Below are 115,011 nucleotides of genomic sequence, written 5' to 3'. Positions count from 1 at the left end.
TGCGCCGGGTGCAGGAGCGCAGCCCGGGCGACCCCGTCGTGGGCCGTGCCTTCCGCTCCGTCGTCTCCCTCAGGGAACCGTTCGGCGCCCTGTTCGCCCCGGCCGTGGCCCGGGCCGTCCTCTTCGGGCCCGTCAAGGAGACGCCCGCCGAGCCGCCGATGACGCGTGAGGGTCGTGTGGGAACGGAGTACGGAGCTTCCTGACTCTTGACTCCCGTGGAAAGCGCTTGCCACACTCGCGGCCCGCCACATGAATCGCCTGCCGCATCACCGCCGTACGGCCCTGGTGCCGTGCGAAGCCGCGCCGCTACGGTCACCAGCCCCATCGGGACCCCTCGGCCGAGAACGTCCCGGTCGAATCGGGTTCGACGAGGAGCGCGCGCGGCGGATGTCGGACGCCCGGCAGGCGTGCCGATCCCCCCACAGGAGAAGCCGAGATGGGACGCAGAGCCGCAGCCCAGCCCACCGAACCGACACGTCGTCGCGCACCCGACGCGATGTCAACAACACTAGGAACAATGCCCGTTGCCGCCACCCGTGCCTCCTTCCGCCGCGCCCGGGCCCTCGTCACCGCGGCCTGCGCCACGGCCCTGCTCACCGGCGCCGCCGCGTTGACCGCGCCCACGAGCCCGGCCCCGGAACTGGCCGTCGCCCCCGTCGCCGCCGAGGCGGGGATCGCGGCGGCCTGCGGCGAGGGCGCCTACCAGGCGGAGGCCGTGCTCAGCGGCAGTACCTGGACCGCGCGGCGCGGAAGCAGCGTCACGTACACCGGTACCGACATGCGCGCGGCGATCCAGGCGGCCGTCAACAGCCTCACCTCCGGCCGGACTTCGAAGGAACGCGTCGTCGTGCGCGGCTCGGGGTCCATCAGCGCCGGCTCGCGGGTGTCGTTGCCCAGCTACACCGTGCTCGACGTGTGCGGCACGATCAACGTCACCGGCACGGGCTCCGGCGACCAGGCGCCGGTCTACTCGCGCGGTACCCGGGACATCGAGGTCCAGCACCTCACCCTCACCGGCACCCCGTTGTACGGGATCTTCCTGCGCAACGTCCAGAACGTCGTTCTCGGCCAGCTCGACATGCGTCTCTCGCGTGGTCTCGGCGTCCGCATCGACAACCGGGGCGACACCAGCCAGTGGACGCGGAACGTGCGGATCGACAACGTGTACGTGTCGGGCGCGAGCAGCCACGCGGTCGAGACGTACGGCGTCGACGGGCTCACCGTCGGTACGGTGACCGCCCGCAACGTGGGCGAATCCGGGCTGCTCCTCAACCAGACGATCAACGCCACGGTCACCAAGGTCGACGCGGACGGCGCGGGCGCCGGCACCGGTTACGCGGCCTTCCGCATGGCCAACCGCAACGGCCGGGTGGGCAGTGCGTACCCGACCAACATCCGGGTCGGCGAGGTGATCGCACGCGGCGGCGGACGCGGTGTCTTCTGTGTCTCCGAGAGCGGTGGCGCGGTGATCGACCGGATCAACCTCACGAACACCGGCAACAACGCGATCCTGATCGAGAACTGCTACAACGTGAACCTCGCCGCCCAGAGCGGCACGGTCTCCGGCGGCGGCGAGATCCGGCTCGCGGCGCGCTCGGAGTTCCCCAACAACCGTGACATCACCGTCCAGAACCTGACGGTCACGAACTCGTCCATCCGGGAAAGCCCCTGCGGCGAGAACACCACTTTCCGCAACAACCGCCTGGTCAACAGCGCACAGAACATCTGCTGACCACGCTCGGGCGGGAGCGCGCCCGGAACCCGCTCCCGGGCGCGCTCCCGCCCTGCCGCTTGCGGCCGCTGTACTCCGGGGTGACCGGCCGACCGATCAGGTGGCCGCCGCGTAGCACCGGACGGCCACCGTCCGGTCCGGGCTCCACCGTTGTTCGACCGTGGCCAGCAACTGCCAGCCGAGTCGCTCGTACAGGACTGCCGCCGCCGTGTCGGACGCGACGACGTCCAGTACCGGATGCAGGCCGCGCTCCCGCGCCTCGGCGACGGCCCGCGTCATGAGCAACGCGCCGAGGCCCCGGCCGCGGGCCGACGGAGCGACGAACAGACGGCTGATCACGGCGGTCCTGTCGACGCTCACGCCCGCACGGGCGCTCCACAGTCCGGGCGCCGCGTCTCCCGCGTCGCTGTGGGACAGGCCGATATGCCCGGCGATCCGGCCGTCGAGCTCCACCACCCAGGCGGCGACGAGCGCGGGCGGCGTCAGCCAGTCGCCGGGTCGGTCGGGCCAGTTGACCGGATAGCCGTCGCGTTCATGGACCTCGGCGAGCACCCGGACACAGTCCCCGAGATCGCGATCGGTCCGATTCCGGACATCTGAGGTCCGATTCCGGACCTCCTCGGTCCGATGCCGGTCACCTTCGCTTCGACTCCGGGCGTCTTGGGTGGCACTTCCACGGGCCGCGCTCTCGTTCTTCACGGCCGCATGGAAACACAGTCCAAGAGCCATCCCCCGGAAACCCGTCAGTCGGGCCTGCGGGAGATCTTGACGGCACTCATGTTACCGGTAACACTGCGAGGGTCCCAGTCAGGAGGAGGCGGAGTCCCGGGTGCCCGACACACCGACCGCGCAAGAGGCGAAACACAGCCAACCCACCTCGGAGGCAAGGGTGTTCAGCCCTGCCGCCGTGGTGGCGTCCTGCGTCGGCTTCGTACTCATCGGCGTGCTCCAGGCGCTCTACGGCCCCGCCATCCCGGCCTTCCGTGACGAGTTCGGACTGTCGCCGTCGGCCGCCGGACTCGGGCTGAGCGCGCACTTCGTCGGCGGCGTCGCCGGTGTCCTGCTCTTCGACCGGCTGTACGGGCGGATCGGCAACCGCCGGATCCTCGGCGCCTCGTACCTGCTGATGGCCCTCGGCGCGGCGGGTTTCGCGCTCGCGCCGAACTGGCCCGTCTGTCTCGCCGCCGCCCTGCTCGCCGGGCTCGGCTTCGGCGGCATCGACTACGGCCTCAACCAGCTGTTCGCCGGCGGCTTCGGCCACCGCTCCACCGCGATGCTGAACATCCTCAACGCCCACTTCGGCATCGGCGCGATCCTCGGCCCCGCTCTGATCGCCGCCGTCGGCGCCGAGCACTACCCGGCGCTCTTCCTCGCCTTCGCCGCCGCCAACCTGCCGCTGCTGCTGTGCCTGCGGGGCGTACGCGACCAGGCGCCCCAGTCGGCCGGTCCGGCGGAGGAGCAGAGGTCCGGCGGCTCGGCCCTCGGCCGCAGCCTCGGCTCGGTGCTCGCCGTGTTCGTCACCCTCTACATCCTGCACGTCGGCATCGAGGCCGGCGTCGGCGGCTGGGAACCCACCCACCTGGAGACGGTCGGCTACGGCGCCGGAGCCGCCGCGACCGCCACCGCCGTGTACTGGCTGATGCTGACGGTCGGCCGCTTCCTGGTCGCCCCCATCGCCCTGCGCTACTCGCCGCAGACGATCATCACCGTCTCCTGCGCCGGCATGACCGTGTGCCTGCTGCTGGCCTCGGTGCCCTGGCTCGCCCCGTACGCCTACGCCGGCGTCGGCCTGTTCATCGCGCCGATCTTCCCCACCGGCCTGCCCTGGCTGAACGAGGCCGCGCCCCGCGCCCGCCGGGCCGGAGCGCTCGTCATCGCCGCCTCCATGATCGGCGGAGTGGCGGCCGGTCCGGCGCTCGGCAAGGCCATCGAGTGGTCCGGCGTCCGCGCGGTCCCGCTGCTGCTCTGCGCGGTCTCGGCCGTGTGCCTGCTGGCCACGCTGTGGCTGATCCGCGCCACCCGCTCCCATCCGCATGCCGGCTAGACCGCTCGACACACCGTCCGTCCCCCTGTCCTCCACCCGTCCCAGCCGAAGGGAAACTGCCTTGCGCACGCCCGCCCTCACCACGTCGTCCGACGGTTTCCTCCTCCACGGAGAGCCGTTCCGGATCATCTCCGGCGCGATGCACTACTTCCGCATCCACCCCGACCTGTGGACCGACCGGCTGCGCAAGGCCCGGCTCATGGGCCTGAACACCGTGGAGACGTACGTCCCCTGGAACCTCCACCAGCCCGACCCCGACAGCGACCTCGTCCTCGACGGCCTGCTCGACCTGCCCCGCTACCTGAGCATCGCCCGCGCCGAGGGCCTGCACGTCCTGCTGCGCCCCGGCCCCTACATCTGCGCCGAGTGGGACGGCGGCGGCCTGCCCTCCTGGCTCACCTCGGACCCCGACATCCGGCTGCGCTCCAGCGACCCCCGCTTCACGGGCGCCCTCGACCGCTACCTCGACATCCTGCTGCCCCCGCTGCTGCCCTACACGGCCGCGAACGACGGGCCCGTCATCGCCGTCCAGGTCGAGAACGAGTACGGGGCGTACGGCGACGACACCGCGTACCTCAAGCACGTGCACCAGGCGCTGCGTTCGCGCGGTGTCGAGGAGCTGCTCTTCACCTGCGATCAGGCGGGCTCCGGCCATCACCTGGCCGCCGGGAGCCTGCCCGGCGTCCTGTCCACCGCCACCTTCGGCGGCAGGATCGAGGAGTCGCTGAAGGCGCTGCGGGCCCACCAGCCCGAAGGGCCCCTGATGTGCTCGGAGTTCTGGATCGGCTGGTTCGACCACTGGGGCGAGGCGCACCACGTACGGGACACGGAAAGCGCCGCCGCCGACCTCGACAAGCTCCTGGCAGCGGGTGCCTCCGTCAACATCTACATGTTCCACGGCGGCACCAACTTCGGCTTCACCAACGGCGCCAACCACGACCAGTGCTACGCCCCGATCGTCACCTCCTACGACTACGACGCCGCCCTCACCGAGTCCGGCGACCCCGGCCCCAAGTACCACGCCTTCCGCGAGGTGATCGCCCGCCACGCCCCGGTCCCGGACGAGCCGGCCCCGGCACCCGCGCCCAAACTCTCGGGCATCGCCGTGGAGTTGACGCGCCGTGCGCCGCTGCTGCCGTACGCGACCTCCCTCGACGCCCCGGTGGGGCGCACCGAACACCCCGTCACCATGGAGGAGTTGGGGCAGCGCTCCGGCTATGTCCTCTACCGCACCACCCTCCCCGCGGCGGGCGACGCCTTGCTCCACTTCGACGGCGGTGTCGGCGACCGCGCCCAGGTCTTCGTGGACGGTGCCCCCGTCGGCGTACTGGAACGCGAACGCCACGACGAGACCCTGCCCCTGCGGGTCCCGCACCCCGGCGCCACGCTCGACGTGCTGGTCGAGAACATGGGCGGCGTCAACTACGGGCCGCGCATCGGCGCCGCCAAGGGCCTCCTCGGCCCGGTCACCTTCAACGGCACCGCCCTGCTCGGCTGGGCCGCCCACCGGCTGCCGCTGGCCGACCTGACCACGGTCCCTTTCGCCCCGGCCGAGGCCACCCCGCTCACCGTCCCCGCCTTCCACCACGGCACCTTCGACGTCGACACACCCGCCGACACCTTCCTCGCCCTGCCCGGCTGGACCAAGGGCCAGGCCTGGATCAACGGCTTCCACCTCGGCCGCTACTGGAACCGGGGCCCGCAGCGCACCCTGTACGTCCCGGGCCCTGTCCTGCGCCCCGGCGCCAACGACCTGGTCCTGCTCGAACTCAACGCCACGACCAGCGCCCGCGCGGAGTTCACGGACACACCCGACCTCGGACCGGTGAAGCCCTGATGACACCGCCGCACCATCTGCGGCTCCCGGCCGGGCGGGTGCCGCCGTCGCGCGGCCACCTGCCCTTCGCCGACGCGCCGGGCGTGCCCGACCCCATCGAGGTCACCAGCCGTTGGCTGACGCGGGGCGGCCGTCCGTGGTTCCCCGTTTCCGGCGAGTTCCACTACACCCGCTACCCGGCCGGGGAGTGGGAGGAGGAACTGCTGAAGATGCAGGCGGGCGGGGTGACGGTCGTCGCCTCGTACGTCATCTGGATCCACCACGAGGAGACCGAGTGCCGTATCCGCTTCGACGGCGACCGCGACCTGCGCCGCTTCGCCGAACTCTGCGCCCGCCACGGACTGGACTTCATCCCCCGCATCGGCCCCTGGGTCCACGCCGAGGTCCGCAACGGGGGACTGCCGGACTGGGTCCTGGCCCGCACGGACGCACCCCGCACCGACGACCCGGCCTACCTCGACCCCGTACGCACCTGGTACACGGCGCTCGCCGGACAACTCCAGGGCCTCGACCGGTCCCACGGCGGCCCGATCGTCGCGATCCAGATCGAGAACGAGCTGTACGACGGGCCGGGCCATCTGCTCACCCTGAAGCGCATGGCCCAGGAGGCCGGCCTGTCGGCTCCGCTGTGGACATCGACCGCCTGGGGCGGAGCGCGGTTGCCGCCCGACGAACTCCTGCCCCTCTACGGCGGCTACACCGAGACCTTCTGGACCGAGGCGGACGGCGGCTGGCCCGACACCTGCCGCAAGCACTTCTTCTTCACCCACCAGCGCGACGACGAGGGCATCGGCGCGGACCTCCGCCCGACGACGGTACGCGGTGGCGATCCGGAGGAATCGGCGGACCGATTTCCCTGGGCCACCTGCGAGTTGGGCGGCGGGATGGCGGTGGCCTACCACCGCCGGCCGCGTGTCGACACCGCCGACATCGGCGCCCTCGGCCTCACCAAGATCGGCTGCGGCTCGGTCTGGCAGGGCTACTACATGTTCCACGGCGGCACCAACCCGCTCGGCGACCGTACGCCCCTCCAGGAATCCCACGCCACCGGCTACCCCAACGACCTCCCCGTCCTCACCTACGACTTCCAGGCCCCGCTCGGCGAGTACGGCCAGTACCGGCCCTCCTACGACGAACTCCGCCTCCAGCACCTGCTGTTGGCCGACCTCGGCCACCTGATCGCCCCGATGGAGTCGGCCCTGCCCGAGCGGCAGCCGACGGGCCAGGGCGACCGGGAGACGCTGCGGTGGGCGGTACGGGGAGACGGGCAGTCGGGTTTCCTCTTCGTCAACAACCACCAGCCGCACGAGCCGCTGCCGGACCATCCGGGTACGACGTTCACGGTCGAGTTCCCGGGAGGGGCACCGGGCGCCGAGGCCCTGACGTTGCCGAGCGAGCCCGTCACCGTTCCCCGGGGCGCCTACTTCTGCTGGCCGTTGCGGCTCCACATCGCCGGGCTGCGGCTCGACTGGGCCACCGCACAGCCCGTGTGCACGGTCGACGACGGCAGCGGCCGTACCGTCCTGGTCCTGGCCGCGACCGACGGCATCACCCCCGAACTGGCCCTGGACAAGCGCACGGTGACGACACTCTCCGCACTCTCGGGCGAGGTCACGACCACCGGCGACCGCATCCTCGTGACCGGGCTGCGCCCCGGCACGGACGCCCTGGTCGAGATCGACGCCACCGACGGCAGCAGGGTCGGCCTCCTGATCCTGGACGCGGCGACGGCCCGTACCGCCTACCGGGGCCCCGCCTGGGGCGCCGACCGGATGATTCTCTCCGGCGGCGGGGTGGTCTTCGACGCCCACGCGGACGAGGTACGCGTCCACAGCGCGGCCCCGGAACCGTCGTTCGCCGTCCTGCCCGCCCCGGAACGGGCTCCGGTGGTGGCCGGGGCGATGGTGAAGGAGGCGGCGGACGGGGTGTTTCTCCGCTACACGATGGTGGCGGAGGACGACGGGCGGCGCGGGCTCGGCGGGGCGGGTGGCCCGCTTCCGGTCACGCTGGTGCGGCCCGCGGGGGAGGCGCCCCCGGTCACCACGGGTGTGCTGGGGCGGGCGAGCGTGCCTGCCGACGCGTACTTCGACGTGGTGGCCGCCGAGTACGTCGTGGCTCTGCCGGACGATCCGCCACCGGGGACGCTCCTTCGTCTGCACTGGACCGGTGACGTGGCCCGGGCGTACGTGGGGGACCGGCTCGTCGCCGACCAGTTCCATGCGGGTCGTGGGGTGTGGGACATCGGCCTCGATCGGCTGCCTGCGGGGGCGCTGCGGGTGCGGGTGCTGCCGCTGGCCGCCGGGGCGCCGGTGTACGTGCCGGGCTGGGCGGGTGACTCGGGGATACCGGCGGAGATCGTCCGGGCGGAGTGGATCGTGACCCGCCGGTGGCACCTGCGCCCCGGCTGAGCCCGAGCCTTTCTCGCCCCCGCCGCCCCTACCCGTCCCATCCCAGGGGCTGCGCCCCTTCGACCCCCATCCGCGGGTCCGGTGGGGGCTGGTCGCGCAGTTCCCCGCGCCCCTGAAAGACACGGCCCTGCTTTTCAGGGGCGCGGGGAACTGCGCGAGAAGCCCCCACCCACTCGCACCCGACAACGCGCTCCTCGGGGTCGAAGGGGCAGCGCCCCTGGGGATGGGAACGGGTAGGGGCGGCGGGGGCGAAAACCACCAGACCTATCCTGTGGCCCCGGCCAGAACCACAACCAGAACACAGCCACAACCACACCACCCGAACCCCGTCGAAAAGGAAGCAGCCGCATGCCCCGAAGCGCCACGGAAGGCAGCGCGGCCGGAGGCCACGGCGAAGCCACCCGCACCCGCAGCCGACGCAACTTCGCCGGTTCCCGCCCCGTGATGGACGACGTCGCCCGTCTCGCCGGCGTGTCCAAGCAGACCGTCTCCCGTGTCCTCAACGACAACCCGGCGGTCCGCGCGGAGACCCGCGAGGCCGTGCTGGAGGCCATGCGCACCCTCGGCTACCGGCCCAGCCGCAGCGCCCGCTCGCTGGCCAGCGGCCGGACCCGGATGCTCGGGGTGATCTCGTTCGACGCGGCACGCTACGGCCCCGCCTCCACCCTGACCGCGATCAACACGGCGGCGCAGGCGGCGGGCTACCTGGTCAGTTCCATCGCCCTCGACACGGCGGACCGGGACACGGTCGTCCAGGCGGTCGACCGGCTGTCGGCCGAGGGCGCGGACGGCATCATCGCGATCGCCCCGCAGCGCCCGGTGGCCACGGCGCTCGCGCAGGCCCGCCCGGACACCCCGCTGGTCATGCTGGACAACGGGCTCGGCGACGGCACCCCCGTCGTCTCCTCGGACTTCACGGCGGGCGCCCGGCTGGCGACGGAACACCTGCTGGGCCTCGGCCACCCCACCGTCTGGCACATCGCGGGCCCGACCGGCTGGACGTCCGCCGACCGACGCGCCGAGAGCTGGCGGGAGACCCTGGCGAAGGCCGGCGCGCGTATTCACGAGCCCCTCGTGGGCGACTGGAGCGCCGACTCCGGCTACGAACTGGGCCGGCGCCTGGCGGGCCGCCCGGACGTCACCGCCGTCTTCGTCTCCAACGACCAGATGGCCCTCGGCCTGCTGCGCGCCCTGCACGAGGCCGGCCGTCGGGTTCCGGACGACGTGAGTGTGGTCGGCTACGACGACATCCCGGAGGCGGCGCATCTGCTGCCGCCGCTGACGACGGTGCGTACGGACTTCTCCTCGATCGGCACGATGGCGCTGCGCTTGCTGTTGCGGCAGTTGGACGGCCCGGAGCCGACGGGGGACGCTCCTGCGCAGGGCCCCGTCATCCCTGTTGAGCTGATCGTTCGCGAAAGTACGGGGGTGGCGGGGTAGCCCGCCTATGGGGGCGCCGCGATTGTGTGCCGGGCGGCCGCGGGTCCGTTGTGGCTGGTCGCGCAGTCCCCGCGCCCCTTCGGGGCGCGCCCCCCTGGTCCGGCATCGAGCGCCGGGCCAGGGGGCGCGCGTCCTAGGCCTGGATCACGGCTTCCGGGCGATCGCCCCGTACATCGCGATGTCCTCGTCGCGGATGTTCTGCTCGCCGGTGCCGTCCGGGTGCCACTTGTGGACCTGGACGATGCCGGGTTCGACGAGTTCGAGGCCCTCGAAGAACTCGTGGGCCTCGTCGATCGTGCGCAGCCGCATCGGCATGTCGCGGGCCGCGTACTCGCGGGCGACGCGGCCCACCTCCTCGGGCGCGAACTCGGCGGTGCCGATGGTCATCGCGAGGTAGCTGCCCGAGGGGAGGGGTTCGAGGAGACGGCGGACGATGCCGACCGCGTCGTCCTCGTCCAGCACGAAGTGGACGATCGCGATCACGGTGAGCGCGACCGGCTGGGTCAGGTCGAGGGTCTCCAGGAACTCGGGGGAGCCGAGGACGGTCTCCGGGTCCTGGAAGTCGGCCTCGATGTAGGCGGTCTTGCCCTCGGGGGTGCTGGACAGCAGCCCCTGGGACAGGGTGAGGACGATCGGGTCGTTGTCCACGTAGACGACCCGGGACTCGGGGGCCACCGACTGGGCGATCTCGTGGAGGTTGGGGGAGGTGGGAATGCCGGTTCCGATGTCGAGGAACTGGCGCATGCCCGCCTTCTCGGCGAGCCAGCGCACCGCGCGGTTCATCCAGTCGCGGTTGGCGCGCATATGGACCGGCAGGGCCGGCCACTCGTGCGCCATCGCGTCACCGGCCTCCTTGTCGGCCGGGTAGTAGTCCTTGCCGCCGAGGATGTAGTCGTAGATCCGCGCGGAATGCGCGTGCTCGGTGTCGATCCGGTCGGCCGGCCATCCGTTGTCGGGCAACGCCGCCCCTCCCATCAAGTCGTGTCGTTCAGGTGCACGGTCGGGCAAAGCCAGGGGTTCGGCAATCGAAGAACCCCGGGTTCCAAACAGGTGGTGCGTCAACGAGCCATGTCAGCAAGGAAGTTCAGAGCAGGAAGTCGGCCTCGCCCGCCTTCACTCCGGCCAGGAAGCTGGTCATCTCAAGAGGGGTGAAGAGCAGTGCGGGGCCGTCCGGGTCGGTCGACTGGCGTACGGCGACCCGGCCGTCGGCGAGCTTCTTCACCTCCACGCAGGCACCGCCCGCGTCGTCGCTCCACGGTCGGTGCCAGTCCTTGGCGCCGAGGTCACGGGCGGGCATGCCGTTGCGGACGTCGTGGTGTACTCCGTCGGTTATGCGGTGGTGCACGTCAGAGCTCCTTGCGTATCGCACCGAGGAGGGCCTCGGTCTTGCGGGCGGGCGCCGACTGCGCGCCCAGCCGGTCCAGGGCCTCGCGGTAGACGACGACGTCGTCCCCCTTGTCGAGGTACACCGCGCCCACCAGACCGCTGAGGTAGACGATGTCCGGCAACTCGGGTGCCCTGAACCGGAAAAGGTGGAACGCACCGGCCCGCATCGCCGGATGCGGACCCTGGTGGAACGGCATCAACTGGACCGTCACATGCGGCAGACGGTTCAGCTCGATCAGATGGTCGATCTGGGCGCGCATCACGTCCGGTCCGCCGACCGGCCAGCGGAGCACCGTCTCGTCCATCACCACCCACAGCCGGGGCGGTTGCTCACGGGTGAGGAGTTCCTGGCGCCGCATGCGCAGCGCCACCCGCCGCTCGGTGTCCTCGGTCGCCGCGTGCGGATTGCCGGCGCCGAGCAGGGCGCGCGCGTACTCCTCGGTCTGGAGCAGGCCGTGCACGAACTGGGCCTCGTACGCGCGGATCTGGAGTGCCGCCTGCTCCAGGCTGAGGTAGGCGGCGAACCAGTCGGGCAGGACGTCGCGGTAGGTGTGCCACCAGCCGCGTTTGTTGGCCTCGCGGACCGACTTCAGGAAGGTCTCGATCTCCTGCTGGTCCCGTACGCCATAGACCTGGAGCAGTTTCTCGACATCCGGGAGGCGGAGCCGGGCGACCTTGGCGGCCTCCAGCCGGCGGATCGTGGAGTGGCTCACCCCGATCGCCTCGCCCGCCTGCTCGAACGTCAGCCCGGCCCGGGTGCGCAGCTCCTCCAACTGTCTGCCGAGGATCATGCGCAGCACGGAGGGGGCACCGCCCCAGTCGGTCTCCGCGGTCATGCCCACCCCCTCCCCTCACACCGAGCACAGAGGTCGTGTCGAACGGTCTTGCGATGCTTGCGCACTTTCCTTCAAGGGTTGCGCGTTGTTGCACGAGTCGCTTCGAGATCGCAGTCTGACACGATCTTGGCTCGAACGGCGTCGGTATGCGACCCACAAATTGCAAATTTCAACTTGCTGGTTGCGAGGTGTTGTTCGCGGATGCCACAGTGGACACACCGTCACGGCTTCGGTGAACGCTGAGGCTGCGCGGCCAGGTTGGGGGAGATGTGGCCGCAACTCAGCACTGTTCGCCGCGAGTTGCACGTACTCGGGGCGAATGGCGAGACGGCCGTGGCGCCGGCACCGCTCCGGTGCGAAGGGCCGACGAAAGGCATACGGCGATGGCTCCGCCCACCCTCCCCCAGTCCACGGACCGGTTATCCCCGACCATGTACCCACCCCTTGGAACAGAGGCCTACGAACCCCACCGAGCGGGCGTGTTCGGACTGCCCGCGGTGCCCGCCTCGGCGGGCGAGGCCCGCAGGACCGTCAGCGAGTTGCTCGGCGAGTGGGCGGTGCGTCCGGAGACCCGTGAGGACGCCCTCCTGATCACGTCCGAGCTGGTCACCAACGCGCTCACCCACACGGACAGCGAGTGGATCGTGTGCCGGCTGCACCTCACCGGCCGTCGGCTCCGGATCGAGGTGGAGGACCAGAACAGCGGTCACGCACAGCCAGCCCGGCGTCGTCCGGGCCCCGACGACCAGAACGGGCGTGGGCTCATGCTGGTCGGCATGCTCAGCAGCGACTGGGGGGTGCGTGACACCCCACAACGGTCCGGTCGCGTCGTCTGGGCAGAACTGCCGTCGGAGGGCCGGGAAACCGCCGATCCCGCCCCTCCGACGGCCCCGTACGAGAACGAAGGTGTTGCCTTGACCGACCCGTCCTGGACGTGATCGCTCCGCTCGGAAAGCCGCGATACGCCGTCCGGAGCGGCCGCGGCTGCCGTCGGGCGGCTGCGGGTTCGCTCGCGGCTGGTCGCGCGGTTCCCCGCGCCCCTTCGGGGGCGCGGCCGTTACGGTGCCTCCCCAGCGAATCCGTCGCCGCTGGAGGCAGGTTGCGCACCGAGTCCGGGAGCCGTCACCGGTCGTGGACTCCAACGGCGCGGGCGACGCCTTCGCGGCGGGCTACCTCTTCGGCCGGCTCACCGGCCGAGCGCCGGACCGCTGCGGTCCTCCTCACCCGCGCCGAGGAACTTGCGGCCTGAGGCTCAGTCCGGCCCGAGGATCGACCTGAGGCTCAGCCCGGCCGGAGGCCCGCCGCCACCAGTCGGGCCTCCATCTTGCGGCGGGCCGCGCCGAGCACCGCCAGCAGAAGCTCCTTGCTGGACTGGCGCCGGCGTACGTCACAGAGGAGGACCGGGACGGTGGGCGCCAGGTCGAGTGCCTGGCGGACCTGCTCGGCGTCGACGTCACGGTGGCCGTCGAAGCAGTTGACGCCGACCGCGAAGGGAATGCCGCGGGACTCGAAGAAGTCGACCGCCGGGAAGGAGGCCTCCAGCCGCCGGGTGTCGGCGAGGACCACGGCCCCGAGCGCCCCCGTGGACAGGTCGTCCCACATGAACCAGAAGCGGTCCTGGCCCGGCGTACCGAAGAGATAGAGCACCAGTTCGGGCGAGATGGTGATACGGCCGAAGTCCAGGGCGACGGTGGTCGAGACCTTCTTCTCGACGCCCCTGAGATCGTCGACGCTCCGGCCCGCCGGGGTGATGTGCTCCTCGGTCGCCAGCGGGGTCACCTCGCTCACCGAGCCCACCATGGTGGTCTTGCCGACGCCGAAGCCGCCCGCGACGAGGATCTTCAGGGCGGTGGGTACGACCGGCTCGGAGCTGACGGACACCATCCATCACCCTTTCGACGAGTTTCAGGCCCGGCCGCCGTCGCGGCTCACGCGTCCTGCACGTAACCGGACGGGGTCTCCGAACGGGGCGCCGCGCTCAGGTACTTGCCGACCTGCTTGACCAACGTGCCCATCTCGAACGCCATCATGCCGACGTCCACCTCCTCCGAGGCGATCGCGGCCAGCCGCGCGCCCCGGCCCGCGGCGGTGACGAAGAGGAACGCCCGCTCCATCTGGATGACCGTCTGCTGGACCTCGCCGCCGTGGAAGTGGCGGGCCACCCCCCGGGCCAGGCTGTGCATGCCCGAGCCGACCGCGGACAGATGCTCCGCGTCGTCGAACCGGATGTCCTTCGACTTGCCGATGAGAAGGCCGTCCCCGGACAGCACGATGGCGCAGCGGATCTCGGGTATGCGTTCCACGAGCCCGTCCAGCAGCCAGTCCAGTTGGGGACCGGGTCGTTCCTGCTCTGTCATGTCCTGCGTGTTCCTCACGGTCGGTCGGCGCCAGGGGCGGCGCCGGGTCGTCGGGGCGCTGGGGGCAGCGCCCGTCAGGCGGCGCCGGGGCCGGGTCGTGGTGCCGGCCGGTCGTCGGTGTCGTCCGGGGCGGCGAGCCGGGCGCGTGCCGAGCCCCGCTGGATCGCCACCATGACGCGGGCCAGGGCGTCCGGGCGGAGCGTGTCCTCCGCGTCGTCCTCGCCGGGGACTTCGGCCGCGGCGTCGTCGCGGAGCCGTGGGGCGTGCGCCGCGCTGCGGTTCCGCCGGGGCAGGCCCTGGGGGAGGGGCTGGGCGCCGGGTTCGGTGCGGGGAGTGTCACCACTCATCGGGGCCACCGTGTCGTACCGCGTGTGCGGCCGCCGTGGGGGTGCCTGGCATCTGATTCCTCGTACGACAGCGAACATCCGATGGCGATGGGGGGTTGCCGTGAGTGGTCCCCGGCGTCCCCTCTGCTCCGGCTGGACACACTGTTGATGGATGTCAGCGGGCGGACGGAACGGTATCAGGAGCCGAGCCCCGTCGTCAGTACCCGCTGACTGCAACTTCGTCACCACCCCGCGACCGGCAACGTCCCTCCGGGCGGCAGCAATTGACGAGGGCTTCGGAGGGGGGACGCGCGGGTTCGGACGGCTCGGCGGAGCGAGAGCTTCCGGGGGCACTTCCGAAAAGCTGACTTGTCGACACAGCAAGGCCTCGGAATCGGCACTGTCCAGCCACATTCCCCTCCGGGGGGCGTGGCTTGAAATCTATGGCGACCTGATCAAACATGAGCAGACGTCGCGACAGTTTGGTATTTGGCGGTGCACAGCGCTGAGGGAAGACCCTCTGTGGCGGGGTGTGCCTGGTGGTCGGGGTCGGCGCGTGCCCGATTCCGGGTCGGGGCAACCGTGCAAGTTCAGATGGGAAAGTGTCAAAATGCGGACATCGCCGCCCTCATGTCTCACATTCCAGCTCAGATATCAACTGTTCATGTTTCGGCCAAACCCCCTAAACGATCTTGGCGTGAGAGGTTGATTTGTAGACCATGTTGCACATCGGGCATCGTCTCCCCCAACGGAACAAGGTCCGACGCACAGCCACCGCGTCTCCCCCGGACGCGGGTGAACGCCTAGAAGGGCTTGGCGTGGAACACGTCTTCACAACCCAGGACCACGAGGACCTACGGCAGCGCGTACGCGAGTTCGCCGAGCGAGTGGTGCGCCCGCTGATACCCGAGATGGAGGCCTCCCGTACCGCACTGGTGGGGCTCTCCCGACTGATCGCCCAACAGGGCTGGATCGGCGCCACGATCGATCCCGTGTACGGCGGCATGGGCGCGGGTCATCTCGCCAAAACCGTCATCATCGAAGAACTCTCCCGCGTCAGCGGCGCGATGGGGGCCATGGTTCAGGCCTCCCAGCTGGGCGTCGCCAAGATCGTCCACTTCGGCGACGAGAGCCAGAAGAGGCACTGGCTGCCGAGGATCGCCGCGGGAGAGGTGCTGCCGACCATCGCGGTCACCGAGCCGGGGTCGGGGGGCCATGTAGCCGGCATGGAGAGCAGCGCGGTACGGGATGGTGACGACTACATCCTCAACGGCCGCAAGGTCTTCGTCGGCAACAGTCATGTGGGCGACGTGCACGGTGTCGTCGTCCGCACCGGCCCGGGCTCCAAGGGCATGACCGCCTTCCTCGTCGAGTCCGACCGGCCCGGCTTCTCTCTGGCGGAGCAGGTCCCCTCCATGGGCCTGCACGGCTTCAGCTTCGGTGAGCTCATCTTCGACAACTGCCGTGTGCCCGCCGCCAACCGGCTCGGGCAGGAGGGCGAGGGACTGGCCGTCGCCTACTCCTCGTCGGTGCTCTACGGCCGCCTCAACCTGACCGCGGTGTCCCTGGGCATCCACCAGGCGGTGTTCGAGGAGACCGCCCGGTACTGCGGTGAGACACAGCGCTACGGCCAGCCGTTGGGGCATCTCCCCAACATCAAGATCGAGCTGGGGCGGATGCTGCAACGCCTCACCCTCGCGCGGCAGAGCGCCTATCTCGCGGCGCACCTGCTGGACCACGGGCGGCCCTGCGACGTCGAGTTGATGGCCGCCAAACTCTTCAACGTCGAGTCGTCCATCGAGTCGGCCCAGGCGTCGGTGAAGATGCACGCGGCCTGCGGCCTGTTCACCGACCGCCCGGTGGAGCGCTATCTGCGCGACGCCTTCCACATCTACGCACCCGCCGGCACCTCCGAGATCCAGGGGCTCAGGCTGGGTGAGTTCGCCCTCGGTGAGAACAAGGGCCAGTGGTCCGAGCGCCTCGCCGACCTCGTCCGTACCCCGCAGGTCGAGCCGCGGGAGATGGAACCCAGCCCCGTCGGCGAGCTGGTCTAGGCTTCCCTCCGGTCTCGTCCACCGGGCGGGGCCGGCAGGCAGAGAAACCGCGGACACAACGTCGTGTCCGCGGCTTTCGTGTGCCGGGCGCCCGGCGGCCCGCTTCCCCCTCGACCCGTCGGACCGGCGGTGCCCGGTCGGGCTCAGCGGCCGGTGGCGATGGCCTGGATCTGGTCGGACATCTCCTGTGCCATGTGCTTGATGATCTCCAGCCGCTGCCGTCCCCACGTACGGGAGTCGGTGTCGACCACACAGATCGTGCCGAGGTTGATCCCCGCCAGGGTGTCGACCAGCGGCGCGCCCATGTAGGAGCGGATGCCGATCTCGTCGACGACCGGGTTGCCCGCGAACCGGGGATAGTCGCAGACGTCGTCCAGCACCAGCGCCGCGGTCCGCTTGACGGTGTGCGGGCAGAAGCCGTGGTCGAGACGCATCTCCCGGCTCATCGAGGTCTCGGCCGCCTGACCCTGCGAGATGTTCACGGGCCCGGCGTCCGGCGTGTAGAGCCCGGCGAAGAACTGGCGCCTGTCGTCCACGAAGTTGACCATCGCGTACGGCGCGTCCAGCTCCAGGGCCAGCCGGCGCGCGAACGCGTCGAACTCGGCCCGGGGGGTGTCGGCGAGCCCCAACTGGGCGAGCCGGGCGGCGCGTTGCGGACCGGCTGGATCCTCGGGGGTGAGGAGCAGACGGTCGAGCGGTGGCTCATAGGAGGAATAGGGGCTGTTCATCAGAACTCCGTTCGGGGTCGGCTGAGTCGAGTAGGGATCAACGGAGCGCGGGTGGCTGGTGCGTCGCCACTCCGGGTGTCATGCCGAGCAGGTGCTGCACGAGTTCGACGAGCACGCCCGTGCCGGAGCTGCAGTGCCGGGCGTCGCAGAACACGATCGGTGCGTTGGACTTCAGACCGATGGCGTCGCGGACCTCCTCGGTCGAGTACTGGTACGCGCCGTCGAACTCGTTCACCCCCACGACGAACGGAATCCCGCGCACCTCGAAGAAGTCCACCGCTGGGAAGCACGCTTCGAGCCGGCGGGTGTCGGCGAGCACCACCGCGCCCAGCGCCCCGTCGGACAGCTCGTCCCACATGAACCAGAATCGTTCCTGCCCGGGGGTGCCGAACAGGTACAGGACATGCTTCGAGTCGAGCGTGATACGGCCGAAGTCCATGGCCACGGTGGTGGTGGACTTCTCCTCCACCCCGTAGAGGCTGTCCGTACCGGCACTGGCCGTGGTGATGACCTCCTCGGTGCTCAGCGGCGCGATCTCGCTGACCGCCCCGACGAAGGTCGTCTTGCCCACCCCGAACCCTCCCGCCACGAGGATCTTCAGGGCGGTCGGGAAGGGGTCAGAGCCGTGCGCGTAGGCCATCAAGGACCGCCTCCAAAACTTCTCGGTTGGCGGCGGAGGCCGCCTCGACGGCACGGGGCGCCCGTGCGGTGAGCGCCTGGTGCTGCACCAGGTCGGACAACAGGACTTTGGTGACGGCGATCGGGAGGTTCATCCGGGCGGCCACCTCGACCACCGGAACCGGCCTGACGCACAGGGCGAGCACCAGGTCGTGATCGGGGCCGAGGTCGGCGAGCGGCCGGCTGCCGGTGGCCATCACCAGGGTGAGCAGGTCGAAGGATGTGGAGGGTCGAGTGCGCCCGTTGCTGACGGTGAACGGCCGGACTAAGCGTCCGGCCTCCTCGTCCAGGAACAGCTCGTCCGTCATCGCGTCACATCCCCGCGCTGGACGGCGCGGTCGTACGGCGGGCCGGGGTGGCGAGGAACGGTTGCACGGCCCGGATCAGCATGCCCATCTCGTAGCCGAGCGTCTCCGTGTGCGTGGTCGAGTCCGCGGTGACCGCCAGCACGGCGCCGTGGCCGGCCGAGGCCACGATGAGGATGCCGTTGTGCAGCTCCACGATGACCTGCCGGACGGTGCCGCCGTTGCCCAGCACCCTGTCGTGGCCGAAGGAGCGGCCCAGGGAGTTGAGCCCGGAGGCTATGGCGGCCAGCCGGTCGGCGTCGTCGCCGGCCAGGTCCACATGCGCCTTGCTCAGCCCGTCGGAGGAGAGCAACAGTACCTGCCGGGTGCCGGGCACGGTCTTCTTGAGGTTCTCCAGCAGCCAGTCGATGTTCTGTCCGGTGGGGTGGCTATCGCTCACCATGGTGGGGTTCTTCTCCTTGCGGTTGGGGCGAGGCCCAGCGGGAGTCGTCGACGGGGATCACGTCGGAGGTCGCGCCGGCGAGACCGAGGCCTCGATTGATTCCGGCCAGGAGGCCGGGGCTGAAGTTCAGGTCCTGCTCGTTGGTCTCGGGACGCGGAAGGGGCCCGTTGCGCAGCTCGGGGGCGAGGTGTTCCATGGCGCGGCGCTTGGGCAGGACCGGCCTGGCGGGCGAACCGGACCCGTGCGGGACGGCCTGCGGGCGCTCGTAGCCCGAGGAGGGGCGGTACTCGGACCGGACGTCGGGGGCCGGTCGCGCCCGCTCGTGCCGGGCGGCCGGCGGGGGAGGCGCGGGGGTGGCCGACGGGGGCGGCGCGGGGGTGGCCGACCGCTGCGGTGCGCCGGCGGGGGGACCCGACCGGGAGGGGAGGGTGCCGGGGGGACCCGCGTGCGCGTGGGACGGTACGGCGGCCGGCGGAGCGGAGTGGGACGGGGTGGAGTGGGACGGGGCCTCCCAGGCCGGCGCGGGCGCCTGCGGCCGGGGTACGGCGGGCCGTGGCTGGGCCGGTGGCTGTGCCTGGGGTGCGGCGGGCCGCGCCTGGGCCGGTGCCTGGCCCTCCTCGTCGCCCAGCAGCCCCTGCGGGAGGACCAGGATCGCCTGGACACCGCCGTAGATGTTGCCCCGCAGTTCGACCGCGATGCCGTGCCTGCGGGCCAGTGACGAGACGACGAACAGACCGATCCGGCCGTCCGCGAGGAGCTTGGCGACGTCGATGCGGTCGGGGTCGGCGAGCAGCGCGTTGATCCGGTCCTGGTCCTCCTGGGGGATGCCCAGGCCTCGGTCCTCGACCTCGATGGCGATGCCGGCGGTCACCCGGCGGGAGCGCAGGAGGATCTGGGTGTCCGGGTGGGAGAACATGGTGGCGTTCTCGACCAGCTCGGCCAGCAGGTGGATGACGTCGGCGACGGCGTGGCCGCGCAGCGTGCCCTCGATGGGCGGCACCAGCTTGACGCGGGAGTACTGCTCGACCTCGGCGATGGAGGAGCGCAGGACCTCGGTCAGCGTCACCGGATTGGTCCACTGGCGACGGGAGACCGCGCCACCGAGGACCGCGAGGTTCTCCGCGTGCCGGCGTATTCGGGTGGCCAGGTGGTCGATGCCGAATATTCGGCGGAGCAGGTCCGGGTCCTCGACCTGGTTCTCCAGGTCGTCCAGCTCGCGGATGGTGCGGTGGACGAGCGACTGCAGCCGACGGGCCAGATTGACGAAGACCTCGACCTTGTCGCTGTTGTCGTCGGTGGTGGCCTGGAAGTAGCTCGCCGCCCAGACGAGAGCTTCGCGGGCCCGGTGCTGGGCCGCCGTGACCTCGTACTCCAGCTGCTGGTACGGGTCTTCGGCGCGCGGTGCCTGGTAGGCGAAGCCGCGGGAGAGCAGCTGCTCACCCCGCTTGAGCCGGGAAAGGTCCTCGTCGAGCGCCCAGTTGCCGCTGGTGAGGGCCTGCCGCAGCGACTCGGTGCGCTTGGCGTCGGACCGCGCCTGGGACCTGGCCGCCATCACGGCCCCGACCAGGCAGCCGCAGCCGAGGACCGCGCCGCCTGCCAGCACACCCCAGGTGGCGGCATCGGCGGTGCCCTCCTGCAGTCGCAGGACGGTGCCCGTGACGGCGGTGGATATTCCGGCCATGAACGCGGCGGGGAGCACGGCGAGCCGTGTCAGCCGGGGCCGGGGTGCGGAGGAAACCGCGGAATCCGACGCTCCGCTCCTTCCGTGCCGGGGGCGGGACGGAGGCGTCGTCGGGTCCGGCCGACCATGATCCGGGGTCGCTGCGAAGGGTGGGGGTTCAGGCATCGGATTCCTCTCGATCAGCCAGTACGCGACAGAGTAGCGAAGAACGTCAACTATCTGACCAGCGGTCCTAGACGCTCAGGGGAGGTCTGTCACCTGAAGTGCCGTCAGTGGCGGCAAGGTCTGCGACGCCTTTCTACCGCCTCTTCACGCGGGGGCGCCGCAACAGTTCTTCACACCTCGGCCACGGGGTCGCGTCACCTGTGAAAGAGAGGGCGCCCGGCGGTGAGTCGCCTGCGGTTCCGTCGGCGCCGGCGCCCGGTCCGGGCTGTCCGGCGGGGTGCGAGGCGCCGGTTTCACGCCACTCGGCCGCCTGGCGTGCGAGGGCAACCGGACCTGAGAGCAGGCTCGTTGGCTCAAAAAGGGGACGGTTACACATGGTGTGCACGATGCGTCCCAGCAACATTCACACCAAGAAGGCGGAAAAGGGCGGTGATCGACTTCCGGCTACGCTTTGACTAAGCTTTAGATTTCAAGGGGCCTGTGGAGGGAGAGGGTGTGAGAACCTACTCGCCGGGTGCTCCCGCGGTACGGGCGTCATGTCCAACTCCCCTGACTTCGGGAGGAGTTGGGTCAACGCATGCTCTGGCGCATCTCCCGTGGGCTGACTCCGTAGCGTCGTCGGAAGGACGTGCTCAGGGCGCTCGCTGAGGAGAAACCGGCGGAGTAGGCGAGATCCGTGATCGTCATGTGCTCGCACTCCGCGCACAGTAAGCGGTCCCGCACCAGGCGCAGCCGCTCCTCGCGGATCAGTTCGCGGGGCGTGGTCCCCGCCTTCTGCAGGGCCAGTTGGATCTGGCGCAGCGACCAGCCGAGGGCGCGCGCCACCGCCGTACCCGTGAGGTTCGGGTCGGCCGCGTGGTCCCGCACGTAGCGGCGGACCATCGCCTCCACCTCGCCCAGCTGCCCGGGGGCGTCGGGGCGGTCGTCACCGGCGGTGAGCATGCACACCAGCTCCACGATCCGGTCGGAGACGGCGTTGAACTCCGGGTCGGTGAGGTGCTCCCGCTCCTCGTGCAGACCGGTCAGCATCGAGCCGACGATACGGCCGAGACCCAGGGAGAGGTTCAGGCCGCTGGCGACGGGCGACCTGCTGTTGAGCCGGCCGTCCACCTCGCGGGCCGGGATGGTGAAGATGAACGCGTCGATGTCGTCGCTCTGGAGACACTGGAAAGGCAAGGCGAAGGTGACCAGCGCCGCGGTGCCCGGGGTCAGCCGGGCCTCCTCGCCGTCCTGCCGCAGGATGATCTCGCCGCTCTTCGGCAGCAGCAGCCGGTAGTCCTCGTCGGGGTCCTGGCGGACCTGGCGCGGGGTGCGGGTGTACTCGATCTCGTCCGACCGGTACGTCACCAACTGGTACGTGTCAGTGCGCTGACGGACGGTCTCACCGCGGAAGTTGTCCGAGCGGGAGTACCTGAATCCCATCCGGGACTGGTACGTGCCGATCCGCTCGGTCCAGAAGTCGGCGCGCTCGCGCGGCGCCAGCTCCTCGGTGGTCAGCGCCTCGACGCTGTAGCTTCCCGCGGGCAACGCTGCTCCTCCCTGGTGCCGGGGCCTTCGACGACGTCCTCGTGGTCTCATACGGTCCCCGACCGGAGAATCCTCAACTGCTGATTGATCAACGATGGTTACCGTCCGGTCGAACCCGGAGGGCACCCTAGCGTGGCAAGCGGTTGCTGTGCCGCCAGGCCGCCATGGCCGAATATGCCGGGGTCAGTGTCACGCCTTCGTCCGGGTCCCTTGCGTCATTCATGCGCCCTGTGGCAACTTCCGTGCGCGTCACCGAAAGGACCCGCACGGTCGTCGAGCTAGCGTCGGGCGCTCCGTCAACTCCCGCCCGGCGTCCTGGACCCGCGGACGCCTGGGGACTTGAGGACGTAAGGACTCGTGGACTCATGACCGAACCGATACCGCAGGCGGTGACCTGGGCCCTGGCAGCGGCTCTGTTCGTCACCGCCGTACTCCTGCTGCGTCAGCACGGGATCACCAGACGGCAGCGCCGACGCAACGCCGTCCTGGCCGACGACGTGCGGGACCGGGAGCAGGAGCTGCGCCACCTGGTCACGGTCCGGCTGCCGGCCCTCGCGAACCACCCCGGCCAGAGCGTCCCGGGCGTCGGGCCTCTCGACGCCCGGTTCGCCGAGACGGAGTTCGGCAAGGGTCTGGACGAGGTACTGGCCCGCTTCACCGGCGCCGTCGAGCACGCGCAGGTCCGCGCCGACCAGTCCGCCAAGGCCGCACTCAAGGCGTCGATGCGCTCGATCCAGGCCCTCGCCAACGAGCAGCAGGTCTCCATCTCCGAGATGCAGGACCGCCACGACGACCCCGACGTGCTGCGCGACCTCCTCGAAGTCGACCACACCAACGCCCAGTTCGGCCGCCGCGCCCAGGCCATCGCCGTCCTCTGCGGCTCCTGGCCGGGACGGCAGCGCGCCACCTCCCCGCTCGTCGAGGTCGTCCGGGGCGCCACCTCACGCATCCGCGACTACCGGCGCGTCCGCGTCCACGGCCAGGTCGACCTCGCGGTGGAGAGCCGCGCTGTCGAACCGGTCGTCCTCGCCCTCGCCGAACTCCTCGACAACGCCGCCCGGCACTCCCAGCCCAACACCACGGTCGAGGTCAACGTCCAGCACGTGCACAACGGCGCGTGCGTCATCGTCGACGACGCCGGCGTCGGCATGGACGGCCGTGCCGTGGAACGCGCCACCCGCCTGCTCGGCGGGCGCGGCGAGGTGGACGTCACCCGCCTCGACGACCCGCCCCAGTTCGGCTTCGCCGTCATCGGGATGCTCGCCCGCAGGTACGGGTTCACCGTCTCCGTGGACACCCGCTCACCGTACGGCGGTGTCCGCGCGGTCGCGTTCCTGCCCACCGCGCTGCTCACCCACCTGGAGCCCGCCGCCCCGGAGGAGCCACGGATCGCCCCGACACCCCTCCCGGACACGGCTCCCGCTACCGCCGCCGGCCCCGCTGTCGCCGGGAGCACCGTCGAGGGCACCACCGAGGGCGGGCTGCCCAAGCGCCGCCGGCGCACCCCGAAACGGACGGCCGCCTTCGCCTCCGCACCCGCGCCGGCCGAGGACATCCCCGGCCGCTCGCCCGAGGAGAACGCCCGCATCATGGGCGCCTTCGCCCGCGGCACCCGCTTCGGCCGGGCGGCCGGACGCATCCTCGACGAGGACGAGTACGTCCCCGGCTCCGCCGCCGACTCCGCCCGGCCCGCCCCCCACGACAACGAAGGGACCCCCCACGCATGATCGAGCCCACGACCAACGAGCTGGGCTGGATGCTCGACGACGTGCTGCAGGTCCCCGAGGCACGGCACGCCATCCTGCTCTCCGCCGACGGCATGCTCCGCGCCCACTCCGCCGGCATCGCCCGCGACGACGCAGAGCGGCTCGCGGCCGGGCTCTCCGGGCTGCAGTCCATCAGCCGCAGCACCGCCGAGTTCTGCGGCTCGACGGACAGCCCCTGGCGGCAGACCCTGATCGAGTTCGGGCACGGCTTCGTCTTCCTGGTCGCGGCCGGCGAGGGCGCCTATCTCGCGGTGTCCACCGGCGACGAGGTCGACATGGAATCGGTGACCTACCGCATGCACAAACTCGTCGACCGGCTCGGCAGGCAACTGACCAGCCCGGCGCGGCAGGACACGGGCAGCAGGACATGACGCCCCGCCGCCGGCCCGAGGGACGCCTGGTGCGGTCGTACGTCGTCACCGGCGGGCGCGCCCACCCGACCCGCAACACCCTGGACCTGGTCACGCTGCTGGTCGCCGCCACCGATCTGCCGCTGACCGGCCCGAACCCGGAGACGCGCCGGGTGATGGAGCTGTGCCGGCCCGGCGCGCTCTCCCTCGCCGAGGTCGCCGGTCATCTGGGGCTGCCGGTCAGTGTGACCAAGGTGCTGGTCGCCGACCTCATGGACAGCGGCCACATCGTCACCCGCGCACCGTCCCCCACATTCGAACGGACCCACCCGGGGGGAGGCCCACCGGCCACCCGGCCGTCCGACGCCAGCATCCTCCAGGAGGTCCTCGATGGGCTCCGCGCCCGCCTCTGACGACGTCTACCTGCGGCCGACCGTGAAGACGGCGGTCAAGCTGCTCGTCGTCGGTCACTTCGCGGTCGGCAAGACCACGTTCGTCGGTACGCTCTCCGAGATCCGGCCGCTGCGCACCGAGGAGGTCATGACGCAGGCCGGCGCCCCGGTCGACGACCTCGCCGGCATCCATGACAAGACCACCACCACGGTCGCCATGGACTTCGGCCGGCTCACCCTCGACGACTCCATGGTGCTGTACCTGTTCGGCACGCCGGGGCAGCAGCGCTTCACCAGGCTCTGGCAGGACATGACCCGCGGCGCCGTCGGCGCACTGGTCCTCGCCGACACCCGGCGCCTGTCCCACTCCTTCGACGTGATGGGCGTCCTGGAGGAGCTGGACCTGCCGTACGCGGTGGCCGTCAACGACTTCGACGGCGCCCCCGTGCACGATCTGGACGAGGTGCGCGAGGCCCTCGACCTCCTGGACGAGACCCCGCTGGTGCGCTGCGACGCCCGCGACCGGGTCTCCTCCACCCGGGCACTGATCTCCCTCGTCGAGTACCTGCTGAGCCGCGAGACCGAACTGGAGCACGTGTGAGCGCCGCATCACCGTCCGGCCCGCCGCCGGGCTGCCCGGCCCACCGGTCCATGCACGGGCCGGAGTTCGCCGCCGACCCGGCCGCGTTCTACCGGCGCGCGCGTACGACCGGGCCGACCACACCCGTCGAGCTGGCACCCGGCGTACGGGCCACCCTCGTCACCTCCTACGAGGCCGCCCTGCACGTGCTGCGCGGCACGGAGACGTTCGCCAAGGACGCCCGCCGCTGGAACGACCTGAACGACGGTACCGTCCCTCCGGACAGTCCGGTCGTGCCGATGATGATGTACCGGCCCAACGCCCTGTTCTCCGACGGCGAGGAGCACCGGCGGCTGCGCGGCGCCATCACCGACAGCCTGGCCCGGGTCGAGCCCCACACCCTGCGCGACTACGTCGAGCGCAGCGCCGACACCCTCATCGACCGGTTCGCGCCCACCGGCAAGGCCGACCTCCTCGGCGAGTACGCGCAGGTCCTGCCCCTGCTCGTCTTCAACCGCCTCTTCGGGTGCCCGGCCGAGCTCGGGGTGAGGCTCGTCGAGGGCATGTCCGGCATCTTCGACGGCGTGGACGCCGAGCGGGCCAACGAACTGCTCACCACCACGCTCCTCCAGTTGGTCACGCTCAAGCGGAAGCAGCCCGGGCCGGATGTGACGTCGTGGCTCACCCTGCATCCGGCCGGGCTCACGGACGAGGAGATGATCCACACGCTCGTCGTCCTCATGGGCGCCGGCACCGAGCCGCAGCAGAACCTCATCGCGGGCGCGCTGCGGCTGCTGCTGTCCGACGACCGCTTCGCCGGCGACCTGTCCGGTGGCAGCCTGCCCGTCGAGGACGCGCTCGACGAGGTGCTGTGGACCGACCCGCCGATGGCCAACTACGCCGTGCACTACCCGAGGCGCGACGTGACGTACGAGGGTGTGCTGCTGAAGGCGGGTGACCCGCTCGTCGTCTCGCTGGCCGCCGCCAACACCGACCCGGCCCTGACGAGCGACCAACGCAAGGGCAACCGGGCCCACTTGGCGTGGAGCGCCGGCCCGCACCAGTGTCCCGCGCAGAGTGAGGCCCGACTGATCGCGTCGGTGGCGGTGGAGAAGCTTCTGGACCGGCTGCCCGACGTGGAACTCGCCGTACCGGTCGAGGCGTTGGAGTGGCGCCCCGGCCCCTTCCACCGGGCGCTCGCCGAACTGCCGGTGACCTTCCCGCCGACGTCCGTGGTCGGCGCGCCCGCCGAGGTGCCCGCCTCTCCCATGGGCCGCGCGACGGGGCCGTACGGCCCCGCCACCCGGCCGACGCGGGCCCCCACCCGCCCGAAGAACGGCTGGTCCCGACTGCTGGCGTGGTGGCGCGGAGAGTAGAGACCGCCGCACGCGTGGGCTGTGGGGGCGGGGCGGTGTCCGTGAGGGGGGGCGCGGACGACGAGGGTCGTCTGTGAGGGGGCGCGGGCGGGGGGGTGTCTACGGGGTGTGGTGGACGGCCCGGTCTGTGAGGTGGCGCGGGCGGGAGTTGCCCTGGCGCCGTGGGTGGGTGTCGTGGACGATCCCCGTCCATCAGGTGGCGCGGACGAGGATCGTCTGTGAGGTGGCGCGGGCGGGGTTGTCTGTGAGTGTCACGGAGGTGTCGTCCGTGGGGTGGCGTGGACGCCCCCCACGGTCAGGAGATGCGGACGGGAATTGTCGTCAGGCGTCGTGGACGGAGGCCGTCCATCAGGCGATGAGGCCGGGGGATTGTCCGCGCCTTGGGCCGCGGACGCCCCCGTCCGTCAGACGATGCGAACGGGGGGTGTCCGTACCGGGGGCCGTGGACGGAGGCTGTCCGTCAGGTGTCACGCACGGGCCGTCCGTCGGCGTGGCGCACGGGCTGTCCGTCAGGTGTCGCGACCGGGCTGTCCGTCAGGTGTCGCGCACGGGCCGTCCGTCAGGTGTCGCGCACAGGCCGTCCCTCCAGCGTGGCGCACGGGCCGTCCCTCAGGCGTCGCGGACGGACGTCGTTCCTCAGGCGTCGCGGACCGGAAGGTGGCGGTGGCCGTTGGAGATGAATGACTCCACGTGCCCCAACTCCTCGTCCGTGCCGGCCAGTCGCAGTGACGGGAACCGTTCGAAGAGTGCCGGGAGCGCGAGGCGGGCCTCCATCCGGCCGAGCGGGGCGCCCAGACAGTGGTGCACCCCGTGGCCGAAGGCGAGGTGCTCCTTGTCGGCACGGGTGACGTCGAAGACGTCGGCGTCCTTCCCGTGGCGCTCGGGGTCGCGCCCGGCGGCCGCGTAGGCGGCCAGGATCGGGTCGCCCTTGGCGATCACCACGCCTTCGGGGCCGCCGAACTCGGCGAGGTCGAGGTCCTCCACGGCGTAGCGCAGCGGCAGGCTCGCCACCGGCGCCTGCACCCGCAGCGTCTCCTCGATCACGTCGTCCCAGGTCGCACGGCCCTCCCGGACATGGGCCAGCTGCTCGGGGTGGGTCAACAGGGCGTGCACGGCCTGGTCGAGGAGGTTGACCGTGGTCTCGTGCCCGGCGCTGACCATCAGGACCAGGGTGTCGAGCAGCTCCTGCTCGCTGAGCCGGGTGTCGTCCTCGTCGCGCGCCGCGATCAGCCCGCTGGTGAGGTCGTCGCCCGGCGACTCCCGCTTGGTGGCGACGAGTTCGCCGAGCACGCCGTACATCCGCTCGTAGGCGGCGGTCATCTCACCCGGCCCGGCAGACGTGTCGAACAGCTTGTCCACCAACTCCCTGAGCACCAGCCCCCGTTCCTCGGGCAGACCGAACAGCTCACTGATCACCTGGATCGGCAGCGGGTAGCAGAACTCCTCCCGCAGATCGACCGTCTCCCCGCGCCGGAAGCCCTCCTCGACGCGGGCGAGCAGCTCCTCGGTGATCTCCTCGATGCGCGGCCGCAGCGCGGCCGTCCGGCGCGCCGTGAACGCCTTGGAGACCAGGATGCGCAGCCGTTTGTGGTCACCGCCGTACGCGGTGAACATGTTCTGCACCGCCACCCAGGTGAACAGCGGCCACTCCGGGGTGATCTCCCCGGCGGCGAACCTCGGCCAGTGCCGCCGCGGGTCCTTCGACACCCGGGGGTCGGTGAGCAGGCGTTTGAGCAGATCGGGGCTGCTCACCGCCCAGGCCTCGACATCGGGCGGCCCCGGAAGCACGACCCGGGTCGCCGGACCCGTCTCGCGGATCCGGGCGGCCTCACCGTGGATGTCACGGCCGGTCGCGTCAATCACCAGGGGGCTCGGCTGGCCCATGGGGGTCCTCCTGCGGTCGAGAGCGTCCAACAGCACAACGTAGAAGCCCGGTCACGCTACGGCTTGGTAGCGTCGCCGGGCGAGATCGTGCGCCGTGCGCTGCGTACGGCGGCAACTTCCGTGCGCGTGCTCGCAAGTCGGGTCCCGGACCGACTCCTAGGATCGGGCTCACCCCCCATGAAGAGCCGGTGAGCGCCATGACTGTCAGCAGGGCCCCCCGCTGGATGTGCTACTACAGCCCCGAAGTCCGCACCGTGCCGGCCGGCCGCTGGTGGAACGCCGTGCGCGTGCCGGCCGCGCTGGGCGCCCTCGCGTTGAAGTTCCTCGGCGACGAGACCGGCGCCGTGATCAAGGACGGCTACGGCGGCATCATGTACTGGCTGGTCCTCCCGGGCGACGCCGCCGAGTGGCGTCTGCCCGACGTCCAGGTCCTCGGCCGAGGCAGCCACGTGGCCGTCCCACCCCTGCGCCGCACCTCGGGCCCCGGCCTCTACTGGCGCGTCCCGCTCTCCCACGACACCTACTGGACCGACACGTCCCGCCTCCGCAGGGCCCTGACGGAGGCGGCGGCCACGGCGGCCCTGTGAACGCCGATCCCCGCACCCGAACTGAGGGCGCGGGGAACCGTGCCGATCGCCCGCGTACTACCCGTACGCGCCGAACGAACCGCGACTATCCGAGCTCCGCGGCGTGCTGTTCCGGCTGTTCCGGCTGTTCCGGCTTTGCGGGCTTTGCGGGCTGTGTGTGCTGTGTGTGCTGTGCGGGTTGTTCCTTCTGCTTCGCGGAGCGCTTCCGCCGAGGCTCCTGGTCTGGGAGCCAGCCGAAGGCCAGCACGCTGCCCACGGCCCCCATCAGCAGCCCCACGACGAAGCCGCCGATGTTGGACGTGAGCCAGGTGCCCAGCGACAGCAGGATCCCGAGGATGGAGTAGAACAGGCGCTGAGCGGGGTTGAAGATGATCAGCAATCCGCACACGATCATCAGCGTGGGCAGGAGGTAACCCGCCAGTCCCTGCATACCGATCTTCAGGATGACCGGCAGCGGCGCCTTCATGGTCACCAGGATCTCGGCGCCGCCCAGCGCCAGCAGCAGGCCACCGGCGAACGGCCGGTGCCCCCTCCATTCCCGGAAGTCGCTCACTAGTCGCAGCCCTCGCTCTGGAACCTCATGTGCAGGTCGGGGAGCTTGAAGACGGCAGCGGTGGCGGCGTAGTTGTGCTGGTAGAGATCGGTGATGGTCACCGTGTCGGCCTGCTGGCCGTAGACACCGGGCTGACCCTGCTGGTCGACCTTGTCGAACGTGCTGGAGTCACGGCCGATCTCGATGTTGTTGAACGAGGCGTCGCCCGAGATGTCGTCGGAGTCGATCGCCAGGTTCTTCACGCTCACCGGCGTGCCCTTGTTGCCGGCGCTGAGGACCAGCTGGATGCCGCCGAGGTCGACGCTCTGGCAGAGGTTCGTCAGCTTGCCGTTCTTCACGACCGAGGTCACCACCAGCACCTGACCGCCGGTGTCGCCCTCGTTCGGGCTGTTCTCGATCATGTGGTCCAGCGCGCCGAACTGGGCGAAGCCCTGCCCTTCGAGCTTGTCCGCGGTGACGACGAACGGCATGCCCGAGATGGCGAACTGGACACCCAGAGCGCCCTGCGCGGTGAGGATCATCAGACCGGCGGCGACCGCCGTGGCCGGCACCGCCATCACGGCGGCGCGCTTCAGGCGGACCCGCCCGCGTCTGCCGGACGCTTCGGGACCCTCGGGTCTTTCGTTGGTGGACGCCGTGGCGTCCGAGGACGAGGCCATGTGTGCTCCCTGGACTTCCAAGTCATTGCAGATGGGGCTTCGACGGCACGTTGTCCTGGCGCGGACAGCGGTTGCGGCGCACGCCTGAGCACACCTCCCGTGGGTGCAAGGGCTTACTTGCTACGCCGCAGTAGCCATTCGGGAAGTTACCGGTGGTTACTTTCAAGGGTCAAGGCGCTTGTGGCAAAAGGATGTTGGTTGTGCGGCACCTGTGAAAGGTGAACATCTCTCACCTTTGCTTTTGTCGTCGACAACCTCCGCACCCGGCCGCTTGGGAAGCGGTGACTGCTCATCAACTTCCTTACGATGCCTTGACGTTGGCTCTTTCCCAGGTCTACAACTCATCGGGGTTTCCCCCACGGATCCGTGGCGCCGGATCCGACGCGCAGCGCATGTCACCGTCCCGAGCTCCCCGTCGCCAACGGGGTGCGGGTGACCACCTGAACGCACTGCGCGGCCCACGCAGCACCATCCCTCGCCGCGGTGCCGGGCACGGTCGCCTTCCCCTCCACTGGGCCGTGTCCGGACCCCCGGCTGTCGCTGTCGATCCGTCACGTACGGAGAAGGCGTGCCACGGATCGGCAGCGGCCGTACGGCGCCGTGCGGCATCGCCGCGTTCCCCCGCGCGAACGGTGTCCCCTCGCGCGCACCTCATCGCAGCTCACGCTCGTCGAGGGCTGTCACCCGCACCTTCCGAGGACCGTCACCCGGCCCTCACTTCCTGAGAAGAGGCACCCCCATGCGTACGCGATCCCTCCTTGCCCTCGCCGCCGGCACCGCCGCCCTGATGGTGTCGGCCATCAGCCCCGCCTCCGCCGCCGACACCGTGCTCACCACCGGCGGTCCGGCCGGCGACGCGGTCGCGGTCGGCGACGTCCTCAACGCCTCGCTCGCCTCCGGCACGGCCGGCACTTTCTACTCCAGCGCCACCGGCACGAGCGGCATCTCCTGCGCCCAGTCCAACTTCAACGCCACGGTGACCGACAACCCGGCCGCGCCCGGTACGGCCACCGAGTCGGTCACGGCCCACACCTTCGGCAGCTGCACCAGCAACGTCTTCGGTGTCACCGGGGTCACCAGCATCACCGTCAACAACCTGCCCTACACCACGACCGTGACCTCCGGAGACGTCGTCACGGTCCTGCCCGCGGAGGGCTCGGTCCTGCAGACGACGGTCGTCCTGAGGACCCTGCTCGGCAGCATCAACTGTGTCTACCAGGCGGCCAGCATCACCGGCACGGCCAGCGACACGGACAACAGCATCTCCTTCGCCGCGCAGCCGTTCACACGGACCTCCGGCTCGTCCCTGTGCTTCAGCACCGGTTACTTCACGGCCAAGTACGCGCCCGTGACGGACGCCACCCAGGGCGGGGCCTCGGTCTACGTCAACTGACGTGAACCACCGGGCAGTCGGCTGCCCGGTGGGGCTGATCAGTCGCTGACACGAGAGCGGCGCCTGCGTCCCCGGAGGAGGAGGGCGGTGCCCACGGCGAGTGCCAACGCCGTGGCGCCGCCCGCCACCAGCGGTACGGAGGTGCCGCTCGCGCCGGTCGTGGAGGCGACGGGGCTGCCGGGGTCGGCCGCCCGCGCGCCGCCGTCGTTGTCGCTGTCGTCGGCAGCGTCGGTGGGCGCCTTCGTGGACGGCGTCGGCGTCAGTGTGGGCGTGTTGGCGGGCTCGGACCTCTCCGATCCCGGCTTCTCGGAAGCCGTCTCCCCGCCCCCCGCGGGTGTCTCCCGCGAACTCCCGCCCCCCGCACCGGAGTCGGCCTCGGCCTGCTTCGCTTGCGGGAACACCACGTCGGAGCACGAGTAGTACGTGTCCACCGTGCTGGTGTTCTGCCAGATGGTGTACAGCACCTGGTGCCCGGACCGGTCCGCGGGCAGCTTCGCCGAGAACCGGTACGAGCCGTTCCGCAGCGGCGGGTCGGTGATCGAGGCGAACGGTTTCTCGGGCAGGTCGGACCACTTCAGCGGCTTGGTGGGGTCGTACCCCGGCTTCGTCAGGAACAGCTTGAAGGTCCCGGTGTGCGGGATCGTCGACCGGTATGTCAGGTTCAGCGTGGTGCCGGGGGAGAGGCGGGTCGAGGGCCAGTCGGCGCGGGCGAGGTCGAGCCCCTTGTAGGCCGCGAGCCCTCCGCTGCACAGCTGCCCGTCCGGGACGACCTCCCGGTCCCGCCCGTTCACCCCGGCGATCCGCATGTTGTCCCACGCGGTGAAGGGGGCGCCGTTCGCGGCGATCGCCGCCTTGCACGCCGCCGTCCCCTGACTGCCGCCCTCGGGCGAGCACGCCGACACCCGGCTCACCGGATCCGTCGGCGCGCCGTGCGCCAGGGCGGGGGTGGCCGCCCCCGCGGTCAGGAGCAGCGGGGCCACGACGGTGGCGGCGGCGATCGTGACGGCGGCGCGGCGGCCCGTGGTGCTGCGGGTGGCGCGGCGGCCGGTGGTGCTGCGGCGTGCGGACAAGCGGTGCATCCGGTACGTCCGATCCATGGGGATGGGGTGGGCTGGAGGTCCGTCGAGTCGTACGGGACAAGGGGGCGCCGCGTTCAAAGGTGTACGAGGGTGGGGGTCGGCGTCGACGGCCGCGTACGCGGGGCTGCGTACACGGGGCCGTCGCGCGGATCGCCGGGGTCGCGTTCGACCGGTCGGATCCAGTCATGCGCAGTGTCAAGGCAAAGCCTCGATAAACCCGGCGAAGCGGCACATCCGGGCCCGACTGCCGGGCGCCATAGGGGAGTTCCCCGAGGGGTCGAGGGTTTTCCCCGTATCCCCATGACCTGGGCTTTGCCTAATGTCATCGCACAGCTGAACCACAGGTAACCCCTGGTGGGCGGCTCGCGCCTGGCCGGCCTCTGCGCCAACCCTTTCTGGACCCCCCGCCGCTTCGATGAAGAAGCGTTTCACTGCCGCTCCTCCCCTGACATGAGCAGGCCACGAAAGGCGAAGCCCTTGCGTACCTCCACTTCCCGTACCGCCGGACGGAAGCTCATATCCGTCGCCGCGGTCTCCGTCGCCCTGGTGGCGGGCATGACCTCCTCGGTCGCCGTCGCCCAGGCCCCGTCCGCGAAGGCCGACGCCGCCCCCGCCGTCGCCGGTGCCACCGAGGCCGCGCCCGGAACCGTCGCCGAGCGCCTGATCGTCGGCTACAAGTCAGGCGCCGCCGAGGCCACCTCGAACAAGGCGGCCGACGCCGACGCCGCGGCCAAGGGCAAGGAGGCCGGCGAGAGCCTCGACTTCCAGCGCCGGCTCGGCAGCGGCGCGGCCCTCGTCGACCTGGGCGAGGACCTCACCAAGACGGACGTCGCCGACGTCATCTCCGAGTACCAGGCCGACCCGCAGGTCGCCTATGTCGTCCCGGACCGCCTGAACAAGGCGCAGGCCACCCCGAACGACACCGAGTACACCAAGCAGTGGGACCTCTACGAGTCCACCGCGGGCATGAACCTGCCGGGCGCCTGGGACAAGACCACCGGTACCGGGGTGACGGTCGCCGTCATCGACACCGGTTACGTCGCCCACTCGGACCTCGCCGCGAACATCGTCGGCGGCTACGACTTCATCGCCGACACCGCGGTCGCCAACGACGGCAACGGACGCGACAGCAACCCGGCCGACCCGGGCGACTGGACCGCGGCCAACGAGTGCGCCGCGGGCGACCCGGCCAGCACCTCCTCCTGGCACGGCACCCACGTCGCCGGCACCATCGCCGCCGTCACCAACAACAGCAAGGGCGTGGCCGGTATCGCCTACGGCGCCAAGGTCTCCCCGCTGCGGGTCCTCGGCAAGTGCGGCGGCTACGACTCCGACATCATCGACGCCATCACCTGGGCCTCCGGCGGCTCCGTCTCCGGTGTCCCCGCCAACACCAACGTCGCCAAGGTCATCAACATGAGCCTCGGCGGTGGCGGCGCCTGCACCACCGCGACCCAGACCGCGATCAACGCCGCCGTGAACCGCGGCACCACGGTCGTCGTCGCGGCGGGCAACAGCAACGCCAACGCGGCCAACTACTCGCCGGCCAGCTGCAACAACGTGATCTCGGTGGCGGCCACCAACCGCGCCGGCTCCCGCTCGTACTACTCCAACTTCGGCTCGGTCGTCGACATCGCGGCCCCCGGCGGCGAGACCCGCACCACCGCCTCCGGCGGCATCCTCTCCACGCTGAACGCCGGCACCGCCGGACCGGGCAGCGAGTCGTACGACTACTACCAGGGCACCAGCATGGCCGCCCCGCACATCGCGGGCCTCGCCGCACTACTGAAGTCGGCGAGCTCCTCGCTGACCCCGGCCCAGATCGAGTCCGCGATCAAGACCAACTCGCGTGCTCTGCCCGGTACCTGCTCGGGCGGCTGCGGCGCGGGCCTGGCCGACGCGGCCAAGACGGTGCAGGCGGTGACCGGGGGCTCCGGCGGGGGCTCCACGGGGGGCACCACCTTCACCAACACCACGGCCGTCTCCATCCCGGACAACGGCGCGGCGATCGAGTCCTCGATCTCCGTCACCGGCCGCACCGGCAACGCGCCCTCGACCCTCCAGGTCGGCGTGGACATCACCCACACCTACCGCGGTGACCTCGTCCTGGACCTGGTGGCCCCCGACGGCTCGACCTACCGTCTCAAGGCCTCCAGCTCGGACTCCGCCGACAACCTGAACACCACCTACTCGGTGAACGCCTCCAGCGAGACCGCCAACGGCACCTGGAAGCTCCGCGTCCAGGACGTGGCGTCCGCGGACACCGGCCGCCTCAACAGCTGGAAGCTCACCTTCTGAGCCGCTGAGCCGACCCACTGACCGCCACCCCCCACTGCCGGCGGCCGACCGATGCGAGCGGGCATCGGCCGGCCGCCGGCGCATGTGCGTCCGCCGGCCGGTTAGCGTAGGCGCATGGCGACAGAGAAGACGGAGAAGACGCAGGGGTACGGACCGCCACCGACCCCGGTCGCGGCGGTGTGCCCCGGCTGCGGCGGTACGGCCCCGGCGGTGCGTACGGTCGCGGAGACCTGTGCCGACCCGGAGTCCCGGCGCGGCGGCCTCACCGACCGGCTGCTCAAGGCCCCGGGTACGCACGGGCGTTCCGACAGCGTGATGCACTTCCTCGAAGGCACGCTTCTCACCGGTATCGGAGTCGGCCTCGCCTACAGCGGCGTCCAGGACGACAAACCGCTCTACACGATCGGCGGTTCGCTCCTCGCCGTGCTGCTGTTCATCGGCACGATCGCGGTGGTCAACGGCGAGCGGCGCGAACGGAAGCTCGTCGCTGCGGGCAAGGAACGCGCCGAACAGCTCTGGCGCCCCGCCCACCACTGCTCCTCGTGCGGCTCGGTGTTCTACCCCGGCGGCGGTCCGTGGGCGGGCCCGCTCACGCCGGAGCAGTTCAAGAAGTACGTGTGGACCGAGGCCGGCTACGACAAACTGCTCGACAAGAAGGCCAAGGACGCCTCCCTGCCGCCCACCGCGCCCGACGGCCCCGGAGGAACCCCCGGCCATGTCTGACGCCGCAGCCCCCGTCATCCGCAGCGACGACCCGGCCTCCTTCCCGCACAGCGTCCTCGCGGAGCGGCACCCCGCCCTCATCCGCAAGGTCCAGGACGCCACCCCCTACGGCCCCCGACAGCGCAGCGCCCTCGAAGAGTTGCTGAGGAACACGCTCGAAGGCGTCGTCGAACCTCCGGCCGACGACGAGTGGTGGGACACCTGGAACGTACGCCGCTACGCCGGCCGCTCCTGGTTCTCCCTGCCCTTCCTCGCCGCCGAAAGCTGCTTCTACCGCCAACTCCTGCGGGCCGTCGACCACTTCGCCCCCGGCCCCTGGCAGGGCGTGGACCCCTTCCGCCCCTTCAAACTGGCCGAACTCGACACCCCCGAGGCGGCCGCCGAACTCACCGCCCTCGGCCCGCTGTCGGCCCGGCCCCTCGCGGACCGGCTCAAGGCCCTCCTCCACGGCTCCCTCTGGGGCAACCGGGCGGACCTGGGCTTCCGTATCCAGACGGCCGAGGAGAACACCGCCGCCGATGCCCCACTCGTCGCGGACGACGGCGAGTCGCTGCTCTCCCTGCTGTCCGGCACCTCCGGCCACACGCTCTGCCTGGTCGCCGACAACGCGGGCCGCGAACTGATCCCCGACCTCCTCCTCGTCGACCACCTCCTCACCCACGGCCACTTCGACCGCGCCGTACTCCATCTGAAGCCGTACCCGTACTTCGTCTCGGACGCCACCACCGCCGACACCCTCGACGCGGTACGCCACCTCGTGTCCGCGAAGACCGACGCGGGGAACCGCCTGTACGCCGCCCTCTCCGACGGCCGCCTGGCCCTGCGCGCCCACCCCTTCTCCTGCGCCCCTCTGCCCTACGCGGACATGCCGCCCGACCTGCGTGACGACTTCGCCTCCGCCGACCTCACCCTCCTCAAGGGCGACCTCAACTACCGCCGTCTGGTGGGCGACCACCTCTGGCCCCCCACCACCCCCTTCACCGAGGTCACGTCCTACTTCCCGGGCCCCGTCGCCGCCCTGCGCACCCTCAAGTCCGACGTGATCGTGGGCCTGACCCCCGAGACGGAGACGGCCCTCGTGGCGACGGAGGGACAGCGCTGGCGCACCAGCGGCACCAGGGCCCTGATCCAGGTCAGGGCCTGACGGTCGCGCTCACAGCCGCTGTCCCCGGGGTTCCTGACAGGCGCCGGGGGATCGGGGAAACGCGGCCATGGAATTCCGTGACTGCCTGCGGTGCTTCGGTGCGGATCGCCAGAATCGGGGCATGGTCATGCGCGAACTCAGCTACGTCCTCCACCGGGATCCCGCCACGGGTGCCGACCGGCTCAGTCCCGTCACCGCCGTGCCCGACGGCGTGCCGGAGGACCTGCTGGAGCACGTCATCGTCGCCACCCATCCCGGATCGCCGGTGACCGGGGCCGCGCTCAGCTACACCCGACTGCCCCACCGGGACGGCGGCGCCCTGCTGTGCAGTGCCCGCCCGGACCACACGGCCACCGGGCTGCGCATCGACGCGCGCTACACCGCCGGCGATCCCGGCGGGGGCTGGGCCCGCTGGCCCGTCGACGCCTGGCGGCCGCACACGGAGGACGCGGAGGGGGACGGTCCGTTCGCGGCGGCGGACCAGCGCTGGGGCACGGAGCGGCTGACGGAGTTCGCGCGGCACCACGCCGATCGGGTGTCCTGCTTCCTGACCGACGTACGAGGGTTGTTCGAAAACCCCGCCGGGCGGCAGATCGTCGTCGCCGAGCACGACCAGGAGACCGTGGCCTGCTGGATCGCGCTGGCCTGCGCCTCTCTCCCCGCCGCGTACGCGCGCTCGCTGACGTTCACCACCCGCACCGCGGACCCGGCCGGTGCGCCGCAGCAGATCCTCGGGATCGGACCGGAGGCCGAAGCGGTCTTCGACCGGTGCGACGACCTGACCCGTACCCATCTCTTTCGGGTGCACGACGGCCTGGGCGGCCCCGGAAGCCCGCCCCGCGTCGATCCGTGGGCCGCGCTGGCGGCGTGGCTCTGGCTCCACGGGGTGCCCCCACAGCCGGGTGGGGACGGCGCGGGCCGCGGCGAGGCACCGGGCGCCGTGCCGGACGCGTCGTTCCCCTCGGCCGCCCGGACCGCCCCGTCCGTGGCCGACGCCTTCGCCGTGCCGCCGCTCGTCCGGCGGGCCCTGGCGCGGCGCGACCTGTCGTGGGACGTCCTGGCGAGCCATCCGGACGACGTGCTCGCCGAGATCGTGGCCGCGCTCGCGGCGGTGGCCGACCACGACCCCCTGGACACCGAGGACGCCGTCCTGACGCTCACCCAGGCCTGTGACGAGATCGGCGGGCAGCGCCGGGACGCGGTCCAGCCGCTCGCCCTCGCCCTGGCCGGACGGCGACTGAGACAAGCGGGGCCGCGCGACGTCGAGCCGGCTCTGCAAACGTGCGCGGACCTGCCGCTGGACGACGAGGCGCGCAGCGCGCTGCGCGCCGAGTACGGGCCGCGACCCGAGCAGGCACTGAGCGAGCTTCTCGGCCGGTCGTTCGACACCTGGGAGGTGCCGCTGCGCGCCCTGCTGCGCTCCGGCGACGATCGTGGACCGGTCGTGGAGAAGGCGGTGAGCACCCTGGCCAGGGCCCTGTGCAAGCCCGACCAGCGACAGGCCCGAGCCGACGCAGTCGCACTGCTCGAAGCGTTGGATCACGGCGGGTTCACCCGCCAGGTGCTGGAAATGGTCGCGCAGGACTCCAGGGAGCACCGGATCAGGGCGCTCGGAGACCTGGCCGCCTCGGAGCACGGCTCCTGGCTGCGCGCCCAGGCCGACGGGGCGCCCCTCGCCGTACGCCTGGCCGTCGAAGTGGCGGCTCTGCGCGCCGCTCCGCCGTACCCGCGAGGAGCGGACGTCCTGCTGCGGGTGGCCGAGCGGCTCCCCGGTGGGCGGGTGTCGGACGGGGAGACCCTGCGGATCCTGTGGCAGCTGATCTTCCCGGCAGGCCAGCCCGGTCGCGAGGACCAGAGCAAGGTCACGCAGGTCTGTTCCGCCGAGCTGATCGTCGAGGCGGGGTGGGAGGTCCGCCTCACCCACTGGCTCAAGCATCCGGGCGAGATCACCCGTGAACTCTTCGACTTCGCCCGTGCGACCCTGCGTTTCAAGCGGCTCGGCCCCTCGGAACAGGCCACCGCCGAACTCCTGGCGCTGGCCCAGGACATGGCGCACGGCCGACAGCCCGTCGGCTCGGCCGTGGAGCGGGTGCGGGCCCTGGAGCAGGAGACGGGACCGATGGACGTCACCCTGAGGGACGGAATCGACCAACTGATCGCCGAGAGCTTCGCGCGCACGGATCCTGTCCGGCTGTTCGACTCCCCCGACGCCCTCCGCTATCTGGCCGCCGGCGGCATGGGACTGCACCGCCACTACCACCGGGCAGCGGTCGAGGAGAGCCGTCGCCAGGGAGGGGTGCTGTCGCCGCACGCGCTGCACACACCTCAGCGTCTCGCTCGCCTGTTCGTCATCTGGCGGGTGTCCCAGGAAGATGCCGACAACGGCTGGAAGAAGACCGCGGACGGCCTGCTGGACGAGGTCTTCGGCCCTCTGCTGCCCCGGCTGGAGGACCGGTTCCTCGGAGAGGTCGCCGCCTTCCTGGGCCGTGATGCCAGTCGGCGATGGGCGGAGGAATGGAACGCGTGGTGTCGCCACCGCACGGGGCGAGGGTATGTCTGATGGTGCGCCGTCTTGCCGGGGGCGCCCGGATGCCCACAATTATCAAGCACATCAGATCTTCTGACGCATTCTCAACTAGGCTTTGCCACCACGAGATCGACAACGCATCACATGGCACACCCGGGCGCAGGGCGGCCCAACCTCGGGGGAGAGGATCAGCGTGACGGAGACCTTCGACCTGCCCGGCGGCAGTATGGCCAGCCGACCCGTGCACTTCATCTGGTTGCTGGACTGCTCCGGCTCGATGGGCGTCAACGGAAAGATCGCCGAGCTGAACTTCGCCATCCGCGAGGCCATCCCGGAGATGCAGCAGGCGGCCCGCTCCAACCCCGGTGCCTCCCTGCTCGTCCGCGCCATCTCCTTCGCCAGCGGCGCCAGTTGGCACATCGGCGAGCCGACCCCGGTGGACCAGTTCACCTGGGCGGACCTCCACACCTACGGCGGCACCGACATGGGAGCGGCCTTCCGGCTGGCCGCAGGCGCCCTGCAGACGCCCCCGATGCCGCAGCGCGCCCTGCCCCCGGTGCTCGCCCTCGTCTCCGACGGCCAGCCCATGGACGACTGGCGCTCCGGTCTGCGCGCCATCGACGACACCCCCTGGGGCAAGCGCGCGGTGCGGGTGGCCCTGGCCATCGGCGACGACGCCGACAAGAGCATGCTCAAGGAGTTCCTCGCCAACCCGGAGCTGGAACCGCTGCACGCCAAGAACCCCCGCCAGCTCGCCGCCGCCATCCGCTGGATGTCGACGGCCGTCAAGGCCGCCTCCACCCCCAAGGCGAACGCGGCCACCACGCCGCTGCAGGCCCCGCCGCCCCTGCCGACGGACAAGGACGGGGACGACGACGACCTCGTCTGGTGAAGGACGTCGTGGAAGCGGCCCCGCGATGGGAGCTGCTCGAAGGCGCCGTGAAGGGCATGGGCAAGAAGTACAGCCAGGACCGCTGCACCGCGCTGCGCACGGCCGACGGACACGCCGTCGTCCTGGCCGTGGCCGACGGACACGGCTCGGCCCCGCACTTCCGCAGCGACCTCGGCGCGGCCTGGGCCGTCCAGGAATTCGCCGTGTGCGCACAGGAGTTCGCGAGCGGGGCGGTGCGCCACGCCGCGGCGGCCGAGCAGCACAGTGACGACAGCCTCTGGTGGACCGCGCTCGGCGAACTGCGGGCCGAGGCCAGGCGGCTTCCCCAACAGGTCGCACACCGGTGGTACCGCCGGGCGGTGCTCCATGACCGCAACTCCCCGGCACACGGCGGTGCAGCCCACGAGGAGAGCGGCGGGCCCGCCGACGACGAGCGGCCGGAGACCGGTGCCAAGGGCCCCGACCTCACCGCCTACGGCAGCACCCTCATCGGCGCCGTCCTCACCCGGCGCCTTCTGGTGTGCTGGCAGCTGGGCGACGGGGACGTCGTCGTCCTCGACGGCTCGGGCACCGCGCACACCCCCCTGTACACCGGGCCCGACCTCGGTGACGAGACGGACTCCCTGTGCGAGTCCGAAGCCTGGCGCCGCGTCCGCTGCCACTGGCAGCCGCTGACCGGTGAGGGCCCGTCGGGCCTGCTGCTCTCCACCGACGGGCTGTCCAAGAGCTTCACCGACCACCAGGGCTTCCTCGACTTCGCCACCGGCGTACGGGACCGCGCCGCCGAGCACGGGACACCCTTGGTGAGGGAGCGGCTCCCCGAGTGGCTGGGGCGCGCCGCCCAGTACTCCGGCGACGACACCACACTCGTGGGCGCCCTCGCGCCTCCCCGCGAGGCCGTCCCCCAGCACGACGACGCCTCACCCACGCAAGCCACGAGAGGAACCCCATGGTGAACGGCATGCTCGCCGCCGGCCAGATTCTGGTGACCGAGGAGGGGGAGGAGGTCAAGGTCGCGGAGCAGTTCGGATCCGGCGGCCAGGGCGAGGTCTACCGGGTGCTGACACCGCAGGGCGACCGTGCCCTGAAGTGGTACTACCCGCAGCTCGCCGACGGTCGCCAGCGGGAGATCCTCGAAGGCCTCATCGGACGTGGCTGGGGCGACGACCGCTTCCTGTGGCCGCAGACCGTCGTGGTCGACGCGGAGAGCGGGCGGCCGGGCTTCGGCTACCTCATGGACGTACGGCCGGACCGCTTCCACGACCTGCCCGCACTGTTCCGGCGCGACCCCGAAGTATCCGCCACCACCACCCGCACCCTGGTCACGGCGGCCCTGCACACCGTCGAGGCGTACCGCGCGCTGCACTCCAGGGGGATCGCCTACCGCGACATCAACTGGGGCAACATCTTCTTCGACCCGCACACCGGAGACGTACTGGTCTGCGACAACGACAACGCGGTCGTCGAGGGCGAGTCGGCGGGTGTCGCCGGAACCATGGACTTCATGGCACCCGAACTGGTCCGGGGCGACCCGGGCGCGCAACCGTGCATCCAGAGCGACCTGCATTCGCTCGCCGTCCTGCTCTTCCTTCTGCTGATGAACCATCATCCGCTGGAGGGCGCCCTGGCGTTGCGCATCCGCTGCATGGACGAGGCGGCCCGGCGCAAGCTGTACGGCTCCGAACCGCTCTTCCTCTACGACCCGTCCGACGCCCGCAACCGGCCCGTGCCCGAGGAGCAGCCGACCGTCGTCGCCACCTGGGGCGCGCTGCCGCCGATCCTGCGGGATCTCTTCGTCCAGACCTTCACCGACGGTCTGCGGACCCCCGCCCGGCGGGTGCGCGAGACACAGTGGCGCGACGCGCTCAGCAGGGTTCTCGACGCGATCTGCCTCTGCCGGGCGTGCGGGCGGCAGAACCTCACGGAACCGGACGGCCCCGCACCCCAGTGCTGGAAATGCGGCAACACGCTGAGCCTGCCGCCGACGCTCGAACTGGCCGCCGGGACCGGATCGTTGCGCACCCGCCGCGCCATCCGGCTCGGCGCGCAGACCCGCCTGTACGCTCACCACCTGGTCGACGACCCGGAGCGGCACGACTTCACCGCGCTGGTGGGCGAGGTGACCGAACACCCCAAGCAGCCGGGGCGGTTCGGGATCACGAACCGGAGCGGGGCGCGGTGGACGGCCCGCCGGGACGACGGCACCGTCGTGGACGTCGACCCCGGCAAGACCGTCGCGCTGCGGACCGGACTGCAGTTGGAGTTCGGCGCCGGAGCCGAGGCGGTCGTACGGACCTGAGGGCTCCGGCACCGTATCGGGCGGGAGGCGGGAGGCGGGAGGCGCTCAGCGTCGGAAGGCCCACCACCTGCGCCACCGGGCCCACCGCTCGCTCACCGGGAACCGGGGCGGAGCGGGAGGAGGAGGCGGAGGGAGCGTGGGCGGTGGCGCCGGTGCCAGGTCCACGGCCGCGGCGTCGGCCGGGACGGCCAACGCGCCGGGGCGGCACAGCGCGGACACCGTGACGCGGTACGCCCCTTCGGTGACCGGGAGTTCCACGTGTCCGTCGGCGAGGAAGCGGCTACGGGCCACCCGCCGCTCCTCGAGGTGTCCGTCCCCCTGCCAGGTCACGAGGACCAGTACGGCCGGGTCCGGCCAGGTGAACGCCACTCGGGCACGGTCGGCGGCCGTACGGCGCACCGTCAGGTCCCGGACCATCCCGGGGTTCTCGACCACCAGGCCGGCCCCGGCCACCGCTCGCTCGCCCAGCACGCTCACCGAGGTCACCCGCAGTCTGGACCCTTCGGGCACGGCCGTCTCCAAGACCGGTCGCGCATCCTCGGCGGACTCCGCGACCGTCAGGTCCGTGCGGTGCGACACGTCCGTCCCCGGGGCCACCGGACCGCCGTGCCAGGGCACCACCACCGCCCGCCCCCGGGCGGGCGGCCGCCAGGCGAGAGACACCCGGTCGTGCTCGTCGGCGAGCCGCGCCGAGAGGTCCGCCACCGGGGTGGGCCATTCCTCGGCGCGGGCGAACAGCTGTACGCCCCAGGACCACACGGACCGGCCGTCGGGGCCCGGGTAGTCGCAGCGGATCTCGTAGCGGTATTCGCCGGCCGGCAGCGGGACGTCCAGCAGACCGTGCCGGTCGCACGGCACCGGCACCCAGCGGGCGGGTGAGGAGTCGGCGAGGGTGCGCCGCGCGACCACGTCGACGCATGCCGGATCGGCACGCCAGCGCAGCCGCACACCGTCGGGCACGACCGCGACGTCGGCGTCCGTCACATCGGGCGTGATCATGACGACGGAGGAGACCAGGGGAACGTCGGCGACGACACCTCGGCGCTGCGGGACGACGGCGTACCGTACGGGCCGCCCGATCGGCGGATCGGAGTCCCGGAGATGGTGCATGGGCTCCGAGGCGCCGCCTTCCGCCGTGCTCGGGGAGTCGTGCTCGACCGAGGCGCGCACCTCGGTGGTCTCGCCGGGGGAGCCGTCCGGGAAGCGCAGCACCCGGTAGGTGACCGACTCCGGCCGGTCCCGTGCCCGCGGCCACATGAGATGGACGGCCCGGTGGTGTTCGACGGCCGTGACGCGGGTGTCGTCGCCCGTGGCCTCGTCCGCCGTCCGGATCGCGGTACGGAGCAGACCGGACCGGACCGAGGGGTCGTCCTCGGCCCGGCGGGCGGCGACCAGCCAGTGGAGCGCCGCCGTGTGCGCCGATCCCTCGTCCTCCGTACGAGCGGCGTCGGCCATCACCCGGTCCAACGCGGCCGTTCTCGCCCGCAAGTCGCTCAGCAGACGCGCGAGCACCGGGTCGCCGCCGGGGTCCCGCACCCGCGCGGCGAGCCGCCCGGCCTCGCGCAGCCGCCTCCCCGGCCACACGTCGCCGAGTCGTTCGGCGGCCTGCCGCGCGCCCCCGGCGCCGGGAAACCCGGCCGCGACGGCGGCGGCCAGGTCCGCCGCCTCCTCGCGGTGCACCCCGAGGGCCACGGCGTCGGCCGCAGTAGGGTCCCCGGAACCGTCGCGCAGCAGACAGGCCAACTGCCACAGCAGGACCTGGCGCAGCCCCAGCGGCTCGGCACGGAGAAGGCCCTCCAGGGTCTCCACGACGGCCGCGGCCCCGGCGGCCCGCGGATCGGCGGAGGCGACCCAGGCGGCCCGCACCTGCCCGAGGCAGGCCGCGTCCACCCGCTGCCACAGCGTGCCGCGGCCCGGCAACCACACGCCGTCCAGGACCCGGAAACCGCCGTCCGTCCCGGCCCTCGGCAGCGTCCCGAACGACGCGGGCCGGGCTGCCTCGGGAGGCCGCAGGACGTCCGCCACATGCCGGAAGGCCAGCGCGCGGAGGTCGTCGAGCAGTTGGCCGTAGCCCCGCATGGCGGGGAAGCCGGGCAGGTTCGGCAAAGGCGGCCGGGGCACCCCCTCGCCGGTGGTCACCCGTTCGCCGGGACGCCACTGTGTCACGCCGTTTCGTCCTTCCCCTGTGCGTCCCGCCATGGGCCTGCCGTGCCGACGCCGGGGAGTCACTCGCCCGGCCGGGTGTAGAAGTAGACGCGGACCACCGCGGTCCCCACCGGCTCCCCGAGGTCGTGGAAGTCGTCGGTCGCCATGCGCTCGCCGAACATCTCCGGCCGTGCCTCGGCGAGCAGGCCGTTGACGCGGTGGGCGTACTCCGTGCCGCCCGGCCCGCCGCCGAACGTCAGCACCAGGGCCGCCGTGCGCCCCGGCCACTTGGCGGTGCGGGACCGGATCTGTGCCTCCAGGTCGTCGGTGTCCGTGCCGCGCACCTTGAACTCCCTGGGCGTGCGTGCCACGCCCTGCGGCCCGGTCGGGCTGGGGCTGGGGCTGGGTGACGCGGTGGGGGAGGGACTGGCGGACGGCTCGGGGCGCGCGGCCAGCGGGTCCGGACGATCGGCCATCGACACCAGCGTCAGCACGAGCAGCAGGTCGGCGAAGAGCCAGCCCGCCAGGACGACGACACCGACCCCGCGGCGGCGCCGGACGCGCGCACTCACTCGGCCGCTCCGTCCGGCTGCTCGCCCCGGGCGCCGTCGCCCTGCGGCGGGACGGTCCTGGGCGCGGCGGAGACGCCGTCGCCATGCGTGGGGAGGGTGCTGGGCGCGGCGGAGACGCCGTCGCCCTGAGTCGGGAGGGTGCTGGGCATGGCGGGGGCGCCGTTGCTCCGCGCCGGGGCGGTGCTGGGCGTGGCGGGGGCGCCGTTGCTCCGCGCCGGGACGGTCTCCAGCACCTCAGGGGTGCCGTTGGCGGAGGCCGGGTGGGGCCGCAGGGGGGAGAGAGCGCGTATCCCCCGGTCCAGCCGCGCCGCCGCGTCCTGCCAGTGCGCGGCGGCGGCGTCCCAGCGCTCGGTCGCCTCCCGCATCCCGTCGACCGCGTCGTTCGTACGCTCCGCGCCGGCGGCGACGGCCTCCGCCGCCCGCTCGGCGGCCTGCGCCACGGTGTCGGACTTCGCCGCCAGCGTCTGCTGGACGTTGACCAGCGACTCGAACGCGGTCCGCACGGTGTCACCGGCGGCCTGGACCCGGTCCGCGATGCCGCGTGCCGCGTCCTCGTTGGCCTGCCGCGCCTGCGTCGACGCCGCCAGGCTCGCCTTGACGGCGCCCTCGACCCGGTCCGCCGCGGTGCCGATCCTGGGCACCTCGCCGGACAGCGCGACCGCCGCCTTCCGCAGCGCGTCGGTCGCCTTGCCCACCGCCGTCGCGCCGGCCGCCAGCGTCTTGTGGCTCTCGTCGGCCTTCTCGGTCAACTCCCGCAACTGCTCGGCCGCGTGCGTCAGTTCCTGGGTGAACTGCTCGGGAGAGGCCCTGCGGTGCGGGGCGAGACTCATCTGGACCCGGGTCAGCAGCGCCGCGAGCGAGCCGAGCAGCCGCCCGTCCGCGGCCTCCCGGGCCTCCTCGTCCCGCTCGGTGCGGGTCCGGACGCGCGCGTGCCACACCGACAGCAGCACCAGCAGCGTGATCAGCAGGGCGGCTGTCAGGGCCACGTTCTCGAAGCGGCCGAGCGCCGACAGACGTCCGTCGAATCCCGACTGCCACAGCTGCAGAAAGGGACGGGTGGCCTCCTCGGGCCGGTCCCGGCTCAACTCACCGTAGGCACGTACGGCTTCGCGCAGCCCGAACCAGGTGACCAGCAGCGGGACGAACACCAGCACACCCAGCGCGGCCTCCAGGACACCGTCCCGGGGGCTCCGGCGCAACCATGCCGCACGCCACCACGGCAGGTCCGGGGCAGGAGCGGGCGGCGGTGGGTCCGCGAGGCTCTCGGCGCGTACGAAGGACTGGACGAGATCGACGTCGGCCCACCGGTCGAGCCGGTTGCCGTTCGTCAAGTCCTCCGCCAGCACACGGAGTTCCTTCGCGCAGACGTCGAGCCGGGACGTCCGGTCGAGCAGGTCCTCCAACTCCTTGCCCAGGACCTTCTCGTCCAGGAACGTCGACCCGTGGGGCGGGGATACGGTCGTCAAGCGCGTTTCTCCTGACTCGGCACCGGGACGGCCGGTGTTCGTGCGATCTGCCGGGCACTCATCAGCGTGGGACGCCACCCCGGGCTCCGTGGTTTCTGCCGGGGCGGCCCAGTCGCTCCAACAGGGCCTGAGCCGCACCGTGTTCAGGATTCCACGTGAGGCACCGGCGCAGCGCCTCGATCGCCTCGTCGCGCCTGCCGCGCCCGTGCAGACGGTCCGCGTGCCGGTAGGTGCGTTCGGCGAGCAGTTCGCGGACGCGGGTGTTGGTGGGGTCGTGGTCGTAGGCGCAGCGCAGCCAGCGGTAGGCGTCGGTGAAGTGCTCGGGCGAGGAGTCGGCCATGGCTGCCGCGCAGTGCACATGGATCATCGCATCCAGCAGGTCGGGTCCCGACGCGCCGTCGTGGGCGGCCTGCCAGGCGGCGTGCGCCGTGCGTACGGCGCGGTCGTACCGGCCCTGCGTCAGCATGTCGCGCGCGGCGGCGAGGAGGCGCGCGGCGTCCTGGTCCGCCGGGTGCGCGGACTCCGCGGGCCGGGACGGCTCGGATCGTCCTGACGGCTGGGATCGTCCTGACGGCTCGGATCGCGCTGGCGGCTCGGACCGCCCGGACGGCTCGGCGGCGTCCGGTGCCCGGGGTGCGTCGAGGGTGCCGAGGGTGTCGAGCAACGACCGGGCCTCGGACACCAGCGCCTCCAGCAACGCACGCGCCTCGGCCACCTGCCCGCGCGCCGCCAACTCGCGGGCCCTGGCGATGTCGTGGGGAGCGGCGTCCTCCACGGCCGGGCCGGACAGGAGGGTGACGCTGAGCCGGGGCGCGTCCGCCAGCGTGTCGTCCGACGCCTCCTCCGACTCCAGGGCGAGCCCGTCGAGCCCCGACGGCGGCAGCCCCGCGAGCCGCGACGCGTGCATCAGGGCGCCCAGGGCGAGCAGGTCGGCGGAGGCCGGCACGGTCGCGCGCCCGAGCCCGCGCACCCCCGACCGGACCGTCTCCAGCCGTGTCCCTCCGCCCACCAGCAACAGCGTGTCCACGTCCCGCGCGGCCATTCCCGACTGCTCCAGGAGGGTGTGCGCCCGGCCGAGGGTCCGCCGGACATGCCGGTCCAGGAACGCCTCCTGCTGGTCACGGTCGAACCGCAGCCGCTCCGCGGCTCCACCGGGGACCGTCTCCAGCACGGCGGAGCCGTCACCGTCGGGTGCGCCGAGCCGTTCCCTGATCTCCTGCACCCGGGCGCGCAGCCGCAGCCAGTCGCCCTCGTCCAGCCCGTCCGGATCCGTACGGTCCCGCACGGCCCGAGCCACGGCGCCCAGCCCGGCCTCGTCGAACGCCCGGCCGCCGGTGCTCGACGCGGTCTCGTGTCCGAGAGCCCGGTAGCGGCCCCGCGCACCGCGCACCAGGCCCAGTTCGAACCCGCCGTACCCGAGGCCGTAGACGAGGCACGTGCTGCTGCCCCGGCCCGCCGTGTGTCCGATGACCGCGGCCATCGCGTCGCCGATCAGCCGCACCTCGGTGAGTCCGGCCGCGAGCGCCGCGTCGAGCAGAGCCGCCCGCTGTGCCGAACGGTAGGCCACGGGCACGGAGATGACCGTCTGGGTGATCCGGCCGGAGGCCGCCGCCTCGACCTGTTCCCGCAGTTCCCGCAGCATCCGGGTCACCAGCTCGTCCGGCGTCGTGCGCACGCCGCCCACGAGCACCGCCCGCCCACCGCCCAGCCGGCTCTTGAGGCTGGGGAACGTGACCGGAAGCGGCCCGGCCACGGCGGGCTCGCACAGCAGCCACGGCCAGTACGAGGCGGACGGCGTGAGCCGCCGCACCGGGCCCCCCGGCCGGCCGAACGCCGCACGCAGCCCCGTACTGCCGAAGTCCAGCCCGAGCCCGATCCCGTGACCGCCCGCCCCCGTGCGCCGTGGCGCGGTCACGCGTCCACCGCGTCGTCAGGGACCCGCAGTATCCCGCCGAAGCGCTCCGCGTCCCGCAGCGCGGACACCCTGCGCGCGCTGTACGCCTGCGCCACCAGGTTGGCGAGATTACGGGCCTGCTGGTCGGTGTGGGCGCGGTTGCCCTCGGCATGGGCCTGCTTCACGTAGCCGACCGCCTCGTTGATCCGGCGGGCCGTGTCCGGCGGCGCGCCGTCCGCCGCCAGCTCCGCGTGCAGGAACTGGCTGGCGTGACCGCAGTGGTGGTACATGCCGTCGACCAGCAGTTCCGTCAGGCGCTGGTACTCGCCGCTCTCTCCCAGCAGCAGGGCCTGCCCCGCCTGCTCGATGTCCCGGCGGAACTTCATCTCCTGCAGGTGGTCGACGTACGTGCCGTACCGCTGGAGGAACCGGTCCGCGTCCCGTTTGGCGTACTCCAGGCGTTCGCGCAGCGTGGCGCTGTCCGGCTCGGCCGGCGCGGCGGGCGGCTGCGTACGAGGCTTCTCACGGCTCGGCACGGCCTCCTCCAGGAAGTTCATCCTCGGCACGGCGATCGTCACCCTGATGTTGCGGTTCGCGTCGTAGTTGAACGACACCTCGACGCGCTCGCCGATGTCGACGGGCTCCGGCAGTTCCAGTTCCACGACGCCCTGTTCCCGGTTCTTGCTGGCCACCGGGCTGTTGCCCTCGTACACGGGGACGCGGATGACCTGGCGGTCGGTGGCCTGGAACACCTCGGTGCACGGCTGCGGCAGCGGGTACGCCATGCCGCTGCGGATGATCGGCACGAACACGTCGCGCTGCGAGCCCCGGACCGCGGCGATGCCCATCGCGTCGCCGGTCACCTCGTGCAGACCGATGTCGCCGACGGCGCGGGCGTTGGTCAGGCTCGTCCCGCACGCCGAACACACCGTGTCCGACTCCTCGTTGAGCTTCCGGCAGTCCGTGTCGGGGCACTCCACACCGTGCAGGGTCCCGGCGAGGATGCCCGCGCCGAGCGCGACGCACTCCATGGGGTTGATGTTCCGGCGGACCTTCTCCTTGCCGAAGCAGGCCTCCACCGCCTCGTACACCGGCCGCATCAGCGTCCCGCCACCGACCAGGAGCACGTCCGTGATCTGCTCCGGGCTCAGGTTGTCCTGCTGGAGGGTGTCGCGGACCAGACGCATGGTGCGCTCCACGAGCGGCGCGGTCACCTCCCGCAGGTCGGCCCGCGTCAGGGGCATGTCGACGTCGACGACCACGCCGTCGTCGCTCTTGTACGCGGCGGGGATGAAGACCACCGTCTCCGTGGCGTCGTTGAGTTCCCGCTTCGCCTGTTCGGCGAACTTCTTCGCGGTGAACTGGAACTTCTTGTCCGCGGACGGGTCCACGGCGTGGTTCTTCCGCACCCACTCGGCGATCCGGTCCACGAGGGCGAGGTCGAAGTCGTCCCCGCCGAGCCAGTCGTCACCGGCGAACCTGCGGACGGTGAACTGGGCGTTGCCGGCCCGGTCCCGGGTCGAGTCCAGGACCGAGATGTCGAACGTGCCGCCCCCCAGGTCGTAGACGAGGATGCGGCTGCGGTCCCCGTCCCGCTTGTCCAGGCCGAAGGCGATCGCGGCCGCCGTGGGCTCGTCGATGATCTTCTTGACGACGATCCCGGCGAGCTCGGCGGCCTCCCGCGTGGCCGCCCGCTGGGCGTCGCCGAAGTAGGCCGGCACCGTGATCACCGCGTGGGTCACCTGCCGGCCCAGGCTCCGCGAGGCGTCCTCGACCAGCTTGCGCAGGATCGCGCTGGAGACCTCGGCCGGGGTGACGCTGCGGTCCCCGAGGACGACATGCGCACGTGGATCGTCGTCCGGGCCGGGGACGATCTCGTACGCGAGGTTCTCCCGGGCCCGGACCACCTTCGAGTCCGTGAAGTCACGGCCCATCAGCCGCTTGACCGACACCACCGTGCCGTCGAGCTGGCGGGCCGCCCGATCGAGCGCGGTCCTGCCGACCAGCAGCGACTCGGAGCCGTCGGTGCGCAGGAGACCGACCACGGAGGGTGTCAGCGCCTCGCTCTGCCCGTTGGGGACCACCCGGGCCTCCCCGCGCTCGGGGTCGTAGCGCGCGACCCCGCTGTTGGTCGTGCCGAGGTCGATGCCGATCGATGTCATCGCTGTTGCGTCCCTTCCCCTGTCCGCACCGTCCGCCGTCCCCTTCCGTCGCCCGTCGCCCGTCACGCGTCGAACCGGATCAGTTCGTCCAGCAGCCGGGCGGCCCACGGAGGAGGCGGTCCCGCGGGCGCCGCCGGACCACCGTCGGCCGTACCGCCGGCGTCGTCCGCCTCGTCCGTGCCGTCCGCCTCGTCCGTGCCGTCCGTGCCGTCTCTGTCGTCCGCGTCGTCGATGTCGTACAGGAAGAGATCGAGCAGCAGGCGCCGACGCGGGTCGCGCAGGTCGTTCCAGGCCTGCTGGGTGTGCGGGTTCATCAGACCCCGGGCCAGCAGCTCGAAGGACACGTCCTGCATCTCGGCGTGCGTCGTCCACGGCGTCACCCCCACCGGGGCCAGCGCCTCGTACGGCGACGGCGCGCCCGGCACCCCGGAACCGTCCTCGATCATCACTCGGTCTCCTCCTCCACGTGTTCCGCCGGGTCCGGCAGGGCGTCGAGCCGACGGCGGACCATGTCCAGCAGCAGGCTGCGTATCTCCGGTGCGGACGGATCCGCGCGAACGGCCCGGATCAGCAGGTGCATGGCTCGCGGGAGGTCCCCCGCCCCCGGCTCACGCGGCACGAGTCCGGCCAACCGCCGTGCGTACGACGGCAGATCGGTCTCGTCCGGGGGCCGCTCCCGCGCCATCGTCCGCATCAGCTCGGTCAGGCCGTCGATGCCCAGCTCCCCGGCGACCAGGGTCTCCAGCGCGTTCAGCGTCTCTCCGAGCGTCTCGCGGTAGGCGCCGTGCGCCAACGGCTGCCCCAGGCCGGTGTGCAGCAGCACGAGCGCCTCCTCGACGGCCCGCAGCCGTGCGGAGGGGGCGGACGCCCGCTCGTCCATCGTGAAGACCAGCGACCGTACGAGGTTGTCCCGGGCGTGGCCCGACTCGGGGTTCAGCGCCAGCGCCCGCCGCAGATCCGCCTCCGCCCCCGGCACGTCGAGCGGCAGCCCGTACCGTCGGCGCGCCGAGGCCCGCCACACCCCGCGTTCCGAGAGCACCTTCGACAACTGCGCGTCCAGCCGGCCCGCGAGATCCCGGGAGAGAGGGCGCAGCACCGGCCCGACCTCCTCGATCAGCGTCACCGCCTCGTCCAGGGCGCTGTCCCGCTGCTCGTGGTCCACCACGTCGCGCAGCGCCTCGACCCGCCCCAGCACCATGTGCGCCACGGCCTGCTTGGCGCGGGCCTCCATCCCGGCCTTCGCCGAGGCCCGCACGGCCTCGGCCCACTGCGTCACAACCCGCTCCACCCCGCCCGAGCCACTGGTGAGCGCCGCCTGCGCGAGGGCGAGACGGGCCTGCACCGCGAGCGCCGTACCGTCCTGCACCAGCCGGGCGCGACGTCCGGGCAGCCGCAGATACGCCGGGTTGCGGCGGGCGAAGTCCTGACAGTGACCGCACTCCTGGAGGTGCGCCGCGAGGTTCGCGTGGGCACCGGGGCCCTCGCAGTCCTCCGGCAGGTCGGTGAGCGTACCGAGCGCGGGCAGCGCGTCGAGGGCCTGCTCGAACCGGTGCGCCTCGGACAACGCGGAGGACCGCGCCAACTCCGAGAAGGCCCACCGCAGTTCACGCACCGCGTACTCGCCCGGGTCCTGCCCTCGGTGGGCCGCGGCGCTCAGTTCGGCGGCCTGCTCGGCCAGCGGGACCTCGAGTCGGAGCATGCGCAGATAGCGCGGGCCGCAGGCCGGCGCGCCGCCCGTGCCCGGGACCGACGGCAGGCCGCCCACCTGCCTCAGCACCCGGGCCCCGCCCAGCTCCGCCTCGAACACACCGGTCAGCTCCCGGTACGCCTCCGCCTGCGCCGGGCGGCCCTGCTCGGTGTGGCGCTGCTCGGCCGTGGCCAGTCGCTCGAAGAGGTGGCGACTGAGGGCCCAGCACAGCTGGGCCATGTCGTCGGACGTCACGTTCCGGTGGTAGCGGCTCGCGCGTTCGGTACGCCAGCCGTCCCAGTAGTCCTGGTCGCTCAGCAGCGCCGCCCAGTACACGAGCGCCGCTTCCCAGGCGCGCACCGCGTGTTCCCAGGCACCGCTGTCCTCGAGCTCGCGCGCCTGCCACAGGCGCGCGACGGCCAGCCCGTGGACCACCGACATGTCCCCGGGAGCCGTCGCCAGCCGCTCCTCCCACGCCGCGACGGCCGCGTCCCTGCCCCGCGCCAGCAGGAGCAGCAGCGGGGCCTCGCGCGGGAACTGCTCGCACAGGGCGGCGAGTGGGTCGGGGCCGCCGTTCGGCACGATCCGGGTCACCGCCTCGCGGACCGCGGCCGGCGCGTGCCACCGGTAGAGCAGGGCGTCCAGCTCCAGCCGCAGCCCGGGCAGCCGCAGTCTGTCCCAGGCCACCCGCTCCGACCAGTCCCAGGTTCTGCCGCCCAGCTCCATCAGCGTGAACGACGCGTCGTTCACGATGTCCATGGACGAGTCGGGGCCGATGCCGGCGTCCCGCAGAGCCCGGTACGGGAAGGTCGCGTCGCGCAGTGCGAAGGGGTCGGCCACCAGTGACTCGCCGATCGGGCCGTCCGCCCAGGGCAGCGCCCGCAGTGTCCCGCGCAGCTGGGCGGCCCGCGCCCCGGCCTCCTCGTGGCCGTCGCCGGCCCGTTCGTACGCCTCGGCCGCGGCGGCGAGGCGGCCCCGCTCCTCCAGCAGCCGGCCCTCGCAGTGGGCCAGCCTGAGGTCGGCGTCACGATGGTCCCCACAGCCCCGGAAGGCGTCGGCGGCCCGGTGCCAGTCCCGCTGCGCCTCCGCCAGTCGGCCTCGCGCGTAGCCGGCCATCCGGGGCGCGTCGGAGTGGGCGCGCAGCGCCTCCGCCACCCGGCGCGCCTCCTCCCAGTCGCCCTCGGCCTCGGCGGCCCGGGCCCGCGCGTACTCGGCACGTACCGCGGCGTCCGCGAAGCCGCCGTGCTCGGCGAAGGACTCCGCCAACTCCTCGTAGCTTTCCTGGATCGCACGCCACCGTTCCGCGTCGTCGGCGGCGGTCTCGTCGATCCTGGCGCGCGCGTACCGCGTGCGTGCGGCGGTGTCGCCGTGGTCCTCGGGAAGCCCCCGGTAGGCGGTCAGCGCTTCGGCCCAGCGGTCCGCCCGCTCGTGCAGCCGTGCCGACGCGTAGCCGTGCAGGCGCGTCAACTCCTCGTCCCCGTCGGCGAAGCCCGCGTAGAGGTCCCGGGCGCGTTCCCAGTCGCCCTCGCTCTGCGCGTGCATTCCCGCGGCCTTGCATCGCAGCAGCCCCACCGCCCCGTCCAGTGCCTTGTCCGGCACGCCGTCGAGATGGCCGAGTACGGAGGTCCAGTTGCCGGGTGCGGATGCTTCCTGCTGTGCGGCGAGGCGGGCACGCGCGTACTTGCGGCGGTGGCCCACATCGCCGTCCGCGTGGCCGTCCGGAAGCCCGCCGAAGCCGTCGACGACGGCGCTCCAGTCCCCGCGCGCGTAGGCGGCACGAGCCCGGGCGTACAGCAGCAGTTCGGCCGGCGGCTCCGGGAAGTCGTGGACCTCCGCGGGAACTCGGGCCAAATGGTCCCGGGCCGCCTCCCAGTCCTGACGCAGGGCGCACAGCCGGCCGAGCGCGTACGGGCGCCGTGGACCGGCGTCGTCGTGCGTCGAGTCCGCGTACGCCTCGGCCGCCGCTGCCCAGTCCCCGGCCGCCTCCGCGATCCGCCCCTCGGCGAATCGCCGCAGCGACCGCGCCTGGCCGTCCGCCTCCGGGAGAAGGCGCAGACACGCGACGGCCCGGTGCCAGTCACCCGCACCGGCCGCGGCGTCCGCGCTGTCGCGCACCCGCCCGCGCAGGACGTCGATCCATCGCCCTGGGTCGGGCAAGGGGGCCGACAGGGAGTGGGCGTCGGCCACGTCCGCCGACGGACTGTCGCCCGACGCCGCATCCATGGCCGCTGACGCCGCTTCCATGGCGGCCAGGGCCTCGGACCAGGCGCCGTTCTCGGCGGCGGCGCGCCCATGGGCGTGGTGGGCTCGCAGGGGGCCGTCGATGAAGCCCTCGGCCGTGGCGAAGTGATCCGCCGCGTCGGCCCACCGCTCGTCGGCCTCGGCCACCCGCCCGGCGGCGTAGGCGGCCCAGGCCGCCGCCTCGCGGGGCGGGGCGAACACGAACGCCGTGGCGGACGAGAACGGGGCGGCGAGCGAGAGGAGGGTCTCGCCCCCACCCGGTTGCGTCGCCGCCGGTCTCCCGAGCTGAGCGCCGGGCACCGCCCCTTCGCCGGGTCGCGGGCCGCCCGGGGCCTGGTCGAGACTGCCGGAGCCGGAGCCGGAGCCGGAGCCGGAGCCGGAGCCGGAGCCGGAGCCGGAGCCGGAGCCGGAGCCGGAGCCGGGGTCGGGGGCGGGGCCGGGGCCGGGGCCGGAGCCGGGGTCGGAGCCAAAGCCGGAGCCGGAGCTGGGGCCGGGGTCGGAGCCAAAGCCGGAGCCGGAGCCGGAGCCGGAGCCGGAGCCGGGGCCGGAGCCCAAGCCGGAGCCGTGCTCGGGAACTGAGCCGGGGTCGGATCCCGAGGCGTGGTCGATCGCCTCCGCGAACGCCGCGTCGGCGGTGTGCCAGTCTCCGGCCAGCGCCGCCACGCGACCCCGGGCGTGGGCCGAGCGGACCGGCGTGTCGTGCAGCGTCGGACAGGATCCGTAGGCGGCGGTCGCGGCGCGCCAGTCGCCGGCCTCTTCGGCCGCACGGCCGCGCGCGTACGCCGCCCCCTCGACGGCCGGACGGTGACCGGACCGGTGGCCGAGCGCCTCGGTGTAGGCCGCCTCGGCGGCGGCCCAGTCGCCCGCCGCGCAGACCTTGTCCGCGCGGGCGCAGGCGTCCGCCAGACGGAGTTCCTCGCGCGCCGTGTCCCGCAGCCCCACCGCGTCACCGAAGCCCGCCGGCCGCAGGGCCAGGATCTCCTCGCAGTGGTCCAGCGCCGTGGCCCAGTTCTCGCACCGGGCGGCCGTGTGCGCCCCGTCGAGCAGTTCGCTGAGACGGCCGAGTCGCCTGACCTCCTCCTCCAGCACGGGGAGCCACGCGTTCTCGTCGTCCGGCACCGTCTCACGGATCCGCGCGAGGGCCTTCGCCGCCTGTTCCGCCCGCTCCCCGTCGAGCGACTCGCACAGCGACTGCACCTGCGGCCAGAGAAGTTCGTGGCCGGCCTCCGCCCGCAACTGTCGCTGCTCGGCTTGGAACTGCTGGGTCCGGCTGGCCAGGACGCGCTGTACCTGCTCCCACTCCCCGCTCAGCCGCTGGAATCGGGCCGCTTCGATGAGCTGAGCCGCCTCCAGATGGCCCGTCGGGCTGTGGAACGCCCGCAGTGCCTCGTCGCCCCGCCGCAGCGGATCGTGCGCCGCGTGCCCGTCGTCGCGCACCTCGCGCGCCTTGAACAACCAGCCGTGGCGGCACTCCTCGTGCAGGAACAGCGCCGGAGTCGCCCACTCGACGGCCGTGTGCCCGGGCACGTGGGAGATGCACCGGCGGGCCCGCGCCAGTGCCTCGTCGATCGTCAGGTTGGCGGCGAGGCCCTGCAGTAGTTCGGGCCCGAACACACCGGCGGCCAGATCGCTCACCCGGCCCCGCATGGCCACCACGGCCGGCACCCCGCCCCCGATGAGCGCCTGGGCCAGTCCGGAGAACGGCTCGGTGCGCGCGCTGTCCGCCCCTGAGCAGAGGTTGAGCACCACCAGCCGTAGCCCGGCCACTCTGAGCAGCATGCCACTGAGCAGGTCCGAGGGAACCCGGTCGGTGCCGCCGTCCGGGGTCTCCAGATGCACCACGCCCTTGCCGAGTTCGTCGTCGTACGTCCCGTGGGCGACGAGGAGGACGGCGGTGGGCAGGTCGGAGTGGTCACCGAGCGCGGACTCCAGGCGCTCGCGCGTGGCCCGTTCCACCACCGTCGTCTGCACGGCTATCTCGGGCAGTGCCCGCAGCGCCTTGATCTCGGCCTCGGCCCGCAGCGGCGGCAGTCCGTCCTCGGCGGGGGAGGCGCAGACGACCACCAGCCGGATCAGGCTGGGCTCGGCGGACGCGTCGGGCACCCGTCCGCCGAGCGGCCCGCCCTGCAGCGAACGGACGAGCGAGATTCCGTCCTGCAGGGCCCATGCCTGTCCCGGGTCGTCGGCGGGAGCGCACAGGGCCTCCAGCGGGAGCGCGGACAGCGCCGGGGGCAGGTCGAAACGAATACGCAGACCGCGCGGGGGTCGCAGGGCCCGCGCGCGATCGTGGGCGCTGCGGACGTGTTGCTGGATCCGCCCGCCGAACAGCAGGGCGAAGACGTCTCTGCCGAGATCGCGCAGCCGGGGGGCGGTGTGTCTGTCGCCCAGCGGAGCGCGACCCAGTTCCGCGTCGATCAGTTGTTCCCATCGGGCGCGGAGGGCTTCGACCGCGCCGTCGTGGACCTCGATGACGTCCACGGCGCCGGCGGGGCCGTTCGTGGTCACCAGATGGCGGTGAGCGCCGATGGGGCGGACCCGCAGCCGCAGCTCCTCGTACTCCATCATCCCGGCAGGCCTCCGATCCGGCCCTGCGTCAACTCCGCGCGGACCATGGCGAGTTCGGTCGCCACCTGATCGCGCAGCTGCGTCAGTTCGAGGTCGCCCGGGAAGTGGGCCAGCGCGTCCGTGAGACGGTCCGCGGCCTCCTGCAGTCTGTCCCTGGCGCCGACGAGGCTTCCGGAGTACCGCGACCGGACCGCGAGGACGCGCAGGACGACGACGAGGTTCACCTGGGCGCGCAGCAGATGCGGGTTGAGCTCCACGGCGCGGCGCAGATCGGCGGCCGGGGCGTCCAGTCGCTCCGGGTCGCCGTTGGCCCGGGAGATGCCCCGATCGACCAGCACACGCGCCAACTGCCCCTTGAGGCGGTCGTGTCGCCCGTCGCCGAGAACGGTGTGGGCGGCTTCCAGCGTGTCGCCCGCGGCGCCGAAATCGCCGGCCCGGTGGAAGGCCTTCGCCGCGCCGAGCGCCGTACGGGCGATCGTGTCCTGGACCGATGCGTACCGGTCGAGGGCGCGGCCGTGGGCGAGGGCCCGCCGCCAGCACTCCGTGGCCTCGCGGGCGTCCAGGGCGCCCGGGGCGAGGGCCGCACGTCCCAGCGCGAGCCGGGCCTCCAACGCACACGCGCGGGCGTCCCGCATCAGCAGCTCGTGTCTGCCGGGAGATCCGGCGTACGCCGGATTGCGGGCGTCGAAGCGGGGACAGTCGGAGTCGCACACGACGGCCCGGTCGCTCCGTCCGCGAGCCGGGTACGGTGCGCCGTGGCCGCCGTGGCCGCCGTGGCCGCCGTGGCCGCCGTGGCCGCCGTGGCCGCCGTGGCCGCCGTGGCCGCCGTGGCCGCCGTGGCCTCGGTGGCCCCCGTGGTCTCGGTGGCCCCCGTGGTCCCCTTGGCCCCGGTCGGTGTCGCGAGCGCGGCAGTCGGGACAGCGCAGGCCGGGCAGCGTCGCGAGCGCGTCCCGTGGTCGGCCGAGGCGCAGCAGGGCCTGGGTGAATCCGAGGTGGGAGAAGGCCCGGCGCAGGGCCGGTGCGGCCTCGCCCGAGGCCGCGACGAAGGCTGCCAACTCCTTCTCCCTGCCGAGTTCCACGATGCGGGTCGGCCCGCACACCAGGGGCGCGGCGCCGCCCGGGAGGGGCACTCCGCCTGCCTCCGCCAGGAGCCGGGCCGCCTCGATCTCGCGGTGCAGCACCACTTCGGGCTCGGGCCGGTCACCGCCGGAGGCCTCCGGCAGGAGCGCTTCGAGCCGGGTCTGGAGGTCGGTACGCAGCGTCGTGACCGCGGCGTCGTCGACCGGTATGCCGTAGCGAGCGGCTGCCTCCGCGCGCCGCCACCGCCAGAAGTCCGGGTCGTGGAGCAGCCCGGCCCACAGGGTGAGGGGGCGTTCCCAGGAGCGGTCCGAGCCGGTGCCCGCGGACGCGGGATGCGGGTGCCAGGCCATCACGGCCAGGGCGTGTGCGACACGGCGGTCGGCGGGAGCCGCGCGGGACACGGCGGTGAGGACGGCGAGCCCGTCGTCGCGGCGTCCGCCTCGGCAGAGAGCGACCGCGTGCGCGACGGCCGACCCGCTGTCCCCGGAGCCCAGTTGACGGGCCCGGCCTAGCAGCGCCGCGCTCCTGTCCCAGGCGTCGGTGGCGCTCCCTCGACGGCCGATGACTCCGGCGCCGGCCAGGGCGGCCCGTGCGGCCGTGCCCAGCAGCCGGGCGACCTCGCGCGGTGTGCCGCCGGCCAGGGTGGCCAGCACCCAGCGGGCCTCCGCGTCCAGCCCGCCGGCGTGGTCCGCGGAGCGTAAGTCGGCCAGCGCGTCGGTGTGCCGACCGAGCCGTACGCGGACGTAGGCGCGCTGGACGAGGCTGGGGCCGTGCCCGGGGGAGAGGTCCAGGGCACGGGTGAACCGTCGCTCGGCCGTCGGATACGCGTGCAGGTGCGCGGCGGCGCAGCCGAGCCAGTACAGCGCGTCCCGGCCCGTGGGGCACAGCCGCGCGGCCCGGCGGAACTCGTCCTCCGCCCGCGCCGGTTCGCCTGCCCTGAGCAGCGTTCGCCCGAGCCCCACGTAGGCCCGGGCGGCGAGCACCGCCACGTCCGCGCCCTGCTCGGACGACGTGCCGCCGTGCCCCGCGCCGTGTAAGAAGACCGTGCCGCGTACGCCACTGTCGGGCCCGGCGCCGTGTGTGGAGACCGCGTCCCGTTCGTCGTCGGTCCCGGTGTCGTGTACGAAGACTGTGTCAGGTTCGTCGCTGTCGGGCCTGATGCGGTGTGGGAAGTCCGTGTGTCGTTCGCCGCTGTCGGGCCCGGCGCCTTCTGCCGAGACCGTGTCCCGTCCGTCGCTGTCGGGCCCGGTGCCGTGCGCGGAGCCCGCGCCCCGTTCGTCGCTGTCGGCCCCGGCGCCTTCTGTCGGGACCGTGTCCCGTTCGTCGCTGTCGGAGCCCAACCCCGTACAGGTCAGCGCCGCCCGGAAGGCCCGGGCGGCCTCCGTCCGGGCCCCGGCGGCCAGGAGGGACTCGCCCTCCGCGCAGTTCTGCCGGGCCCGGTCCAGCTCATCGGGCCGCACCATGCCCTCAGCCCCCGTTCCGTGGCGCACGCCCGACGCCACCGTCGTCCCTCGTGCCCTCAGCCCGCCGCCTCGTCCAGTTCGGAGCGCCAGCGCCCGAGCGCCCGATCGTAGTGGAGAGGTCCGACGGAGAACCGCGTCAGATCCAGAACCGCCAACTGCTCATACGCCTCCTGAGGCAGCCCCGGTTCCAGCACGATTCTCAGCCCGGTGCGCTCGTCCTGCAGCACCAGCGGGCGAGGGGCGGTGTCCTCCCCGGTGACGCCGGGCCGGACGAGGCGGCCCACCAGGTCCTTCAGCACGCGGTAGCCGTCCTTGACCGCCTCGCCGCCCAGCCCGCTGAGGAAGGCCTGGAGCGGTAGCGCCGCCAGGACGAGCCACTGGAGTTCCGCCGGACCACGGTGGGCCAGCACCCGCCGAACCCGTACCGGCAAAAGCCCCAGGCCGTGGAACCGCTCCGTCAGTTCCCGCTGGAGTTCCTCCGACACGTCCTGGGACACCAGCAGTTCCGCGCGCAGCGGCGCCTGGGTCATGACGGCCACCTTCCCGGCCCCGACGGCCTGTTGGTATGCGTGAGCCTCGTGCGGCGCCCGAGCCTAGGGCTGTCGGGGCGCCGGATGCCACTTGGGAGCCCACCTCCGCCGGGACACCCGCAGGCTCGCAGACGGTGGTCGGGTTGGGCCCCCTCGCCCTCAACCGCACGCCGATCCAGTTGCGGAGCGGTCCAGCTCGATGTACTTGATACATCTCGGCGCGGCAGGCCCTCCGTTCGACCGTCAAGCATCACGGCCGAACGAGGATCAGCCAGTTACAACTGATCACGACGCACAGCAAGAAGGCCCAGATCTCTGACCTGGGCCCTCTTCGTGGAGCGAGTGACGAGTATCGAAGTCGAGCTCCCCGGCTTGGGAAAGCGACGGAGCCTAACCTCCCCGTTTCGCTTCGCGTGGCTGAGCTGGTCGGGTCGCGGTGAAGTGGTGGTTTCGGTTGCTCGTGGCCGGGTGGGCGTGGCCGGGGCCCGACGCGCGGGTCGGGGTCTCCTGGGTTCCTCGGGTCGCGGGTGGTCAGGGGCGGTGCCGCGGTTCAGGTGGCTGGCCGTGGCAGGGCCGTGAGGCGGGCGAATGCGCTGGTCAGCTCATTCCGCCAGGGCCAGGTTGCGGAGATCCGCAGGCGCTGGCGGCGACCGCCGCGCGTGAGGCGGGCAGCTGCGTGCAGCAGCCGGTAGCGAAGCTTCTTCGGCTCGGCGATGGCCAGTTCGCCTTCCAGCAGCGTGCGCATCCAGGCGAGCAGGTCGAGGGCGGTCAGGGACAACTCCAGCCAGGTGGCGTTGATGTGGAAGTGGCGGGAGGGGAAGCGGCCGAAGCCGGTGGTCTTGCCGCTGCGGATGCGGTCTTCGACGCGGGCGTGTGCGCGATGGCGGGCCTCCAGGTGCTGCACGGAGCCCTGGCCGTAGGGGGTGTCGGTGAGGAAGACCTGGTGGCGCATGCCCTCGTCCAGGTCGAACAGCGAGAGCTGGGCACCGGGGTGCGGGCGTTCGCGCCGGACGATGGCCCGGGTGCCGTCCGGGCAGCCGGCCAGGTCGATCATGCCGGTCAGCTCGGCGACTTCCGCGCCCTCGCGCAGGGTGCCATCCTGTGCGAGTGCGGGATGCCAGACCTGCTCGGGCAGGGCTCGGATCGCGCGGCGGACCGGCTCGGTGACGGCGTATCCAACGGAGAAGTGGGCGAGGGTCCCACGTGAGTGCAGGGTGCGTATGTGGTGCAGGAACGCTTTCGCTCCTCCGGCACTGTCCGCGCGGATGAGGACCGGTGCGCCGTGGCGGTGGGTGTCGGGGATCTGGGCAAGCGCCTGGTCAAGGACGGTGATGTGGTCGGCGGCGGTGTTGGCACCGGCGTTGCCGGGCTTGAGGACTCCTGCCGGGGATTCGCCGGTGTTGTCCAGGAAGCACAGCAGCGGGTGATAGCCGAAGCCGCGCTTGTAGGTCGCCGCTGCCTGCTCTTTCTCGGAGTGGCAGGTGACCAGGGTGGCGTCGAGGTCCAGGACAAGACCGGGCAGGTCGCGTCCGCCCGCGCGGGCTGCGGGTATCCCTGCCCTGGCCTCGGCAGCTTGCAGCCAGCGATCTCCCGGGCGGTGGCCCTGGCCGAGCGCAGGCGGGCGAGTGCAGACGGGTCGATGCCGGCCAGCAGGCGCCAGGCAGTCGCGGTGGAGGCGACGGGGCCGAAAACCTCTGCTTGGTCGCGCAGCAGGGCCAGGTCCGCTCTCGCCTCGCCGCCGTCGGCGAGCATGACCGCGAGATCTACCGCGATCCGGCCGGGGTCGTGCCCGGTGCCACGCGGTCGCAGCCGACACAGTGCGTCCGTGAAGGCGCTGGTCAGGCCAGTGACATCGCAGAGATCGGCCAGCAAGCGGGAACCGGCGTGGCTGACCACCCCATGACCGTCGGCCGACACGACGAGCCTGGGACGCGACCGGGTAGGGTTCACGCAGAAGTGCCTTCCCGCTGTGATGACAGAGACCTTAGACAGGCCTCATCTTCCCAGCTCAGAAGGCACTTTCGCTTTTCCGTTCAAGCCTCGGACACCGCCGCAAGTGAAACGCGCAGGTTAGGCATCCGTAAGAGCACGGCCGCGGGCACCACAGCGGCGACGCTCTAATCCTGGCCTCAGGTTGATCGGGGACAATGAGCGGCAAAAACATCGACTGGAAGGGGGCGGGCCGGCGTGCGGATCATGATCGCGGATGATGAAGCGGCCATCCGTGAGTCGCTGGAGCGGGTGCTCCAGGTCGAGGGTTACGACACCAGCACCGTCGCCAACGGTCTCGCCGTGCTCGACGGGGTCGGTGGGGCCGACGGCGACACGCTGGATCTGCTGATCCTCGACGTGATGATGCCCCGCCTCGGCGGGTTGGAGACCTGCCGGCGGTTGCGGGCCGCGGGTCGGGATCTGCCGGTGCTGATGCTGACCGCCCGTGACCAGGTCTCCGACCGGGTCACGGGGCTGGACGCGGGCGCCGACGACTACCTGCCCAAGCCGTTCGCCACCGAGGAGTTGCTGGCCCGGGTGCGGGCCCTGCTACGCCGGCGCACGCCGACCGGCGGGGAGGCTCAGATCCTGTCGTTCGCCGACGTCCGGCTCGATCCCGACAGGTTCGAGGCGTGGCGGGGCGGGCGGCCGCTGCGCCTGACCCGGACCGAGTTCTCCCTCCTGCAGGTCCTCATGGGCAACGCGACCCGGGTCCTGACCCGAGACGCGCTGTTCGAGGCGATCTGGGGCTTCGACATGAGCGCCACCGCCAACAACCTCCAGGTATACGTGAGCTACCTGCGCCGCAAGATGGAGGCCGAGGGTGAGCCGCGATTGATCTACACGCTGCGCGGCCTGGGTTACGTACTGCGGGAGACCCCTCCGTGAGCAGGCCCGCCGGCCGGGAACCGCGCCGGCTGACCCGATGGTGGCGCCGGCGGTCCCTGCGGACCAGGCTGACGGTGATCGCGGCGACGGCCATCGCGGTCAGCGTGTTCGTGGCCTTCCAGGTGGCCAGCGAACTACTGGGCTGGGAGCTGCGGGACACCGCCGAGAATCAGCTGCGCGCCGACTCCCGCGTCCTGGCGACGAACGCGCAGCGCGCCGGTCTGGCGCAGGTCCAGCTACCGCCGTATCCCGGATCAGGTCGGCTGGTGCGGGTCATCCTGCCCGACGGCTCGACCCGGACGCCGGCCGGCCAACCCGCGCTGCCCCCCGTCAGCGAGCACGCCGAGCGCGTGGCGCGGGGCGCGTCGACCGACCTGATGGAGTCCAACGACAGCGACGAGGACGGCTACCTCATCTACACGCTGCGGGCGGGCGACGGCGCGGTCCAGGTGGCCCAGGTCGCCGACGACAGCCCGATCAACCAGTTCGGGTTCGGCATGCTGCTGATCGGGCTGCTCTGCGTGGTCGGCGGCGCCCTTGTCGGGCGGACCGTGGCGCGGACCGGGCTGGCACCGATCGACCGGCTGACCGCCGCCGCGGTACGTGTCGCGCACACCCGGGATCTCCACGCCGACATCCCGGATGAGGGCGGTGGGGAGATCCGGCGGCTGATCCAGTCGATCAACGACATGCTCGCCGCGCTCCGGGACTCCCGGCGGGCCCAGCGGCTGCTCGCCGAGGACGCCGCCCACGAGCTCAAGACCCCGCTCACCAGCCTGCGCCTCAACGTCGAGCTGCTGATCCGGCTCGATCGGCGCGGCACCCTGGACAGCGCACTGCCGGCGGAGAGCCGGACCCGGCTGCTCAACGATCTCGGCGCCCAGGTGGCCGAGTTGAGCACCCTTGCCGCCGAGCTGACCGACCTGGCGCGCGGTGACGTCAGCGACGAGAACACCGAGCTGCTCGACCTCGCTGACGTGGTGGCGGCCGCCGCGACCCGGGCACGTTCCCGCGCGCCCGACATCGAGGTCGCGCTCGACGTGACCTCCGTGTGGGTGAGCGGGCGTCCCGCTGCGCTCGAGCGGGCGGTGCTCAACCTCATTGACAACGCCGGCAAGTGGTCCCCCGCGGACCAGCCGGTCCAGGTCCGGCTCCGTGCCGAGGACGCGTCGGTGGTGCTCGAGGTCGACGACGCCGGGCCGGGCATCGACGCTGCCGACGTACCGCGGGTGTTCGACCGGTTCTACCGTGCCGACAGCGCCCGGGCGTTGCCGGGATCCGGTCTGGGGCTGTCGATCGTGCAGCGGGTCGTCGACGCCCACGGCGGCCGGGCCAGCGTCGCCCGCTCCGCACGCGGTGGTGCGCTGCTTCGGGTCGACCTTCCGGCCGCGGCCCCGCCCGCCCCGATCGCGCGGCTCACCGCCGGGGAGGACACCGCGGCGGGCTGACCCGCCCGGCGGCGCGGCGCAGGACGAGGGACGGCGGCCCTCGGGCATGGCCCCGCGCGGCTCACCGTTGGGGCTGGACACCGCGGTGCGCCCCAGCCCCGGCGTGTGGCGCAGGACCAAAGGGCGGCGGCCGTCGGGCCCATGAAAAAAATCCGGGACGGGCCTGGGGCCCGTCCCGGATCTCGTCCGTGCCGCCGCCCTCACCGTTGCAGCGCGGGCTCCTCGTCGTCGGCGAGCGACTGTTGACCGTCCGGCAGCTCCGCCGCCGGACGGGACAGCCGGCTCGGCCACCACATCCGCCGGCCGATCAGCAAGGCGAGGGCGGGCACCAGGACCGACCGCACCAGCAGGGCGTCGAGCAGCACGCCGAAGGCGACCAGGAACCCGACCTCGATCAGCATCACCAGCGGAAGTGTGGCGAGGACCGCGAACGTGGCCGCCAGGACCAGGCCTGCCGAGGTGATGACGCCACCGGTGGCCGAGAGGGCTTTGAGCATGCCCTCTCTGGTGCCGAGACGCACGGTCTCCTCCCGGGCCCGGCTGGCCAGGAAGATGTTGTAGTCGACGCCGAGCGCCACCAGGAACAGGAATGCCAGCAGCAGCACCGAAGAGTCGACACCCTTGAACCCGAGGATCGTGTCGAAGACGAACACGCTGCCGCCGAAGGCTGCGGCGAACGAGACGACCACGGTGGCCATCAGGACCAGCGGGGCCAGGATCGCGCGCAGCAGCAGCCCGAGGACGATCAGGACGACCGCGAGCACCAGCGGGATCACCAGCTTCTCGTCGCGGCTGGTGGTCACCTCGGTGTCGAGGTTCTCCGCGCTCGGCCCGCCGACGATCGCTTCCGCCCCGCGCACCGTGTGCACGGCGGTGCGCACCCGCTTGATCGTGTCGTACTCCGCGGCGGTGTCCGGCGCGTCCTTCGGGAACACGGAGATGTTGGCCCAGCCACCGCTGGTCTGCTCCGGGATGGCCAAGGCCACCCCGCGAGTGTCCTTGACGATGTCGAGCACCCGCTCCTGGTGCGCCGGCCGCGCGAAGACCGTCATCGGCTGGCCGCCGAGCTCCGGGAAGTGCTGGCGCAGAACGGTGAAGCCGGTGACCGACTCCGGCGCGGACAGGAACTGGTCCTGCTCCCGCAGGGCGCCGGTGTTGCCCGCCAGCCCGAGGGCAAGCACGCCGAGGACTCCGAGCGAGCCGAGCGTCGCCACCCACCGGCGGCGGCTGATGGCGGTGCCGAGCCGTCCCCACAGCCCCGGCTTCTCCTCCACGGCCGTGCTGAACCGCGGGATGGCCGGCCAGAAGATCCGCCTGCCGAGCACCACGAGCACCGCCGGGAACAGCGTCAGCATGGCCACCAGCGCGCACAGGATGCCGGCCGCACCGATCGGGCCCAACCCGCTGGTGCTGTTCAGATCCGCGACGAGCAGGCAGAGCAGGCCGGCGACCACGGTGGCAGCGGACGCGACGATGGCCGGCGCCGCGCCCCGTAGCGCATGGACCATCGCGACCCGGACGTTCTCATGGTGGTGCAGTGCCTCCCGATATCGAGCGATGAGCAACAGCGCGTAGTCCGTGCCGACGCCGAACACCAGGATCGTCAGCAGCGCCGAGTTCTGGTCGTTGACCACGATGCCGAAACCCTTGACGAGCAGGTAGACGGTCCCCATCGAGGTCAGTGCGGCCGCGCCGACGGCCACCAGCGGGATGATCCACAACACCGGGCTGCGGTAGGTGAGGATGAGCAGGAGCGTGACGACGACGATGGTGGTGAGGAGAACCTGCACGTCGATGCCATCGAAGACGGCATCCATGTCGCCGTCGATCGCGCCCGGGCCGGTCACGTCGAGTTCCAGGCCGGAGGGACGGTCCTTCGCGGCATCACGCAACGGGCCGACGATGTCCTCCGGTGCGCCGTAGGCCGTGCCCACCTCGAGGGTGAACATCATCGCCTTGCGGTCGGTGGAGGGGCTCAGCGGCGAGCCCGCGTCGTCCTCGCCGGCCGCCGCCGTCGCCTTCGGCGGGTACCGCTTGGCAAGGGCGTTGTAATGGCGCTCGATCGTCGCGCGGTCGGCGTCGGTCATGCCGCCGGCGCGGTGGTACACGAAGACGAACGTATTGCTGTCCCCGCCGGGGAGACGGTCGTCCAGCACCGCCACCTTGGTGGACTCGGCGCTGGCCGGCAGGGTGTCCACGGCGCTGTCGGTGGTGACCGAGCTCAACTTTCCGCTCAGCGGCACCATGCCCACCGCCAGCACCAGCCACAAGCCAATCACCAACCACGGCACCCACCGGCCCGCCAACCGGCCGGTCGGCGCTCCCCCGGACGGCGCTGCGTTGACTGCCATCACTAGCCTCCTACATACGGGTTGCATCGCTTATCTGGATGCCGACTTCCTACGGAGCGAACCTGAGATGACTGTTAATGCGGTGCTCAGGCCGGTTGGCCGAACCACGTGCCCGGCGCACGCACCAGCGTGGTGGTGTCGAGGTCCTGCCAGGTGGGCAAGGCCCGGGCGACACAGCCGTCGGGCCGGATGAGCAACGCGTGCGGCCTCGGGCCGTCCGGTCGCGGCACGTCGCCCGGGATCTGGGCATCCACAAGGAAGCCCTGCGGCAATGGGTCCGCCAGGCCGAGACCGACCAGGGCGACCGGCCCAACCTGCTCAGCACGGCCGAAAAGAGTGAACTCGCCCAGCTCCGGAAGGAAAACGCGGAGTTGACAAGGGCGAACGAGATCCTGAAAGCCGCCTCGGTGTTTTTCGCGAAGGAGCTCGACCGGCCCCGCACGAAGCCGACGCGGTGATCAACCATCTCCGCGACGACTTCGGGGTCGAGCCGCCGGCCTGTCGGGAACTGGGCCTGTCGGTCTCGGCATACAACGCCCGCCGCAGGCGGCCGAAGTCCGCCCGGCGTCTGCGCGACGAGCAACTGCTGGCCAAGATCCGTGCAGCTCACGCCACGTCCGGCGAGACCTATGGCGCCCGCAGGATCCACCGCCAGCTGCGGCGCGAAGGAGTCACCGCGGCCCGCTGCACCATCGCGACGAGAGCCATATGCGGCAGCGTCGGCCGTCGAGCATCCGTCCGGCCTCTGCACCGCGACGGTTTTAAACGGGTTCTAACAGTCGTCTCAGGTTCGCTCGGTAGGAAGCAGGCATCCAGACAAGCGATGCAACCTGTATGTAGGAGGCTAGCGATGGCAGTCAACGCAGCGCCGTCAGGGAAAGCGCCGCCCGGGCGGTTGAGGTTAGGGGCGGCCACCATGGTGCTGGCGACGGCGTTCGCTGTCGTCGCCTGCGGGTCGGACGCCGACAACAGTGCGGCGCCCGCCGCGACCGGATCGCACGGCGCGCACGCGAGCGGGTCGTCGGCTCCACCGCAGCCGCTGCGCGCCGGCGAGCGGTTCGTCGACCTGAAGATGGCCGAGGCATACACGCCCGCGCCGCCGGAGGGCGGCACGGACGAGTACCGGTGCCAGATGATCGATCCGGGCCTGACCAAGGCGGCGTTCCTGACCGGGACCCAGTTCACGCCGGAGAACGTCGCCATCGCACACCACGCCATCGTGTACGCGGTGCCGCCGGGCGGCGCTGCCGCGGTGCGCGAGAAGGACGCGAAGACCCCCGGCCTCGGCTGGCAGTGTTTCGGCGGGACCGGCGTGGACGGCGCCGAGGTGGAAGAGGGGGAAGCGGCGTGGGTGGACACCTGGGCGCCGGGCGCCAAGGAGACGCTGCTCGACCAGGACGCCGGCTACAAGCTGGAGCCGGGCGGCCTGCTCGTCCTCCAGATCCACTACAACCTGCTCGCGACCGACGGCAAGTCGGCCGGGTCGGACCGCTCGGCGGTGCGGTTGCGGCTGACGGACGGCACGCCGCAGACCCGGGAACTCGAGACGTGGTCGCTCGACGCGCCGACCGACCTGCCCTGCGCCGCCGACGAGTCGGGTCCGCTCTGTGACCGGGCGGCCTCGATCGCGGACGTGACGAAGCGGTTCGGGCCGGATGTCGGCGAGATGGCGGACCGTCAGGTGGAGGAGTGCAACCAGGGCGGCGCGCCGAAGCCCGGTGACACCCAGACCTGCGACCACAAGGTGGAGGCGCCGATGACGCTGTTCGCCGGTTTCGGCCACATGCACATGCTCGGGCGGGCCATAAAGGTCGAACTCAACCCGGGCACGCCGAAGGCCAAGGTCGTGCTGGACGTGCCGCAGTTCGACTTCGACAACCAGCGGCTGATGAAGCTGCCGTCGCCGGTGGAGATCGGCCCGGGAGACACCCTGCGGGTGACGTGCACGCACGACGCGGGGCTGCGCAAACGCCTGCCGCAGCTGAGCAAGCTGCCGCCGCGCTACGTGGTGTGGGGCGACGGCACCAGCGACGAGATGTGCATTGGCATCATGGCGGTCTCCCCGCGCAAGTCCTGACGAGGCGTCGAACGTGTGTGAGCTCACTGAGGTCAACAAGCCGAAAAACAGCTCTGAGCTCACACACGTCCGCACTGAACTCACACCCGTGCGGCGTCGTGGCGGTCGGACGGGCGGTGACCTGGGCGGCTGACCCGGCAGCGGAGCGATCGATCACCTGCTCGGACGCTCCATGAAGGTCGAGGTCAACCCCGGCTCCACCGATGCCCACACCATTCTCGACGTGCCGTCGTTCAACTTCGACGCCCAGAAATACGAGCAGTTGGGCACTCCCTTCGTCCTCAAGGCCGGAGACAACCTCCGGGTCACCTGCACCCACGACGCCGGGCTGCGCAAACTCCTGCCGCAGCTGAAAAAACTCCCGCTGCGATACGTCGTGTGGGGTGACGGCACCAGCGACGAAATGCGCACCGGGATTCTCGTCGCCACACCTGCGACATGAAAGGCGACTTCTCTTGTCCCCCACGCCCTCCCCCGGCGAAACAACGCCACGGGCCGATGCGCCACTACGGACACCGATCTGGGCACTCCTGCCGCTACGCGTCTTCCTCGGCGGCACATTCCTCTATGCAGGCCTCTCCAAAATCCTCGACACCCACTACCTGGACCACACCTCACCCCTCGGCGTCCACGCTCAGATGCTGCACGCCGCGACAACCTCCCCGATCGGCCCGCTGGTGTCATTCGCGGCCGAACACCCGACCGGCACCGGCCTGGTTGTCGCCTTCGGCGAGGTCGCTGTCGGGCTGGGTACTTTGCTCGGGCTGTTCACCCGTATCGCCGCACTCGGCGGGTTTCTCCTCGCGCTGAGCTTCTTCCTCACCGTGAGCTGGACGACCCGCCCGTACTACTTCGGCGCCGACATCGTCTTCGCAGCCGCCTGGACCCCGCTGCTGGTTGCCGGCGACGCAGGCCTGTTCTCCACGACGGCCCGCCTGCGCGCCGCGATACGCCGTCGTCGCCAGCCGAACTCCACCCCAGACGACGTCAAGCGACGCATTTTGCTCTGGGGCGGCCTGATCACCGCGACGACCGCTGCCCTCGGCGGCGGCGTCATCGCCCTTACCCGTCGCACCACCACCAACCCGAAACCGAGCCAGCCAACAGACCCAGGAACGAACTCTTCGACAGTGATCGCTGCGGTCTCTGCCGTCGCCGTCGGTTCGTCGACAAGCTTCACCACACCGAACGGTTCCGCCGCATACCTGTTACGCCCCTCGACCAACACCTTCATGGCATTCCTCGCCACCTGCACACACCAGGGCTGCCCCATCACGCCCACAGGCTCCGGCTTCCGCTGCCCATGCCACGGCTCCACTTTCGACGGCAACGGCCAAGTCACCGGCGGGCCGGCAACAAAACCCCTGATCAACGTGCCAGTGCAAGTCGTCGACGGGCAGGTCACCACCGCGTAACCGGACCCAAGCCCGGTGTCAAGCGTCCCAAAGGGATGGCGCCGGAAGTACCGTCGAAGTTGAGCGATGGCCGCGGCGGCGAGACCGACAAGTCCGGAGTCCGGCTGCGCCTCACCGACGGCACCGCCGCCACCAAACCGCTGGCAACACTGATGGTGCAGGCTCCGATCGAACTACCCTGCGCCACGACGAATCCGGCCCGCTGTGCGACCGGGCCGCTGCCGTCGCCGATGTCGCCAAACGCTTCGGCGCCGAGGTCGCCGAACCGAAGGCCAGCTGCTGCAACAGTGCAGCAACGGCAAACCCATTCCCGGCAACACCCAAACCTGCGACTACCCGGTACCGCAGCCCATGAAGGTGTACGCGGGGCTGGGACACATGCACGCGGAGCGGATCGGCCCGGAGCGGTGCGGCTGGGAACTACGGTCGCGCCCCCGACGGACGCGCGAGACGAAGCGCTAAATCGGCCGGGTGAGTCTCAGGTCGTAGGCGAGGATGACGGCCTGGATCCGGTCCCGTGCGCCGATCTTGGCGAGGACCCGCCCGACGTGGGTCTGCACCGTCGACTCCGACAGCGTCAACCGTTGCGCGATCTCGCCGTTGGTGAGGCCGCGGCCGGTGGCGACGAGGATCTCGCGCTCGCGGCCGGTCAGGGAGTCCAGCCGGGGATCCTCCCGCACGGGCCCGCAGAGGTCATCGCCGAGCCGGTCGGCGAACGCGTCGAGCAGCCGCCGAGTCAGCGCCGGCGCGATCACCGCGTCGCCGGCGGCGACGGCCCGGATGCCGGCGAGCAGCTCCTCCGGGCGGATGTCCTTCAGCAGGAAACCGCTCGCCCCGGCCCGCAAGCGCGGCGAGCGCGTACCGGTCCACGTCGAACGTCGTCAGCACCAGGATCCGCGAACGCCCACCGGCGGCGGCGATGCGCCGGGTGGCCTCGATCCCGTCGACGCCCGGCATGCGGATGTCAATCAGCACCACGTCGGGATGCAGCTCGGTGGTCCACGGAACGGCCTCGGCGCCGTTCTCGGCCTCGCCGACGATCTCGGTGTCGGGGGTGCTCTCCAGCAGCATGCGAAACCCGAAGCGCTGCAGCGGCTGGGGCGTCCACCACGAGCACGGAGATCATGAATGGCTGCCTTTCAGGGGCGCGTAGACGGTCCAGCCGCCGTCCGATGCGGGGCCGGCGCTGACCGTGCCGCCGTAGGGCGCGGCGCGTTCGGCCATGCCGGAGAGGCCGAGACCCGCGTCGCCCGGCGATGCCTACTTCATACTGAGCGAACCTGAGACGACTTAACCTCGCCGTTTCGGTTGGGGTGATGAGACGTCGCTGTTCGTCTGCTGTCGCGTGGGCGGGGTGATTTCGTTGCCTGGGCATGGAGGAGTCCCGGCGCATGGTCGGGTTCTCCAAGGTCTTTCGGGTCGTGGGCGGTCGGGGGTTTGCTGGTCAGCCGGCCGGGCGGGGTAGTGCCGCGAGGCGCTGGAAGGCCGTGGCCAGTCCGTGTCTCCAGGGCCAGGTGGCCGATATCCGCAAGCGCAGACGCCGACCGCCGCGGGTGAGGCGGGCGGCGACGTGCAGCAGCCGGTAGCGGAGCTTCTTCGGCTCGGCGGTGGCCAGTTCCCCGTCCAACAGCAGGAAACGGGTCCGGGCCAGCAGGTCGATCGCTGTGAGGCTGAGTTCGAGCCAGAGGGTATTGACGCCGAAGTCGCGGGAGGGGAAGCGGCCGAAACCGGTGCTCTTGCCACAACGGATGCGGTCTTCGACGCATGCGTGCCCGCGGTGGCGGACTTCGAGGAACTGGGCCGAACCACCACCGGAGTAGGAGGTGTCGGTGAGAAACACCTGATGGCGCAGGCCAAGTCCTGGTCGAACAGGGACAGCTGGGCTCCGGGGTGTGGCCGCTCGCGGCGCACGATGATGCCGGTGCCGGCCCGTAGCCGTCCAGATCGACCATGCCGGTCAGCTCGGCGACCTCGGCGCCATCACGCAGCGTCTCGTCCTGGTCCAGGGCGGGATGCCAAAGGTCCTCGGGCATGGCCCGGATGGCGCGGCGGACCGGCTCGGTGATGGCGTATCCGACCGAGAAGAAGGTACGGATTCCTCGTTTTCGCATGTCACGGACGTGAGCGAGGAAGGCTTTCCCGGATCCGGCACTGTCGGTGCGGACCAGGATGTCGGTGCCGTGCCGGTGAGCGTCGGGGATCTGCGCGAGTGCCTGGTCGAACACTGCGATGTGGTCGGTGGCGGTGTTGGCGCCGGCGTTGCCGGGCGGCAGCCGCCCGGACAGTGCCTCGCCGGTGTTGGCCAGGAAGCACAGCAGCGGGTGGAACCCGAAACCACCCTTGTAGGTGGGCGCGGCCGCGTCTTTCTCGGAGTGGCAGGTGATCAGCGTGGCGTCGAGGTCCAGGACCAGGCCGGGCAGCACGCGCCCCGCAGCCCGGGCAGCGGGTATGCCCTCGCTGGTCTCGGCCGCCTGCAGCCAGGCGACCTCCCGGGCCGAAGCCCTGGCCGAGCGCACAGAAGCCAGTGCCCGCTCGTCAACGTCGGCGAGCAGCCGCCAGGCCGTCGGTGTCGAGGCGACCGAGCCGAACACGTCGGCTTGGTCCCGCAGCACGGCCAGGTGCGCGATGGCCTCACCGCCGTCGGCGAGCATCACCGCCAGGTCGGTGGCGATCCGTCCCGGATCATGTCCGGTCCCGCGAGGCCGCAGCGGCCTGAGAGTGGTGGAGTACGCGGCGGTCAGACCTGTGGCATCGGCAAGATCCGCCAGCAACCGTGCACCGGCATGCCCGACGACCCCCGAACCATCGGCACTGACATAGACGCTGGGACGCAACCAGATACCCTTCACGCAGAAAGTGCCCTCCGCCTGGACCGACAGAACCCCTCAGCAAGGTTCATCGTCCCAGGTCAGGAGCCACGTCGCGGCGTGCTTCCCCCGATTTGTGGCATCCGCCCCGGTGGTCGCCGAGCGAGGACAACCGCACGGCTCCGGCCTGGGCATCTTCCGCTGGGTCGTCGAACGCACCATCTCCGGGGCTCCACGGCTTCCGCCGCTTACGCGTCCGCTGGGAACGACGCGACGACCTCCACGAAAGCCTTCCTCGCCCTCGCCACCCGCCTGATCACCCACCGCCACGTCCCATGCCTTTGTTAGGCCTCTTGTAGCAAGCTTCGTGGTGGAACGGTCTCAGAACATGGTGTTGTCGTTGAGGGGCGGGGTCGACGGCACGTCCTGGACGGAGTCCCAGTGCTCGAGGATCCTGAGCGTGCCGTCCTTCTGCTTGCCGACGCGGAAGATGTCCACGACGGCCTGGCCGCGGTCCTCGGGGCTGAGGCGGTAGTGGGCGTGGATGGCCACGAGGTCGCCCTCGGCGATGACGCGCTTGCGTTCCACGGTCAGGTTCGGGAACTGCTGGAAGAAGTTGGTGAACTGCTCGCGCAGTCCGGCCGAGCCGTTGGGGATGGTCGGGTTGTGCTGGTAGTACTCCGGCGTCAGGTACCTGACCGCGTCGGGGTTCTTCTCGACGAGGAGTGTGTCGAAGTAGGCGGTCGCCACCTTCTGGCTGAAGGGGGTCATCCAGCGGGGGCCGGGCTGGTTCGTGCGCGGCCGGCTGACCGTTCCGAACATGTCGTTGCCGTTGACGGTGGTCTCCGGTACCTCCTGGACCACGTCCCAGTGCTCGGCGATCATGCCCTTCTTGTCGAAGCGGAAGATGTCGACCACGGACGAACCGCGGGTGCCGGGCTCGTAGACCGGGTTGGAGTGCACCATGACCAGGTCGCCCTGGGCGAGGACCCGCTTGACGTTGTACACGTGGTCCGGGAACTGCGCGGTCCAGTCGCGGATGAAGTTCTTGATCGCCTCCCGGCCGTCGGGGGCCATCGGGTTGTGCTGGATGTAGTCCGCACGGATGTACTGGTCGGCGACCCTGAGGTTGCCCTCTTCGAAGAGCTGCCTGAGTACGTGGACGGCGACGCGCTTGTTGCGCTCCTGGACGTAAGGGCTCGTGTGCCGGAAGTCCGCGACGGTCCGGGAGGATGTCGGGCCGGACGCGGTGGCGGTGGGTGCGAACCCGGCCACGGATGCGACGGTCGCCGTGGCCAGCAGAGCTGCGACGGCCTTCCTGGACAGGGAGGTGCTGCGCATGACGGTGTTCTCCCATACGGGTGCGATGAGTGATGCGTTACGTGGTGGCTGTGGGCGGCGGAATCACGCGGGGGTGAAGGCGAGGAGGAACTCGACGGTCCCCTCGTCCTCGACGGTGATCCCGCCGAAGTCCGGTGCGTCGATGCCGTAGTCGGCGAAGGTGACGGGGATCGAGCCGTTCACGCGGAAGCCGTCGGCGGTGCGCTGGGCGGTGAGGTCGAACGTGACGGGATTGGTCTGACCGTGGATGGTCAGATCCCCCGTGGCCTCGCCGGTGACCTGTTCGTTCACGTCCGGCACCGAGCCGAAGTCGACGGGCTCGGTGAGCTCGAATACGGCGTCGGGGTACCGCTCGGTGTTCATGATCCGGCCACGGAACTGGCTGTCGCGCTGGTCGGAGTCGCTTTGCACCGAGGCCAGGTCGACGGTGAAGCTCCCGCTGACAGCCCGGGTGCCCTTGATCTCCAGCTCTCCGGTGACCTTTTCGGTACGGCCCACGGCCATGACGTTCTGGCCGAAGAGCACCTCGTCGACGCGGTAGCCGGCCTGCGAGCCGCTGCCGACCCGCCACGCGCCCTCGACGCCCTCCCTTGCCTGCTCGCCGGAGCCGGAGCCGGAGCCGGAGGTGCCCTCCGGCGTGGTCGGTGGACTGTCGAGTGACAGCGCGGCTGGTGGGTCGTCCTGGATGTAGTTGATGTAGACGTACGGGCCTCCGACGCCCACGAGGGCGGCGGCGGCAACGCCGACGACCAGCCAGCGCTTCCAGCGTCCGGGTGTGGTCCGTGCCATTGGTTCCTCCGAGAGGCAGATAGCGGGTAGTCGATCTTGAAAGTAGATCTTGAAACTTCAAGTACTGGGCTGGAAAGTCCCCTGGGCCATGAATGCCATGGGGTCAGCCGTGGGCTGCGAGGGGCGTGATGGCCTCGGCGGCGGATCCGGCGTGGGAGGGGGTGGTGATGCGTGTGCTCGTGGTCATGTCGGCACGTACTCCCGGCTTGCTACGATCCAAAAATCGGAGACCCCTCCGCTTTGCTTGAACTTTAAACGGAGGGTCCTCCGATTGTCCAGGAGGAAGGAAGGCTGTGACCGGCAGCACACGCGGAATGCGTGCCGACGCGCGGCGCAACCGGCAACGACTGCTCGACGTCGCCGTGCGCGCCTTCTCCGAGCGGGGCACGGACGCGTCGCTGGAGGCCATCGCCAGAGATGCAGGTGTGGGCATCGGCACGCTGTACCGGCACTTCCCCACTCGGGAGGCCCTGATCGAGGCCGCCTACCGCAACGAGGTCGCACGGGTCTGCGACAGCGCCGAGGAACTGCTGGCGCAGTACCCGCCCGACCAGGCGATGCGGGTGTGGATGGACCGGTTCATCGACTATCTGGCCACCAAGCAGGGCATGGCGGACGCGCTGAAGGCCGTCATCGCCTCCGGCGACTCGGACCCGTTCGCCGAGAGCCTGGACCGGATCAGCTCGGCCATCAGCACTCTGTTGAAGGCCGGGGCCGAGGAGGGCGTCCTGCGCTCCGACGTCGACCCTCTCGACGTCGGCTTCAGTCTCGGCGGCATCCTGCTGATCACCACCGACAAGGGGCTGCGCGACCGCGCGGGCCGCATGCTCGATCTGCTGCTCGACGGACTCCGCTACCGCGCCGACTGAACTGGCCCCCTCCGAGCGCGACACATGTCCCGGTTCCGCCGGGACACAGGACGGCCGCCGAAACCGTCATCGGGCAGATCCTTCAGGCCCTGGGCTTTGCCTACGCTCCGGGGAAACGCCATACCGACTCCCTGCTCAGGAGGCCCACATGCTTGACGGCCGGGTCGCGATCGTCACGGGGGCCGGCCGCGGCCTGGGGCGGGCCTACGCCCGTGCGCTGGCGGCGGCGGGTGCCGCTGTCGTGGTGAACGACCTCGACGCCGACGTGGCCGCGGAGGTCGTCGAGGCGATCACCGCGGCGGGCGGCTCGGCCGTCGCCCAGGTCGGCGCGGTCGGCAGCTCCGAGTTCGCCGACGCGCTGGTCGAGCGGGCCGTCACCGAGTTCGGCCGCCTCGACGTGATGATCACCAACGCCGGCGCGCTGCGGGACAGGACGCTGCGCAACACCACCGACGAGGACTTCGACCTCGTCGTCACCAGCCATCTGCGCGGCACGTTCACCTGTGGCCGCGCCGCGGCGGCCCGCTTCCGTGAGCAGGGCGACGGCGGTCGGCTCGTCCTCGTGGGTTCACCGGCGGGACAGCGTGCCAGCTTCGGTCAGACCGCCTATTCGGCCGCCAAGGGCGCGATCGTCGCGATGACCCGTACCTGGGCTCTCGAACTCGCGAAGAACGACGTCACCGTCAACGCCGTCGTGCCGACCGCCCTGACCCGTATGGTCGCGACCATGCCGCGTGTCGGTGACCTCGTGGCGAAGGTGGACGCCGGCGAGCCGATTCCCGAGGGAGCACGGCGCCAGGGACTGGGCTCCCCGGACGACGTCGCACCGCTGATCGTGTACCTGGCGTCGAAGGAGTCGGCGGGCGTGACCGGTCAGGCCATCGCCGTCGGAGGAGACCGGATCGCCCTGTGGACGCACCCCACCGAGGTCGCGACACACCTCCGGCCGGGCGGCTGGTCCCCCGAGGCGGTGAGCGAGCTCTTCGCCGACACGTACGTGAACCGGCTGCAGGACTACCGAGCCACGCCGCTGGACCTCGAAGCCATCGAAGGCATCTGACCGTACGCCGCGACCGGGTACCACCGGGAACGTCCGGCCAACTCGTGCCGCGTCGGAACGTGGCCGGGCGGACGGCCCGATGGGTCAGTCGGGGGCGGCCGGGCATCCGACCGCCGCCACGTACCACCGCCGCCCGTACCACCGCCAGGAGAGACCACCGCCAGGAGAGCCGCATGTCCCAAGAAGTTGGCAGCAGATCACAGGAACCACCGGCCGCCGCGGTGCGGACCGGACTGCTCATCGACGGCAAGACCGTCGAGACCGACGCCCACACCGCCGTAAACGATCCCGCCGCCCCGGAGCGGATCGTCGGGTACGCCGCCGCGGCGACCCAGGAGCAGGCCCGCGCGGCGGTCGCCGCCGCCGACGCCGCCTTCCCCGGCTGGGCCGCCACGCCCGCCCGGCGGCGCGCGGAGATCATCGAGGAGGCACTCGGCCTGCTCGACGACAGCGCGGCCGACCGGGCGGCCCTGATGACCCGGGAGAACGGCAAGATCCTCTTCGAGAGCCAGGTGGAGATGGGGGTCTTCGTCGCACGTACACGCGCGGCGATCGCCCTGGTCGACACCCTGGACCGGGTGCGGCACCTCGACGGCCCGCCGCTGAACTCACGCATCCACCGGCTGCCCATGGGCGTGGTCACCGTCATCGTGCCGTTCAACTGGCCGATCGCGATCCTCGGAGCGAGCCTGCCCTACGCACTGCTCGCCGGGAACACCGCCGTCGTCAAGCCCCCGCCCACCGTGCCCTTGGCCATGGTGCGCACCCTGGAGCTGTTCGCCGCGGGACTGCCGGCCGGCGTGCTGAACGTCGTCACCGGCGACAACGACGCGGTCGCCCCGGTGCTCACCGACCCGCGGGTGCGGAAGATCGTGTTCACCGGCAGTACCGCCGCCGGCCGGACCATCATGACCGCCGCCGCGCAGAACCTGGCCTCGGTGACGCTGGAACTCGGCGGCAACGATCCCGCGATCCTCCTGGACGACGCCGATCTGACCGAGGAGCACATCGGCCGTCTGGCACAGGGCGCGTTCCTGACGAGTGGTCAGGTGTGCATGGCGGTCAAGCGGCTGTACGTCCACCGGTCGCGCTACGACGAACTCGTCGACAAGCTGTCCGTCTCCCTCGCCGCCCACCGCCTGGGCCCGGGGTCCGATCCCGCCTCGACGATGGGGCCCCTCAACAGCGCGGCCCAGCGCGACAAGGTGGTCGCCATGCTCGCCGAGGCGGCCGACACCGGGGCCGAGATCCGCGAACTGGGCACGTCGGACCCGGGCGTCGCCTTCTCCGGTGGGCACTTCCTGCGTCCGACGCTCGTTCTCGACCCCGACCCCGGCCTGCGGATCGTCACCGAGGAGCAGTTCGGCCCCGCGCTGCCGATCCTGCCGTTCGACGACCTCGACTCCGTGGTGGACCACGTCAACAACGACTGGTCGGGGCTGTGCTCGTCGGTCTGGAGCGCCGACCCGGTCCGTGCCTCGGCCGTCGCGGAGCGGCTGCGCACCGGCACCACGTGGATCAACCACGCCAACGCCGTCGTGTGCGACGACCGGGCCCCGTTCGGCGGTTTCCGGCAGAGCGGCATCGGACGCGAGATGGGTCCGGACGGCCTGCTCACCTTCACCGAGGCGCACACCGTGACGGTGCCGGGCGCCTGAGCCCTTCTCCCGCTCTCCTCCTGACTGTGCCCCGGAACGCGTCGGCGTCCGGGGCACAGTCAGGAGCTGATCGCCCAGTGGACGACCGTCACACGAGCGTCACGCGAGCGGTACGGAGACCGCGTCGTACGGGGTGTCGGCATCCCGTACCGGAGCGTTGAAGCGAGAGTTGGGCAGGTACAGGCGGCCCCGGTACACGGCGGCGGTGGTGGGCAGGTCGAAACGGTCGTCCCTGATCACGCCGATCGCGGTGCCACGCGTTCCCGACTTGTTCAGCCGGATGACGTCCACCTGGTTGGGCGTCGGCTGGACCACGTAGAGGGTGCGGCCGACGAGGGCCAACCCGTCGCCGCCGGGCAGGGTCGTTGTACCCAGGTCGACCTGTCGGGCCACGCCGGTGCGGGGGTCGACGCGCATCAGTGAACCGCCGCCCGCGGCCGCGTTGGTGACGAGCAGGCCGCTGCCGTCGGGGGTGCGGGCGATGCCGTTGGCGGTGAAGCCGGACTGCACCCAGTCACCGCTCAACTCGACGGCCTCGGGCGTGCCGAGACGGCCGCGCCGCCCCAGCGGCAGCCGGTGGAGGCGTGCGCCGAAGGACTCGGTGAACCAGGCGGCGTCCTCGGTGAGCACGACATCGTTGACGAAGCTTCCGCTCCCGCCGACCGTGTGGGAAGCGAGCAGCCCACCGGTGCGGGCGTCGACGACGCGCAGGTCGCCGCTGCTGCCGCCCGCCAGGAACAGCCGGCCCCACACGTCCAGCTTCAGTCCGATCGTCTGGCGGCCCAGCCCCGCGTGGACCACCTTGCCCTCACCGCTGGTGAGATCCACCCGGTATACCCCGCCGTTCGCGATCGAGCCGAAGTAGGCGTACGGCCCGGAACCGATCGCGATTCCTTCCGGCTCCCAGCCGTTGGGCAGCGAGAACCTGGCCGGCCAGGACCGCGAGTCTCGACCGGCCGCCCGGGCCGTGCCGCCGAGCAGCGCGAAGGCACCCAGGGCGGCGCCCGCGCCGAGTATCTGCCTGCGTGCGAGAGAGCTTTCCATGGAGTGTGTCCTTCCTCGGCAATAAAAGACGATGGACATATTCTTGAACTTTCAAGATCTATACCGCCAGCGACAAATGTCCCGACTCGCCCTTGGTCGTATGCCTCAAGCGGCCACGTGCGCAGCCATGACGGACCCGGGCGCGGCTTGCCCGCAGCGCACAGAACATGAGGGGCGACCGGTCGCACCCCTGTGGCCGGTCGCCCCGGTCGGTGTCACGCGGGCGTGGCCGTGTGGGCGACGGCGCCGATGCTGCCCGTGATGGCCGTGTCGTCCGTCGCGCCGGTCGGTGGAAGCCATTGACTCCTGAACAGCGGGCCCCACGAAAGTCGGATGTCGTGAATGGCGTACGTCATCTGTCTCCACTTGCCCCGCTGTCGTTCCTGAGCCCTTTGTTCGGCGGCAGTGCGCGGTCATCATCCGAGACCTGCCGGTCGCAGTGGCGCGGCCGGCTCGGCACGGTGACGGCCGCGGGTCGCACCGAGAAGGCGAGCGGATCATGAGTGTGCAGCGGCCGCACATCGAGCCCGGTGCGTTGTTCATCGCCGGAGAGTGGCGGGCGCCTGAGGCCGGGGGACGGCGTGATGTCCACGACCCGTCCACGGGCGAGGTCTTCACCACGGTCGCGGAGGCCGAGCAGGCCGATCTGGACGCCGCGGTGGCCGCCGCCCGCGAGGCGTTCGACGAGGGGACGTGGCCGGGGATGCCGGCCCGCGAGCGCGCTCGTGTGCTGCACCGGGTGGCCGACCTGATCCGCGAGCGGGCCGACGAGATCGCCGCCGTCGAGAGCCTGGACGTCGGCAAGCCCGTCACGCTGTGCCGGGCGGTGGACGTGGAGACCGCGGCGGAGACCTACGAGTACTACTCGGCGCTGGCGCAGAGCCTGGACGGGGCCACCCGGCAGATCCCGATCCCCGCCCACGCCTACACCCGGCGGGACCCCGTCGGCGTGTGCGGGCTGATCACCCCGTTCAACTTCCCGCTGATCCTCAGCTCGTCCAAGCTGGCCCCCGCGCTGGCCGCCGGCAACACTGTCGTGCACAAGCCGGCCGAGGACACGCCGCTGAGCGCGTTGCTGATGGCGGACATCCTCACCGACGCCGGTGTGCCCGCCGGTGTCGTGAACGTGGTGACCGGCGGTGGCGCCATGGGCGGGGCCCTGCTGCGCCACCGCTCCGTGGACAAGATCGCCTTCACGGGTTCGACCACAATCGGACGTCTCGTGGCGGGCGCGGCGGGCGAACAGCTCAAGCCCGTGACCGTGGAACTGGGCGGCAACGCCCCGCACATCCTCTTCGAGGACGCCGATGTGGAGAAGGCGGTCGGCGCGGTCATCAAGGGGTTCGTCTACAACACCGGGCAGTTCTGCATGGGCGCCCCCCGGCTGCTCGTCCACAGCTCCCTGCACGACACGATCGTCGGCATCCTCACGCAGGCCGTACCCGGCGTACCCGTCGGCGACCCCTTCGACCCGGCCACCGTGGTCGGCCCGATGGCGGGCGTGCGGCACCTGGAGAACGTCGAGAAGTACGTCGAACTCGCCAGGAAGGACGGCGGTCAGGTCGTCGTCGGTGGTGAACGACTGGAAATCGGCGGGGGCTACTACTACAAGCCCACCGTCATCACCGGACTGGACAACGATGCCCGCACCGTGCAGGAGGAGGTCTTCGGCCCGGTCCTGACCGTTCAGTCCTTCGACTTGGAGGACGAGGCCGTCGCGATGGCGAACAGCACGCCGTACGGGCTGGCCGCCGGTCTGCACACGTCCGACCTGGCCCGCGCCCACCGTGTCGCCGCCCGTCTGCAGGCCGGCATCGTCTGGGTCAACGACTGGGCCATGCTCGACCCCTCCATGCCGTTCGGCGGCGTCAAGCAGTCCGGCTACGGACGCGAGTCCGGCCCGGAGGCACTCCAGGAGTACACGAAGATCAAGTCGGTCGTCATATCCCTGGCCTGAGCCGGAGAGCCCTGTGTGTCCCCCTGCCTTGTACGAGGCAGGGGTAACGAATCAACTATGGAAACGGCAGATCCTTCATGGGGCAGGCAGAGGGAAGGGGCGAGTCGAGTACGGAAGGAAGGGGGAGCCGGGAGCAGGCGGTCAGCCGAGCGTCTGCTCGGACACCTGCCACAGGCGTGCTCGAGGCCGGTCAGCGGTTGTCGGCGTGCTGTGAACCGTGACCCCCTCGGGGGCCTTGGGTTCTCACGCTTGTCGCAACATTCCTTGATCATTGTGGAATGTTGACGGCGAGGCGGGGGCGCAAGCGCGAGCTGGAGCTTGAGGCTGAGTGCTGGCGGCTACTGGCGGCTACTGGCGGCCGGGGTGGGCAGCGTCGAGGCGTGCGACGATCTTCACCGAAGTCATCCACCCGCGACCGGCACGAGTATTCGAGAACCCCGCGCACACCAGACCTGTGAGCTGCAACTTCACGATGCGCACTGCTCATTGGAATTCACGCGATGGTGTGATCATGTCTCCCCGTTCGGATGCCGGTCCCAGGGCACGGGTAGGCCCCGGCCATGACGCAGCCGTTCGAACTCCCGCACTTCTACATGCCGTATCCCGCGCGGCTGAACCCCCACCTCGAAGAGGCCCGTGCCCACTCGAGCGGCTGGGCCCGGGAGATGGGCATGCTGGAGGGCTCCGGCGTATGGGTACAGGAGGACCTGGACGCGCACGACTACGGTCTGCTGTGCGCCTACACCCACCCCGACTGCGACGGTCCGGCACTCTCGCTCATCACCGACTGGTATGTATGGGTGTTCTTCTTCGACGACCACTTCCTGGAGCTGTTCAAGCGCTCCCAGGACCGCGCCGGCGGCAAGGCCCACCTCGACCGCCTCCCGCTCTTCATGCCGCTGGACCTCTCGACCCCCGTGCCCGAGCCGCGGAACCCGGTGGAGGCGGGCCTCGCCGACCTCTGGGCGCGTACGGTTCCGGCGATGTCGATGGACTGGCGCCGTCGCTTCGCCGTGGCCACCGAGCATCTGCTCAACGAGTCGATGTGGGAGCTGTCCAACATCAACGAGGGCCGGATCGCCAACCCGGTCGAGTACATCGAGATGCGCCGGAAGGTCGGCGGCGCGCCCTGGTCCGCCGGTCTGGTCGAGTACGCGACCGCCGAAGTCCCGGCGTCCGTCGCGGAGTCGAGGCCGCTCAGGGTCCTGATGGAGACCTTCTCCGACGCCGTCCATCTGCGCAACGACCTGTTCTCGTACCAGCGGGAGGTCGAGGACGAGGGCGAGAACAGCAACGGCGTGCTGGTCCTGGAGACGTTCTTCGACTGCGGCACCCAGCAGGCCGCCGAGACGGTCAACGACATCCTGACCTCCCGACTGCACCAGTTCGAGAACACCGCCCTCACCGAAGTGCCCATGCTGGCCCTGGAGAAGGGCCTCACCCCGGACGAGGTCGCCGCCGTCGCGGCGTACACCAAGGGGCTGCAGGACTGGCAGTCCGGCGGCCACGAGTGGCACATGCGCTCCAGCCGCTACATGAACGAAGGGGCCGCCTCCGCACGCGGCCCGCTCGACTTCGGCGGCGCGGTCCTCTCCGGCCCCGCGCTGGTCACCCGGCCCGGGTTCGGCACGTCCGCCGCCGACATGGGCGCGCTGCTCGCGACCGCCGCGGCGGAACGGCTGCGCGCCCATACGCATGTGCCGTACCAGAAGGTCGGGCCCTCCCTGCTCCCCGACTTCTACATGCCGTTCAAGGTGGAGCTCTGCCCGCACCTGGACGCCGCCCGTCCCCGGCTCACCGCCTGGGCGCACGCGGTGGGCATCCTGAGCGAGGGCGTCTGGGACGAGGAGCGGCTCGCCGCCGCCGACCTTCCGCTCTGCTCGGCCGGCCTCGACCCGGACGCGACTCCCGAGCAACTGGACCTGAGCTCGCAGTGGCTGGCCTGGGGCACCTACGGCGACGACTACTACCCGCTCGTCTTCGGCCACCGCCGGGACCTCGCCGCCGCCCGCCTGACCACGGCCCGGCTGTCCGACTGCATGCCCGTGGCGGGCGAGGCGGTCCCCGTCCCGGCCAACGGCATGGAACGGGGACTCATCGACCTCTGGGCGCGTACGACGGCGGGAATGACCCCCGACCAGCGACGCGGCCTGAAGGCGTCCGTCGACAAGATGACCGAGAGCTGGGTCTGGGAGGTGTTCAACCAGATCCAGAACCGCGTCCCCGACCCCATCGACTATCTGGAGATGCGGCGCGCCACCTTCGGCTCCGACCTCACCCTGAGCATGTGCCGCATGGGCCACGGCCCGCAGATCCCGGACGAGGTCTACCGCAGCGGCCCCGTCCGCTCACTGGAGAACGCGGCCATCGACTACGCGTGCCTCATCAACGACGTCTTCTCGTACCAGAAGGAGATCGAGTACGAGGGCGAGGTCCACAACGCGATCCTCGTCGTGCAGAACTTCTTCGGCTGCGACTACCCGACCGCGCTCGGTGTGATCCACGACCTGATGACGCAGCGGATGCGGCAGTTCGAGCATGTCGTCGCCCATGAACTCCCCACCGTCTACGACGACTTCGCGCTGTCGGAGGAGGCGCGGGCCATCATGGACGGCTATGTGACGGACCTGCAAAACTGGCTGTCGGGCATCCTCAACTGGCACCAGCGGGTCGACCGTTACAAGCCCGACTTCCTGGCCCGCCGAGCCCACGGCTTCGTCCCGGACCGCCCACCGGCCCTGTCGTTCGCGCCGGTTCACGCCGGCTGACTCGCCGCCGCCCGGGTCGCGTGTTCGACCGCGGCCCGGGCGAACGCCCGCACGACGGGATGCGGCCGGCTCCCGTCGCCGGCGAGTTCCGGCTGGAAGAGCGTCGCCAGGAAGAAGGGGTGGCCGGGCAGTTCGGCGATCCGGGCGTACCCGTCATCGTCGTGCCCCGAGAAACGCAGACCGTGCGCGTGCAGGGTGTCGAGGTGCCGGGTCGGGCCGTATGCGCAGAAGTACCGCTCGACCGACCGCTCGGCGTTCATCACGGACTGTGCGAGCGAGCCCGGCTCGATGACGACCGTCGCCTCGTGCCCGACCAGGGAACAGGCGAGCGGCTCGATGAGGAAGTCCTCGGCGCCCGGCTCGTTCTCGGCGTGCGCGACCCGGGTCAGACCGCACACGTGCCGGGCGTACTCCAGCAGGGCGTGCTGGAAGCCGCCGCACGTGCCCAGGAACGGGATGCCCTCCTCGCGGGCGGTCCGGATCGCGGAGAGCACACCGGCCTCGCTGCGGTACGGGCTCCCCGGCAGCACCCACACCGCGTCGAAGCCCCGCACGGCTTCCGCGTCGGCTGCGGCGTCCTCGGACGGGATCCAGTAGGCGTCGAGGACGAGCCGGTCACGCCCGGCGAGCGCGTCGAGGACCAGCGGGACACGGCTGTGGGAGACCACGTCGGGGGAGCGGTCGCCGACGAGGGCGACCCGCGCGGACCGGGCGGTGGAGGCAGCGGACGCGGAGAAGGCGGAGAGGGCCGAGGAGGCGGGCTGAGCCGCGCTGTTCGTCATACCCGTCATCCTGGGCGCGGCCTCGACTTCACGTCCAACGTTGATTTCTGCATCCTCGATAAGCGTCACTGATGGCGTCGCTGACGCACCATGCGCGATCCTCTCCGTCATGGATCCGCATCTCCTGCGCACGTACGTCACCGTGGCCCGCCTCGCTTCCTTCTCGGAGGCCGCGCGCGAGCTGGGCTACACCCAGTCCGCGGTGTCCCAGCACATCGCGGCCCTGGAACAGGACCTCGGCGCCCCGCTGCTGACCCGGCGCCCGGTCCTCCCCACGGCCGCGGGCGAACGGCTCCTCGAACACGCCGGGCCCCTGCTGCTGCGCCTCGACGCGGCCCGCGCCGACGTCGTACGGATGGCGGCCGCCCCCGAGCACGGGCTGACCCTCGCGGTGACCCCGACGGCGCTCGGCCCTCGTACGATCGCCGCCCTGCCCGCCGCCGGGGTGACCCTGCGGACCCTCGCCCGCGACGACATCCCGGCGGCCGTGGCCACGGGCACGGCGGACCTCGGCCTGGTCGACGGGCTCGCCGCCCCCAGCGACCCGCTCCGCCTGCCCGACGTGGCCCCCCTGACCACCCGGGGCGTCGGCGAGGAACCCGTCTGTGTGCTCCTCCCGGCCACCCATCCCCTCGCCCGCCGCCCCGGACTCCGCCTCGCCGACCTGGTCGACGCCCGCTGGCTCGACGCCCCCGCCGCGGGCCTCCCGCTGGACCGGCTCCGCACCACGAGCGGCAGCGGAGGCGTCCGCACCGCCCTCCGCTACGAGGGCACCGACCTGCGGACCCTCACGACCCTGGCCGCCGCCGGCCACGGACTGACCGTCCTGCCCCACGGCTTCGCCGCCGACGTCCCCGGCGCGGTCGCCGTCCCCCTCGTCGAACCACGCCTGGTGCACCGCACGGAGCTGGTGTACGGCGGCACGCCGAGCGGAGCGGCGGCAGCACTGGTGAGCGAGCTGGCCCCACAGCCGAGGTGACGGAGCGTCGGTCTCACTCTTTCGTGGCTCGTCGCGCCGTAGACGCCCGGTAGGCCCGGGGACGGCCGGCCACCAGGCCCGGCACGGTGATCGGCCTCCCGCACGCCTCCCGCACGCCTCCCGCGCCCCCTACGCGGCCACCCTGAAGTGGCTCGTCAGCCGTCCCTCGTCGTCCAGTACGTGGAACGCGAGCCCGGGCGGCGCCTCCCGGTCCGCGACCTGCTCGCCCTCCCAGGGCAGCCGCAGCGTCCAGGTGACGCCGGGTCCGACGACGAGCGGGCGCCCGGCGAAGGTGGTCGCGGCGGGTGTGTGGGCGTGCCCGGTGACGAGCCCCGCGATCTCCGGCCGACGCTCCAGGAGCCGCGCCAGCGTGGCGGGCCGGCCCAACTGGTAGGCATCCGGCAGGGGATGGTGCAGGGTCACCGGCGGGTGGTGGAACGCCAGCAGCACTGGCCGGTCACCGTCGAGTTCGTCGAGGGTGTCCTCGATCCAGGCGTACGTCTGCGCGTCCAGCTCGCCCTCGTCCTGCCCCGGAATGCTGGAGTCGCACATCAGTACGGCCGCGTCCGTGAAGACGTGCACGCTGTTGACCGGCCCGTCGGCGGCCGGCTCCCCGAGCAGCGCCTTGCGATAGGGCGCCCGGCTGTCGTGGTTGCCCGGGCAGGTGAGCACCGGGAAGGGTGCCCCGCCCTCCCGCAGGCCCAGGATGCGTGCCGTCTCCTCGTACTCGGCCTCCGTGCCGTGGTCCGCGATGTCCCCGGTCACCAGCAACGCGTCCACCCGCCCCGGCAGCCCCCACAGCAGATCCCGCACCCGCTCGGCCCGACGGGTCGCCCGCTCGCTCCCGTCCATATGCAGATCACTGATGTGCGCGAGTACGAGCATCGTCGTACGCCTCCCTCACGGCGGTGACTTAACGGAATGGTCGCATCCAAGCATTAGATCTAACGGCTGAGCAATTCTCAAGCATTAGGCCGCCGACGCCACGGCGCAATCGGCTCGCGTGTGGTGCGGCGGAGGGGCAGGATGCTCCCCGTAGCCCCAGGGAACTCCGAGCACGCGGAGGCATGATGACCGGCACGCCCAGCGACGGGCCCGCGACCGGCACGACCGGTGCCGCGCCCACTCCCTTCACCGCCGACGACTACCGGGCCCGGATGCGGCGGGCGGCGCGGGCCGCCGCGGAGGCCGGGCTCGACGGACTGCTGGTCGCGCCCGGCCCGGACCTGGTGTGGCTGACGGGGCACCGGCCCCCGGAGACCGAGCGGCTGACGATGCTGGTGCTGCGGGACGGCGAGGACCCGGTGCTGGTCGTGCCCACCCTGGAGGCCCCGGACGCCGCTGAGGCACCCGGCGGGCCCGCGCTCACCCTCCGCGACTGGACCGACGGCAAGGACCCCTACGAGGCGGCCGCCCCCCTCCTCGGCCCACGCGGCCGCTTCGGCGTCAGCGACAACACCTGGGCACTGCACCTGCTGGGCCTGCGGCGGCGGCTGCCCGGGACGACGTACGTCGCCCTCACCGAGACCCTGCCGATGCTGCGGGCGGTGAAGGACGCGGCCGAACTGGAGCGGATGGCGGCGGCGGGCGCCGCCGCCGACCGGGCGTACGAGGAGATCCGCCGGGTCCCCTTCGCCGGGCGCCGGGAGACCGAGGTCGCCGCCGAACTCGCCGCGCTGCTGCGGCGGTTCGGGCACGCACAGGTCGACTTCACCATCGTCGCCTCCGGCCCGAACGGCGCCAACCCGCACCACGAGGCGGGCGACCGCGTCATCGGGCACGGCGACATGGTGGTCCTCGACTTCGGCGGCCTCAAGGACGGCTACGGCTCCGACACCTCCCGTACCGTCCACGTCGGCGAACCGGCCGCCGAGGAGCGCGAGGTGCACGACGTCGTACGCGCCGCCCAGGAGGCCGGCTTCCGCGCGGTACGGCCGGGCGCCGCCTGCCAGGACGTCGACCGGGCCGCCCGCGCGGTCATCACCGAGGCCGGGTACGGCGACCGCTTCATCCACCGCACCGGGCACGGCATCGGCGTCACCACCCACGAGCCGCCGTACATGATCGAGGGCGAGGAGCGGCCCCTCGTGCCCGGCATGTGTTTCTCGGTCGAACCCGGGATCTATCTGCCGGGCCGGTTCGGCGTACGCATCGAGGACATCGTGACGGTGACCGAGGACGGCGGCCTGCGCCTCAACAACACCCCGCGTGAGATGGCGATAGTGGAGTGACCGACCACGTACCCCCGCTCCCCTGAACCCCCGGACGACGGCGCGACCATGACCCAGGCACCGACACCCACCGCGGACAGCGTCCGCCGGCTGGTCCGTTCCCTGCTGAAGAACGGGGACGGCCGGCGCGGCGGCGAGGGACCCGACGTACGGCCCGTCGCCGGGGACGAGACGCACCGCACCTGGTGGGTCGGCAACCGTCATGTGCTGCGCCTCGCGCCCGACCGGCACGCCGTCGGGCGGCAGCGGCGTGAACTGCGGCTGCGGGACCTGGTCCGCCCGCACCTCGGCGTCGCCGTCCCGGTGAGCGTCGCCCACGGCGAATGGGCCGGGGGCCTCACCTACACGCTCGACACGAGACTCCCGGGCGGTACGGCGGAGGCCCACGACGTGTCCGCCGTGGGCGAGGACGATCTGGCGGGACTCCTCACGGGGCTGCGCGACGTGCCGCCGCGGCAGGCCGAGACGCTGGGGGTGCCCCGGCTCGCGCCGCGCTCGCTGGAGACGCTGCGTACGGCCGCGGGGCGCGCGGCACGGCACCTCGCCGAGGCCGACGAGTTCGATGCGGCCCGGCTCGGGCAGCTCACGCCGGCGACTGCCGCGCAACTGGCCGCGCCGGCGGCGGTCCTCGTCCACCACGGGCTCACGGGCGACCACCTCGTCGTCAGCGCCGACGGGCGGGTCCGGGGGGTCCTCGGCTGGGCCGACGCGGTCGTCGGCGACCCCGCCGAGGACATCGCCGGCCTCGCCACGGCCGTCGGCTCCCCGGCCGCCGTCCGCGCCGCGACCCTGGCGGGCTACGGCGCCCGCCCCTGCCTGCGCGGCCTCTGGCTGGCCCGCTGCGACACGGTCATCGCCCTGTCGGAGGGCCTGCGTGGCCGCGCGTCCGCCCCTCTCCCGGTCCTCCGGGACCGCCTGCGGCGCACGTGGGAGGCGATCCTGCTGGAGAGGGTGACGGATCTGCGGGGCGAGGACTGACGCTCGTTCGCGTAGCTGAGAGTCACGCCACCGTCAGCACCACACACGACTCCCCGCCCAGGGTCAGCACCCCGTCCGCCCCCGGCGCCTCCACCGGATCCCAGGACGCCAGGACGCGCGCATGCGGCACCCCGACCGGAATCGCGGCCGTCTCCTTGCCGAGGTTCAGCGCCACCCGGACATCCCCCCGCCGGAAGCCGAACCAGCCCGCCTCCTCGTCGAACGCGACCTTGACGTCGGAGAGGTCGGGGTCGGAGAGGTCGGGGAAGGCGCGCCGGAGAGTGATGAGGGTGCGGTACCAGGCCAGCATCCGGGCGTGGGGCTCACGCGCCGGCTCGGACCAGTCGAGGCACGAGCGGTCGCGGGTCGCGGGGTCCTGCGGGTCCGGTACGTCCTCCTCGGCCCAGCCGTGCGCCGCGAACTCCCGGCGCCGCCCCCGCCGTACGGCCTCGGCGAGTTCCGGATCGGTGTGGTCGGTGAAGAACTGCCAGGGCGTGGAGGCGGCCCACTCCTCGCCCATGAAGAGCATGGGGGTGAAGGGGCCCGTGAGGACGAGCGCGGCCGCGCAGGCCAGCAGACCGGGGGAGAGGGAGGCGGCGAGGCGGTCGCCCTGGGCGCGGTTGCCGATCTGGTCGTGGGTCTGGGTGTAGCCCAGCAGACGGTGCGCCGACACGCTCGTACGGTCCAGGGGGCGTCCGTGGCGGCGCTCCCGGAACGACGAGTACGTGCCGTCGTGGAAGTAGCCGCCCGTCAGCGTCTTCGCCAGACCGGCCAGGCCCGCGCGTGCGAAGTCCTCGTAGTAGCCCTGCGACTCACCGGTCAGGGTGGTGTGCAGGGTGTGGTGGAAGTCGTCGTTCCACTGGGCGTGCAGCCCCAGGCCGCCCTGGGCGCGCGGGGTGACCAGGCGCGGGTCGTTCAGGTCCGACTCGGCGATCAGGAACAGCGGCCGGTCCACCTCCTCGGCGAGCGCGTCCACCGCTGTGGACAGCTCCTCCAGGAAGTGCAGGGCCCGCGTGTCCCTGAGCGCGTGGACCGCGTCCAGGCGCAGACCGTCGAGGCGGTAGTCGCGCAGCCAGGCCAGGGCACTGCCCAGGAAGTACGCCCGCACCTCGTCCGAGCCGGGCGCGTCCAGGTTGACGGCCGCGCCCCAGGGCGTGTGGTGCCGCTCGGTGAAGTAGGGGCCGAAGACGGGGAGATAGTTGCCGGAGGGGCCGAGGTGGTTGTGCACGACGTCGAGCACCACCCCGAGACCCAGCTCGTGCGCCGCGTCCACGAACCGCTTCAGCGCCTCGGGACCGCCGTACGGCTCGTGCACGGCCCACAGGCAGACGCCCTCGTAGCCCCAGCCGTGCGTCCCGGGGAACGGGCACAGCGGCATCAACTCGACGTGTGTGACGCCCAGTTCGACGAGGTGGGGGAGACGCCCGGCGGCCGCGTCCAGTGTGCCCTCGGGGGTGTACGTGCCCACGTGCAGCTCGTAGAGCACCGCGCCCGGCAGCCCGCGCCCGGTCCACGGAGCGCGCCACGCGTACCGTCCGTGGTCGACGACCGCGCTCAGCCCGTCGGGGCCGTCCGGCTGGCGGCGCGAGCGCGGATCGGGCCGTACGGGGCCGTCGTCGACGGCGAATCCGTACCGCGTGCCGTCCGAGGCGTCCGCCTCGGCCGTCCACCATCCCGGCCGCCGCGGATCGCGCTCCATCGCGTGCGTGGCGCCCGCGCGGTGGAGTGTCAGTCGGTCGGCCTGCGGTGCCCACACCTCGAACTGCACGGAACGGTTCTCCCTCGGCTGCCGGTCGTGGTCCTGGGTAGTCAGAGGCTTGCCCGTCCATCGTGCGGCAAACGGGACCGGCACGCGCTCGGATCGGTGCATTTGCCGCGCGAGTCGTCCTGTCCTCCCGCATGTCCGCGGATGGTCACCGTTTACGGGTTGTCTGGACACCTCCGGCCCCCCTGACCGACAATCACCTGCGTGACGTCGTCCTTCGAGTTCCACACGTACCCCGCGCGGTTGTCGGACGCGGAGCGCGACCGCGCGCTGAGGGTGCTCCGTGACGGCGTCGCGCTGGGCCGGCTGTCGCACGACACGTTCATCCGGCGGATGGAGCTGGCGCTCATCGCCCGCCGCTCCGACGAACTCGCCGCCCTCACCGCCGACCTGCCCGCCGAGAACCGCTGGTCCCGGCTGGTGCTCGGCACCGTCGGCGCGGTCTCCGGCTTCGGCGTGAAGCTGCGCCGGGCCTGGCAGGCCGAGCGGCTGCCCAAGCTCCAGCTGCCGCACCCGGCGAGCGGCCACGGCCTGCGCATCGGCCGCGACCCCGCGAGCGGACTCCGGCTCAGCCACGAGACGGTCTCCCGTGTCCACGCCGAGCTGACCCGGCAGGGCGGCATGTGGATCCTGCGCGACCTCGGCTCCACCAACGGCACCACGGTCAACGGCCGTCGGGTGATCGGTGCGGCCGTCGTGAAGGACGGCGATCAGGTGAGTTTCGGCCGGATGACGTTCCGTCTCTCCTCGGAGTGACCGCACCATCGACCCCACCACGAAGCTATGGCCTGGGATTTACGCAGCGAGTTTCTCAACTGCCCTTCCCTTCCAAGGTGTTGACGTACCTTCTCGGCCATGACTCACTGTGCTTACACCATGCACACCAGGTGAACCGACGACACCACATCCGTGGAGGTGTGCCCTGCCGCCACTCCTCCGCTACCCCACTGTGGACGAGTTGTCCGCCCGCGCAGCGGCACTCGCCGCCCGACATCCGCACCGCGCCCGGCTGCGCCGCGTGGGCACCTCACGGGCGGGCACACCGATGTGGCTGCTGTCCGTCGGACGGGGCAGCCGCCACACCCTGATCGTCGCCGGACCGCACGCCAACGAACCCGTCGGCGGCGCCACGGTCCTCAGACTCGCCGAACGGGCCCTGGCCGACCCCCGGTTGACCGACGCCGCCGACACCACCTGGAACCTGCTGCTGAGCCTCGACCCCGACGGCTCCCGCCGCAACGAGGGCTGGCTGTCCGGCCCGTACACCCTCGGCCACTACTTCCGGCGCTTCTTCCGCCCCGGCTTCCTGGAACAGCCCGAGTGGCTGCCCGACGGCGCCGCCGGAGCCGCCCTGCCGGAGACCCGCGCCCTGCTCGACCTCCAGGACGAACTGCGGCCCTTCCTCCAGTGCTCGCTGCACGGCGTCGACGTCGGCGGCGGCTTCGTCGAACTGACCCGTGAACTGCCGGGCCTCGTCCAGCGCGTCGCCCACACCGCCGCCCGCCTCCGTATCCCGCGCGAACTGAGCCCGTACGACACCCTGTACTGGCCCTGCCTCGGCCCCGCCGTCTACCGCATCCCGCCCCCGCGCCGGGGCGATCTGGCCGCCGCCATCACCGAGGCGGCGGTCGAGTCCACCTGGTACCACCCGCACCGCCACGGCACGGTCACCGCCGTCGTCGAGGCCCCCATGTGGGGCGTCACCGCCGTCGAGGACGCCTCCCCGTCGCCCGACGCCGACGCCGTCCTGCGCACCGTCAGCCGCACCCTGCGCCGCGACACCCGACTCCTGGAGGGCATCCTCACCCGCATCCGCCCCTCGGTGAGCGGCGGCCCGGACGCCGCCCGGCTCCTCGCCCCGGTCGACGACTACCTCCTGGTCGCTCCGGGCGTCGCCGACTCCTGGGACCCCGACGTCCACGACGGCGCCGCCCGGCCGCTGCCCCCGCTCGACACCGCCCGGCTCACCACCCTCGCCCTCTCCGGCCGCCGGGTCGCCCTGCGCACCGCCGGCCTGCTGCACCAGTTGGTGACCCGCGCCGGACACGACCCGGCGGGCGCGCTGCCCGAGCTGGACCGGCTCGTCGACGAGTGGTGCGCCGACTACCGCGACGGCTACGGGGCGCGCTGGATCCCCGTCGCCCGCCAGGCGGAGTACCAGGCCCGCGTGGTCCTCGCCGCGTTCGAACTGGCGGCCGGGCGCCCACACGACTCCCATTCGGGTGAGCCGGGATGGAGTTCCGAGCCCGCCGTGCCGATGCACCGGGAATGACGAACCCCACCCACGCGGTACGCGCCGGTCTGCTGGCCGTCCTCGCGCTCCTCACCCTCGGCGCCTCGGCCCCCGCCCCGGCGACCGCCGTCCAGGGAGACTGGCTCTACGTCACCCTCACCCGGGGCGACGCCCACCCCTCCGACACCCGAGGCACCCTCCTGCTCTGCGACCCGCCCCAGGGCCACGGCCGGGCCGGCGAGGCCTGCGCGGAACTCCACGGGGCCGACGGCGACATCACCCGCATCCCCCACAAGGACGCCATCTGCACCCAGATCTACGCCCCCGTCCGGGCCACGGCACAGGGCTGGTGGAACGGCCGAACGGTCACCTACGAGCAGACGTTCGTGAACGGCTGCGTGATGACGGCCCGGACAGGAGCGGTGTTCGCCCTGTCGGACTGACCGGCGCCCCGGAAGGGGCGCGGGGAACCGCGCGACCAGCCCCCACGCAGCCGCAGCCGCCCCACCACACACCGGGGCGCCCCGGTAGCGCCCTCAGCCCACCCCGTCCGGCCGCGCGTACAAGGCAGCCGCCAGCACCGTACGCACCTGATGCTCGACCTGGTCGCACACCGGCACCCACCGCGCACGGAACCGGTCGGCGAAAGACTCGCACCACTCGGTGACGAGCTCTTCTAGGAGGGGCGCCCCCGGGTCGTCGGCATCCACCAGGACCCGCCGCAGCATCGCCGCGGCCCGCAGCGGAAGCCGCCGCCCGAACGCGTCCACACTGCCGACGTACGCCGTCGACAGGTCCGGCGGCGGCCCGTCGGTCCAGTCCCGCGCCAGCCCGGGCACCAGGGCCAGCGCCCACCGGGCGGCCCGCAGCAACGGCCCCTCGGGACCCGGCAGCCGGGGCAGCGCCTCGGCGAGGACCCGCTCCACCCGGCCCGTGTCCGTGAGGAGCCGCCGCGCCAGATGCCGCAGCGCCGCCGCCGGGGCCGGGTGCGGGGCGATGTCGTCCACCAGGTCGCTCGCCCACATCGGCACCTCGACGACCGCCGTCAGACCGCCGTACCGGTGGGCGTGGTACCAGGTGCTGTGCCGGGCGTCGTCCGGCATGCTCGGGTACGCGGCGTGGTTGCCGGGCCGTGGCATGACGAACACACCGGGCCCGGACACGGGCCAGCCGGCGGCATCGGAGGCGCCCCTCTCCACGGGTATGCCCAGCTCGGCCGCGGACTTGGCGAACGGCTCGGCGAGCCCCGGCAGGTCCTTCGTCAACTGCACCCAGCTGCCGCCGAGATCGGTGCCGTGCAGGGTCACCTGGAGGTAGGGCCGCAGCTCGTCCAGCACGCTCAGCAGGGCCCGCGTCTCGGGCGGCAGCCGGTCCGGCGCCAGCACCGACGGCGACCACTCCGGCTGCTCGGGACCGGCCGGCCGGAAGAATCCCAGGTGGTAGTCGAGGAGGGTGCGTGGCGCCAAAGGCGTGTGCAGGCTCGCCCCGTCCGGGTCCGCGCAGAGCACGAAGTGCCAGGAGACACCGGCCCGTAACTCCCGCTCCCGCGCGACCCGTTCGGCCAGCGCGAGCACCGTGGAGCCGCCGGCCGGTTCGTTCGCGTGGGCGCCCGCGACGACCAGGACCGCACGTCTGGCGTGGCCCACGGACAGCAGCCGCAGCGGCCGGCCCCCACGTGAGACACCGATCCGCCGCAGCGTGCACAGCCCCGGCCGACGGGCCGTCAAGGCCCGTGCCGAGGACTCCAGTTCCGCCACCGTGGGATAACCGAGCTTCAACAGGAGACCCACCCCCGTCCAGTCCACCTGGCATCAGCATCCGCTCCACCGGACCGAGCCGAATGGGGGACATGCCCAGTGTCCTTCCGTGTAAGGGGCGGCTCCCAGGGGCGCCCGGTCGCATTCGCCGTCACCCGGTACGGGAGCCGCCGCTACCCGGCGGTCGCGTCACCGTCACCCGGTGGCCCGCTCCAGCAGCGCGACCGGCAGCGCCTCGAAGAGGTCCGCCACCCGCACGTCACCCGTGAACTCCCGCCCCTCGCCGAGCACATCGACCCACCGTCCCTCCGGCAGCGTCAGCCGCGTGTCCCCCCAGCCCCCGGCTTCCGCCAGCCGCAGCGACAGCCGTGTGACAGCCGTGACCACCTGACCGGAGCGCGCGAAGGCCACACAGTGCCCGGTCCCCGGCCCGTCGGCCGTGAGCGGTACGTAGGTCGCCGCGTCCCCGAACACCTCCGGCCGTCGCCGGCGCAGCCCCAGCGCGGCCGAGGTCACCCGGAACCTGTCGGACGTCCCCTCCCGCGGCGCGAAGGGCCGCCGGTTGTCCGGGTCCACCAACGCCCGGTACTCGTCCTCCGTCCCCTGGTACACGTCCGGCACCCCCGGCATCGTCAGCTGCACCAGGGCCGCCGCGAGACCGTTCGCCCGCACATGCGGCTCCAGTTCCTCCCGCAGTGCGGCGACACGGGTGTCCACGGCGGGCCCCAGCGCGACGAACTCCGCCACCGCCCGCTCGTACTCCGGGTTCTGCTCGGTCCAGGACGTGTACAGCCCCGCCTCCCGCACATGCTTCAGCAGCGCACCCTGCAGCCGCTCCTCCTCCGCCGGCCCGAGCCCGAACGCCGTCTGCCAGGCCGCCCACGCCAGCTGCGCGTCCGGCACCCCCGCACCGTCCCGCGTCACCTCCGCCAGCACATCGGCCCACCGCTGCGGGCACTCCCCGAGCACCGCGATCGCCGCCCGCACATCCGCGCTGCGCTTGGTGTCGTGCGTCGACAACACGGTCCCCATGACCGGCCAGTCCCGCTGCACCCGCGCGCAGTACGCGTGGAAGTCCTCCGGCGACACGGCCGGACTGCCCGGATCCCCGCCCACCTCGTTGGCGGCCAGCAACGGCACATAGCGGTAGAACGCCGTGTCCTCCACCGACTTCGCCCGCAGCGCCGACGAGGTCTGCGCGAACCGCGCCCGGAACTCCCTCTGCTCCGGCCCGGCACCGGCCCGACCCAGCACCAGATCCCGCACGGCATCCACCGACCGGGCCTCCTCGGGCACCACGAACACGGCACGCGCCTCGGCCGCCGCCTCCTCGGTGACGACGAGGGAGGCGTCCTGGGAGGCATACGGGCGGTACACCTCCATCCGTGCGAGCAGCTCGCACAGCGCGGTGCGCAGCGCCCACGGCGCGTGGTCGCGCAGGGCGGGATCGGGGGAGCGCTCACACAGCCGGTGCGCCGCCCGCGTGAGCCGCTCCACCTCCGCGACCAGCTCGTGCGTGAGCACCCGGTACGCGGCCCGCCGTACGGTCGGGTCCCACTCGCCGCCCCGGTCGGACTGCGCTGCCGTGAACCGCCGGTACTGCCCCAGCAGCTCACCCGCTCCCGCCGGATCGGTGAACAGCCCGTCGACGTGCCGCAGCGCGTCATAGCCGGTGGTCCCCGCGACCGGCCAGGCCGCGGGCAGCGCCTCCCCGTCCGCCAGGATCTTCTCGACGACGGTCCACCGCCCACCGGTGGCCTCGTGCAGCCGCCGCAGATAGGCGTCGGGGTCGGCGAGCCCGTCGGGATGGTCGACGCGCAGCCCGTCGACGACTCCCTCCTCCAGCAGCTGAAGGATCTTGGCGTGCGTGGCGTCGAAGACGTCCGGCTCCTCCACGCGCACCCCGATGAGCTCCGAAATGCTGAAGAACCGCCGGTAGTTCAGCTCCGTACGGGCCAGTCGCCACCACACGGGCCGGTACCACTGCGCGTCCAGCAGCTGCGGCAACGGCAGCTTCTCGGTGCCCTCCCGCAGGGGGAACACATGCTCGTAGTAGCGCAGCTCCCGCCCGTCCACCACGAACTGCTCGATCTCCGCCCCCAGCGGCCCCCCGAGCACCGGCAACAGCACCCGACCGCCCTGGGCCTCCCAGTCGATGTCGAACCACCGCGCGTACGCCGACTCCGGCCCCTCCCGCAGGACGTCCCACAGCGCCCGGTTGTGCCGAGGCGCCATGGCCATGTGATTGGGCACGATGTCCAGGACGAGCCCGAGCCCGTGCTCCCGAGCGGTCCGGGCCAGCGCCCGCAACCCTTCCTCGCCCCCGAGCTCCCCCCGCACCCGCCCGTGATCGACCACGTCGTAGCCGTGCGCGGACCCCGGCACGGCCTCCAGCACGGGGGAGAGATGGAGATGGGAGACGCCCAGGGAGGCGATGTAGGGGACGGCGTCCACGGCGGCGGCGAACGGGAACGAGGGCTGAAGCTGCAGCCGGTAGGTGGCGGTAGGCACGACAGAGGTCATGAAGTCCTACGTACCCGCCACGCGACATTTGGAGCACCGTGACACGCGAGGACGCCTGTATCCGGCGAACTAGGTCGGCCTCCTGAACACCGCCAGACTCCGATCGACCAGAGTCACCCGCTCTCCGGCCGCCACCTTCGGCCCATCCACCGGAATCGCGTCCTCCCGACCCGTATCCACCACCATCTGCCACTGCGGCCCATGATTGACCGGCACCACGAACTCCAGCGCCGCCGCCGACGCGTTGACCATCAACAGGAACGAGTCGTCGCTGATCCGCTCGCCGCGCGAACCCGGCTCGGAGATCGCGTTCCCGTTCAGGAACACGGTCACCGCTCCCGCCCGCGCCGAGTCCCAGTCCCGCTGTGTCATCTCCGGCCCCTCCGGTGTGAACCAGGCGATGTCCGACAGCTCGTCGTGCGTCCCCTCCACCGGCCGCCCGTGGAAGAACCGCCGCCGCCGGAACACGGGATGGTCCTTCCGCAGCCACACCATCGCCCGCGTGAACTCCAGCAGATCCCCGAAGACGTCACCGTCCCCGGAATCCCCGCCGCTCTCCCCGGAGGGCCACGGCACCCAGGACACCTCGTTGTCCTGGCAGTACGCGTTGTTGTTGCCGCCCTGCGTCCGCGCGAACTCGTCCCCGTGGCTGAGCATCGGCACGCCCTGCGACAGCATCAGCGTGGCGATGAAGTTCCGCATCTGCCGGACCCGCAGCGCCCGCACCCCGGGGTCGTCGGTCTCGCCCTCGGCCCCGCAGTTCCAGGAACGGTTGTGGCTCTCCCCGTCCCGGTTGTCCTCGCCGTTCGCGTCGTTGTGCTTGCCGTTGTAGGAGACGAGATCCCGCATCGTGAACCCGTCGTGGCAGGTCACGAAGTTGATGGAGGCCAGCGGGCGCCGCCCGTCGTCCTGGTACAGATCGGACGAGCCGGTCAGCCGGGAGGCGAACTCCGCGAGGGTGCGCGGCTCGCCCCGCCACAGGTCCCGGACCGTGTCCCGGTACTTTCCGTTCCACTCGGTCCACAGCGGCGGGAAGTTCCCCACCTGGTACCCGCCCTCGCCGACGTCCCAGGGCTCGGCGATCAGTTTCACCTGGGAGACCACGGGATCCTGCTGGACGAGGTCGAAGAACGACGACAGCCGGTCCACCTCGTGGAACTGCCGGGCCAGCGTCGCCGCGAGGTCGAAGCGGAACCCGTCCACATGCATCTCGGTGACCCAGTACCGCAACGAGTCCATGATCAGTTGGAGCACGTGCGGGGACCGCATGAGCAGGGAGTTCCCGGTCCCGGTCGTGTCCATGTAGTAGCGGGGATCATCCGTCAGCCGGTAGTACGACGGGTTGTCGAGGCCCTTGAACGACAGCGTCGGACCCAGGTGGTTGCCCTCGGCGGTGTGGTTGTAGACCACGTCGAGGATGACCTCGATCCCGGCCTCGTGCAGCGCCCGCACCGCCGACTTGAACTCCAGCACCTGCTGCCCCCGGTCGCCCCAGGAGGCGTACGCGTTGTGCGGGGCGAAGAAACCGATCGTGTTGTAGCCCCAGTAGTTGCTGAGGCCCATGTCGGCCAGACGATGGTCGTTCACGAACTGGTGTACGGGCATCAGCTCCAGCGCCGTGACACCCAGTTCGGTCAGATGCTCGATGATCGCCGGGTGGGCGAGCGCCGCGTACGTGCCGCGCAGCTCCTCGGGCAGCCCCGGATGCCGCATGGTGAGGCCCTTGACATGGGCCTCGTAGATCACCGTGTGGTGGTACTCGGTGCGGGGCCGCCGGTCGTCGCCCCAGTCGAAGTACGGGTTGACCACCACCGACGTCATCATGTGGGGCGCCGAGTCGAGATCGTTGCGCTTGTCGGGCGCACCGAAGTGATAGCCGTACACCTCCTCGCCCCACTTCACGGAGCCGCTGATCGCACGCGCGTACGGATCGAGGAGCAGCTTCGCCGAGTTGCAGCGCAGCCCGCGCTCGGGCGCGTACGGGCCGTGCACACGGAAGCCGTACCGCTGCCCGGGCATCACGCCGGGCAGATACGCGTGCCGTACGAACGCGTCCGTCTCGCGCAGTTCCACCGCCGTCTCGGAGCCGTCGTCGTCCAGCAGACACAGCTCTACTCGATGCGCGGCCTCCGAGAAGACCGCGAAGTTGGTACCGGCGCCGTCGTAGGTGGCGCCGAGCGGATACGCCTGTCCAGGCCAGACCTGCATGGATACGACTCTTCCAGTTGTCGCGCGCCCCTGGGGGCGACTCCGGGTGGAGTCTCCCCCAAACTGATGGAACCTCCTAGGACATACGTCCCTCCTGCCCACTGCAGGGCACATCCTGACGTGCCGGGGGCCGCCAGTGTCGGTCACCTCGGCCCGACCGCTATGAATCAGCTCACTCCCGACGCGGTCACCGGCCGGAACGGCCAAGTCACCTGCGGAGGTTGAGAAACGACCTGTCCATCGGGCTGCATCGCCGGGCGCTACCGGAGTACCCTTCCTTGATCGTTGAGTAGGGGTGAGCTCGGGGGAGCGGAAGGCGGTGCGTGGGTGGGCTCGGGAGGGCTGGAGTTGCCTCCTGGTGACGCGGACGACGCGGGTCACGAGGGGAACTCCACAGATGTCCCACCCGGCGCGGTGTCCCTGGCACGGCCGATGGAGATGGGGTCCATCGGCCCGGAACTGGACTGGAACGCCGACGCCTGGCTCGAAGTGCGTACGCGCGCCCAGCGGGCCGGCCGTGCCTACATCTGGCTGAACCTCGTCGAACAGCGGCTGCGCGCCGTGGTGGCCGCCGTGCTGCGCCCCATCTACGAGCCCGTCCACGGCGACGACTGGGTGGTCGCCGCCGCCGGACCCGCCGGACAGGAGTGGGTCCAGCGCGCCGTCGCGGTACGCGAGGTCAGCCGCCGCAAGGGCTATCTGCTCGACCCCGCCGACGACAACGTGCTCAGCTTCCTCACCCTGCCCCAGCTGCGTGAGCTGATGGTGCAGCACTGGCCCTGCTTCGAGCCGTACATCGACGAGCGGCGCGACGTGGAACTGGCCCTGGACGAGCTGGAGGTCACCCGGAACGTCGTCTCCCGCAACCGGGCCCTGTCCGAGGCGGTCCTCGCGCAGGCCGAGCGTGCCTCGGCGAAGCTGCTGGAGATCCTGGGCGCGGGCAGTGACGTGCCGTCCGCGCGCCGGCTGCCCGTCGACGCGGTCGAGGACCTGGTCGGCGACCGGTACGCGGACGTGGTCGGCGTCCACCCCGACCGGGTACGGCTGCTGCGGCAGTTCCCCGCCGAGGACCTCTTCGCCGGCGCCCGCCGCCTCGACGCCATCGGCATAGGCCTGAACCTGCTCGTGCAGAACTTCTCGGGGCGGCGGCTGATGCGGCTCGCCGAGTCGGGCTGCCGGGTGCGGCTGCTCTTCCTCAACCCCGCGTCCAGCGCGGTGAAGCGACGCGAGCGCGAACTCGGCATAAAACGCGGCGAGTTGAGCCGGGCCGTGGAGATGAACATCCTCCATATGCGCCGGGTCCGCTCCCGGCTGCGCGACCCCGGCGCCTTCGAGATCCAGGTCTTCGACGAGACCCCCCGGTTCACCGCGTATCTGGTCGACGGCGACGGCTCGGACGGTGTCGCGGTCGTCCAGACCTATCTGCGGCGTGCCCGGGGCATGGAGGCGCCGGTGCTTGTCCTGCGCGGCGGCAACCGCGTCCTCAAGGCCGACGAGAACGGCGAAGTCGGGCTTTTCGATACATACCGCGAGGAGTTCGAAGTGGCGTGGGCGGACTCCCGGCCCGTGTCATGAGGACTGCCCGGCCTCGGTGGCGGGCCGCCAAGCGGAATGCGGTCCTCGGATTGTCAGTGGCCCATGGGAGGGTGGAGACCACTGGGGGAACGCACCACCAAGAAGGGGGGCCAGCATGGGTTGGCACCGGCAGCTGCTGATCGGCTTCGACCTGGAGACCACCGGGACGGACCCGCGCGAGGCGCGCATCGTCACGGGCGCGGTGATCGAGGTCAGGGACGGGGAGCCGGTCGGGCACCGGGAATGGCTCGCCGACCCGGGCATGGAGATCCCGGAGGAGGCGGTGGCGGTGCACGGCATCACCAACGCCCGCGCGACGGCCGAGGGCAGACCGGCCGACCAGGTCGCCGACGCCATCGCCGACGTCCTCGTCTCCTACTGGAAGACGGGCGTCCCGGTCGTGGCGTACAACGCGGCCTTCGACCTCACCCTCCTCTCCGCCGAGCTGCGCCGGCACGGCCTGCCGTCCCTGCGTGACCGGCTCGGCGGCATCGACCCGGCGCCGGTCGTCGACCCGTACACGATCGACCGCTCCGTCGACCGCTACCGCCGGGGCAAGCGCAACCTCGAAGCGGTCTGCGCCGAGTACGGCGTCCCGCTCGACGCCGCGCACGACGCCTCCGCCGACGCCCTCGCCGCCGCCCGCCTCGCCCGCGCGATAGCCCAGCGCCACCCGAAGGTCGCCGCCCTCGGCCCGGCCGAGCTGCACCGCCGCCAGATCGACTGGTATGCCGAGTGGGCCGCCGACTTCCAGTCCTTCCTCCGCCGCAAGGGCAACCCGGAAGCGGTCGTGGACGCGATCTGGCCCCTGCGCGAGTTGGAGGACGAGACGGTATGACGGCCGCCGGAATCTCCCTCCGCGAAGTACGTGACAGTGACCTGCCGTTCTTCTGGCGGCACTTCTCCGATCCCGAGGCACAGCGGATCGCCGCCTTCACCGGGGCGTACCACTACGACCGGGCGCTCTTCGACAGCCACTGGGCGAAGCTCCGCGCCGACTCCGAGGTGCTGAACCGCACGGTGGTCGCCGACGGCGAGGCCGTCGGCTGCATCGCGGTCTTCGGCCCGCCGGACGAACGCGAGGTCACCTACTGGATCGACCGCGCCCACTGGGGCCGGGGCGTCGCCACCGCCGCCCTCACGGCCCTGACCGACCTCGTCCCCACCCGGCCGCTGTACGCCTACGCCGCCGCCGACAACACCGGCTCGATCCGTGTCCTGGAGAAGTGCGGCTTCGTCGTCACCGGCCACGACCGGGGCTTCGCCCTGGCCCGCGACGCCGAGATCGACGAAGTGGCGCTCATACTCGGGCCCTAGACCAGGCCCCTCTCAGAACGGGTACCAGCGGACCGTCTCGTCACCGTCGCGCAGCGAGGCGACGCGGCGTTCGAACTCGGCCAGTGCCTTGGGGTTGCTGGGCGCGTGCTGGGCGACCCAGGCGCAGCTGGCCGTCTCACGGGCACCCCGCAGCACGGAGCAGCCGTCCCACTCCCGCACGTCCCAGCCGTATGTGGCCGTGAAGACGTCGTAGTCCTCCGTGGGCAGCCCGTAGCGGTCGTGGGAGAGGGCCATGACGACGAGGTCGTGTTCACGCAGGTCGCTCGAGAAGGTCTCCAGGTCGACCAGGATCGGGCCGTCGGGGCCGACATACACATTGCGGGGCAGCGCGTCGCCGTGGAGGGCCCCCGGCGGCAGGTGCGGGACGAGGGCGGCCGCGGCCGCCGTGAAACCGTCGCGGCGTTCACGGAGGTAGTCCGCGTCCGCCGGGTCGATCGCGTCACCGGCGAGCCGCAGCCAGCGCTCCACACCGCCCAGCAGCTCACGGCGGGGCAGTGGGAAGGGAGGGGCGGGCAGGGCGTGGACCAGTCGAAGGAGTTCGGCCAAATCACGGGGGCCGGCGGGACGTACGGGGTCGGGCAGGCGGTGCCACACGGTCACCGGGTGCCCCTCGACGAGCAGCGCCTCGGACTCGGCGGCCCGCACGGCGGGAACGCCCGCCTCGGCGAGCCAGGCCGCGACGGCCAGTTCGCGGCGGGCCCGGTCCAGGAGTTCGGCGGCGCGGCCCACCCTGACCACCAGGTCACCGGCGGCGAACACCGCGTTCTCACCGAGGGCGAGCAGCTGCGCCTCGCCGGCCGCACCGGGCAGCACACCGGCGGCGACCAGTACGTCCCGCGCCTGTGCCTCGTCCATCCTTGGCCTCCGTGTCCGTACGGCTGACGCTCCCCCTCGGGACGTCAGGTTCACGCCATTCAGGGGCCAGTCTCGCATTCGCACAGGTCGGGCCCTGTGCGCGGTGCCTTGACGCCCTTTCACGTCCTCAGCACCATGACGGGCATGACCTTGGCGACCGCGACGCCGAAGCGCCCACGACCGGCGAAGCGGCGCACCCCGGCGCGGGACAAGGAGCGGCGCCTCCTCGACCACGGCGCCTGGTTCCTGGTGCTGCCCGCGCTGATCCCCATCCTGGTGCTGAGCGTCGGACCACTCCTGTACGGGATCGCGCTCGCGTTCACCGACGCGCAGTCCGGCCGCACCGAGCCCACCCGGTGGATCGGCACGCTCAACTTCCAGGACCTGCTGCACGACACCCTCTTCTGGGACTCGTTCCGCATCGGCCTGCTGTGGGCCGTCGGGGTGACCGTGCCGCAGTTCCTGCTCGCCCTCGGACTCGCGCTGCTCCTCAACCAGCGGTTACGGCTGCGCTGGCTGGCGCGGGCGCTCGCGATCATCCCGTGGGCGATGCCCGAGGTGGTCGTCGGCATCATGTGGCGGCTGGTCTACAACCCGGACGCAGGCATCCTCAACGAGACCCTCCGCGACCTGGGCCTCGGCGACGGCCGCGACTGGCTGAGCGGACTGGCCACCGCGCTGCCCGCCGTCATAGTGGTCGGCGTCTGGGCGGGCATGCCCCAGACCACCGTCGCCCTGCTCGCCGGCCTGCAGAACACCCCGCGCGAACTGCACGAGGCCGCCGCGATGGACGGCGCGGGCGCCTGGCGCCGCTTCCGCACGGTCACCTGGCCCGCCATCAGGCCCGTCGCCCTCGCGATTTCGGCGCTCAACCTGATCTGGAACTTCAACTCCTTCGCCCTGGTCTACGTCCTGACCAACGGCGGCCCCGGCGGCCGCACCCGCCTGCCGATGCTCTTCGCGTACGAGGAGGCCTTCCGCTACGGGCAGTTCGGGTACGCGGCGGCGATGGGATGTGTGATGGTCGCGGTGATCTCGATCATCCTCGCCTTCCATCTGGTCGGCCGGCTGCGGCGGGGCGGTGAGGCATGAGGACCAGCAGGGCAGCCCGCACCGGCCAGTACGTGGCCCTCCTCGCGTATCTCGTCTTCCTCGCGTTCCCCTTCCTCTGGCTGGTTTCCACCGCCTTCAAACCGGCCCGCGAGCTGGGCAGTCTGCATCCCACCTGGATCCCTCAGAACCCGACCCTCGCCAACTTCCGGCAGGCCTTCGACGAACAGCCCCTGCTTCAGGCCGCGCTGAACTCGCTGGTCGCGGCGCTCGGCGCGGCCGTCGTCGCCGTACTGATCGCGATCCCGATGGCGTACGTCATGGCCCGGCACCGTACGACGCTGTCGCGGCTGGCGACCGGCTGGGTGGTGGTCAGCCAGGCGTTCCCGTTCGTGCTGGTGATCATTCCGCTCTTCCTGGTGCTGAAGAACCTCCGGCTGATCAACTCCGTGCCCGGACTGATCATGGTGTACGTGGTGTGGGCGCTGCCGTTCGCGCTGTGGATGCTCGTCGGCTACGTACGGGCAGTGCCCGCCGAGCTGGAGGAGGCGGCGGCGGTCGACGGGGCCGGGAGGCTGCGGACGCTGGTGTCGGTGACGGCCCCGCTGCTGGCGCCGGGCATCGTGGCGACGGCGCTGTTCGCGTTCATCACCGCGTGGAACGAGTTCTTCTTCGCGCTCGTCCTGCTCAAGACCCCGGAGAAACAGACCCTGCCGGTCGTCCTCACCCACTTCATCGGCGCGGAGGGCGTGGCCGACCTCGGCCCACTGGCCGCCGCGGCCTTCCTCGCGACGCTGCCCTCCCTGGTCGTCTTCGCGGTCATCCAGAAACGGATCACGGGCGGCATGCTCGCCGGGGCGGTGAAGAGCTGATGCGCGCACGATGGCTGACGGCGGTGCTGCTGCTGTGTCTTCTCGCCACCGGCTGCACCGGCGACAAGGGCTCCTCCGACGACGGCCGTATCACCCTCCGCTTCCAGTCCCTGGCCTGGCAGGAGGAGTCGGTCGCGGTCAACAAGGAGCTGGTGGAGGAGTGGAACGCCGCGCATCCCGGCGTCGAGGTCGAGTATGTGCAGGGGACGTGGGAGAGCGTCCACGACCAGCTGCTCACCTCCTTCGAGGGCGGTGAGGCACCGGACATCATCCACGACGCCTCCGACGACCTCGCGGACTTCGCCTACGGCGGCTACCTCGCCGATCTGCGCGAGCTGCTGCCCGAGCGGCTCACCTCGGACATCCCGCGGCACAGTTGGGAGACGACGACCTTCGGGGACGGGATCTACGGGGTGCCGTTCCTCCAGGAACCCAGGGTCCTGATCGCCAACGCGACATGGCTCCGGGAGTCGGGTGTGCGCGTTCCGACCCCCGAGGACCCGTGGAGCTGGGAGGAGTTCCGGGCGATCGCCGGGGAACTGACCGGCAACGGCAGGTACGGCGTCGCCTGGCCGCTGAAGGACCCGGTGTCGGCGACGCTCAACCTCTCCCTGTCGGCCGGCGGACAGCTGTTTCACCGGGACGAGGACGGCAAGGTCGAGGTCCGCTTCGAGGCGGCCGACGCGGTCGTGCCGAAGACCGTGCACGACGAGGTGAACACCGACGAGAGCGCGTCGAGCACCACCCTCGGCATGGGCGGCTCCGACACGCTGCCCGGCTTCTTCGGCGGCAAGTACGCCATGGTCCCGCTCGGCTTCTCCTACCGTCAGCAGATCGTCCAGCAGGCCCCCGAGGGCTTCGACTGGCAGGTGCTGCCCGCCCCGGCCGGCGCCGACGGTCTCACCCAGGGCGTCAGCCCGCAGACCCTCTCCGTCGCCGAGGACAGCCCGCACAAGAAGGAGGCCGCCGAGTTCATCGACTTCCTCCTCCGCCCCGACAACATGGTCCGCCTCGCCCTCGGTGACTGGATGCTCCCCACCGGCAGCGAGGCGCTCAAGGACCCGGCCCTGCGCACGACCGAGCACGACTGGGCCACCGGCACCGCCCTCGCCGCGCACCTGCGCTCCGCCCCCGCTCAGTCCGTGCGCGGCTACCCGGAGTGGAAGGACAAGGTCGCCACCCCCGCCTTCCAGGAGTACTACAGCGGCGCCATCGACCTCGACGAACTGCGCGAACGCCTGGAGGAGGACGGCAACCTGGTGCTGGCCCGCTATCAGCGCTGAGCGGCGCGCATGGCCAGGGCCTCCTGGAAGTCGGGGTGCGCCTCGGCGAACCGCTGACCCGCCGTCAGAGCGCTCGCCCGGTCGAACAGCGCTCGGGCGAGCGGTGCGGTGCCGGCCGCCGCGTCCTCGGCGTACAGCCTGCGGGCCAGCGCCACACCCTCGTCGAACAGCGGCAGCACGGGCTCCAGGAAGAGATAGCCGCGCCGGTGCACAGCGTGCAGTGCGGACCGGACGGTCAGCCGACGGTGCGCCCGGACGCGCTCGGTGAGATCCGTGTCCGGACCCGGCGCGTCCACGGCGGCGCGCAGCGCGGGCAGTCCGGCGAAGTAGCGCTCCCGGACATCGGGCGTCGTCTCCCCGATCTCCGCGCCGAAGGCCGGGGCGGAACGGCCGGGCGCCGGCAGTTCCGGGGCACGGCCGGAGAGCCCGAACAGGACCGCCCAGTACGAGTACAGATACGCACCCGGGCTACGGTCACCGCTCGCGGCGAACTCGGCCAGCAGCTCCCCGACCTCGTCGTACGCGGCGGAGGCGGCCTCGAACTCCCCGTACCCGTCCAGTAGTTCCGCGAGCCGGAGCAGGGCGAAGAGCAACAGGGACCGGGTTGTCCCCCGGGCGGAGAGTTCGCTCCGCTCCCTCTCGACCAGCTCCCGCGCGGCGGCCTCGGCCGCATCCCGCAGCCCGGCCGCCTCCGCCTCGGCCATCCATTCGAGCACGGCCCAGGCGGTGCCTCCGCCCCGCGGCCCGTACGGCCGCTCATGCCGGACGATCTCCTCGTGCAGCGCGGCGGCCTCACGGTGCCGGCCCTCCTCGGCCAGGGCCCGCGCCCACAGCTCCAGCGCGGACCACGCCGGACCGCCCGGACCGTCCTCCAGGTTGCCACGGCCGATCTCCGCCATCTCCTCGCGCAGCGCCAGTCCCTCGGCACGCCGGCCGATGACGAACAGGTGGCGCTGGAGGCTGTCCAGTGCGCTGAGCAGCACCTCCGTGCGCATCGGATCGGACGCGTCCAGCGCGTACGCGGCCTGAGCCGCCTCCTCGAACAAGGCCAGCCGGGCCTGCGGCAGTTCGTCGAAGACGTCGCCGTGGCCGAGATTCAGCAGGGCCCGCGACAGCCGGGGCAGATAGGTCGCCGGGCTCACCCGGGCCAGCACCCGGCACGCCTCGACCTCCTCCCGCGGTGTCGGTCTGCCGGAGCCCAGCAGCACGTTCCTGGCCCGCAGCACCGCGTCCTGATCCACGTCCCCGCTCATCGTCCCCCCGTGCTTCACCTTCATGCGACCGCGCCCGAACGGTTATACGGCATCCGGTGTCATGGGTGCGGCAAGCGAGTTGCACGAGACGTCTCGTCTCGCGTAAGGTCGCCGCCATGACCTCCCACATCGCCATGTTCTCCATCGCCGCCCACGGCCACGTGAACCCGAGCCTCGAAGTGATCCGGGAACTGGTCGCCCGCGGGCATCGCGTCACGTACGCGATTCCGCCGGCCTTCGCCGAGAAGGTGGCCGAGACCGGTGCCGAGCCGAAGCTCTGGCGCTCGACGCTGCCCGGCCCCGACGCCGACCCCGAGGCCTGGGGGAGCACGCTCCTCGACAACGTGGAGCCCTTCCTGGCCGACGCGATCCAGGCCCTTCCCCAGCTCATCGAGGCGTACGAGGGCGACGAGCCGGACCTCGTGCTGCACGACATCACCGCGTACCCGGCGGCCGTCCTCGCCCACCGCTGGGGCGTCAAGGCCATCTCGCTCTCCCCGAACCTGGTCGCCTGGGACGGCTACGAGGAAGAGGTCGCCGAACCCATGTGGGCCGAGCCGAAGCAGACGGAACGCGGCAAGGCGTACTACGCCCGCTTCCAGGCCTGGCTGGCGGAGAACGGCATCACCGAGCACCCCGACCCGTTCGTCGGCCGTCCCGCCCGTTCCCTCGTCCTCATCCCGAAGGCGCTCCAGCCGAACGCCGACCGGGTCGACGAGAGCCGCTACACCTTCGTCGGCGCCTGTCAGGGCGACCGCTCGGCGCAGGGCGACTGGCGGCGGCCGGCGGACGCGGACAAGGTCCTCCTCGTCTCGCTCGGGTCGTCCTTCACCAAGCAGCCCGACTTCTACCGCGCGTGTGTGAAGGCCTTCGGCGATCTGCCCGGCTGGCACATGGTGCTCCAGGTCGGCAGGCACGTCGATCCGGCGGAGCTGGGCGAGATCCCGGCCAACGTGGAGGTGCGGGACTGGGTGCCACAGCTCGCCGTCCTCAAGCAGGCCGACGCGTTCATCACCCACGCGGGGGCCGGCGGCAGCCAGGAAGGGCTCGCCACCGCCACGCCCATGGTCGCCGTGCCGCAGGCCGTCGACCAGTTCGGCAACGCCGACATGCTTGAGGCGCTCGGTGTCGCCCGTCATCTGCCCATGGAGGAGGCGACGGCCGAGACCCTGCGCGAGGCGGTCCTCGCCCTCGTCGGCGACCCCGACGTGGCACGCCGACTCCAGGAGATCCAGCGGGAGATGGCGGGGGAGGGCGGCACCCGGCAGGCCGCCGACCTCATCGAGGCGGAGCTGACATGACGTTCGGACAACGCTCGGGTCGCGGGGAAAAGCCATCGACTCTATGACCTGGTTCGACCGTTACCCCCTGCGAAAGGTTGCGTTCGACACTTCTTGTACCTCAGGTGAACGGCTTCCAAGCTGAGCGTGAACTCCCTTCGAACGCCAGGAAGCCGCCCCATGCGCCAAGACATACCCGACCTCGCGGAAGTGCGCCGCGTCACGCAGAAGAAGCGGGACGCCTGGTGGACCGTGCTGCTCGTCGACCCGGTCGCCACACCACTGGTGCGGCTCACCGCGAAGTACACGAGGATCACACCCAACCAGCTGACCTGGGGCGCCTTCCTGCTGGGCCTCGTCTCGGCCGCCTTCTTCGCGCTGGGCGACTGGCGCTGGCTGATCGCCGGCGCCGTCGTCTACCACCTGAGCTTCATCCTCGACTGCATGGACGGCAAGGTCGCCCGGCTCACCGGTCAGGGCTCCGTGTTCGGCGCCTGGCTGGACTTCGTCTTCGACCGCGTCCGGGTGGCGGCCTGTTCGGTGGCGCTGATGGCCGGGCAGTACCACCGCACGGGCGAGACCTTCTACATCTGGCTCGCCGCCGCCGTCATCGGCTGCGACGCGCTGCGCTACATCAACTCCCTGGAGACCTTCAAGGTCCGGCACACCATGCGCAAACAGATCAAGGCCCGGCTCCGCGAGGCCCGCCGCGCCGAGAACGAGCGGGAACTCGCCTTCATGGAGGACCTGCTGCGCGACAACCCCGAGGCCGACATCGAGCAGGACCTGCGCACGGCCGCCGCCGAGGTCACCCAGGCCGCGCCGCAGGCCCAGGTCGTCGACCTGCACCAGGAGTTCCGCCGCCGCTTCCCCGCCTATCTGCGCGTACGGTCGTTCCTGCTGCGCCACCGCGTCCGGCCCCATCTGATCAGCGGCATCGAGTTCCAGATGGGCGTCTTCATGATCGGCCCGTTCCTCGACTCGGTGATGGCGGCGACCCTCCTCTCCGGCGCCCTGCTGCTCGTCTTCGAACTGGCCATCGTCTACAAGCTGCTGCTGTCGACCCGCGACTTCACCCGCACCCTCGACTCCTTCGACCGGGGCCACGTGGCCGAGGCGGCCTGAGCCGACGGGCGCGGACACGGAGCGAACGGGGCCGGGGTGGAGTCACCACCACGGCCCACACCGCAACCCAGGGCCCGGTCAGACCCGTATCCGCTCCTCCTCCCCGGCCGGCAGCGGTGCCGGCTCCGGCGACTCGTCGTGGGTGAGGTCCGGAAGGCGGTTCAGCCACCTCGGCAGGTACCAGTTGCGCTCGCCGAGCAGGGCCATCACCGCCGGGAGGAGGTGCCCTCGACGGCCTTCATGACATCGGCGACGGCGGCACGGAACCCGGCATCCGTCACCGTGATCCCCTCGCCCTTCGCCTGGATCAGCACGGTCTCCCCGGCCGGCTCCTCGATCCCCGCGTCCTCGACGATCCGGGCGGCCGTACTGGTCTCGCCCTTGAGCCCGTCGCTTCCCTCGACGTCGACCTGGCCCACCGCCGAGCCGATCCCCATCGTCAGCACCACGAACAGCACCCAGATGCCGACGGCCGCCCATCGGTGCCGGGCGCTCCAGCCGCCGGCGCGGGCGGAGATTCCCCGCACCCGTACGTCTCCGTTCCCCATGACGGGCAGCCCCCTCGTGAGCGATGGCGACCCCCTGCCGCCACCTTTCGTTTCGAAGGTATGAGCCGGATAAACCCACCTCGTCGTGCTGCCCGGTGAACCTTCGCGCCCACGAGTCCTCCGCTCGGACCTCGCCGTCTCACCACCACGGAGGACAGCGGCCCCCTACACCTGTCCCGGCTTCTAGGGGCCGCACCTCAGGCTGAGCGCGCCCGGCCGTGCTTATCGTGACCCCATGACGACGTACGCGGCACTCCTGCGCGGGATCAACGTGGGCGGCAGCAGGAAGGTCCCGATGGCCGACCTCCGCACCCTCCTGACCGGCCTGGGCCACACCGGTGTGGCCACCTACCTCCAGAGCGGCAACGCGGTCTTCACCGGCGACCACGGGGACGAGGACTCCCTCGCCGCCGAGATCACCGCCGCCATCGAGAACCACTTCGGGTTCTCCGTCGACGTCCTGGTACGCGACCACGCGTACCTGGAGGCCGTTCGCGAGGCCTGCCCGTTCCCGGCAGGGGAGTTGGAGGGGAAACAGCTCCACGTCACGTACCTCTCGGAGAGCGTGGACGCGACCCGCTTCGAGTCGATCGACCAACAGGCCTTCCTGCCGGAGGAGTTCAGGATCGGAGACCGGGCGCTCTACCTGTACGCCCCCGAGGGCCTGGGCCGCTCCAAACTGGCGGAGGCGTTGTCGAGGCCACGCCTGCTGAAGGGCCTGGTGGCGACGACCCGGAACTGGAACACGGTGGTGAAAGTGGCGGAACTGACCCGGGCCCCGTAAGAGGCGCGGGGAACCGCGCGGTTCACCACGACGAACCGGCGGCCACCACACCTCCGTTGCCCCCGAGCTCGTGGGCGCACGTTTAAATGACCCCCATGCGATACATCGTCATCGGCGCGGGCGCCGTGGGCGGCGCCATCGGCGGACGCCTGGCCCAGGCCGGCCACGAGGTGGTCCTGGTGGCCCGCGGCGCCCACTACACGGCCCTGCGCGACCACGGCCTCCGCCTCATCACCCCGGACGGCCCCCGCACCCATCACCTCCCCACGATCGACGGCCCCGCCGCCCTCGGCGACCTCCGCCCCGACGACGTGCTCCTCCTCGCCGTGAAGACCCAGGACACCGAGGCGGCCCTCACCACCTGGGGCCCCACCCCGGTGACCGGCGGCGGCACCGCGGCGGAACGCCTCCCCGTGATCTGCGCCCAGAACGGCGTCGAGAGCCAGCGCCTCGCCCTCCGCCGCTTCCACCGGGTGTACGGCGTCTGCGTCTGGCTGCCCTCCACCTTCATCGAGCCCGGCGTCGTGTCGGCCGCCGGCACCCCGCTCACTGGCATGCTGCACCTCGGCCGCTACCCCCACGGCACCGACGAGACGGCCCACCGCATCGCCGCCGACCTGGAGGACTCCCGGTTCGAGGCCCCGGTCGTACCGGACGTACAGCGCTGGCAGTACGCCAAACTGCTGGCCAACCTGGGCAACGCCCTGGAGGCGGTGAGCGGCCCGGTCACCGACGACGCGGCCAAGGCGCTGTACGCCAGGGTGCGGGAGGAGGGCGAGCGGGTCCTCGACGCCGCCGGGATCGCGTACGCGAGCGCCGAGGAGCAGAGGAGGACCCGGGGCGACAAGATCACCCTGGTCCCCCTGGAGGGCGCACCGCGCGGCGGCGGCTCGTCGTGGCAGTCCCTCACCCGGGGCACCGGCACCATCGAGGCCGACCACCTCAACGGCGAGATCGCCCTGCTCGGGCGCCTGCACGGGGTGCCGACCCCGCTCAACGACCTGTTGCAGCGGCTCGCGAACACGTTCGCCCGCGAGCGCAGGGAGGCCGGTTCGCTGCCGGTGGCGAAGCTGCTGCGGCTGGCGGACGACGCTGTCGCGTTTGTTCAAGAGGACTGAGCGCGCCGTCCCTAGCGTGAGGGGCATGAACAACCACGACACGCACCCGCACCACTCCTACATGGCCGAATGCGCCGCCGAGGCGTCCCGTGTCGCACGGGGCGTCACGGCGGAACAGCTCACCCTGTCCACCCACTGCCCCGACTGGGACGTCCGTGCCCTGGTCAACCACTGGGTCCTCTACACCTCGCACGGCCTCGAACACCGGGCCCTGCGCAAGCCCCTCCCCGAGGAGCTGACGAAGCGCGACTTCACCGCCGACCCGGACTGGGCCGACGCGTACACCGCCCAACTCGACCGCGCGGTCACCGCCTGGGCCGATCCGGCGCTCTGGGACGGCGAGATCGACCTCGGCATGGGGCCGCTCCCGGCCGCCGACCTCGCCGGCATGATCATCAAAGAGATGGCCGTCCACGGCTGGGACGTCGCCACCGCCACCGGCCGGCCCTTCCACATCTCGGAGCCGGCTGCCCAGTTCGTCCTCACCGTCGTGGAGACCCACGGCGACCTCTACCGCCAGTACGACGGTTTCGCGGCCCCGGTGCCGATAGCGGCCGACGCGCCGGTCTTCGACAGGGCCCTGGCGTCGAGTGGCCGGGACCCGAAGCCGGGTGCCTGACAACGGGCCCTTCGCGCCGGCCGAGGAACACCGGCCCTTCGCGCCGGCCGAGGAACACCGGCGCTCAGGCGCTCACGCCCACCCTCGTCCGAGGCAGCGCCTTCGTGGACGCCTCGTCGTACCTGCGCAGCAGCAGCCGTGCCACTTCCGGCGTCGCCCCCAGCACCTCGCCCAGGACATCCGCCCCCGCCGCGCCCCGCGCGATGCGGTCCGGGAGGAAACCGGGCGCGAGGACGTACGGCGCGACGGCGACACGGGCGCAGCCGAGGGCGCGCAGTTCCCGTACGGCGTCCTCCGTGCGGGGAAGGGACGCGGAGGCGAACGCGGGTCGCACGGCGCACCAACCGGTGTGCCACCACTCCCGCGCGATGTCGGCGATCACCGCGATCGCCTCCGGGTCTGTGGACCCCGCCGAGGCCAGCACGACCCCGGTCGAGGACTTGTCGGCGGGGCTCAGCCCCGCCTCGTACAGCCGGCGTTCCAGGGCCGACAGCAGCAGGGGCGAGGGCCCCAGGACCTCCGCCTGGCGGATGCGCAACGACGGCGGGGCCTCCCGCAGCACCGCCGGGATGTCCGCCTTGGCGTGGAACGCGCGGGTCAGGAGCAGCGGGAGGGCCACGACATCCCGTACGCCTTCCGCCGCCAGCGACTCCAGTACCCCTTGCACGGACGGGATGTTGAAGTCCAGGAAGCCGGTCTCCACGCGCAGCCCGGGGCGCATCGCCCGTACCCGCCGTACGAGGGCGTGCACGGTCGCGGCGTGCCGCGGGTCGCGGCTGCCGTGGGCGATGACGAGGAGTACGGGGCTGCGCATGGGGCTCGGTTCTCTCGGCTCTCTCTCAGCGGCTCGGGGGACGATTCGGCGGCTAGGCGGACGAGTCGGCGGCTCGGGACGGGCGGGTCAGCGGCTCACCAGCAGACCTCGGTTGCGCAGCACCCACCGCTCCAGCGGGCTGAAGATCAGCAGGTCGATGGCGATGCCGACGATCAGGATGAGGAAGATGGCCAGGAAGACCTGGGACATGCTGCTGTTGGTGCGGCCCGCCTCCAGCAGCTGGCCGAGGCCCATGCCCATGTCCGGCGCCTTCGCGATGATCTCGGCGGCCATCAGCGAACGCCACGAGAACGCCCAGCCCTG

At 71.7% G+C, this 115,011-nt stretch carries 91 protein-coding genes and 7 pseudogenes (2 of these 98 running past the window's edge); 52 read left to right on the top strand and 46 right to left on the bottom strand.

Annotated features, from left to right (window positions below; translation table 11 throughout):
* Together ACWD26_RS27355 and ACWD26_RS27350 are read left to right on the top strand one after the other, a co-directional pair.
* A protein-coding gene (locus ACWD26_RS27355) for a monooxygenase (RefSeq protein WP_451274477.1) crosses the window boundary here: on the top strand, positions 1–203 show its 3' portion. Its footprint begins 1,363 nt before the window's first position; the window shows 203 of its 1,566 coding nt (coding positions 1,364–1,566); the start codon falls outside the window, past its left edge; it ends in the stop codon at positions 201–203.
* 314 nt (positions 204–517) lie between these two features.
* Positions 518–1,732 carry a hypothetical protein gene (locus ACWD26_RS27350; RefSeq protein WP_451274475.1) on the top strand — a complete coding sequence of 405 codons (1,215 nt, stop codon included), beginning with the start codon at positions 518–520 and terminating at the stop codon, positions 1,730–1,732.
* A 96-nt stretch (positions 1,733–1,828) separates the two neighbouring features.
* Here ACWD26_RS27350 and ACWD26_RS27345 read toward each other — a convergent pair whose 3' ends face one another.
* A complete protein-coding gene (locus ACWD26_RS27345) occupies positions 1,829–2,284 on the bottom strand; it encodes a GNAT family N-acetyltransferase (protein ID WP_451274473.1) in 456 nt (151 codons plus the stop codon).
* 337 nt (positions 2,285–2,621) lie between these two features.
* Between ACWD26_RS27345 and ACWD26_RS27340 the strand changes: the two genes are divergently transcribed.
* The 4 genes from ACWD26_RS27340 to ACWD26_RS27325 all read left to right on the top strand — a co-directional run bounded on the left by ACWD26_RS27340 (position 2,622) and on the right by ACWD26_RS27325 (position 9,461).
* Positions 2,622–3,776: an MFS transporter gene (locus ACWD26_RS27340; RefSeq protein WP_451274471.1), complete on the top strand. Its 1,155-nt coding sequence runs from the start codon at positions 2,622–2,624 to the stop codon at positions 3,774–3,776.
* 61 nt (positions 3,777–3,837) lie between these two features.
* Entirely contained in the window at positions 3,838–5,613 is a 1,776-nt protein-coding gene (locus ACWD26_RS27335) for a glycoside hydrolase family 35 protein (RefSeq protein WP_451274469.1), read from the top strand.
* Complete coding sequence (locus ACWD26_RS27330) at positions 5,613–8,021, top strand: beta-galactosidase (RefSeq protein WP_451274467.1); 2,409 nt, start codon at positions 5,613–5,615, stop codon at positions 8,019–8,021. The genes ACWD26_RS27335 and ACWD26_RS27330 overlap by 1 nt, the downstream gene beginning before the upstream one ends.
* 348 nt (positions 8,022–8,369) lie before the next feature.
* Positions 8,370–9,461: a LacI family DNA-binding transcriptional regulator gene (locus tag ACWD26_RS27325; protein WP_451274465.1), complete on the top strand. Its 1,092-nt coding sequence runs from the start codon at positions 8,370–8,372 to the stop codon at positions 9,459–9,461.
* A gap of 144 nt (positions 9,462–9,605) precedes the next feature.
* On the opposite strand, the gene ACWD26_RS27320 is transcribed toward ACWD26_RS27325, so the two are convergent.
* From ACWD26_RS27320 to ACWD26_RS27310, 3 genes are all read right to left on the bottom strand, one after another.
* Positions 9,606–10,421, bottom strand: coding sequence for an SAM-dependent methyltransferase (locus ACWD26_RS27320; protein WP_451274463.1), 816 nt, complete (start codon positions 10,419–10,421; stop codon positions 9,606–9,608).
* A 124-nt stretch (positions 10,422–10,545) separates the two neighbouring features.
* Positions 10,546–10,758 (bottom strand): DUF397 domain-containing protein, encoded by a 213-nt coding sequence (locus ACWD26_RS27315; RefSeq protein ID WP_451274512.1) that lies wholly within the window; start codon positions 10,756–10,758, stop codon positions 10,546–10,548.
* Positions 10,759–10,807: 49 nt separating this feature from the next.
* Positions 10,808–11,683 carry a helix-turn-helix domain-containing protein gene (locus ACWD26_RS27310; protein WP_451274461.1) on the bottom strand — a complete coding sequence of 292 codons (876 nt, stop codon included), beginning with the start codon at positions 11,681–11,683 and terminating at the stop codon, positions 10,808–10,810.
* A gap of 479 nt (positions 11,684–12,162) precedes the next feature.
* Here ACWD26_RS27310 and ACWD26_RS27305 point away from each other — a divergent pair, with 479 nt between their 5' ends.
* Together ACWD26_RS27305 and ACWD26_RS27300 are read left to right on the top strand one after the other, a co-directional pair.
* A complete protein-coding gene (locus tag ACWD26_RS27305) occupies positions 12,163–12,621 on the top strand; it encodes an ATP-binding protein (protein WP_451274460.1) in 459 nt (152 codons plus the stop codon).
* 172 nt (positions 12,622–12,793) lie between these two features.
* A pseudogene (locus ACWD26_RS27300) lies at positions 12,794–12,895 on the top strand (PfkB family carbohydrate kinase); the annotation flags it as partial.
* A 69-nt stretch (positions 12,896–12,964) separates the two neighbouring features.
* Here ACWD26_RS27300 and ACWD26_RS27295 read toward each other — a convergent pair.
* From ACWD26_RS27295 to ACWD26_RS27285, 3 genes are all read right to left on the bottom strand, one after another.
* On the bottom strand, positions 12,965–13,567 hold the full coding sequence (locus ACWD26_RS27295; RefSeq protein ID WP_451274458.1) for a GTP-binding protein: 603 nt from the start codon (positions 13,565–13,567) through the stop codon (positions 12,965–12,967).
* A 44-nt stretch (positions 13,568–13,611) separates the two neighbouring features.
* Positions 13,612–14,040: a roadblock/LC7 domain-containing protein gene (locus ACWD26_RS27290; protein ID WP_451274456.1), complete on the bottom strand. Its 429-nt coding sequence runs from the start codon at positions 14,038–14,040 to the stop codon at positions 13,612–13,614.
* 74 nt (positions 14,041–14,114) lie between these two features.
* On the bottom strand, positions 14,115–14,387 hold the full coding sequence (locus tag ACWD26_RS27285) for a hypothetical protein (RefSeq protein WP_451274454.1): 273 nt from the start codon (positions 14,385–14,387) through the stop codon (positions 14,115–14,117).
* Positions 14,388–15,184: 797 nt separating this feature from the next.
* Here ACWD26_RS27285 and ACWD26_RS27280 point away from each other — a divergent pair.
* Positions 15,185–16,420 carry an acyl-CoA dehydrogenase family protein gene (locus ACWD26_RS27280; RefSeq protein ID WP_451274452.1) on the top strand — a complete coding sequence of 412 codons (1,236 nt, stop codon included), beginning with the start codon at positions 15,185–15,187 and terminating at the stop codon, positions 16,418–16,420.
* A gap of 143 nt (positions 16,421–16,563) precedes the next feature.
* Here ACWD26_RS27280 and ACWD26_RS27275 read toward each other — a convergent pair whose 3' ends face one another.
* The 6 genes from ACWD26_RS27275 to ACWD26_RS27250 all read right to left on the bottom strand — a co-directional run bounded on the left by ACWD26_RS27275 (position 16,564) and on the right by ACWD26_RS27250 (position 21,946).
* The gene (locus ACWD26_RS27275; RefSeq protein WP_451274450.1) at positions 16,564–17,148 is read right to left on the bottom strand and encodes a GAF domain-containing protein; all 585 of its coding nucleotides are present in this window, start codon (positions 17,146–17,148) and stop codon (positions 16,564–16,566) included.
* Positions 17,149–17,185: 37 nt separating this feature from the next.
* The gene (locus tag ACWD26_RS27270; RefSeq protein ID WP_451274448.1) at positions 17,186–17,788 is read right to left on the bottom strand and encodes a GTP-binding protein; all 603 of its coding nucleotides are present in this window, start codon (positions 17,786–17,788) and stop codon (positions 17,186–17,188) included.
* The gene (locus ACWD26_RS27265; protein ID WP_451274446.1) at positions 17,766–18,134 is read right to left on the bottom strand and encodes a DUF742 domain-containing protein; all 369 of its coding nucleotides are present in this window, start codon (positions 18,132–18,134) and stop codon (positions 17,766–17,768) included. The genes ACWD26_RS27270 and ACWD26_RS27265 overlap by 23 nt, the downstream gene beginning before the upstream one ends.
* Before the next feature lie 4 nt (positions 18,135–18,138).
* Positions 18,139–18,573, bottom strand: a complete 435-nt coding sequence (locus tag ACWD26_RS27260) for a roadblock/LC7 domain-containing protein (protein WP_451274444.1) — start codon at positions 18,571–18,573, stop codon at positions 18,139–18,141.
* A complete protein-coding gene (locus ACWD26_RS27255) occupies positions 18,560–20,272 on the bottom strand; it encodes an ATP-binding protein (protein WP_451274442.1) in 1,713 nt (570 codons plus the stop codon). The genes ACWD26_RS27260 and ACWD26_RS27255 overlap by 14 nt, the downstream gene beginning before the upstream one ends.
* 717 nt (positions 20,273–20,989) lie before the next feature.
* Positions 20,990–21,946: a helix-turn-helix domain-containing protein gene (locus ACWD26_RS27250; protein ID WP_451274440.1), complete on the bottom strand. Its 957-nt coding sequence runs from the start codon at positions 21,944–21,946 to the stop codon at positions 20,990–20,992.
* Positions 21,947–22,311: 365 nt separating this feature from the next.
* On the opposite strand from ACWD26_RS27250, the gene ACWD26_RS27245 reads away from it, so the two are divergent.
* Genes ACWD26_RS27245 through ACWD26_RS27225 form a run of 5 tightly spaced genes read left to right on the top strand, consistent with a single transcriptional unit; the run spans position 22,312 to position 26,410 of the window.
* The gene (locus ACWD26_RS27245) at positions 22,312–23,673 is read left to right on the top strand and encodes an ATP-binding protein (RefSeq protein ID WP_451274438.1); all 1,362 of its coding nucleotides are present in this window, start codon (positions 22,312–22,314) and stop codon (positions 23,671–23,673) included.
* Positions 23,670–24,083, top strand: coding sequence for a roadblock/LC7 domain-containing protein (locus ACWD26_RS27240; RefSeq protein WP_451274436.1), 414 nt, complete (start codon positions 23,670–23,672; stop codon positions 24,081–24,083). Before ACWD26_RS27245 ends, ACWD26_RS27240 begins: the two co-directional genes overlap by 4 nt.
* Positions 24,080–24,475, top strand: a complete 396-nt coding sequence (locus tag ACWD26_RS27235; RefSeq protein WP_451274434.1) for a DUF742 domain-containing protein — start codon at positions 24,080–24,082, stop codon at positions 24,473–24,475. Before ACWD26_RS27240 ends, ACWD26_RS27235 begins: the two co-directional genes overlap by 4 nt.
* Positions 24,453–25,055 carry a GTP-binding protein gene (locus tag ACWD26_RS27230; RefSeq protein WP_451274432.1) on the top strand — a complete coding sequence of 201 codons (603 nt, stop codon included), beginning with the start codon at positions 24,453–24,455 and terminating at the stop codon, positions 25,053–25,055. The genes ACWD26_RS27235 and ACWD26_RS27230 overlap by 23 nt, the downstream gene beginning before the upstream one ends.
* Positions 25,056–25,105: 50 nt before the next feature.
* A complete protein-coding gene (locus ACWD26_RS27225) occupies positions 25,106–26,410 on the top strand; it encodes a cytochrome P450 (RefSeq protein WP_451274510.1) in 1,305 nt (434 codons plus the stop codon).
* Positions 26,411–27,046: 636 nt separating this feature from the next.
* Here ACWD26_RS27225 and ACWD26_RS27220 read toward each other — a convergent pair.
* Positions 27,047–28,294 (bottom strand): cytochrome P450 family protein, encoded by a 1,248-nt coding sequence (locus ACWD26_RS27220; protein ID WP_451274430.1) that lies wholly within the window; start codon positions 28,292–28,294, stop codon positions 27,047–27,049.
* 197 nt (positions 28,295–28,491) lie between these two features.
* Here ACWD26_RS27220 and ACWD26_RS27215 point away from each other — a divergent pair, with 197 nt between their 5' ends.
* Positions 28,492–28,881 carry a hypothetical protein gene (locus ACWD26_RS27215; RefSeq protein WP_451274429.1) on the top strand — a complete coding sequence of 130 codons (390 nt, stop codon included), beginning with the start codon at positions 28,492–28,494 and terminating at the stop codon, positions 28,879–28,881.
* A gap of 85 nt (positions 28,882–28,966) precedes the next feature.
* Here ACWD26_RS27215 and ACWD26_RS27210 read toward each other — a convergent pair whose 3' ends face one another.
* The gene (locus tag ACWD26_RS27210) at positions 28,967–29,434 is read right to left on the bottom strand and encodes a DUF6114 domain-containing protein (protein WP_451274427.1); all 468 of its coding nucleotides are present in this window, start codon (positions 29,432–29,434) and stop codon (positions 28,967–28,969) included.
* Positions 29,434–30,093, bottom strand: coding sequence for a DUF6230 family protein (locus ACWD26_RS27205; RefSeq protein WP_451274425.1), 660 nt, complete (start codon positions 30,091–30,093; stop codon positions 29,434–29,436). Before ACWD26_RS27205 ends, ACWD26_RS27210 begins: the two co-directional genes overlap by 1 nt.
* Before the next feature lie 739 nt (positions 30,094–30,832).
* Here ACWD26_RS27205 and ACWD26_RS27200 point away from each other — a divergent pair.
* Positions 30,833–31,486, top strand: coding sequence for a Tat pathway signal sequence domain protein (locus ACWD26_RS27200; RefSeq protein ID WP_451274423.1), 654 nt, complete (start codon positions 30,833–30,835; stop codon positions 31,484–31,486).
* 38 nt (positions 31,487–31,524) lie between these two features.
* Here the strand turns inward: ACWD26_RS27200 and ACWD26_RS27195 are convergent, their stop codons facing one another.
* Positions 31,525–32,583: a lytic polysaccharide monooxygenase auxiliary activity family 9 protein gene (locus tag ACWD26_RS27195; protein ID WP_451274421.1), complete on the bottom strand. Its 1,059-nt coding sequence runs from the start codon at positions 32,581–32,583 to the stop codon at positions 31,525–31,527.
* A 459-nt stretch (positions 32,584–33,042) separates the two neighbouring features.
* On the opposite strand from ACWD26_RS27195, the gene ACWD26_RS27190 reads away from it, so the two are divergent.
* The 7 genes from ACWD26_RS27190 to ACWD26_RS27160 all read left to right on the top strand — a co-directional run bounded on the left by ACWD26_RS27190 (position 33,043) and on the right by ACWD26_RS27160 (position 42,448).
* Positions 33,043–34,863 (top strand): S8 family peptidase, encoded by a 1,821-nt coding sequence (locus ACWD26_RS27190; RefSeq protein WP_451274419.1) that lies wholly within the window; start codon positions 33,043–33,045, stop codon positions 34,861–34,863.
* Positions 34,864–34,977: 114 nt separating this feature from the next.
* Complete coding sequence (locus ACWD26_RS27185) at positions 34,978–35,586, top strand: hypothetical protein (RefSeq protein WP_451274417.1); 609 nt, start codon at positions 34,978–34,980, stop codon at positions 35,584–35,586.
* Entirely contained in the window at positions 35,579–36,730 is a 1,152-nt protein-coding gene (locus tag ACWD26_RS27180) for a damage-control phosphatase ARMT1 family protein (protein ID WP_451274416.1), read from the top strand. Before ACWD26_RS27185 ends, ACWD26_RS27180 begins: the two co-directional genes overlap by 8 nt.
* A 121-nt stretch (positions 36,731–36,851) precedes the next feature.
* Positions 36,852–39,290 (top strand): GTPase-associated protein 1-related protein, encoded by a 2,439-nt coding sequence (locus ACWD26_RS27175; protein ID WP_451274414.1) that lies wholly within the window; start codon positions 36,852–36,854, stop codon positions 39,288–39,290.
* A gap of 193 nt (positions 39,291–39,483) precedes the next feature.
* Positions 39,484–40,149: a vWA domain-containing protein gene (locus ACWD26_RS27170; protein WP_451274508.1), complete on the top strand. Its 666-nt coding sequence runs from the start codon at positions 39,484–39,486 to the stop codon at positions 40,147–40,149.
* The gene (locus ACWD26_RS27165) at positions 40,146–41,105 is read left to right on the top strand and encodes a protein phosphatase 2C domain-containing protein (RefSeq protein WP_451274412.1); all 960 of its coding nucleotides are present in this window, start codon (positions 40,146–40,148) and stop codon (positions 41,103–41,105) included. Before ACWD26_RS27170 ends, ACWD26_RS27165 begins: the two co-directional genes overlap by 4 nt.
* Positions 41,099–42,448 carry a protein kinase domain-containing protein gene (locus tag ACWD26_RS27160; RefSeq protein ID WP_451274410.1) on the top strand — a complete coding sequence of 450 codons (1,350 nt, stop codon included), beginning with the start codon at positions 41,099–41,101 and terminating at the stop codon, positions 42,446–42,448. Before ACWD26_RS27165 ends, ACWD26_RS27160 begins: the two co-directional genes overlap by 7 nt.
* Positions 42,449–42,493: 45 nt before the next feature.
* Here the strand turns inward: ACWD26_RS27160 and ACWD26_RS27155 are convergent, their stop codons facing one another.
* From ACWD26_RS27155 to ACWD26_RS27110, 10 genes and pseudogenes are all read right to left on the bottom strand, one after another.
* Complete coding sequence (locus tag ACWD26_RS27155) at positions 42,494–44,614, bottom strand: hypothetical protein (RefSeq protein ID WP_451274408.1); 2,121 nt, start codon at positions 44,612–44,614, stop codon at positions 42,494–42,496.
* Between the two features lie 59 nt (positions 44,615–44,673).
* The gene (locus ACWD26_RS27150; protein ID WP_451274406.1) at positions 44,674–45,165 is read right to left on the bottom strand and encodes a hypothetical protein; all 492 of its coding nucleotides are present in this window, start codon (positions 45,163–45,165) and stop codon (positions 44,674–44,676) included.
* The gene (locus ACWD26_RS27145; RefSeq protein ID WP_451274404.1) at positions 45,162–46,631 is read right to left on the bottom strand and encodes a hypothetical protein; all 1,470 of its coding nucleotides are present in this window, start codon (positions 46,629–46,631) and stop codon (positions 45,162–45,164) included. Before ACWD26_RS27145 ends, ACWD26_RS27150 begins: the two co-directional genes overlap by 4 nt.
* Positions 46,632–46,692: 61 nt before the next feature.
* On the bottom strand, positions 46,693–48,546 hold the full coding sequence (locus tag ACWD26_RS27140) for an Hsp70 family protein (protein ID WP_451274402.1): 1,854 nt from the start codon (positions 48,544–48,546) through the stop codon (positions 46,693–46,695).
* On the bottom strand, positions 48,543–50,687 hold the full coding sequence (locus ACWD26_RS27135; protein ID WP_451274400.1) for an Hsp70 family protein: 2,145 nt from the start codon (positions 50,685–50,687) through the stop codon (positions 48,543–48,545). Before ACWD26_RS27135 ends, ACWD26_RS27140 begins: the two co-directional genes overlap by 4 nt.
* Positions 50,688–50,749: 62 nt before the next feature.
* Entirely contained in the window at positions 50,750–51,133 is a 384-nt protein-coding gene (locus tag ACWD26_RS27130) for a hypothetical protein (RefSeq protein ID WP_451274398.1), read from the bottom strand.
* Positions 51,133–57,180: a CHAT domain-containing protein gene (locus tag ACWD26_RS27125; RefSeq protein WP_451274396.1), complete on the bottom strand. Its 6,048-nt coding sequence runs from the start codon at positions 57,178–57,180 to the stop codon at positions 51,133–51,135. Before ACWD26_RS27125 ends, ACWD26_RS27130 begins: the two co-directional genes overlap by 1 nt.
* Positions 57,177–59,723: a tetratricopeptide repeat protein gene (locus tag ACWD26_RS27120; protein WP_451274394.1), complete on the bottom strand. Its 2,547-nt coding sequence runs from the start codon at positions 59,721–59,723 to the stop codon at positions 57,177–57,179. Before ACWD26_RS27120 ends, ACWD26_RS27125 begins: the two co-directional genes overlap by 4 nt.
* A gap of 56 nt (positions 59,724–59,779) precedes the next feature.
* A complete protein-coding gene (locus ACWD26_RS27115; RefSeq protein WP_451274392.1) occupies positions 59,780–60,253 on the bottom strand; it encodes a hypothetical protein in 474 nt (157 codons plus the stop codon).
* Positions 60,254–60,803: 550 nt separating this feature from the next.
* Positions 60,804–62,203: pseudogene (locus tag ACWD26_RS27110) on the bottom strand (IS1380 family transposase).
* A 237-nt stretch (positions 62,204–62,440) separates the two neighbouring features.
* Between ACWD26_RS27110 and ACWD26_RS27105 the strand changes: the two are divergent.
* Both ACWD26_RS27105 and ACWD26_RS27100 read left to right on the top strand, forming a co-directional pair.
* The gene (locus tag ACWD26_RS27105) at positions 62,441–63,133 is read left to right on the top strand and encodes a response regulator transcription factor (protein ID WP_451274390.1); all 693 of its coding nucleotides are present in this window, start codon (positions 62,441–62,443) and stop codon (positions 63,131–63,133) included.
* Positions 63,130–64,581 carry a HAMP domain-containing sensor histidine kinase gene (locus ACWD26_RS27100; RefSeq protein WP_451274388.1) on the top strand — a complete coding sequence of 484 codons (1,452 nt, stop codon included), beginning with the start codon at positions 63,130–63,132 and terminating at the stop codon, positions 64,579–64,581. The genes ACWD26_RS27105 and ACWD26_RS27100 overlap by 4 nt, the downstream gene beginning before the upstream one ends.
* A 200-nt stretch (positions 64,582–64,781) precedes the next feature.
* Here ACWD26_RS27100 and ACWD26_RS27095 read toward each other — a convergent pair whose 3' ends face one another.
* Both ACWD26_RS27095 and ACWD26_RS27090 read right to left on the bottom strand, forming a co-directional pair.
* Positions 64,782–66,932, bottom strand: coding sequence for an MMPL family transporter (locus ACWD26_RS27095; protein ID WP_451274386.1), 2,151 nt, complete (start codon positions 66,930–66,932; stop codon positions 64,782–64,784).
* 86 nt (positions 66,933–67,018) lie between these two features.
* Positions 67,019–67,162 (bottom strand): aromatic-ring hydroxylase C-terminal domain-containing protein, encoded by a 144-nt coding sequence (locus ACWD26_RS27090; protein WP_451274384.1) that lies wholly within the window; start codon positions 67,160–67,162, stop codon positions 67,019–67,021.
* Here ACWD26_RS27090 and ACWD26_RS27085 point away from each other — a divergent pair.
* From ACWD26_RS27085 to ACWD26_RS27070, 4 genes are all read left to right on the top strand, one after another.
* Positions 67,133–67,390, top strand: a complete 258-nt coding sequence (locus ACWD26_RS27085) for a transposase (RefSeq protein ID WP_451274382.1) — start codon at positions 67,133–67,135, stop codon at positions 67,388–67,390. The two genes, ACWD26_RS27090 and ACWD26_RS27085, sit on opposite strands and share 30 nt — an antisense overlap.
* Positions 67,387–69,009, top strand: coding sequence for an IS3 family transposase (locus ACWD26_RS27080; protein WP_451274380.1), 1,623 nt, complete (start codon positions 67,387–67,389; stop codon positions 69,007–69,009). Before ACWD26_RS27085 ends, ACWD26_RS27080 begins: the two co-directional genes overlap by 4 nt.
* 172 nt (positions 69,010–69,181) lie before the next feature.
* Positions 69,182–69,451: a hypothetical protein gene (locus ACWD26_RS27075; RefSeq protein ID WP_451274378.1), complete on the top strand. Its 270-nt coding sequence runs from the start codon at positions 69,182–69,184 to the stop codon at positions 69,449–69,451.
* A gap of 13 nt (positions 69,452–69,464) precedes the next feature.
* Positions 69,465–70,424 (top strand): Rieske 2Fe-2S domain-containing protein, encoded by a 960-nt coding sequence (locus ACWD26_RS27070; RefSeq protein ID WP_451274376.1) that lies wholly within the window; start codon positions 69,465–69,467, stop codon positions 70,422–70,424.
* Between the two features lie 458 nt (positions 70,425–70,882).
* On the opposite strand, the pseudogene ACWD26_RS27065 reads toward ACWD26_RS27070, so the two are convergent.
* Both ACWD26_RS27065 and ACWD26_RS27060 read right to left on the bottom strand, forming a co-directional pair.
* Positions 70,883–71,550, bottom strand: a pseudogene (locus tag ACWD26_RS27065) (response regulator).
* A 318-nt stretch (positions 71,551–71,868) separates the two neighbouring features.
* A pseudogene (locus tag ACWD26_RS27060) lies at positions 71,869–73,303 on the bottom strand (IS1380 family transposase).
* Positions 73,304–73,379: 76 nt separating this feature from the next.
* On the opposite strand from ACWD26_RS27060, the pseudogene ACWD26_RS27055 reads away from it, so the two are divergent.
* Positions 73,380–73,579: pseudogene (locus ACWD26_RS27055) on the top strand (IS5/IS1182 family transposase); the annotation flags it as partial.
* A 33-nt stretch (positions 73,580–73,612) separates the two neighbouring features.
* Here the strand turns inward: ACWD26_RS27055 and ACWD26_RS27050 are convergent.
* Positions 73,613–74,572 carry a nuclear transport factor 2 family protein gene (locus tag ACWD26_RS27050; protein WP_451274374.1) on the bottom strand — a complete coding sequence of 320 codons (960 nt, stop codon included), beginning with the start codon at positions 74,570–74,572 and terminating at the stop codon, positions 73,613–73,615.
* Between the two features lie 63 nt (positions 74,573–74,635).
* Positions 74,636–75,361 (bottom strand): YceI family protein, encoded by a 726-nt coding sequence (locus ACWD26_RS27045; RefSeq protein ID WP_451274372.1) that lies wholly within the window; start codon positions 75,359–75,361, stop codon positions 74,636–74,638.
* Between the two features lie 293 nt (positions 75,362–75,654).
* On the opposite strand from ACWD26_RS27045, the gene ACWD26_RS27040 reads away from it, so the two are divergent.
* The 3 genes from ACWD26_RS27040 (at position 75,655) to ACWD26_RS27030 (ending at position 78,948) form a co-directional block, all read left to right on the top strand.
* Positions 75,655–76,230 (top strand): TetR/AcrR family transcriptional regulator, encoded by a 576-nt coding sequence (locus tag ACWD26_RS27040; protein ID WP_451274370.1) that lies wholly within the window; start codon positions 75,655–75,657, stop codon positions 76,228–76,230.
* A gap of 148 nt (positions 76,231–76,378) precedes the next feature.
* Entirely contained in the window at positions 76,379–77,290 is a 912-nt protein-coding gene (locus ACWD26_RS27035) for an SDR family NAD(P)-dependent oxidoreductase (RefSeq protein WP_451274368.1), read from the top strand.
* Positions 77,291–77,463: 173 nt separating this feature from the next.
* Entirely contained in the window at positions 77,464–78,948 is a 1,485-nt protein-coding gene (locus ACWD26_RS27030; RefSeq protein ID WP_451274366.1) for an aldehyde dehydrogenase family protein, read from the top strand.
* A gap of 99 nt (positions 78,949–79,047) precedes the next feature.
* Here ACWD26_RS27030 and ACWD26_RS27025 read toward each other — a convergent pair whose 3' ends face one another.
* Positions 79,048–79,992: a superoxide dismutase gene (locus ACWD26_RS27025; protein ID WP_451274364.1), complete on the bottom strand. Its 945-nt coding sequence runs from the start codon at positions 79,990–79,992 to the stop codon at positions 79,048–79,050.
* Positions 79,993–80,491: 499 nt separating this feature from the next.
* Between ACWD26_RS27025 and ACWD26_RS27020 the strand changes: the two genes are divergently transcribed.
* Positions 80,492–81,949 (top strand): aldehyde dehydrogenase family protein, encoded by a 1,458-nt coding sequence (locus tag ACWD26_RS27020; RefSeq protein ID WP_451274362.1) that lies wholly within the window; start codon positions 80,492–80,494, stop codon positions 81,947–81,949.
* A gap of 560 nt (positions 81,950–82,509) precedes the next feature.
* Entirely contained in the window at positions 82,510–84,717 is a 2,208-nt protein-coding gene (gene cyc2, locus ACWD26_RS27015) for a germacradienol/geosmin synthase Cyc2 (RefSeq protein ID WP_451274360.1), read from the top strand.
* On the opposite strand, the gene ACWD26_RS27010 is transcribed toward cyc2, so the two are convergent.
* Positions 84,705–85,499, bottom strand: coding sequence for a CTP synthase C-terminal region-related (seleno)protein (locus ACWD26_RS27010; protein ID WP_451274358.1), 795 nt, complete (start codon positions 85,497–85,499; stop codon positions 84,705–84,707). The two genes, cyc2 and ACWD26_RS27010, sit on opposite strands and share 13 nt — an antisense overlap.
* A gap of 109 nt (positions 85,500–85,608) precedes the next feature.
* Between ACWD26_RS27010 and ACWD26_RS27005 the strand changes: the two genes are divergently transcribed.
* Positions 85,609–86,478 carry a LysR family transcriptional regulator gene (locus ACWD26_RS27005; protein ID WP_451274356.1) on the top strand — a complete coding sequence of 290 codons (870 nt, stop codon included), beginning with the start codon at positions 85,609–85,611 and terminating at the stop codon, positions 86,476–86,478.
* A gap of 129 nt (positions 86,479–86,607) precedes the next feature.
* Here ACWD26_RS27005 and ACWD26_RS27000 read toward each other — a convergent pair whose 3' ends face one another.
* Positions 86,608–87,363, bottom strand: coding sequence for a phosphodiesterase (locus ACWD26_RS27000; RefSeq protein WP_451274354.1), 756 nt, complete (start codon positions 87,361–87,363; stop codon positions 86,608–86,610).
* A 185-nt stretch (positions 87,364–87,548) separates the two neighbouring features.
* On the opposite strand from ACWD26_RS27000, the gene ACWD26_RS26995 reads away from it, so the two are divergent.
* Together ACWD26_RS26995 and ACWD26_RS26990 are read left to right on the top strand one after the other, a co-directional pair.
* On the top strand, positions 87,549–88,709 hold the full coding sequence (locus ACWD26_RS26995) for a M24 family metallopeptidase (protein WP_451274506.1): 1,161 nt from the start codon (positions 87,549–87,551) through the stop codon (positions 88,707–88,709).
* 48 nt (positions 88,710–88,757) lie between these two features.
* Positions 88,758–89,687: an aminoglycoside phosphotransferase family protein gene (locus tag ACWD26_RS26990; RefSeq protein WP_451274352.1), complete on the top strand. Its 930-nt coding sequence runs from the start codon at positions 88,758–88,760 to the stop codon at positions 89,685–89,687.
* Positions 89,688–89,709: 22 nt separating this feature from the next.
* On the opposite strand, the gene treZ is transcribed toward ACWD26_RS26990, so the two are convergent.
* Entirely contained in the window at positions 89,710–91,455 is a 1,746-nt protein-coding gene (gene treZ / locus ACWD26_RS26985) for a malto-oligosyltrehalose trehalohydrolase (protein ID WP_451274350.1), read from the bottom strand.
* Between the two features lie 201 nt (positions 91,456–91,656).
* On the opposite strand from treZ, the gene ACWD26_RS26980 reads away from it, so the two are divergent.
* The 3 genes from ACWD26_RS26980 (at position 91,657) to ACWD26_RS26970 (ending at position 94,128) form a co-directional block, all read left to right on the top strand.
* Positions 91,657–92,208 carry an FHA domain-containing protein gene (locus ACWD26_RS26980; RefSeq protein ID WP_451274348.1) on the top strand — a complete coding sequence of 184 codons (552 nt, stop codon included), beginning with the start codon at positions 91,657–91,659 and terminating at the stop codon, positions 92,206–92,208.
* 202 nt (positions 92,209–92,410) lie between these two features.
* Entirely contained in the window at positions 92,411–93,724 is a 1,314-nt protein-coding gene (locus ACWD26_RS26975; protein ID WP_451274346.1) for a M14 family zinc carboxypeptidase, read from the top strand.
* Positions 93,721–94,128, top strand: a complete 408-nt coding sequence (locus ACWD26_RS26970; RefSeq protein WP_451274344.1) for an SSI family serine proteinase inhibitor — start codon at positions 93,721–93,723, stop codon at positions 94,126–94,128. The genes ACWD26_RS26975 and ACWD26_RS26970 overlap by 4 nt, the downstream gene beginning before the upstream one ends.
* A 93-nt stretch (positions 94,129–94,221) precedes the next feature.
* Here ACWD26_RS26970 and ACWD26_RS26965 read toward each other — a convergent pair whose 3' ends face one another.
* The 3 genes from ACWD26_RS26965 to glgX form a co-directional block, all read right to left on the bottom strand.
* Entirely contained in the window at positions 94,222–95,475 is a 1,254-nt protein-coding gene (locus ACWD26_RS26965) for a M14 family zinc carboxypeptidase (protein WP_451274504.1), read from the bottom strand.
* A 162-nt stretch (positions 95,476–95,637) separates the two neighbouring features.
* Complete coding sequence (treY, locus tag ACWD26_RS26960; RefSeq protein ID WP_451274342.1) at positions 95,638–97,965, bottom strand: malto-oligosyltrehalose synthase; 2,328 nt, start codon at positions 97,963–97,965, stop codon at positions 95,638–95,640.
* A 69-nt stretch (positions 97,966–98,034) separates the two neighbouring features.
* Entirely contained in the window at positions 98,035–100,173 is a 2,139-nt protein-coding gene (glgX, locus tag ACWD26_RS26955) for a glycogen debranching protein GlgX (RefSeq protein ID WP_451274340.1), read from the bottom strand.
* Between the two features lie 327 nt (positions 100,174–100,500).
* Here glgX and ACWD26_RS26950 point away from each other — a divergent pair, with 327 nt between their 5' ends.
* The 3 genes from ACWD26_RS26950 (at position 100,501) to ACWD26_RS26940 (ending at position 103,065) form a co-directional block, all read left to right on the top strand.
* Entirely contained in the window at positions 100,501–101,748 is a 1,248-nt protein-coding gene (locus tag ACWD26_RS26950; protein WP_451274338.1) for an SAV2148 family HEPN domain-containing protein, read from the top strand.
* Between the two features lie 115 nt (positions 101,749–101,863).
* Complete coding sequence (locus ACWD26_RS26945; RefSeq protein ID WP_451274336.1) at positions 101,864–102,586, top strand: exonuclease domain-containing protein; 723 nt, start codon at positions 101,864–101,866, stop codon at positions 102,584–102,586.
* Positions 102,583–103,065 carry a GNAT family N-acetyltransferase gene (locus ACWD26_RS26940; protein WP_451274334.1) on the top strand — a complete coding sequence of 161 codons (483 nt, stop codon included), beginning with the start codon at positions 102,583–102,585 and terminating at the stop codon, positions 103,063–103,065. The genes ACWD26_RS26945 and ACWD26_RS26940 overlap by 4 nt, the downstream gene beginning before the upstream one ends.
* Before the next feature lie 12 nt (positions 103,066–103,077).
* Here ACWD26_RS26940 and ACWD26_RS26935 read toward each other — a convergent pair whose 3' ends face one another.
* Positions 103,078–103,941, bottom strand: a complete 864-nt coding sequence (locus tag ACWD26_RS26935) for a phosphotransferase enzyme family protein (RefSeq protein WP_451274332.1) — start codon at positions 103,939–103,941, stop codon at positions 103,078–103,080.
* Positions 103,942–104,085: 144 nt separating this feature from the next.
* On the opposite strand from ACWD26_RS26935, the gene ACWD26_RS26930 reads away from it, so the two are divergent.
* From ACWD26_RS26930 to ACWD26_RS26920, 3 genes are read left to right on the top strand one after another with little or no spacing between them, the layout of a single operon-like run.
* Positions 104,086–105,033 (top strand): carbohydrate ABC transporter permease, encoded by a 948-nt coding sequence (locus ACWD26_RS26930; protein WP_451274330.1) that lies wholly within the window; start codon positions 104,086–104,088, stop codon positions 105,031–105,033.
* Positions 105,030–105,863: a carbohydrate ABC transporter permease gene (locus tag ACWD26_RS26925; protein ID WP_451274328.1), complete on the top strand. Its 834-nt coding sequence runs from the start codon at positions 105,030–105,032 to the stop codon at positions 105,861–105,863. The genes ACWD26_RS26930 and ACWD26_RS26925 overlap by 4 nt, the downstream gene beginning before the upstream one ends.
* A complete protein-coding gene (locus ACWD26_RS26920; RefSeq protein WP_451274326.1) occupies positions 105,863–107,146 on the top strand; it encodes an ABC transporter substrate-binding protein in 1,284 nt (427 codons plus the stop codon). The genes ACWD26_RS26925 and ACWD26_RS26920 overlap by 1 nt, the downstream gene beginning before the upstream one ends.
* Here ACWD26_RS26920 and ACWD26_RS26915 read toward each other — a convergent pair.
* On the bottom strand, positions 107,137–108,399 hold the full coding sequence (locus tag ACWD26_RS26915; RefSeq protein ID WP_451274324.1) for a hypothetical protein: 1,263 nt from the start codon (positions 108,397–108,399) through the stop codon (positions 107,137–107,139). The two genes, ACWD26_RS26920 and ACWD26_RS26915, sit on opposite strands and share 10 nt — an antisense overlap.
* Positions 108,400–108,460: 61 nt before the next feature.
* Here ACWD26_RS26915 and mgt point away from each other — a divergent pair.
* Positions 108,461–109,700, top strand: a pseudogene (mgt, locus tag ACWD26_RS26910) (macrolide-inactivating glycosyltransferase).
* Positions 109,701–109,859: 159 nt separating this feature from the next.
* A complete protein-coding gene (locus ACWD26_RS26905; RefSeq protein WP_451274322.1) occupies positions 109,860–110,804 on the top strand; it encodes a CDP-alcohol phosphatidyltransferase family protein in 945 nt (314 codons plus the stop codon).
* Positions 110,805–110,882: 78 nt separating this feature from the next.
* On the opposite strand, the gene ACWD26_RS26900 is transcribed toward ACWD26_RS26905, so the two are convergent.
* Positions 110,883–111,014, bottom strand: coding sequence for a hypothetical protein (locus ACWD26_RS26900; RefSeq protein WP_451274320.1), 132 nt, complete (start codon positions 111,012–111,014; stop codon positions 110,883–110,885).
* Positions 111,015–111,025: 11 nt separating this feature from the next.
* A pseudogene (locus ACWD26_RS26895) lies at positions 111,026–111,352 on the bottom strand (hypothetical protein); the annotation flags it as partial.
* A gap of 235 nt (positions 111,353–111,587) precedes the next feature.
* On the opposite strand from ACWD26_RS26895, the gene ACWD26_RS26890 reads away from it, so the two are divergent.
* The 3 genes from ACWD26_RS26890 to ACWD26_RS26880 all read left to right on the top strand — a co-directional run bounded on the left by ACWD26_RS26890 (position 111,588) and on the right by ACWD26_RS26880 (position 113,873).
* The gene (locus tag ACWD26_RS26890; RefSeq protein WP_451274318.1) at positions 111,588–112,136 is read left to right on the top strand and encodes a DUF1697 domain-containing protein; all 549 of its coding nucleotides are present in this window, start codon (positions 111,588–111,590) and stop codon (positions 112,134–112,136) included.
* A 95-nt stretch (positions 112,137–112,231) separates the two neighbouring features.
* Complete coding sequence (locus ACWD26_RS26885) at positions 112,232–113,254, top strand: ketopantoate reductase family protein (RefSeq protein ID WP_451274316.1); 1,023 nt, start codon at positions 112,232–112,234, stop codon at positions 113,252–113,254.
* Positions 113,255–113,279: 25 nt separating this feature from the next.
* Positions 113,280–113,873 (top strand): TIGR03086 family metal-binding protein, encoded by a 594-nt coding sequence (locus ACWD26_RS26880; RefSeq protein ID WP_451274314.1) that lies wholly within the window; start codon positions 113,280–113,282, stop codon positions 113,871–113,873.
* Positions 113,874–113,937: 64 nt separating this feature from the next.
* Here the strand turns inward: ACWD26_RS26880 and ACWD26_RS26875 are convergent, their stop codons facing one another.
* Positions 113,938–114,687: a sirohydrochlorin chelatase gene (locus ACWD26_RS26875; protein WP_451274312.1), complete on the bottom strand. Its 750-nt coding sequence runs from the start codon at positions 114,685–114,687 to the stop codon at positions 113,938–113,940.
* An 87-nt stretch (positions 114,688–114,774) separates the two neighbouring features.
* A protein-coding gene (locus ACWD26_RS26870; RefSeq protein WP_451274310.1) for an ABC transporter permease crosses the window boundary here: on the bottom strand, positions 114,775–115,011 show its final stretch. It continues 666 nt past the right edge of the window; 237 of the gene's 903 nt are visible here — the last part of the coding sequence; its start codon lies beyond the right edge, outside the window; it ends in the stop codon at positions 114,775–114,777.

It is taken from the genome of Streptomyces sp. NPDC002787 (assembly GCF_053592095.1).
The sequence above is the reverse complement of the archived record's forward strand: the minus strand, read 5'-3'. Positions and strand labels throughout refer to the sequence as shown.

Excerpts from the sequence above, each read along its gene's own strand:
- ACWD26_RS27350 (WP_451274475.1), top strand. The coding sequence starts at position 518 with ATGCCCGTTGCCGCCACCCGTGCCTCCTTCCGCCGCGCCCGGGCCCTC.
- ACWD26_RS27330 (WP_451274467.1), top strand. The coding sequence starts at position 5,613 with ATGACACCGCCGCACCATCTGCGGCTCCCGGCCGGGCGGGTGCCGCCG.
- ACWD26_RS27325 (WP_451274465.1), top strand. The coding sequence starts at position 8,370 with ATGCCCCGAAGCGCCACGGAAGGCAGCGCGGCCGGAGGCCACGGCGAA.
- ACWD26_RS27315 (WP_451274512.1), bottom strand. The coding sequence starts at position 10,758 with ATGCCCGCCCGTGACCTCGGCGCCAAGGACTGGCACCGACCGTGGAGC.
- ACWD26_RS27310 (WP_451274461.1), bottom strand. The coding sequence starts at position 11,683 with ATGACCGCGGAGACCGACTGGGGCGGTGCCCCCTCCGTGCTGCGCATG.
- ACWD26_RS27295 (WP_451274458.1), bottom strand. The coding sequence starts at position 13,567 with ATGGTGTCCGTCAGCTCCGAGCCGGTCGTACCCACCGCCCTGAAGATC.
- ACWD26_RS27290 (WP_451274456.1), bottom strand. The coding sequence starts at position 14,040 with ATGACAGAGCAGGAACGACCCGGTCCCCAACTGGACTGGCTGCTGGAC.
- ACWD26_RS27285 (WP_451274454.1), bottom strand. The coding sequence starts at position 14,387 with ATGAGTGGTGACACTCCCCGCACCGAACCCGGCGCCCAGCCCCTCCCC.
- ACWD26_RS27275 (WP_451274450.1), bottom strand. The coding sequence starts at position 17,148 with ATGAACAGCCCCTATTCCTCCTATGAGCCACCGCTCGACCGTCTGCTC.
- ACWD26_RS27270 (WP_451274448.1), bottom strand. The coding sequence starts at position 17,788 with ATGGCCTACGCGCACGGCTCTGACCCCTTCCCGACCGCCCTGAAGATC.
- ACWD26_RS27265 (WP_451274446.1), bottom strand. The coding sequence starts at position 18,134 with ATGACGGACGAGCTGTTCCTGGACGAGGAGGCCGGACGCTTAGTCCGG.
- ACWD26_RS27260 (WP_451274444.1), bottom strand. The coding sequence starts at position 18,573 with ATGGTGAGCGATAGCCACCCCACCGGACAGAACATCGACTGGCTGCTG.
- ACWD26_RS27245 (WP_451274438.1), top strand. The coding sequence starts at position 22,312 with ATGACCGAACCGATACCGCAGGCGGTGACCTGGGCCCTGGCAGCGGCT.
- ACWD26_RS27240 (WP_451274436.1), top strand. The coding sequence starts at position 23,670 with ATGATCGAGCCCACGACCAACGAGCTGGGCTGGATGCTCGACGACGTG.
- ACWD26_RS27235 (WP_451274434.1), top strand. The coding sequence starts at position 24,080 with ATGACGCCCCGCCGCCGGCCCGAGGGACGCCTGGTGCGGTCGTACGTC.
- ACWD26_RS27230 (WP_451274432.1), top strand. The coding sequence starts at position 24,453 with ATGGGCTCCGCGCCCGCCTCTGACGACGTCTACCTGCGGCCGACCGTG.
- ACWD26_RS27225 (WP_451274510.1), top strand. The coding sequence starts at position 25,106 with ATGCACGGGCCGGAGTTCGCCGCCGACCCGGCCGCGTTCTACCGGCGC.
- ACWD26_RS27220 (WP_451274430.1), bottom strand. The coding sequence starts at position 28,294 with ATGGGCCAGCCGAGCCCCCTGGTGATTGACGCGACCGGCCGTGACATC.
- ACWD26_RS27215 (WP_451274429.1), top strand. The coding sequence starts at position 28,492 with ATGACTGTCAGCAGGGCCCCCCGCTGGATGTGCTACTACAGCCCCGAA.
- ACWD26_RS27205 (WP_451274425.1), bottom strand. The coding sequence starts at position 30,093 with ATGGCCTCGTCCTCGGACGCCACGGCGTCCACCAACGAAAGACCCGAG.
- ACWD26_RS27200 (WP_451274423.1), top strand. The coding sequence starts at position 30,833 with ATGCGTACGCGATCCCTCCTTGCCCTCGCCGCCGGCACCGCCGCCCTG.
- ACWD26_RS27195 (WP_451274421.1), bottom strand. The coding sequence starts at position 32,583 with ATGGATCGGACGTACCGGATGCACCGCTTGTCCGCACGCCGCAGCACC.
- ACWD26_RS27185 (WP_451274417.1), top strand. The coding sequence starts at position 34,978 with ATGGCGACAGAGAAGACGGAGAAGACGCAGGGGTACGGACCGCCACCG.
- ACWD26_RS27180 (WP_451274416.1), top strand. The coding sequence starts at position 35,579 with ATGTCTGACGCCGCAGCCCCCGTCATCCGCAGCGACGACCCGGCCTCC.
- ACWD26_RS27175 (WP_451274414.1), top strand. The coding sequence starts at position 36,852 with ATGGTCATGCGCGAACTCAGCTACGTCCTCCACCGGGATCCCGCCACG.
- ACWD26_RS27170 (WP_451274508.1), top strand. The coding sequence starts at position 39,484 with ATGGCCAGCCGACCCGTGCACTTCATCTGGTTGCTGGACTGCTCCGGC.
- ACWD26_RS27160 (WP_451274410.1), top strand. The coding sequence starts at position 41,099 with ATGGTGAACGGCATGCTCGCCGCCGGCCAGATTCTGGTGACCGAGGAG.
- ACWD26_RS27135 (WP_451274400.1), bottom strand. The coding sequence starts at position 50,687 with ATGACATCGATCGGCATCGACCTCGGCACGACCAACAGCGGGGTCGCG.
- ACWD26_RS27130 (WP_451274398.1), bottom strand. The coding sequence starts at position 51,133 with ATGATCGAGGACGGTTCCGGGGTGCCGGGCGCGCCGTCGCCGTACGAG.
- ACWD26_RS27125 (WP_451274396.1), bottom strand. The coding sequence starts at position 57,180 with ATGATGGAGTACGAGGAGCTGCGGCTGCGGGTCCGCCCCATCGGCGCT.
- ACWD26_RS27120 (WP_451274394.1), bottom strand. The coding sequence starts at position 59,723 with ATGGTGCGGCCCGATGAGCTGGACCGGGCCCGGCAGAACTGCGCGGAG.
- ACWD26_RS27115 (WP_451274392.1), bottom strand. The coding sequence starts at position 60,253 with ATGACCCAGGCGCCGCTGCGCGCGGAACTGCTGGTGTCCCAGGACGTG.
- ACWD26_RS27095 (WP_451274386.1), bottom strand. The coding sequence starts at position 66,932 with ATGGCAGTCAACGCAGCGCCGTCCGGGGGAGCGCCGACCGGCCGGTTG.
- ACWD26_RS27075 (WP_451274378.1), top strand. The coding sequence starts at position 69,182 with ATGAAGGTCGAGGTCAACCCCGGCTCCACCGATGCCCACACCATTCTC.
- ACWD26_RS27050 (WP_451274374.1), bottom strand. The coding sequence starts at position 74,572 with ATGCGCAGCACCTCCCTGTCCAGGAAGGCCGTCGCAGCTCTGCTGGCC.
- ACWD26_RS27045 (WP_451274372.1), bottom strand. The coding sequence starts at position 75,361 with ATGGCACGGACCACACCCGGACGCTGGAAGCGCTGGCTGGTCGTCGGC.
- ACWD26_RS27035 (WP_451274368.1), top strand. The coding sequence starts at position 76,379 with ATGCTTGACGGCCGGGTCGCGATCGTCACGGGGGCCGGCCGCGGCCTG.
- ACWD26_RS27030 (WP_451274366.1), top strand. The coding sequence starts at position 77,464 with ATGTCCCAAGAAGTTGGCAGCAGATCACAGGAACCACCGGCCGCCGCG.
- ACWD26_RS27025 (WP_451274364.1), bottom strand. The coding sequence starts at position 79,992 with ATGGAAAGCTCTCTCGCACGCAGGCAGATACTCGGCGCGGGCGCCGCC.
- ACWD26_RS27020 (WP_451274362.1), top strand. The coding sequence starts at position 80,492 with ATGAGTGTGCAGCGGCCGCACATCGAGCCCGGTGCGTTGTTCATCGCC.
- cyc2 (WP_451274360.1), top strand. The coding sequence starts at position 82,510 with ATGACGCAGCCGTTCGAACTCCCGCACTTCTACATGCCGTATCCCGCG.
- ACWD26_RS27010 (WP_451274358.1), bottom strand. The coding sequence starts at position 85,499 with ATGACGAACAGCGCGGCTCAGCCCGCCTCCTCGGCCCTCTCCGCCTTC.
- ACWD26_RS27005 (WP_451274356.1), top strand. The coding sequence starts at position 85,609 with ATGGATCCGCATCTCCTGCGCACGTACGTCACCGTGGCCCGCCTCGCT.
- ACWD26_RS27000 (WP_451274354.1), bottom strand. The coding sequence starts at position 87,363 with ATGCTCGTACTCGCGCACATCAGTGATCTGCATATGGACGGGAGCGAG.
- ACWD26_RS26995 (WP_451274506.1), top strand. The coding sequence starts at position 87,549 with ATGACCGGCACGCCCAGCGACGGGCCCGCGACCGGCACGACCGGTGCC.
- ACWD26_RS26990 (WP_451274352.1), top strand. The coding sequence starts at position 88,758 with ATGACCCAGGCACCGACACCCACCGCGGACAGCGTCCGCCGGCTGGTC.
- ACWD26_RS26970 (WP_451274344.1), top strand. The coding sequence starts at position 93,721 with ATGACGAACCCCACCCACGCGGTACGCGCCGGTCTGCTGGCCGTCCTC.
- treY (WP_451274342.1), bottom strand. The coding sequence starts at position 97,965 with ATGACCTCTGTCGTGCCTACCGCCACCTACCGGCTGCAGCTTCAGCCC.
- glgX (WP_451274340.1), bottom strand. The coding sequence starts at position 100,173 with ATGCAGGTCTGGCCTGGACAGGCGTATCCGCTCGGCGCCACCTACGAC.
- ACWD26_RS26945 (WP_451274336.1), top strand. The coding sequence starts at position 101,864 with ATGGGTTGGCACCGGCAGCTGCTGATCGGCTTCGACCTGGAGACCACC.
- ACWD26_RS26940 (WP_451274334.1), top strand. The coding sequence starts at position 102,583 with ATGACGGCCGCCGGAATCTCCCTCCGCGAAGTACGTGACAGTGACCTG.
- ACWD26_RS26935 (WP_451274332.1), bottom strand. The coding sequence starts at position 103,941 with ATGGACGAGGCACAGGCGCGGGACGTACTGGTCGCCGCCGGTGTGCTG.
- ACWD26_RS26930 (WP_451274330.1), top strand. The coding sequence starts at position 104,086 with ATGACCTTGGCGACCGCGACGCCGAAGCGCCCACGACCGGCGAAGCGG.
- ACWD26_RS26925 (WP_451274328.1), top strand. The coding sequence starts at position 105,030 with ATGAGGACCAGCAGGGCAGCCCGCACCGGCCAGTACGTGGCCCTCCTC.
- ACWD26_RS26920 (WP_451274326.1), top strand. The coding sequence starts at position 105,863 with ATGCGCGCACGATGGCTGACGGCGGTGCTGCTGCTGTGTCTTCTCGCC.
- ACWD26_RS26915 (WP_451274324.1), bottom strand. The coding sequence starts at position 108,399 with ATGAGCGGGGACGTGGATCAGGACGCGGTGCTGCGGGCCAGGAACGTG.
- ACWD26_RS26905 (WP_451274322.1), top strand. The coding sequence starts at position 109,860 with ATGCGCCAAGACATACCCGACCTCGCGGAAGTGCGCCGCGTCACGCAG.
- ACWD26_RS26890 (WP_451274318.1), top strand. The coding sequence starts at position 111,588 with ATGACGACGTACGCGGCACTCCTGCGCGGGATCAACGTGGGCGGCAGC.
- ACWD26_RS26885 (WP_451274316.1), top strand. The coding sequence starts at position 112,232 with ATGCGATACATCGTCATCGGCGCGGGCGCCGTGGGCGGCGCCATCGGC.
- ACWD26_RS26880 (WP_451274314.1), top strand. The coding sequence starts at position 113,280 with ATGAACAACCACGACACGCACCCGCACCACTCCTACATGGCCGAATGC.
- ACWD26_RS26875 (WP_451274312.1), bottom strand. The coding sequence starts at position 114,687 with ATGCGCAGCCCCGTACTCCTCGTCATCGCCCACGGCAGCCGCGACCCG.